The 82,885-nt window shown below is 34.7% G+C and carries 86 protein-coding genes, 4 pseudogenes, 1 riboswitch and 1 other annotated feature; of the genes and pseudogenes, 42 read left to right on the top strand and 48 right to left on the bottom strand.

Going from position 1 to position 82,885, the window contains the following annotated elements:
- Positions 1 to 967: 967 nt before the first annotated feature.
- Both ASU02_RS27190 and ASU02_RS09115 read right to left on the bottom strand, forming a co-directional pair.
- Positions 968 to 1,126: a YjcZ family sporulation protein gene (locus ASU02_RS27190; protein ID WP_131239465.1), complete on the bottom strand. Its 159-nt coding sequence runs from the start codon at positions 1,124 to 1,126 to the stop codon at positions 968 to 970.
- Positions 1,127 to 1,303: 177 nt separating this feature from the next.
- Positions 1,304 to 2,134 carry a protein-glutamine gamma-glutamyltransferase gene (locus tag ASU02_RS09115; protein WP_057763111.1) on the bottom strand — a complete coding sequence of 277 codons (831 nt, stop codon included), beginning with the start codon at positions 2,132 to 2,134 and terminating at the stop codon, positions 1,304 to 1,306.
- A gap of 392 nt (positions 2,135 to 2,526) precedes the next feature.
- Between ASU02_RS09115 and ASU02_RS09110 the strand changes: the two genes are divergently transcribed.
- Both ASU02_RS09110 and ASU02_RS26940 read left to right on the top strand, forming a co-directional pair.
- Positions 2,527 to 2,985: a DUF523 domain-containing protein gene (locus ASU02_RS09110; RefSeq protein ID WP_057763110.1), complete on the top strand. Its 459-nt coding sequence runs from the start codon at positions 2,527 to 2,529 to the stop codon at positions 2,983 to 2,985.
- 86 nt (positions 2,986 to 3,071) lie between these two features.
- Positions 3,072 to 3,188: pseudogene (locus ASU02_RS26940) on the top strand (bclA protein); the annotation flags it as partial.
- 523 nt (positions 3,189 to 3,711) lie between these two features.
- Here the strand turns inward: ASU02_RS26940 and ASU02_RS09105 are convergent.
- Together ASU02_RS09105 and ASU02_RS09100 are read right to left on the bottom strand one after the other, a co-directional pair.
- Positions 3,712 to 3,978 (bottom strand): hypothetical protein, encoded by a 267-nt coding sequence (locus ASU02_RS09105; protein ID WP_057763109.1) that lies wholly within the window; start codon positions 3,976 to 3,978, stop codon positions 3,712 to 3,714.
- Positions 3,979 to 3,981: 3 nt separating this feature from the next.
- Positions 3,982 to 4,191: a hypothetical protein gene (locus ASU02_RS09100; RefSeq protein WP_057763108.1), complete on the bottom strand. Its 210-nt coding sequence runs from the start codon at positions 4,189 to 4,191 to the stop codon at positions 3,982 to 3,984.
- Between the two features lie 234 nt (positions 4,192 to 4,425).
- Positions 4,426 to 4,678, top strand: a binding site (T-box leader).
- 87 nt (positions 4,679 to 4,765) lie between these two features.
- Between ASU02_RS09100 and tyrS the strand changes: the two genes are divergently transcribed.
- The 18 genes from tyrS (at position 4,766) to ASU02_RS09015 (ending at position 20,486) form a co-directional block, all read left to right on the top strand.
- A complete protein-coding gene (gene tyrS / locus ASU02_RS09095; protein WP_057763107.1) occupies positions 4,766 to 5,980 on the top strand; it encodes a tyrosine--tRNA ligase in 1,215 nt (404 codons plus the stop codon).
- Positions 5,981 to 6,229: 249 nt separating this feature from the next.
- Positions 6,230 to 6,577, top strand: coding sequence for a hypothetical protein (locus ASU02_RS09090; RefSeq protein ID WP_057763106.1), 348 nt, complete (start codon positions 6,230 to 6,232; stop codon positions 6,575 to 6,577).
- A 249-nt stretch (positions 6,578 to 6,826) separates the two neighbouring features.
- Positions 6,827 to 7,681, top strand: coding sequence for a GNAT family N-acetyltransferase (locus ASU02_RS09085; RefSeq protein ID WP_057763105.1), 855 nt, complete (start codon positions 6,827 to 6,829; stop codon positions 7,679 to 7,681).
- A gap of 597 nt (positions 7,682 to 8,278) precedes the next feature.
- Positions 8,279 to 8,458 (top strand): DUF6440 family protein, encoded by a 180-nt coding sequence (locus ASU02_RS09080; protein ID WP_057763104.1) that lies wholly within the window; start codon positions 8,279 to 8,281, stop codon positions 8,456 to 8,458.
- Positions 8,459 to 8,698: 240 nt separating this feature from the next.
- Complete coding sequence (locus ASU02_RS09075) at positions 8,699 to 9,196, top strand: DinB family protein (RefSeq protein ID WP_057763103.1); 498 nt, start codon at positions 8,699 to 8,701, stop codon at positions 9,194 to 9,196.
- Between the two features lie 347 nt (positions 9,197 to 9,543).
- Complete coding sequence (locus tag ASU02_RS09070; protein WP_057763102.1) at positions 9,544 to 10,338, top strand: alpha/beta fold hydrolase; 795 nt, start codon at positions 9,544 to 9,546, stop codon at positions 10,336 to 10,338.
- Positions 10,339 to 10,401: 63 nt separating this feature from the next.
- A riboswitch (M-box (ykoK) riboswitch) is annotated at positions 10,402 to 10,570 on the top strand.
- A gap of 349 nt (positions 10,571 to 10,919) precedes the next feature.
- Positions 10,920 to 11,858, top strand: coding sequence for a magnesium transporter CorA family protein (locus tag ASU02_RS09065; RefSeq protein WP_057763101.1), 939 nt, complete (start codon positions 10,920 to 10,922; stop codon positions 11,856 to 11,858).
- A gap of 656 nt (positions 11,859 to 12,514) precedes the next feature.
- A partial coding sequence (locus ASU02_RS26935; RefSeq protein ID WP_232426213.1) for an IS3 family transposase occupies positions 12,515 to 12,802 on the top strand: 288 nt, incomplete at its 5' end.
- A gap of 589 nt (positions 12,803 to 13,391) precedes the next feature.
- On the top strand, positions 13,392 to 13,733 hold the full coding sequence (locus tag ASU02_RS09055) for a PadR family transcriptional regulator (protein WP_057763099.1): 342 nt from the start codon (positions 13,392 to 13,394) through the stop codon (positions 13,731 to 13,733).
- A complete protein-coding gene (locus ASU02_RS09050; protein ID WP_057763098.1) occupies positions 13,726 to 14,208 on the top strand; it encodes a hypothetical protein in 483 nt (160 codons plus the stop codon). Before ASU02_RS09055 ends, ASU02_RS09050 begins: the two co-directional genes overlap by 8 nt.
- Complete coding sequence (locus ASU02_RS09045) at positions 14,205 to 14,732, top strand: permease (protein ID WP_057763097.1); 528 nt, start codon at positions 14,205 to 14,207, stop codon at positions 14,730 to 14,732. The genes ASU02_RS09050 and ASU02_RS09045 overlap by 4 nt, the downstream gene beginning before the upstream one ends.
- Positions 14,733 to 15,137: 405 nt before the next feature.
- A complete protein-coding gene (locus ASU02_RS26235) occupies positions 15,138 to 15,437 on the top strand; it encodes a hypothetical protein (protein ID WP_057763096.1) in 300 nt (99 codons plus the stop codon).
- A gap of 455 nt (positions 15,438 to 15,892) precedes the next feature.
- Complete coding sequence (locus tag ASU02_RS09035; RefSeq protein WP_057763095.1) at positions 15,893 to 16,561, top strand: DNA alkylation repair protein; 669 nt, start codon at positions 15,893 to 15,895, stop codon at positions 16,559 to 16,561.
- A 652-nt stretch (positions 16,562 to 17,213) separates the two neighbouring features.
- Positions 17,214 to 17,381, top strand: a complete 168-nt coding sequence (locus ASU02_RS26230; RefSeq protein ID WP_198317421.1) for a hypothetical protein — start codon at positions 17,214 to 17,216, stop codon at positions 17,379 to 17,381.
- A gap of 130 nt (positions 17,382 to 17,511) precedes the next feature.
- Complete coding sequence (locus ASU02_RS09030; RefSeq protein WP_057763094.1) at positions 17,512 to 17,946, top strand: DUF1801 domain-containing protein; 435 nt, start codon at positions 17,512 to 17,514, stop codon at positions 17,944 to 17,946.
- 96 nt (positions 17,947 to 18,042) lie between these two features.
- Positions 18,043 to 18,465, top strand: coding sequence for a VOC family protein (locus tag ASU02_RS09025; RefSeq protein WP_057763145.1), 423 nt, complete (start codon positions 18,043 to 18,045; stop codon positions 18,463 to 18,465).
- Between the two features lie 424 nt (positions 18,466 to 18,889).
- Complete coding sequence (locus tag ASU02_RS09020) at positions 18,890 to 19,417, top strand: RNA polymerase sigma factor (RefSeq protein ID WP_057763093.1); 528 nt, start codon at positions 18,890 to 18,892, stop codon at positions 19,415 to 19,417.
- Positions 19,401 to 20,486, top strand: coding sequence for a DUF4030 domain-containing protein (locus ASU02_RS09015; RefSeq protein WP_057763092.1), 1,086 nt, complete (start codon positions 19,401 to 19,403; stop codon positions 20,484 to 20,486). The genes ASU02_RS09020 and ASU02_RS09015 overlap by 17 nt, the downstream gene beginning before the upstream one ends.
- A gap of 62 nt (positions 20,487 to 20,548) precedes the next feature.
- On the opposite strand, the gene ASU02_RS09010 is transcribed toward ASU02_RS09015, so the two are convergent.
- Positions 20,549 to 21,130: a sugar O-acetyltransferase gene (locus ASU02_RS09010; protein ID WP_057763091.1), complete on the bottom strand. Its 582-nt coding sequence runs from the start codon at positions 21,128 to 21,130 to the stop codon at positions 20,549 to 20,551.
- Positions 21,131 to 21,259: 129 nt separating this feature from the next.
- Positions 21,260 to 22,300, bottom strand: coding sequence for an NAD(P)-dependent alcohol dehydrogenase (locus ASU02_RS09005; protein WP_057763090.1), 1,041 nt, complete (start codon positions 22,298 to 22,300; stop codon positions 21,260 to 21,262).
- 214 nt (positions 22,301 to 22,514) lie between these two features.
- Here ASU02_RS09005 and ASU02_RS09000 point away from each other — a divergent pair, with 214 nt between their 5' ends.
- The 8 genes and pseudogenes from ASU02_RS09000 to ASU02_RS08960 all read left to right on the top strand — a co-directional run bounded on the left by ASU02_RS09000 (position 22,515) and on the right by ASU02_RS08960 (position 29,942).
- Positions 22,515 to 22,919 (top strand): MerR family transcriptional regulator, encoded by a 405-nt coding sequence (locus ASU02_RS09000; RefSeq protein WP_408607262.1) that lies wholly within the window; start codon positions 22,515 to 22,517, stop codon positions 22,917 to 22,919.
- A gap of 221 nt (positions 22,920 to 23,140) precedes the next feature.
- Positions 23,141 to 23,446 (top strand): hotdog domain-containing protein, encoded by a 306-nt coding sequence (locus ASU02_RS08995; RefSeq protein ID WP_232426212.1) that lies wholly within the window; start codon positions 23,141 to 23,143, stop codon positions 23,444 to 23,446.
- Between the two features lie 441 nt (positions 23,447 to 23,887).
- Positions 23,888 to 24,289, top strand: coding sequence for a hypothetical protein (locus ASU02_RS08990; RefSeq protein ID WP_057763088.1), 402 nt, complete (start codon positions 23,888 to 23,890; stop codon positions 24,287 to 24,289).
- A gap of 594 nt (positions 24,290 to 24,883) precedes the next feature.
- Complete coding sequence (locus tag ASU02_RS08980; RefSeq protein WP_057763086.1) at positions 24,884 to 25,108, top strand: hypothetical protein; 225 nt, start codon at positions 24,884 to 24,886, stop codon at positions 25,106 to 25,108.
- Positions 25,109 to 25,952: 844 nt separating this feature from the next.
- Positions 25,953 to 26,617, top strand: a pseudogene (locus ASU02_RS08975) (MOSC domain-containing protein).
- Between the two features lie 451 nt (positions 26,618 to 27,068).
- Positions 27,069 to 27,542 (top strand): hypothetical protein, encoded by a 474-nt coding sequence (locus tag ASU02_RS08970; RefSeq protein WP_057763085.1) that lies wholly within the window; start codon positions 27,069 to 27,071, stop codon positions 27,540 to 27,542.
- 722 nt (positions 27,543 to 28,264) lie between these two features.
- On the top strand, positions 28,265 to 28,855 hold the full coding sequence (locus ASU02_RS08965; protein WP_057763084.1) for a TetR/AcrR family transcriptional regulator: 591 nt from the start codon (positions 28,265 to 28,267) through the stop codon (positions 28,853 to 28,855).
- The gene (locus ASU02_RS08960; RefSeq protein ID WP_057763083.1) at positions 28,848 to 29,942 is read left to right on the top strand and encodes a DUF418 domain-containing protein; all 1,095 of its coding nucleotides are present in this window, start codon (positions 28,848 to 28,850) and stop codon (positions 29,940 to 29,942) included. Before ASU02_RS08965 ends, ASU02_RS08960 begins: the two co-directional genes overlap by 8 nt.
- A 560-nt stretch (positions 29,943 to 30,502) precedes the next feature.
- Here the strand turns inward: ASU02_RS08960 and ASU02_RS08955 are convergent.
- Positions 30,503 to 31,051 (bottom strand): CBO0543 family protein, encoded by a 549-nt coding sequence (locus ASU02_RS08955; RefSeq protein ID WP_057763082.1) that lies wholly within the window; start codon positions 31,049 to 31,051, stop codon positions 30,503 to 30,505.
- 156 nt (positions 31,052 to 31,207) lie between these two features.
- Positions 31,208 to 31,715: pseudogene (locus ASU02_RS08950) on the bottom strand (spore coat protein).
- Between the two features lie 421 nt (positions 31,716 to 32,136).
- Between ASU02_RS08950 and ASU02_RS08945 the strand changes: the two are divergent.
- The 6 genes from ASU02_RS08945 to ASU02_RS08920 all read left to right on the top strand — a co-directional run bounded on the left by ASU02_RS08945 (position 32,137) and on the right by ASU02_RS08920 (position 36,782).
- On the top strand, positions 32,137 to 33,054 hold the full coding sequence (locus ASU02_RS08945) for a DUF3885 domain-containing protein (protein WP_057763081.1): 918 nt from the start codon (positions 32,137 to 32,139) through the stop codon (positions 33,052 to 33,054).
- Between the two features lie 537 nt (positions 33,055 to 33,591).
- The gene (locus ASU02_RS08940; protein WP_057763080.1) at positions 33,592 to 33,987 is read left to right on the top strand and encodes an NUDIX hydrolase; all 396 of its coding nucleotides are present in this window, start codon (positions 33,592 to 33,594) and stop codon (positions 33,985 to 33,987) included.
- A 333-nt stretch (positions 33,988 to 34,320) separates the two neighbouring features.
- A complete protein-coding gene (locus tag ASU02_RS08935; protein ID WP_157684503.1) occupies positions 34,321 to 34,887 on the top strand; it encodes a DUF2441 domain-containing protein in 567 nt (188 codons plus the stop codon).
- Positions 34,888 to 34,931: 44 nt separating this feature from the next.
- Positions 34,932 to 35,159, top strand: coding sequence for a hypothetical protein (locus tag ASU02_RS08930; RefSeq protein ID WP_057763078.1), 228 nt, complete (start codon positions 34,932 to 34,934; stop codon positions 35,157 to 35,159).
- A gap of 75 nt (positions 35,160 to 35,234) precedes the next feature.
- Positions 35,235 to 35,921: a DUF1963 domain-containing protein gene (locus ASU02_RS08925; protein ID WP_057763077.1), complete on the top strand. Its 687-nt coding sequence runs from the start codon at positions 35,235 to 35,237 to the stop codon at positions 35,919 to 35,921.
- A gap of 396 nt (positions 35,922 to 36,317) precedes the next feature.
- Positions 36,318 to 36,782 carry a DinB family protein gene (locus ASU02_RS08920; protein ID WP_057763076.1) on the top strand — a complete coding sequence of 155 codons (465 nt, stop codon included), beginning with the start codon at positions 36,318 to 36,320 and terminating at the stop codon, positions 36,780 to 36,782.
- A 596-nt stretch (positions 36,783 to 37,378) separates the two neighbouring features.
- Here the strand turns inward: ASU02_RS08920 and ASU02_RS08915 are convergent.
- The 5 genes from ASU02_RS08915 to ASU02_RS08895 form a co-directional block, all read right to left on the bottom strand.
- Positions 37,379 to 38,971: a M2 family metallopeptidase gene (locus ASU02_RS08915; RefSeq protein WP_057763075.1), complete on the bottom strand. Its 1,593-nt coding sequence runs from the start codon at positions 38,969 to 38,971 to the stop codon at positions 37,379 to 37,381.
- A 933-nt stretch (positions 38,972 to 39,904) separates the two neighbouring features.
- A complete protein-coding gene (gene arsD / locus ASU02_RS08910) occupies positions 39,905 to 40,231 on the bottom strand; it encodes an arsenite efflux transporter metallochaperone ArsD (RefSeq protein ID WP_057763074.1) in 327 nt (108 codons plus the stop codon).
- 88 nt (positions 40,232 to 40,319) lie between these two features.
- Positions 40,320 to 40,739 (bottom strand): arsenate reductase (thioredoxin), encoded by a 420-nt coding sequence (arsC, locus tag ASU02_RS08905; protein WP_057763073.1) that lies wholly within the window; start codon positions 40,737 to 40,739, stop codon positions 40,320 to 40,322.
- A gap of 21 nt (positions 40,740 to 40,760) precedes the next feature.
- Positions 40,761 to 42,059 carry an arsenic transporter gene (locus ASU02_RS08900; protein WP_057763072.1) on the bottom strand — a complete coding sequence of 433 codons (1,299 nt, stop codon included), beginning with the start codon at positions 42,057 to 42,059 and terminating at the stop codon, positions 40,761 to 40,763.
- Positions 42,060 to 42,074: 15 nt separating this feature from the next.
- Complete coding sequence (locus ASU02_RS08895) at positions 42,075 to 42,419, bottom strand: ArsR/SmtB family transcription factor (protein WP_057763071.1); 345 nt, start codon at positions 42,417 to 42,419, stop codon at positions 42,075 to 42,077.
- Between the two features lie 375 nt (positions 42,420 to 42,794).
- On the opposite strand from ASU02_RS08895, the gene ASU02_RS08890 reads away from it, so the two are divergent.
- Complete coding sequence (locus ASU02_RS08890; protein WP_057763070.1) at positions 42,795 to 42,995, top strand: hypothetical protein; 201 nt, start codon at positions 42,795 to 42,797, stop codon at positions 42,993 to 42,995.
- Between the two features lie 84 nt (positions 42,996 to 43,079).
- On the top strand, positions 43,080 to 43,370 hold the full coding sequence (locus ASU02_RS25755; protein ID WP_165571642.1) for a YnfA family protein: 291 nt from the start codon (positions 43,080 to 43,082) through the stop codon (positions 43,368 to 43,370).
- An 87-nt stretch (positions 43,371 to 43,457) separates the two neighbouring features.
- Here ASU02_RS25755 and ASU02_RS08885 read toward each other — a convergent pair whose 3' ends face one another.
- The 17 genes and pseudogenes from ASU02_RS08885 to ASU02_RS08810 all read right to left on the bottom strand — a co-directional run bounded on the left by ASU02_RS08885 (position 43,458) and on the right by ASU02_RS08810 (position 59,097).
- Entirely contained in the window at positions 43,458 to 43,655 is a 198-nt protein-coding gene (locus ASU02_RS08885) for a hypothetical protein (protein ID WP_057763069.1), read from the bottom strand.
- A gap of 73 nt (positions 43,656 to 43,728) precedes the next feature.
- Positions 43,729 to 45,114 carry an NAD(P)-binding domain-containing protein gene (locus ASU02_RS08880; RefSeq protein WP_057763068.1) on the bottom strand — a complete coding sequence of 462 codons (1,386 nt, stop codon included), beginning with the start codon at positions 45,112 to 45,114 and terminating at the stop codon, positions 43,729 to 43,731.
- Positions 45,115 to 45,145: 31 nt separating this feature from the next.
- Positions 45,146 to 46,210 (bottom strand): flavin-containing monooxygenase, encoded by a 1,065-nt coding sequence (locus ASU02_RS08875; protein WP_057763067.1) that lies wholly within the window; start codon positions 46,208 to 46,210, stop codon positions 45,146 to 45,148.
- Between the two features lie 51 nt (positions 46,211 to 46,261).
- Positions 46,262 to 46,711 (bottom strand): MarR family winged helix-turn-helix transcriptional regulator, encoded by a 450-nt coding sequence (locus ASU02_RS08870; protein ID WP_057763066.1) that lies wholly within the window; start codon positions 46,709 to 46,711, stop codon positions 46,262 to 46,264.
- 143 nt (positions 46,712 to 46,854) lie between these two features.
- Complete coding sequence (locus ASU02_RS08865; RefSeq protein WP_057763065.1) at positions 46,855 to 47,658, bottom strand: arsenite methyltransferase; 804 nt, start codon at positions 47,656 to 47,658, stop codon at positions 46,855 to 46,857.
- A 95-nt stretch (positions 47,659 to 47,753) separates the two neighbouring features.
- Positions 47,754 to 48,245 (bottom strand): arsinothricin resistance N-acetyltransferase ArsN1 family A, encoded by a 492-nt coding sequence (locus tag ASU02_RS08860; protein ID WP_057763064.1) that lies wholly within the window; start codon positions 48,243 to 48,245, stop codon positions 47,754 to 47,756.
- Positions 48,246 to 49,255: 1,010 nt separating this feature from the next.
- Positions 49,256 to 49,630: a hypothetical protein gene (locus tag ASU02_RS08855; RefSeq protein ID WP_057763063.1), complete on the bottom strand. Its 375-nt coding sequence runs from the start codon at positions 49,628 to 49,630 to the stop codon at positions 49,256 to 49,258.
- Between the two features lie 452 nt (positions 49,631 to 50,082).
- Positions 50,083 to 50,289 (bottom strand): restriction endonuclease, encoded by a 207-nt coding sequence (locus ASU02_RS08850; RefSeq protein WP_057763062.1) that lies wholly within the window; start codon positions 50,287 to 50,289, stop codon positions 50,083 to 50,085.
- Positions 50,290 to 50,351: 62 nt separating this feature from the next.
- On the bottom strand, positions 50,352 to 50,720 hold the full coding sequence (locus ASU02_RS08845; RefSeq protein ID WP_057763061.1) for a DUF2294 domain-containing protein: 369 nt from the start codon (positions 50,718 to 50,720) through the stop codon (positions 50,352 to 50,354).
- Positions 50,721 to 51,364: 644 nt separating this feature from the next.
- A pseudogene (locus ASU02_RS08840) lies at positions 51,365 to 51,902 on the bottom strand (carbonic anhydrase).
- Between the two features lie 61 nt (positions 51,903 to 51,963).
- Entirely contained in the window at positions 51,964 to 54,588 is a 2,625-nt protein-coding gene (locus ASU02_RS08835; RefSeq protein ID WP_057763060.1) for a DUF2309 domain-containing protein, read from the bottom strand.
- Between the two features lie 14 nt (positions 54,589 to 54,602).
- Positions 54,603 to 56,120: an NADH dehydrogenase subunit 5 gene (locus ASU02_RS08830; RefSeq protein ID WP_057763059.1), complete on the bottom strand. Its 1,518-nt coding sequence runs from the start codon at positions 56,118 to 56,120 to the stop codon at positions 54,603 to 54,605.
- A gap of 568 nt (positions 56,121 to 56,688) precedes the next feature.
- Positions 56,689 to 56,859, bottom strand: a complete 171-nt coding sequence (locus ASU02_RS26395; protein WP_157684502.1) for a hypothetical protein — start codon at positions 56,857 to 56,859, stop codon at positions 56,689 to 56,691.
- 444 nt (positions 56,860 to 57,303) lie between these two features.
- Positions 57,304 to 57,687 (bottom strand): DUF1259 domain-containing protein, encoded by a 384-nt coding sequence (locus ASU02_RS08820; protein WP_057763057.1) that lies wholly within the window; start codon positions 57,685 to 57,687, stop codon positions 57,304 to 57,306.
- A gap of 254 nt (positions 57,688 to 57,941) precedes the next feature.
- The gene (locus tag ASU02_RS08815; protein ID WP_057763056.1) at positions 57,942 to 58,379 is read right to left on the bottom strand and encodes a VOC family protein; all 438 of its coding nucleotides are present in this window, start codon (positions 58,377 to 58,379) and stop codon (positions 57,942 to 57,944) included.
- A 126-nt stretch (positions 58,380 to 58,505) separates the two neighbouring features.
- The gene (locus ASU02_RS26390) at positions 58,506 to 58,670 is read right to left on the bottom strand and encodes a hypothetical protein (protein ID WP_157684501.1); all 165 of its coding nucleotides are present in this window, start codon (positions 58,668 to 58,670) and stop codon (positions 58,506 to 58,508) included.
- Positions 58,671 to 58,713: 43 nt separating this feature from the next.
- Positions 58,714 to 59,097 carry an ArsR/SmtB family transcription factor gene (locus ASU02_RS08810; protein ID WP_057763055.1) on the bottom strand — a complete coding sequence of 128 codons (384 nt, stop codon included), beginning with the start codon at positions 59,095 to 59,097 and terminating at the stop codon, positions 58,714 to 58,716.
- Positions 59,098 to 59,245: 148 nt separating this feature from the next.
- On the opposite strand from ASU02_RS08810, the gene ASU02_RS08805 reads away from it, so the two are divergent.
- The 4 genes from ASU02_RS08805 to ASU02_RS08790 all read left to right on the top strand — a co-directional run bounded on the left by ASU02_RS08805 (position 59,246) and on the right by ASU02_RS08790 (position 62,090).
- Positions 59,246 to 59,806, top strand: a complete 561-nt coding sequence (locus tag ASU02_RS08805; protein WP_057763054.1) for a copper resistance CopC family protein — start codon at positions 59,246 to 59,248, stop codon at positions 59,804 to 59,806.
- A 3-nt stretch (positions 59,807 to 59,809) separates the two neighbouring features.
- Entirely contained in the window at positions 59,810 to 60,907 is a 1,098-nt protein-coding gene (locus tag ASU02_RS08800) for a copper resistance D family protein (RefSeq protein WP_057763053.1), read from the top strand.
- 80 nt (positions 60,908 to 60,987) lie between these two features.
- Positions 60,988 to 61,674, top strand: coding sequence for a DsbA family protein (locus tag ASU02_RS08795; protein ID WP_057763052.1), 687 nt, complete (start codon positions 60,988 to 60,990; stop codon positions 61,672 to 61,674).
- Complete coding sequence (locus ASU02_RS08790) at positions 61,671 to 62,090, top strand: disulfide oxidoreductase (RefSeq protein WP_057763051.1); 420 nt, start codon at positions 61,671 to 61,673, stop codon at positions 62,088 to 62,090. Before ASU02_RS08795 ends, ASU02_RS08790 begins: the two co-directional genes overlap by 4 nt.
- Positions 62,091 to 62,222: 132 nt before the next feature.
- On the opposite strand, the gene ASU02_RS08785 is transcribed toward ASU02_RS08790, so the two are convergent.
- Positions 62,223 to 62,606: a FixH family protein gene (locus tag ASU02_RS08785; protein ID WP_057763050.1), complete on the bottom strand. Its 384-nt coding sequence runs from the start codon at positions 62,604 to 62,606 to the stop codon at positions 62,223 to 62,225.
- A gap of 311 nt (positions 62,607 to 62,917) precedes the next feature.
- Between ASU02_RS08785 and ASU02_RS08780 the strand changes: the two genes are divergently transcribed.
- Entirely contained in the window at positions 62,918 to 63,970 is a 1,053-nt protein-coding gene (locus ASU02_RS08780; protein WP_057763049.1) for a flavin-containing monooxygenase, read from the top strand.
- Positions 63,971 to 64,197: 227 nt separating this feature from the next.
- On the opposite strand, the gene ASU02_RS08775 is transcribed toward ASU02_RS08780, so the two are convergent.
- From ASU02_RS08775 to ASU02_RS08730, 10 genes are all read right to left on the bottom strand, one after another.
- Positions 64,198 to 64,635, bottom strand: a complete 438-nt coding sequence (locus ASU02_RS08775; protein WP_057763048.1) for a GNAT family N-acetyltransferase — start codon at positions 64,633 to 64,635, stop codon at positions 64,198 to 64,200.
- Between the two features lie 152 nt (positions 64,636 to 64,787).
- On the bottom strand, positions 64,788 to 67,022 hold the full coding sequence (locus tag ASU02_RS08770) for a poly(ethylene terephthalate) hydrolase family protein (RefSeq protein ID WP_269745970.1): 2,235 nt from the start codon (positions 67,020 to 67,022) through the stop codon (positions 64,788 to 64,790).
- A gap of 136 nt (positions 67,023 to 67,158) precedes the next feature.
- Positions 67,159 to 68,316 carry a sensor histidine kinase gene (locus ASU02_RS08765; protein WP_057763046.1) on the bottom strand — a complete coding sequence of 386 codons (1,158 nt, stop codon included), beginning with the start codon at positions 68,314 to 68,316 and terminating at the stop codon, positions 67,159 to 67,161.
- Entirely contained in the window at positions 68,313 to 69,026 is a 714-nt protein-coding gene (locus ASU02_RS08760) for a response regulator transcription factor (RefSeq protein ID WP_057763045.1), read from the bottom strand. The genes ASU02_RS08765 and ASU02_RS08760 overlap by 4 nt, the downstream gene beginning before the upstream one ends.
- A 213-nt stretch (positions 69,027 to 69,239) precedes the next feature.
- Positions 69,240 to 69,863, bottom strand: a complete 624-nt coding sequence (locus ASU02_RS08755) for a response regulator transcription factor (protein ID WP_057763044.1) — start codon at positions 69,861 to 69,863, stop codon at positions 69,240 to 69,242.
- On the bottom strand, positions 69,829 to 72,087 hold the full coding sequence (locus ASU02_RS08750) for a sensor histidine kinase (protein WP_057763043.1): 2,259 nt from the start codon (positions 72,085 to 72,087) through the stop codon (positions 69,829 to 69,831). The genes ASU02_RS08755 and ASU02_RS08750 overlap by 35 nt, the downstream gene beginning before the upstream one ends.
- A gap of 83 nt (positions 72,088 to 72,170) precedes the next feature.
- On the bottom strand, positions 72,171 to 72,980 hold the full coding sequence (locus ASU02_RS08745; RefSeq protein ID WP_057763042.1) for a CPBP family intramembrane glutamic endopeptidase: 810 nt from the start codon (positions 72,978 to 72,980) through the stop codon (positions 72,171 to 72,173).
- A 323-nt stretch (positions 72,981 to 73,303) separates the two neighbouring features.
- The gene (locus tag ASU02_RS08740) at positions 73,304 to 74,191 is read right to left on the bottom strand and encodes an alpha/beta hydrolase (RefSeq protein WP_057763041.1); all 888 of its coding nucleotides are present in this window, start codon (positions 74,189 to 74,191) and stop codon (positions 73,304 to 73,306) included.
- Positions 74,192 to 74,488: 297 nt separating this feature from the next.
- Positions 74,489 to 75,682 (bottom strand): ABC transporter permease, encoded by a 1,194-nt coding sequence (locus ASU02_RS27370; protein WP_057763040.1) that lies wholly within the window; start codon positions 75,680 to 75,682, stop codon positions 74,489 to 74,491.
- 298 nt (positions 75,683 to 75,980) lie between these two features.
- Complete coding sequence (locus ASU02_RS08730) at positions 75,981 to 76,568, bottom strand: TetR/AcrR family transcriptional regulator (protein WP_057763039.1); 588 nt, start codon at positions 76,566 to 76,568, stop codon at positions 75,981 to 75,983.
- 230 nt (positions 76,569 to 76,798) lie between these two features.
- Here ASU02_RS08730 and ASU02_RS08725 point away from each other — a divergent pair, with 230 nt between their 5' ends.
- The gene (locus tag ASU02_RS08725; RefSeq protein WP_057763038.1) at positions 76,799 to 77,992 is read left to right on the top strand and encodes an MFS transporter; all 1,194 of its coding nucleotides are present in this window, start codon (positions 76,799 to 76,801) and stop codon (positions 77,990 to 77,992) included.
- Positions 77,993 to 78,275: 283 nt separating this feature from the next.
- Here the strand turns inward: ASU02_RS08725 and ASU02_RS08720 are convergent, their stop codons facing one another.
- The 7 genes from ASU02_RS08720 to ASU02_RS08690 all read right to left on the bottom strand — a co-directional run bounded on the left by ASU02_RS08720 (position 78,276) and on the right by ASU02_RS08690 (position 82,753).
- Positions 78,276 to 78,719, bottom strand: a complete 444-nt coding sequence (locus ASU02_RS08720; protein WP_057763037.1) for a YfmQ family protein — start codon at positions 78,717 to 78,719, stop codon at positions 78,276 to 78,278.
- Between the two features lie 83 nt (positions 78,720 to 78,802).
- Positions 78,803 to 78,994: a hypothetical protein gene (locus ASU02_RS08715; RefSeq protein WP_057763036.1), complete on the bottom strand. Its 192-nt coding sequence runs from the start codon at positions 78,992 to 78,994 to the stop codon at positions 78,803 to 78,805.
- A gap of 352 nt (positions 78,995 to 79,346) precedes the next feature.
- Positions 79,347 to 80,081, bottom strand: coding sequence for a polysaccharide deacetylase family protein (locus ASU02_RS08710; protein WP_057763035.1), 735 nt, complete (start codon positions 80,079 to 80,081; stop codon positions 79,347 to 79,349).
- A 265-nt stretch (positions 80,082 to 80,346) separates the two neighbouring features.
- Entirely contained in the window at positions 80,347 to 80,670 is a 324-nt protein-coding gene (locus ASU02_RS08705; RefSeq protein WP_057763034.1) for a hypothetical protein, read from the bottom strand.
- 92 nt (positions 80,671 to 80,762) lie between these two features.
- Positions 80,763 to 81,329: a hypothetical protein gene (locus ASU02_RS08700; protein WP_057763033.1), complete on the bottom strand. Its 567-nt coding sequence runs from the start codon at positions 81,327 to 81,329 to the stop codon at positions 80,763 to 80,765.
- 199 nt (positions 81,330 to 81,528) lie between these two features.
- Positions 81,529 to 81,924: a hypothetical protein gene (locus ASU02_RS08695; RefSeq protein WP_057763032.1), complete on the bottom strand. Its 396-nt coding sequence runs from the start codon at positions 81,922 to 81,924 to the stop codon at positions 81,529 to 81,531.
- A 100-nt stretch (positions 81,925 to 82,024) separates the two neighbouring features.
- Positions 82,025 to 82,753: an alpha/beta hydrolase gene (locus tag ASU02_RS08690; protein WP_057763031.1), complete on the bottom strand. Its 729-nt coding sequence runs from the start codon at positions 82,751 to 82,753 to the stop codon at positions 82,025 to 82,027.
- Between the last annotated feature and the right edge of the window lie 132 nt (positions 82,754 to 82,885).

Genomic DNA, 82,885 nt, shown 5'->3' with positions numbered 1-82,885 from the left:
GAAAAATAATGAAGAACTTTTAAAATATACAGAGGTATTTATGAGCTTATTTGAAGGTACACCAGAAAGAGATGCATATACAATAAGGATTAACGCTTATTTTCGATAATAAAGTAAGTGTGAACTATGTAAAAGCACTTTATTTTATATGGTAGACAAGAATGCTGATAGAACTGTAATAGCTACAACTTCATACTTAGAGCCCAGCAAGTAAGGAAATTTGTGAGTGTAAAAAGTATCCTATTAATTATGCGGAATTTGACTTTATTACTAATTGGATTAATGAAATGAAAAATATTAAACCGCTTTATTAAATACTAAGAAATTACATACCCTAATAAGTTATAAGGGTCTCAGTTTGTTGACAAAAGGGGTAAGGTATGGGTTCATTCCGTATCGCTTTTTAGCATTAGCTATTTTTCCAATTAAAATAGACCAATCTTAGCCCTAGATTATACACCATTACTGGATTTTACCAGGTCCAGTTGCTTCTTTGTTACATATATTGTTGGTAAAACTCCTGCATGAATAAGAAATATACTGACGTCATACATAAATTAAATGCTAAATGATAAAAAGGTTGATTGATACACAATATAGTTGTTCAAAAAATAATAATGTTGTGGAACATTCTATTCCCCAATCGGGCCATTTAATGGAATAAGACTTTAAACAAAACAGGATTTTTACTTGTGAGATTGTGAAGGAATATACTTAAACTAAGGGGTTCTTATGTTTAAAATTAGCTGCCAAATCAGGCAGCTTTTCTTGTTCCATAAAAGAAGCAGGCTTGCTCATTTTGAAGGTTATGATTGAGGTGAGTTGTTCGAGAGTAAATCGCCTTTTAAGAATAAATGCTATTAGGTTTTTAAAAATAAAAATTAAGGCTTGAGGAAAGTACCCAAGTCCTTAGATTGTTAATTATGTTAAATATAATATTAAATATCTTTTCTTATAAGCATAGAAGTTAGCATTTGCTATCGCAGAAAAAACTTCCCCCCACTATGATAAGTAAAATAAACAAAACTATAATTAAGATAAAATCGTTCCGATTATTAGGACAGCTATAACTATAAACGGGATATGGAGCTCCATATTCAAAAGCAGGAGAAGTAAAGGTGGGCATTGGAGCAAGGTTTGGAGGAACATTAGCACTAAGAGTCGGTGGTGCATTAAGGTTTGAATACATTATCACACCTCCTTTCGTGTAAGGAATTTCTTTATATTATACTCTTGGAGGTGAGTTTGGAGCCCGTCTATAAAAAAATAGGCAAATGTCTGGGATTTGTGAAATCACCGATTTTTAGATTGAATAATAAAGATAGTGAACATATGAAATGGATTCTTTGTTATGGTGCACGACCGGACGCTGGACTTTGTATGCATCACCGTTTCTTTGCCAGCTTGCCACTCTGAATAAATACTTAAAAGAAGGCCTTGTCACCAAATTTGTTATATAAGCTGATTGATAACTGTGCTGTTTTCTTGTTTCATTCAAAATTCTAACCATTTCATCAGATGTCCTAATATTAAATCCATGTCCAAACAATCTGCCATCATCAAGGAGAACAGCATTAACACCTCTGAACTGTGGTGTTTTTCGATCAAAGTCAGGATTATTTACGTACAAAACATCTCCAGGGATAAAATGATTAGAATAAAAAGTAATGATACCCAGATCTGTATCAGTATGCCAGCTGTAAAGATATAGATTTCGAAACAGTAAATTAAATAAATTGCTGCCAATACTATTCAATATGGCATGGTAAAAAATGATTGGAATAGCTGTTGCACATTCAAATGCATAAAGTGAACCGTTCTGATAAATATCCATAATGGCATCAGCTGGTCGCACATCAGGTCTTAAAAAGAACCCGCCTGCCCTTGTCAATTGCCAGTACATAGGATTGCAGCGGGCATATTCAAAGCTTGTAAACATAGCCTGACTTTTGTCCATTTCTTTCGCACTTTGGATTATGTTCTTTCGCACTTTAAGTTCAAACAAAAATTCATACTCGGAATAATAAGAATAAAAGACTGGAGCATTCTGCATATGTTGAACAATTGTTTTCTCAATACTTCCAAGCTGCCAATTTTCATTCTGTTGAAACGGCCCCCCCGATATTTGGATCATATAATCCCCCATTCCTATACCACTTCATCTGCATTCATATCTATCGTATTCACATTTTTATTAATCATGTTAAGCTGAAGAAATAATCATTAGGTGTACAGATCGAATATTGTTATTTGTAAAAATGTGGCTCGAACTTGGTCGTTTACTTATTTTTAAAAATTTAAATCTCATGAGTGATGCTTAAATATGGGGTATTGTCTTTTGATTTTTTTGTTAGGTGTGAGAATTATTTAAAGAATGAAAAGGGCCATACAATTGAACAACGTCTTTGAAGCAATATGGGTATTTGTGCAAAAATAGCTGCGATTGTAAAGTAATGTATTTAAACCATATTGCAGTTTGGTACAATAAGTATGGCAATGTATGGATTTATTTGAGAGGTGTAGTTCATGATTTTGGTCAGTTCTTGTTTAGCTGGATTAGAAGTAAGGTATAATGGCACACATAGCTTGGATAATAGGATAAGTAAATTAGTTGAAGAGAATAAAGCTGTTACGATCTGTCCCGAACTTCTTGGCGGATTTTCAACCCCAAGGGAACCTGCTGAAATAGTAGGCGGAGACGGGGAAGATGTACTGGATGGAAAGGCTAAAGTGGTTGAGAAATCTGGTAAAGACGTAACCGAACTTTACATAAAAGGAGCTTATGCTACTTTAGAAAAAGCTAAAAGAATAAACGCAACAATAGTTGTTCTCAAGGAGAATAGCCCATCCTGTGGTAGTTCAATGATTTATAACGGTGAATTTAAGGGTAAGAAAATTGCTGGAAATGGAGTTACTTCAGCCTTATTTAAAAGAAATGGTTTACAAGTAATTTCAGAAGATCAATTTATTGAAAGTCTCTTTTAGTTATTCAATAAAAAGGCGCGATTCTTCAATAAAGAAGATCGCTTTTTTCCATTATAGGGCCATTTAATGGAGGAAGAATATTAGGTTTTAACGAGGAACAAACAGGTCTTGGCAAAGTGTTAGGTACTTTACCAATATGTCCTGAGACAATCTTTAGATTTGCAATTTCAACTTGCAAAATTACGGCTGTACAAACTAGTTGAAAATCTCCTCTGCAAAATAGAGGAAAATGAATAAAATATAAATCTTTCTGTTTAACTTATTCATTTAAAATATCATTTTCAGTTCTATCATGTAAATTAGGTAAAGCAATTCAACTTCATTACCTCAAAATTTTAGAGATAATCATATTGTAAACGGTGAATTTATTTGTTGGCATATTGTTGATAATAAAACTTGGAAGAGAGACAGAGTTGAAGTATTAACTTATTAGCATAAGCAATTTTCACCTTGGGGAAATTGGAATGTCACTATGCTTAAAGAGAGGTTAGTTGAAGGATGGACTTTAGATAAATGGATTTAAGATTTTCAACTAACGGGGGCTAGCCTTCAAGAAGGAAAATAGCTTTTTCTTCTTGAAGTAAAGGGCAGTTAAGTTGTAAAAGGAATTGTAGGGATTTTCTCGAAACTATAAGATTAGAGCCATAAAAATATGGGGAGAGAACGATAAAAAAATTATTAGTTACACCATTTTTAATACCTCTACAACTTTTTCATACAAGAGCATCATTCATGTAATTTTGATTTAATTGATTCAATCTCTTCTTTTGAGAGGATGTCTTTGTTAAATTCTAGATCCAATTTCAGCAAGATTTTATTTGCTTCTTGAAGTTTGGAAATATTCTCATTTGCAGCAGCTTCTTGGATAAGTTGCTCCGCCTGGATTAATTTTTCTATGATAGATTTGCCAGCATTTCTTTTTTTAGCTAGTCGAACAGCAGCATTTGAATAATCATTAATGACTTCGATTCCACGATAATCTGAAAAATCCAAAACTCATTTTAATGTATCATTTAAAAATAACGAAGTGTTATGGATTCCATCAGAGATCGTTCCATTATCTTGTAAATCTTCATCAGCTGCTGTATATACATTTGGTTCGTTTGAAACCTCTGAAACAATAGTTTTAGAAAGTTTACTTTGTCCTCCAACCCAAAGGGTACCAGCAACAACAACAGCAAAACAAGTATATAAAATTTTTTTCATTTTAAATACCTTCTATTTTTGCGGTAACACATTTCCAGTTTTTCCAAAAGAAGGTAATAAGGATAATTGATAGAAAATATTATTTTTTTGTAAATAAACTGAAATCCAAAATTCCTCTTTCCACAAGCTTTGGTGTAAATTTAATATATTGACAAATTTAAACAACATAGATAGAATCAATAACATTAATATCTGCATAACGAAGATTTGTTTAAAACATTTCGGAGTATAAGAACAAAGGCTATGATAAGAAAGAGTAGCAATCATGTAAACAGATAGAAAGTTACCGGTTGATGAGAGGTGCATGTTGAACGATTGTGAATACATCTTGGAGCTGTGTACTGAACAGGATTTCCTTAGTAGGCTACACCGGATAAGCACCCGTAATCATGTGCTAAAGTATCGTCAAACGACTGTACTTATTAAGATAAGCAATGTGAGTTGCTTATGAATTAAAGGTGGTAACACGTGATGAATCGTCCTTTTGGTTAATCCAAAAGGGCGTTTTTTTTATTATCCTTTGATTCTTATAGAGCTTGCAATATTAGAAATAATATTTCAAGGAGATGTTAGTATGTTTGTTAAACCTGAAGAACAATTAAAAATTATCATGAAAGGTATTCAAGAAGTAGTGAACGAGGTTGAGTTACTGGCTAAATTAGAGAAGTCATACCAGTTGCAGACTCCGCTTACGATTAAATTAGGGCTTGACCCTTCTGCACCTGATATTCACTTAGGTCATGCAGTTGTATTAAGAAAAATAAAGCAGATGCAAAATCTAGGTCATAAAGTTGTAATTATTATTGGTGATTTTACAGGACGTATTGGGGATCCAACTGGAAAAGCAAAAGGCCGAATAGCTCTAAGTGATAATCAGGTTAAAGCAAATGCAAAAACATACTTTGAACAAATCTTTAAAGTGTTAGATTCAGAAAAAACAACAGTCCGCTTTAACAGTGAGTGGCTTTCAAAATTAACATTCGAGGAAGTCATTAAATTAGCAGCAACAACATCTGTTGCAAGAATATTAGAACGAGATGATTTCCAAAACAGATATAAAAATCAAGTGCCAATAGGAATTCACGAATTCTTTTACCCACTGATGCAAGCGTACGATTCGGTAGAGATCCAAGCGGATATTGAATTAGGTGGTACAGACCAAACATTTAACATTCTTATGGGCCGTACACTTCAAAAACATTGGGGATTAGAAAAGCAAATTGCCATTTTCATGCCCTTGCTTGAAGGTCTTGATGGTATAGAGAAGATGAGCAAAAGTCTTGGAAATTATATCGGAGTAAATGAACCGGCAGAAGTAATGTTTAAGAAGGTTATGGAAGTACCCGATAGCCTAATTATAAAATACTTTGAATTGGCCACGGATGAGCATCCAGATGAAATAGAAAAAATTAAACAGCATCTTGAAAAAGGAGCTAATCCAAGAGATATTAAACTTAAATTAGCTAAAATCGTCACGAATTTATACTGGGGAGAAGAAGAAACAAAAAGAGCAATAACGTATTTTGAAACGGCGTTTAGTAAAAAAGAAATACCAGATGATATACCTAAAATCTTAATCGAAATTGGTGCAGAAACAGTTGAAGCCATCATTCCCCAGTTAATTGAAAAAGAATTCGTAAAAAGTAAAAGCGAATTTATACGTTTAGTTAAACAAAATGGTGTACAGCTCAATAAAGAAAAAATAAATGAAGATAATTTAGACTGTGTATTAATGAATGATGACGTATTACAAATTGGTAAAAAGCGATTTATACGTTTTATTAAATAATCTAGAAATCTTTTGGGAGCGTTAAATGGAGAAATCAATATTAACGCTCTTTTTTAATTGTACTAACTGTACCTTTTCTTTTGTAAGACATAACAATAGGGCGCGTTTCTTTAGGAATGCGTCCTATTTCAAATCGATTAGGATTGTAAATAAGTTTACCAAAATTAACGGAGAAGTTTAAAGGAAGAAGGAGTAAATGCCAGAATGGAGAATTAAAAGGTATATACTTTAATTGGAAGTGTGTTAGTTATGAGAAAGAAATCTATAAAATATGTTATCTTATTATTTATTTTCTTGTTTGTAGGTATCCTCTATTACTGTATATCTGTATCATCCTATCAAACATCTGAGGATTTAAATAATTTCCCATATCCTAAAAATGCATATTTAGTATATAAAAATGGAAATGTTTATGGTTATGACTGGGGAAAAGCATCGGTTGAAAATGGAATTCCTATTTTCTATAAGTTAGTTATAAAACAAAATGGATGGAAAAAAGTAGAACAAGAAGGCGGAAATACGACATATATAAAAGGAAGTTATAAAATCAATTTATTTTCTGATAGAGATTATATTGAAATAACGAAGGATTTATAACTATCTAGCCAAAGTGTGTGGATGTGAATAGAATTATTTAAATTCTCCATTCTTATTAAAATAAGGGGGGCTTTGAATGAGTAACTCTTCTGCAATTGGCGCGTTTCTATAAATAAGGAAAGCTCCTTTCTTCAAGAAAAGCGCACAATTTTAATTAAGGTTATACCTTATTCAGACCAAATACGGAATGAAAAGATGTTTCTAAATTGGTGCATTCGATTTTATTAGATCATGAATGGAGTGTTCAAAATGAAATTTAAAGTTTATGATAATGCTCATGATTTTGAGAGAAAGATAGAGTCGTTTTTATTGGAAAAGGAAGATGTATTCAGTCTTTTTTACGGTGTACTGCAAGCTATAAAAGCTGGTAATTATGAGAATCCATTTATGGCGACAATTGAGGAAGATGGAAATGTGTTAGGTTTTTTCCAAATGACACCCCCGCATCCGTTAAATCTTATTTTTGTCGATGAAAACCGTTTAGAAGAAATAATAGATTTCTTCATAAGAAATATGGTCGAACTTGAAATTGACTTTCGTTCGATCATCAGTTTGAAAGAGTGGGCATACAAAGTCGCAACAAAGTGGGAAATAAAAACCAATAAGACCCATCAACTCCTTATGGATCAGGGATTGTATCGTTTAAACAAAGTTAATGAAACGCTTGAACATAGTCCTGGTTCTTGGCGGTATGCGGAAGATAGTGATTCTCCACTTATCGAGAAGTGGTTCAACTTATTCGAAAATGATACCGGACTGCCGATTTCACCAAACGAACAAGTGAAAAAACGTGTTGCAATGTTTCTAAAGGAACAAGAGGTTTTTATTTGGGAGGATAAAGGAAAGATCGTATCTATGATGAAGAAGTCACGACCTACAAAGAACGGTGTAACCGTTAGTTTTGTTTTTACCCCAAAGGAAGAACGCAAAAAAGGATATGCTCGAACGCTTGTTACGGCTGTATCAAGAGAACTACTAAAAGATTTCAACTTTTGCGTACTGTACACAGATATGATGAATCCGACATCAAATAAGATCTATAGGGAAATTGGCTATGAAAGGATTGCAGACTCTGTTCACCTTGGTTTTGATAAAAGCGAATAATTCTGATTCAATAACTAATCAATATTAAACCTGTTATTCAATTATTATTCTGACGACATTTTGGAGATTTAAAGTGGTTATCAAATAATGAATTTGCATTATTCAACTACTTTAATACTAATTATAATTCCCTTCAATTAATTAAATATCAATGAAAATCCTTCTTGAACTAACAGGGGTTTTAGTGAAAGAAGAATTAAGTGATTTATAATTATCTATTCTAATAAAGGCGTTATTCTTCAAGAAAGAGTAAATCTCTTTCTTATTGAAAATAAAGGGCAGGTTAGCAGAAGAAGTGAGTTTTTGACGGAGGATTTATATGATAAAAATGAGAACAATGACTGGAGCTTATCTTTTAAATAATAATAATAAGTCACAGATAGAATGGTCTCGTTTAGTCGAATAGATTTTATTAATAAACGGGTGTGTTAGTTGAACAAAAAAGCAGTTAAGCACTTAAACAATCGGGCCAGATTCTAGAGTAATAGCTATAAATTTAGTGGCATATATATAGGATGAAATTAAGGAGACTATCAAGGATTGTACTTAAATGAATGAATCACTTCATCAATTATCAGGTTAAGGGAGAGTGGGATAATGGATAACAAACGTTTTGAAACTATTTATACTCAAGGAAAACTAGAATTATTTAAGATTATTCGTGATAACCAGACGGGGGTTCTATATATGTTGAATCTTACTGGTGCTGGAAGTGGATTAACCGTTATGGTTGATCAAGAAGGAAAACCCTTGGTAGATGATAATTTTAAAAAATAGTCGAGAATGAGTTAAAATTCCTATTTGGTAAAGGTTTATTCCGGAATCGGTCCGATTGTTGAAGATATAGTGGAACCTGGGTCCACCATTAGTTTGTCATGATGAAGGAATAAAAGCTGGAAGAGCCGAATAAGTAAACATGGTTTTGTTGTTTTCTCAAAATAAAAGAATGGAGTAATGAGATTTTTTCTTGTCGTTTAACTTTGAAAGGTTACTATAAACAGTGAGGAGATTGGTTGTATGAAGGTTGTAACCAACGTGTTTTTAGAACAACTCGACATCCATTGCTATGAGAATGAATGGTTTGCATCCATGGATCAGGCGCTTCATGGAGTCACTGCAGCTGAGGCAGCATGGACAAGTTCGGGAATCAGCAATTCAATTTGGCAGATTGTCAACCACTTGATATTTTGGAATGAAGACGTGATCCATCGAATGAATGGCACAGAGAATCCGCATAAAGCAGAAGACAATGAAGAAACTTTTGGAAATCCGGGAGATCCAGAAGACGAAGCTGGGTGGGCCCAGACAGTGCAGCGCATAAATGAAGTCATGAATAATTTAAAAACGGTCATTGCGGACCTTGATGATGAAAAGCTAAAAGCACCGTATGCAGCTAACAGGTACTCTATTGAGCGTTTACTCAGCAATATCATGATGCACGATACATATCATCTCGGCCAAATTGTTCTATTGCGAAAGTTGCAATCCTCTTGGGGTGGCGTTGATTGGTCCTAAAGCACCATAATTCAACGGCCTTCCTAGCCCAGCCGTAGAAGCAGTATTGACGTTGTAAAGGCTTAATCATTAACCTTGGTGAAGCGGGTTGTGTTCCTGCTTTATGGATGGCAAACTGGAGTGTTAGTCAAAAAATTAGAACGTATTTGTAGAGCGATCTTTCGCATAGTTCATTGCTCAACAGTCAGGCGCTTTTCTGAAATAATGAAAGCGTCTATTATTCATGAAATGGACTTTTTATGGAGTTTTATTAAAAAGAAAAATTGACTATTCACATTCATGATTCTTATAATTTTGTACACGCTTGATATATTAATTATATTGTTCACTGAAAAGGGGAAAAAAACGTGTCGATTTACCATAAGGTAATTGGAGAAGGATATCCTATCGTAATGTTGCATGGTTGGACACTCGATCATCAAGTCATGTTACATGCAATGGAACCATTATTTTTGAAACGAAGCGGCTGGAAAAGAATATACATTGATTTACCAGGAATGGGGCAATCTGAGCCACAATCATCTATTCATAACTCTGATGATATGTTAGAAGCAATATTACATCTTTTAGACCAACTTATCCCTGATGAATCGTTTATTATTTGTGGTAATTCATACGGAGGGTACATTGCGAGAGGTATAGCCAGTTTACGTCAGAATACAGTTCGTGGATTACTGCTGATTGCGCCAATGACAATACCTGAATTCGATGACAGAGTAGTACCACCACAGACCATTATAAAAAGAGATAGCAACTTGATATCTCTTTTGTCTACAGAGGATGCTGAGGAATTTGGCTCAATGGGGGTAGTGCAAGGGAAAACTGAATGGGAGAGGTTTAGAAATGAAATTTTGCTTCCTTCTAAACAAACAAATGAAGAATTCTTAAACTACATTCGACAAAACGGATATGGCTTTACCTTCGATATTTCATCTAAACTGGAATATCCCACGCTAATTATAACAGGTCACCAAGACCATGTAGTCGGATATCACGATGCCTGGCGTCTTATTGAGGATTATCCTAGGGCAACTTTTTCAGTTCTTGATATGGCTGGTCACAATCTACAAATCGAACAAACTGATGTATTTAATGCATTAGTTCATAACTGGTTAAATAGACTAGAATCGGAAACCTGCTAAATTAATTGATCAAATATATTATTGACTAATTCTAGTAGTAAGTATAATATATCAATGATAATAATAAATCCTCGTTAGGTGAGGCTCCTATACAAACATAGGCTACTGCCCGGAAACATCGAAAGATGCCAATGGGTAGAACAGGAACTGCCGAATTAAGGCTTTTCATAAGGTAGCTAAGGATTTTTCCTTTACGTTGTATAGTGCCAAAGCTCTACTGTGGGGGAGAAGTTTAAGTGCTATTTTTCGTACGCTTATCAAACCCTCTAGGAATCTATCTAGAGGGTTTTTTTATTTTTGAAAGGGGGGAACAATTTACATTGGATAGTCATAGTGAGAGGTGTCTATTATATATTGCTAGTATCCATATTCTGTTCAGAGAGACTGCGAATCTTAGGTATCCCCAGCATGTTCCCCCCTACTTTAGCTTGTATTTTTCAACTTATGTAGGACATGTTAATTTAAGAATTTTTACATGTTAGTGTAACATGATCAAATTCGATTTAGCAGCGATCTCTGTTTTCAGAAAGAATTTCCTTGAAATAGAAAAATCGTTAATAAGTCGAAAGGATGAAAGAACCATGTTGAAAATTTATAAAACTGATGTTGCTGGAAAAATAAATGAGATTGATCAATTTGAAAAGGGTTACTGGATAAATCTAACTGCTCCTTCAAATGATGAACTTAAAGAGGTATCTCAACTTTGTAATCTCCCAATGGAGTTTTTAGAAGATCCATTAGATTTAGAAGAAAGTGCTCGAATTCAATATGATGAAGAGACGAGTTGTACATTAATTATTAATGATTTTCCAATTATTGATGTTAATAACCATCAATTTGATTCATATATTACGATTCCTATTGGAATAATCATAGGAAAGGATTATATTGTTACGGTTTGTAGCCAATCTACAAACTTCTTAGAAAATTTAGTTAAGAAAAATGTGAACACATCAATGAAGATTCGTTTGGCATTAGAAATATTATTGTCAATTTCAACGCAGTATATAGAAAAATTAAAACTGCTTAACAAACAACGTCTTAAAATTGAGAGTAATTTGCGTGATTCATTAACTAGCAAACAACTCTATGATCTAATGGAGATCGAAAAAAGTTTGGTTTATTTTCTCACATCATTAAAAGCTAATGCGGATGTTGTAACTAAACTATTTCGTACCAAATCTATTAAGTTATATGAAGAGGATAAAGATCTTCTTGAGGATGTAAAAATTGAAAATAATCAAGGAATTGAGACCACAGAATTATATACAAGAATTTTGAACAGTATTACGGGATCGTATTCTTCGCTGATATCTAATGAATTAAATAAAACAATGAAAACTCTTACGTTATTTACCGTTTTTTTAACTCTTCCCACTCTTGTATTTAGTTTCTTTGGTATGAATGTTATCTTACCTATTGATGATAAAGATCCATTCTCTTGGATTATTACATTGATAATAGCATTAATTTTAGTTATTTGGATCGGATTGGCACTTTGGAAAAAGCGGATATTCTAATCATCACGTATCAATTAAAAAAGGCAGCCGATTTTTAATTAAATCGGACTGCTTTAAATATGAACTAGTTTCGAAAATTGTGATTTTGAAGAAGGTACTTAAAGTAACAGGTAGCATTGTAAAATAACTGAGGTACCATTTTTATAGGTATATCGTATTTTTCTTATACCAGAATCGTGGAAGATGCTTACTGTTTTTAACCAGTTACCGTGTTCCTTACTTTAATAAGACATTCAAAGCCCCTCTAACTTAGAGTGACCCAGTAAAATGAGACAAGGAAAAAACACCCCCCGTATTATATTTAGTTAGTAACTAATCGATACTTCTGGAGGGTGTTTTTTATATGGGAAAGAAGGTACATTATCCATCAAAAATTAAAATATAAGCAATTGAAATGAAAAAGAATGGAATAAAGAACTCAGAAATTATGAAGGAATTGGGGATAAAGAATGTCACACAAATAAAGACGTGGATGCGTTGGGAGCGTAATGGTGAAAACCACCGTTTTGATCAGCCTATCANGCAAACAATACAGCTATAGTAAAGGTCCAGAAGGACAGGATGAACTTGAAGCAGAACGTAAGAAAAATAAGCATCTTCAGATGCAAATAAATATTTTAAAAAAGTACATAGAATTCGAAAGGAGCTGGTTCCGNCAAGTAGTTATTGAATTGGTGGAGGAATTATCGAAGGAGTATAAAATAATTGATATTCTTGGTGTACTAGAAGTGCCGAAATCTACATTTTATCGTTGGAAAAAGAAATACATTAATCGAGAGCCGAATAAGTTAGAAATGCTTATTATCAATCTTTGCGAAGAAACTAAATATTATTATGGACATAGAAAAATTAAAGCTCTTCTAAAGCAGCGTAATAGCATTAAGGTAAATCGTAAGACAGTACAAAGGATTATGCAAAAGTTATCAATATATGTGTTACTATAACGAAAAACGAATACAGGCAAAATTAAACTACCTGGCTCCAATCAAATAAGCCAGGTAGCATAGGTGTTTTTTTCAATGTCTCATTTTCGTGGGGCAGTTCACAACCGGAAGGTTTTTTTTATTTAACCTTTTTATTTAACACAGCAGGTTTTGGGAACTAGTATCATTAGCTTTATTCAACAATCGGGCCAGGTTAGTGAAAGAAGGAATTTAAGTAAGCGATAAACGTTTGATATTAAAAAACGCCAATGATGAACTGCCCCCTCGGACTCATTCCTAATTTTTGATTGTATTGAATGAAATACCATTTAAGAATTGTCACTTGGAATGGAAAAGAGCAGATGACTAATAATGAGTCAGCCAGCTTTTCACAACAGATAATGACATCACATGATTATGTTACGATGAATACAGCCAAAAAAGAGACTGCATATATTTTCCTCTAGTTTAAAGATAATCCTCAACATTATTTCTTTTTGTTAAATACAAAGAAAAATATTGACACATTACTGTTAATGACAGTAAACTGTCAACAACAGTAATATTTTATCTGAAATTTCACTAAAAAAATTAAAGGGGTGTATTTTTTATGAAACATACAGGGAGACATACAGGAGCATTTCTTTTGCTGTTTTTAACAGAGGGAGATAATTATGGGGGGAAACTTCTACAAAAATGTGAGGAGGAGCTTCCCATCAACCCAATTGATAGCGCCATATTATATCGCACACTAAAAAAATTAGAGGAAGAAGGAGCTGTTAAATCATATGTGGATACATCTGGTAGAGACAAACCGATAAGGATGTACAAAATCACTGCAATTGGTAAAAAGAAATTAGAAGAATTTCACATAGACATTGAAGAAAAAATGAAAAACTTAACATTTTTCCAAGAAAAATATAAGGAACGGAAGGATCAAAATAATGATTAGTGGAATGGTTCTCTATACGATAGCCTCTATATATTTGGGAATTTCCTTCATAAAAGACAAACACAAAACCAAAACGGCATTATTAAAATCATGGGACATGTTTCAAAAGGTTTTACCAGATTTATTAGCGATAATGCTATTTATTGGGCTAGCATTATCTTTATTGACACCGTCCCTTATTTCTTCAATTATTGGCGAAAATTCTGGCTTCTTAGGTATCATCTACTCTACAATTATTGGTTCAATTGCTTTAATTCCAAGCTTTATAGTCTTTCCTCTCGGACAAACATTAGTTCAAAATGGAGCTGCCCTTCCACAAGTAGCCGTATTAATGTCGACATTGATGTCTGTAGGCCTTGTTACTTTAAATATGGAACAAAAGATATTTGGAAAAAGTTTTGCTTACGCTCGAAATATTTCTTCCATAATAATGTCTCTTCTATTTGCATTGATTATTTGGGTGGTGATGACATGATGAAGCTAAAAAGATATCGTTTCTTTTTCATTTTATTATTAGGATTACTTCTTATTGCATTTATGAATCAAGCTATTGCTATAAAAACCGTTCAGTTAACTGGTAAAAGTATTTTGGATATGTTATTTCTGCTACCTCCTATATTTATACTAGTCGGATTATTGGATCAATGGGTAACCAAAGAAACACTTATTCGTTATATGGGTGAAAAATCAGGTATATATGGAGTCTTCTTCACTTTATTATTAGCAACGATAGCAGCAGGTCCTCTTTATATAGCCTTTCCAATAGCAATTTTATTATTGAAAAAAGGAGCAAGCGTACGCTATATAGTATTTTTCTTAGGTGCTTGGTCGACAGTGAAATTGCCAGTTCTGTTGTATGAATTCACATCTTTTGGTCTTAAATTCACACTTATTCATATTTGTTTTGCTCTCGCGTTTTACTATTTAACAGGAATTATTTTTGAAAAAATGTATAGTCAGCAAAAATTGCTAAACGATAATGCAACCATGGAAATATAGATTTAAGTCATTAAAACTTTTAACCCCTCAATTTCTAACAGCGGTTTCTAACAAAGTCAGAGGTAGGAAATTATTTAGGTATAGGTCCAGAGGAAGTTCAAAAGTTAACAGAAATACCCGAAGGCGAAAACAGTGCAATAAATATGATGATTATTTGGTGACTTTGTAAAAATGTACTTAAGCTAACGGTGCAGATTAGTTGAAGAAGCATGGTTTGTTTAATTCAGATGAGAGAGGAGTGGATAATGAGGGTCCTTAACTAATGTTATGTTCGTTGTTTTATCATCTGGCTTTGAAATATCGTCTGATTCTCTATAGGAAAGAACGATAATTTATATAAAAGTTTGATAAAATGTTGTTAATAAATTGAGATTGTGAACTATAAATGATCGGGGTGGAGATTAAATGAATAACCATACTTATAATATTGTCGTGCATGTTGTCAATTTAATCCTATTGGGAGCTATCGGTTTTCTCGCGTTTTTCTCTGTGGTAAATATTAGCCCAGCCCAAGACCCCATTTCTGACATATTTAAATTCGGTCTTATTGGTTTTCTGCTCGTCATGTGGGCAGTTAATTACTGGATCCAATACAAGAAGCAAAAATGGATTCTACCAATAGCAGGAACCATCTTATACTCACCATCGCTTTGTTTGTCATGTGGGGTGTTATGCCATTTCTACGCGACATTGTTTATTAAATAGGCTCTTTTCGCAACCTTTACTGCTTTTAACATAATTGGGTAGAAGTTGATTTACGCTCCAGGATGCTCGCTTTCCGCGGGGTGGGCGTTGAGCCTCATCGTCACTAACGCTCCTGTGGGGTCTCACCTGTTCCGCTCCTCCCGCAGGAGTCTCGCACCTTCCGCTCCAATCAACTAGTCTTTTTGGTAATCGGAAAATCTCTTTAAAAACAACAATCTTTTAGAAAACAGCCATTAAATAAAACCGCAGCCATGCCGAATAACAATTAAACAGATTTTTCACGTTTGGTAGGCTGGCTAATAGAAGCTCTGTTCTTCTTGCATTAACGGGGGTTTCTTTAAAAAGGTATGCTTTTTTTCGAAACCAATTAAAAGGAAGTAAATGTTATTATTATATTAAAGATGGTTGCTTTTCTATTATAGATGGAGAAAGCTTTAATTAAGGAGTTGTATAAAATGAATGAAAATAAAGGTACAGAAATAAAACGCTCTTTAAAAGCAGAAAACATTCTATCTCAGATCAATAGTAAAACTAAGCTAGGCGACTTACGAAAAATTGCGAAGGAAATTAAAAAAGATCACGAACTAGCTATGGAACTATGGACAACCGAAGAGTATTTGCACAGACTATTAGCAATCTTAATTATGGACAAAAAACTTCTCTCACAAGATGTGCTAAATGAGCTTGATAAGGATATGCAGTCACACACTTTTAATGAGCGAAATAACTTAATGGATTGGTTAATGGCTAATCAGCTCACAAAAGACAAGAAGACAATTGCATTTATGGAGTCATGGGAACATAGTCCTTATGCTCTGCAAAGGCGAGCTTTCTGGTATTACCAAGCACGATTGAGGTGGACTGGACAAACACCGCCTGATAATACCGCAGACTTACTATCTGCAATAGAAGCTAATATTACGCAGGAAGAACCGGAAGTTCAATGGGCTATGAATTTCACAGTAGGCTGGATAGGCGTTTATGATGAAAAGTATCGTGCACGTTGTATTAAACTTGGTGAGAAAACGGGTCTTTACAAAGATGAAATAGTAGCAAAAGGATGTACTCCCAGCTATTTGCCAGAGTTCATTACGATTGAGGTTAACAAACGACATAATAATTAGGCTACCTTTGAAAAATTTATTAGGGTTTAATGCGAAATATTTAAAAAATTCAAAGCCTCAATATGAAAATTGTAATAGGCTTGGACCGAAAAATAAAGAAAACAATGTGTTATAGCAACTAGTTAGTGAAACATGCAAGGAAGATGTAAAGGATTAACCCACTATCTCTGATTGATCTGTAGGGCACTTATCTTTAGGAAGAACAACTTTCCAGCTGCACAGTACAACGATATTATTCTATAGAATCGATATTTAACAATCGGCGCATTAATTTAATAAGAAATTAATTTTAATAAGGCATAATATACAAATTAACGCTTTAAATAATCTTGGTTATATAAATGTCTAAACCCTTGACATATGGGGGACTGGGCATTTTTTTATTATATCCTAATTAACGTTAAGAAGGATTAACGCTCATTTTTGTTGAACTTTATTGAAGTAACAGTCAGGTTAGCAAACATTTCGAGTATCTTTATAATAAATTTAAATAAGTGCTACATAAATAAAAAACTTTAAAAATAATTTATAGTTTTACAAGTTGGGGCAACAACCACAAAAATAAGCCGAGGGCACGGATAATTTTACAAGCTCTAATGAAGTTTATAAAGCCTTACAAGTTTGGTGGGCTAGTTTTGTATGTCGATTTGCAATGGAAAGGTTTATTGATGAAACAGGTCAAACATTATATGTAAGTTTAACAAATTGGTTAATGGAAAAGGGAAAAACACCACAAAAGAGATTACATGTTAGTTTAATTTATAATGAGTGTGTATTGGCTAAGATTCAAGCCTCTTCATATATTGCAATCATCCAATAAGATATTTTTTTCATTATATACGAAGAGTTGGTTCTAAGATTTTGCAGGAAATGGGACTGGCGTTTTAGAATGTAATAATAATGAAAATAATGTAAATAAGTATTTACTTAGAGAATAGGAGAGCTCATATATGTATGAACCGAAGATGAAAGAAACCGACAATAGTGTATTTGAATTTATTGAAAGTGTGGAAAATGAGAAGAAGAAGGCAGATGCTTATCGGTTAGTAGAAATCTTTGAAGAGGTAACTGGTTACGACGCAAAAATGTGGGGTCCTAGTATTATAGGCTTTGGCAGCTATCACTATAAGTATGAATCAGGACATGAAGGAGATGCACCTTTAGTGGGTTTTTCACCAAGAAAGGCGAAAATTAGTCTTTATTTGGCCTATGAAAGTAAGGAAAGAGAAAAGTTATTAGAAAGCTTTGGTAAACACACAAAGAGTAAGGCATGTATTTATGTAAATAAATTAGCTGATATCGATACCAATGTTTTAAAGGAATTAATTATACATACAGTAGAAACATATCAGAAACTTTATCCGAACGACGATTGTGTAGAATGATTATAATTATCAGAATTTAAATGTGAATCATGATCTTGTTGGTTATAATAATATTTGGAGTACATAATCATGATAAAATCAGAGGAGTTGGAAAAAATGCAATTTATTCCTTATTTACAGTTGAACGGAAATGCAAGAGAAGCAATTAGATTTTACGAAAAAGTATTTCATGCAGAAAATTTAGGAGTTATTACATTTGGTGAAATGCCAACTACCCCAGATTTTCCTTTCCCTGAGGATGCAAAAGACCTTGTTTCACACGCTACGATAAGGGTTGGAGAGTCAGTAATTATGTTTTCAGATACATTCCCAGGTCAACCAGCTCAAGAAGGAAATTTGGTGACCATTTGTATCACGTTTGACAATGCAGACAAAGCTCGCCAAATTTTTGAAGCCTTACAGGATGGCGGACAAGTTGAAATGCCACTATCAGATATGGGTTTTAGTCCTGCTTACGGAGTGATTAAAGATAAATTCGGTGTAACCTTCCAAATTTACACTGAAGGACGTCAAGGTTAGTACATACGATAATAGTAGAAAAACGACTTTGTACGAATGACAAAGTCGTTTTTTAATAGTTCCTTTTTCTCGCAAATTGACTGCAAACAATTTATTGGTTTCCTATCGTTATCTATTCTAATTTACTCACTTTGCTTACGTCTTGTGTTAACAAGGGCTAGAGTTTGAATAAAATTTGTAAGTTAAATGCCCCGCAGGAGCGTGAGCAACGAGGAGGCTCACAGTCTACATCCGGGTCGCTGCCATTCTGGCGCGGAAATCAACATCTGGAAATTTATATAAAAACTACAATGTTTGCTAAAACATTTAATATTAAATTATCTATAACTCAGCTGTCATTGGACAGTTTTTTTGTTTAATAACACAACTTTTATTTTACTGATACGTCTAAGTATTGAACAACAAGAAAAGGCGGGGTGGAAATTTGCCGGAGTACAAAAAAGAAGAAATTGCAAAGTGGTATGATGAGCATAGTAAATCGATATTAAGCTTTATTTTACTGATGGTTAATGATTATCAACAGGCTGAGGATTTAACCCAGGATACTTTTGTCAAAGCGTACTTATATTATGATTCATTTAAAAATCATTCTAGTGAAAAAACATGGCTATTTAGCATCGCTCATAATGTAACAGTTGACTTTTTAAGAAAGCAGAAACCTAGCCTTTTCTTTAAAGAAATATTTCAATTCCAAAAAGACATTCATCCATTGCCTGAAGAAATTATTCAAATAAAGGAAGAGTCCTATGAGCTTTATAAAGCATTAGGAGAACTGAAAGATACATATAGGAAGGTAATTATTTTAAGAAAAATCAAAGGTTTTTCCATTGAGGATACAGCGAAGATATTAAGTTGGTCTGAGAGTAAAGTGAAATCGATGCTTTTCAGAGCAATTCCCGTACTAAAAAAACAATTGATAAAGGAGGGATATTGGGGTGAAAAAACGGTTTGAGGATATTGATTTAGATGATTCTTTAGAGAAGATGAATTCCGACCTGATGTGGAAAACAAAACAAAAACAGCATTTGAAAAAAAGAATACTAGATGATATTGAGGCATTGGGAGTTGATGAGAAGGGCAAAAACCAGATTCGCTCAACCCGTATAGGAAAAGGACGTATAATCCAAAGGGTAATCTATTCCGGAATGGCGTTAGTACTATTATTTAGTTTATTTATTGGTTCCGCCATTATTTCTCCTGCAATGGCAGAGGTAGCATCAAAAATCCCCTATTTGAATAAGATCTTTCATTCCGAGTCAATCAATCAGACGTTATGGAGGGAACTAGAGGAAAAAGGGTATCGTATTTCCGGACTTGGCGGGAATGCCAGACATATCTTCATATCGATAGAGGGTTCCGAAGCGTATTTTCATGATGTTCGTGATGAGGTAGAGGAAATTGCAGCTAATATTTTGAAAGCCAAGGAATTTGATGGGTATAAAATTGAAGTAGAAAGACAGATTGATCAAGTTCCAGAACCGATTTCAGCGCGTGATCAGGTAATATCCAATGCATTGGAAGAAAGTTATAACCATTTGCTTGAATTGAAATTTAATGTGCTTTCTCACGGGTACTCCTACCCTGCACCCAACTCAGACAAAGTGATTGTCCATATTGATATCCCTGATACCGAAAAGAGGATAGAAGACATAAAGGAAACAATCAATGAAAGTTTAAGGGCAAAAAAAATCGATTCATTCTCGATTAAGATAAATAAAATAGATCTTTCCCAAAGAGAAAAAGAAGCCAAATGGAACGAAATATTCCCTGTGATTATTGAAGGATTAACGGCAAAAAAAGAATACAAGGTAACTGGATTTGCTTATTCCTTTCATCCAGCACCTCTTCAAATCATTATTAAAACATCAATAAATTATACCGATAAAGATGCGGATGAAAAGGTTCGTATAATAGAAGATACCATCTATGAGTTTCTAAATTCTGAGGAAATTCAAAAAAAGATTGCTGGAGAGCCATATACTATTATTATTAGAGGCAAGGATAAAAAAAGAATAAATTAGAATACATTAGTTTTTATGCAAGGGCGCAATTCTTCAGCAAGAATTACGCTCTTTCTTACTAATTACTTTAAATCATTACTTATTTTTTTTACAGCTTTTGCTGGCACTCCTGCAACAATCGTGTTTTCTGGGACATCCTTAGTTACCACTGCTCCTGCAGCAACAACAGAGTTGTCACCAATTTTCACACCAGGCAGGATGGTCGCGTTGGATCCAATCCACACATTTTTGCCAATGACGACTGGTGAGGGATATGTAATGTTTCTTGTTTCCAAAGGCAACCCATGATTAAGTGTAGCAATGGTGACGTTCATACCGATCAGGGAACCATCTCCTATAGTTATTCCACCTCTATCTTGGAAGGAACAGCCTGTGTTAAAAAACACATTTTTTCCAATAGTGATATTTTTTCCAAAATCCGTATAAAATGGCGGAAAACACATAAATGATGGATCCACTTTATTACCGGTCAGTTCGCTGAAAATGTCTATTATCTCTTCTTTTGAATGATAGGTTGTATTCAACTCCATTGTTATTCTTTGAGCTTCATAACTGCATTGAGTTAATAGTCCATGCAATTCTTTATCCTCACCTGAAATGGGATTGCATTTCTTACAAAAATCGATAAACTCTTTCATGTTCATTTGAATAAATCCCCTATCTTTTTTGTTAGTATTTCCTAACTATCTTTCAAATAAAGCAATGATACAAAAAGTGCCCCAAAAGCTAGGCTTTTAAGACACCTTAAAATAATCATTAAAGACATTCACTAATCACATTGTGCTAGTGTCAATTACGAATCGATACTTTACATCGGAAGCTAATACTCGTTCATATGCTTCGTCAATTTGATCGGCAGAAATGACTTCAATTTTTGGAACAATGTTATGTTTAGCACAGAAATCCAGCATTTCCTGAGTTTCACGGATGCCACCAATCATTGAACCAGCAAATGAACGGCGATGGCCGATAAGAGACATCACATTTAGTGATAACGGCTCACCAGGAGCACCTACATTAACCAGTGTTCCGTCAAGCGTGAGCAGTGAAAAGTAAGCATCAATATCTATCCTTGCACTTACTGTATTTATAATTAAGTCAAAGCAACCAGAAAGTTCTTTGAATGTTTCTAGATTATTTGTTGCGTAGTAGTGATCTGCACCAAATTGCAGGCCATCTTTCATTTTATTTAATGTTTGTGATAACACGGTAACTTCTGCACCCATGGCATGTGCAATTTTAACAGCCATGTGTCCAAGGCCACCCATGCCAACAACAGCTACTTTCTTTCCTGGTCTGGCTCCCCAATGGTTTAATGGGGAATATGTCGTAATACCTGCACAAAGCAAAGGTGCAGCGACGTCAAGCTCAATGCTATCAGGAATATTGAGTACGAAATCTTCTTGTACGACAATGTGGGTAGAATAGCCTCCTTGAGTAGGTTCGCCGTATTTGTCAACACCAGCGTAGGTTTGGATATTTCCTTTGAGACAGTATTGTTCTTCTCCTTTACGGCAATTCGCACATTCGCCACAAGAATCGACCATACATCCTACTCCTACTCGGTCCCCTGTTTTGTACTTCGTAACCTGTGCGCCAACATCTGTGACAATACCTGCAATCTCATGTCCGGGTACAAGCGGATAATTCACTGGACCCCATTCGCCATGGGCAGTATGGATGTCAGAATGACAGATGCCTGCAAATTTAATTTCAATCAGAACATCATATGAATCGAGATCACGTCTTTTAATTTCAGCAGATCGAAACGGCTTGTCTGGACCGTCAACTGCACGTGCTTTAGCTATTACCATTTGTTTATCCCTCCAACAGCCTGATTTTATAAGAGAGTGGGCATCTAATTTCTCTTGCAAAACTAGAATAAGCCCTATAGTTAACTCTAGGTCAAGGGATAAGTTATAACACTTATCATAAAAGCTTAGCTTTGACATTTCATATTCAACATGGTAGATTCTTGCCAAAGCATAGAGTTAACTCGAAGTCTATATATAAAGGAGATAAATGAAGATGAGCTATTCGATTAGTGAAGTTGCAAAAAAGTTAAATCTTACAGTATACACTTTGCGTTACTATGATAAAGAGGGCCTCATGCCTTTTGTAGAGCGATCATCTAACGGCACACGATTATTTCAAGAATCCGATATAGAAGCTTTAAAAGTAATTGAATGTCTAAAATCTACAGGAATGCCTATTAAGGAAATTAAAAAATTTATTGATTGGTGCTCTGATGGGGATTCCACGCTGCAGCAAAGATATGATATGTTCTTGGAACGAAAAGCGGCTGTAGAAGCACTATTGGAAGAACTAAATGGGACAATGGAGCTTATCAACCATAAATGCAAATATTACAAAACCGCATTGGAGGCAGGAACGGAAGATATTCATAAAAATAATAAAATAGGAAATTTTTAATTACAGAAAAGAATCCTAAAAATTACTCGTTAACGGGAACCAATAGGCTCGATAGAATTAAAATTTAAAGGGGTAGATAATTGTGAAGAAGAAAATTGACGGGAATCAAATTTATGAAAACTACTATGAACAAATTTACGAGCAAGTTAAGAACGACCCGTATGCTCAGTCATTGGGCATAGTTAATAAAATTTGAGGCTGGATTTGTGAGGCTGCAATAGATGTTAAAAGCCATATGGGTAAATGCAAATGGAACTGTTCACGGGGCAGTTATCTATGCTTTACCCGATCATGCCTTTTCTGCTGCATGCAATGCATATGGAAAGACATCGCTAGGAGTAAATACGACTATCCAGTTTATGGAGTCTGCCAAACCTGGGGACAAGCTAGTAGCTCGTGCAATAGAGATAAATCGAAAATTTCGTACAGGATTCTATCGAGTTGAGGTTTTTCATGAGGATAATCTAATCGCTACCATGGAGGCAATGTCTTACCGTAAGAATCATTATTTCATTGAACTTGATTAATTGGAAAGAGCACAATTCAGCAGCAAGAACTGTGCTCTTTCTATATGTTTCGCACTAGATTGTGAAAATGATTTACAATCCCTTTAACAAGGCGAAGAGTTAAAATGAATCATGTTTATTTCACCTTGGTGTCTGTGTTTAAGATTTCTACTGTACTAATTCATCTAAATCCGGTTGCAATTTATTCCGCAGAACATACAGCATGATGGCGCCAACAAGGAACGCGACGGCTAGTTAAATAATCGTCATTAGTTTTATACAAAAATGGGGACAGATTACTGAATAACACCCTTTAACAAATATTGGATATTTATATTAATATTGTATGGAGATGTAAATAAGTATACTTATATTAACATATCATAATAGTTAATAAACAAACTCATGAAATTGCTGAGAAAAATAAATTGCATAAACGTCTTATAAAGAGGGAGGATGTGAATGAAAAAGGTTATTGGAGTTGCGATTTTATTAATCATTATTTTTTTTGTAATTATTTTTATGTTTACAAATGACTTTTCTAATATCGCTAAGATAGAATACCAGAAATATAATTATACTAATGGCAGTTTTGGCGAAGTAATCATAATTAATGAAAAGAATAGAATCAAGCAAATAACCAAGATATTAAACAAGGGGAAACACTATAAGATTGCATATAAGAAGGTTTATCACGAAACCTATAAATTAATTTTAATGTATGAAGATGGAACTACTGAAGTTATTAGGATTTGGAAAGACTTTGGTCCTGATGTTGACATGTTCGAAAGTGATACAAGGTTTGGTGTATATAAAATTAAAAACAAGAAATCAAGGGAAAAATTAAGTGAGATTTTAAACTGAACAGTGTTTTAATAAAAGAAGAATTTTATGATCAAAAATATAAAGATCTATTCCGTTAAAGGGAGCTTTTGTTCAATAAAACGGAGCTTATAGGGTTGTACTACGATAGCAAGCAATGTTGCTTCAAACAGCGATTATTCGAAACGGTGTTCATTAACCGCAGCATATTTTTTTAGCAAATGTAAGGCATTGTAAATAATGCATAACCAAACTTCAATTCATCGATTGTCAGACGAGCAATTTTTGCATGTGGTTATGAATTATGGGGCAATACGCATGAAACAATTGAAAATTAAGAGTTGCTTGATTTATTCTTTCCGATAGTGCATGCTGATTTTACAATTATAAATGGTCGCAACGACCTAAGTGCTGGAATGTATGACATGTGCGAGCAGAGATATTATGCAGGTGGGGCAGCTACTTTTCATACGGTAGATGGTAGACACTTTTTTATTACAGAGAATTATAGACCTGTTGCGAATACTATCAAGCAAACATTGATAATATCGGATAAAATTCCAGAAAGGCAATGATAGATTGTTTTATTGGGAACTAATCTTCATTTATCTTAATTGGAAAAGAGGTTATGAATTAATGAATAGCAATATTATTTGTGGAATAGTATTAATAGCGCTAAGTTTGTTTCTTAAGCCAATATTGGCAATTGTGGGGCTGAATGAAAGGTTGTTCGGATTGCACTTGCAAGGTGAAACTGTGTTTTCATTGAGTCCATTCTTCGTTCGGATTATTCTAGTAGTAATAGGGATAATCATGCTTATCATCGGCGCTATGCAAGTTGCAAAGCAGAAGAATAAATAGTTGAAAGGATTGAAAGCACAGCAATTGATCTTGCTGTAACATTGAACATTTATAACCAAGGTATTGAAGATCGCAAAATAATATAATCCCCAAAAGGGGTTTTTTTAATGTTCGCAGAACAAAAGGAGTCAGTAAGGATCCTTTTGTTTGTGATTTTCACGTTTGACGAAATGTGACACATCTCGAAAGAAGGCAGTCTGCATATGGGTGAATCGAATATGTATAAAATGAAGTTTTGTTAACAAAATTAAAAGATACTTTATTAGCAAATCAAGTTGATAACATAAAGGTAATTTATGTTAAGATACGTATAATAATGTCAAACTAACAAATGTTGGGGGTTCAGCCTTATGTACTGTAGTTCTATTTACCTATGTATCTATTGCTTTCCTTACTAAGTATTTAGGGTTAGTTTAACAAAGAAAGATATGTTTCTCCATTGGTATCTTGTAAATTAAGGTATAGTAACGCAAGTAATCAGGGGATTTGCAGGAATGGGTAAGTAGGAAAGGTGCAATTATACTTGCGAATAAGCCTTATAATATTAGTTTCATTATTAATTATAGATTCAAATGTGAAAAGGAACATTTGATTGATTAGTAATGTTCCTCTTAATCAACGGGTGCGGAAGTATAACAAGACTTGTATTTATAATCTCCAACAAATAGCCGCGTTTAATTAGCAACTCGTCTTTTGGTAAGTGTTAGATAATGGAACTACACCTTTAACGAAAACTTGATGTTTTAAGTTAAAGTATAGATGATATTATGAACGGCTGTATAAACTAATTGTGCAAGTTAATAAAATCAGCTGCAACTAATAGTAGAAGGTAGGTACATACATAATGGAAAATAGTAAAATCATTGAACTGAAAAATTTTTCAATAGGCTTACCCCAAAAAATGAAGTATGGGAATGATAAAGAAATAGATACCGGAATATGTAAACAAACAATTGAAGAAGCATTCTTAACAAAAGATGGATTTCATGGAGATGGAGTTGCGGACTTACGGTATCACGGAGGTCCCGACCGTGCTGTATGTGTATATCCGAACATTATTTACTTTGGGAGAAAGAATTCAAGAATTCTTTACCATCTTCCACTTTTGGTGAGAATTTAACTCTAACAAATATGTTGGAAAAAGATATTTGTATTGGGGACATTTTTCGTCTTGGAGATGCTGTTATACAAATAACTCAAGGAAGAATTCCATGCAGCACGATTACGAAGAGAACTAACAATCCTTCTCTTCTAAAAAGGATGGTGCAAACTGGTTATACAGGATATTTGTGTAGAGTTTTAGAAGATGGAATTGTTCGAAAAGATTCCGTAATTACATTATTAGAGTCACACCCAAAACAAGTGTCTATTCTATATGGAAATGAGATATACTTTCATAGGACAAAGGATATTGAAGGAATAAAAAGAGTGTTAGATGTTCACGAATTGGCTAACGAATGGCGAGAAACCCTTGTTAATCGATTAAACAAACTTACGACCCTTGTCTAAATTTCCTTCATTTATTTTAGTTGCTTTAACGCTCTATTATAATATAGAAGCTTAAATTTGGTGAATAAATGGCGAGTTTGTCCAGGAACGCGTCTCTTTTCGTGTATAGGGCCATCTAATGGAACAACACATCTAAACCAAGAGGGAAGTTTACGTTACTATCGGTGTGGGTTTGTGAAACAATGTACTGGAGCTAACGTGCTTTAGTGCAATTAGATAGAGGTCTTAATAACCTTAATATCGAAAATAATATATTTAACCTAAAATTAAAAGGAGAAATACTTTGGAAAAAATAAGGAATCAACAAAACAGAATATGTTAGAAATAAGATGGGCTAATGATATTTGGAGAGAAATTTGTCATTAAGAATCGATAACTATGTGGAAAGATTTACTAAATCTCTCTGAAAAATAAGTTGTTACCCCACAGATCGTATATGGAGATGAGATATATGGACGAAACATACTTTAATACAAAGGATATTGCTAAACGTAATGCCCTATTAAAGCAATTGATATTTGACTTGCCAGAGGACGGAAAGGACTTTTTTCTAAAAGCATACAAAAAAGAACGATATTTGGATATGCGGCTTACTGCCATTAGAGGATATGCTGCCTTTGCAAGCCAAGAAGAGGTTGCTGTTTTAATGAATAAAATGTTGGAAATCTTAAAAAAGCGTCCCGAGAGTACACCATATAATTATCAGGAATATGAAATCTTGCGGTCAGCTTTTTTGATGCCCTACCTGCTGGAAAAATATCCTTATGACTGTTTCAAAAAATTTAATGAACAATTAGAGAAACAGTACGATGCCATGCCTGAAGTTTTCAAAGGAATTTTTACCTGCAACGATAAAGGTGAACATATCCAACTAATCCCCCAAGCGGTAGTACGGAAACAGATTGAAGATTTCCTGCGTGGGTGAACAACGGAACTAATGAGTAGTGGGCCGAGCATGCATTATTAGCCAGCTAATACTTGATATCCATGATAATATCTAAATTTTCTATTTGTCTTTACTGATATTAATAGATGGGGAGAGTAGTAGGATGATACTATCTGAAGCCTGGAATTTATATAAAGCTGATAAACAGATCTAAGGATATTCAACTCAGACTTTAAGAGCCTAAAATTGTTAATCCGGAATTTCGGTGATCTATCTCTTGTTGAAATAACTACCGATTCATAAAAACTCTATCTTGGGAATAAAATCCTTGTTTAGGTGGGCACAAGACAAAAATGTATTGAATGGTAACCCAGTATTGAATTAGGAACTAAAATAAGATGTGCGGGCAAGGTTACTCGTCAAACTCTGGATCGTTTTCATTATTTTCCGAAACTGAAATTGATGAAAATATGCTTGATAAATTACCAGTATTCATAAACACAAATATAGAATCCCCATGCTTTTCTCAAGTCATTTTCATTGTTTAGAGCAGATTATTACAGGTAAAGCTCTAAGGGGAATCAATATGATGTAACTATTAATAATATGTATCCGGCTAGCTCATTTCCATCCGGTTTATTGTTCCATGGAATTCAAAAATCCGGAATATAAAAAGATTCCTAGAAATAAATGGTTTAATTTATCTATAACTCATGTTATCATTTATTTACCGACCGGTAAGTAAATAATGGGGTGATAATATGAGAAATAAGGAAGCAACATATGGTCTTATTGTAGAAACAGCTTATAAGATGTTCGCAGAAAATGGATTTGATAAAACGAGTTTAGCCATGATCGCTAAAGAAGTAGGGATTTCAAAGCCAGCTATTTATTATTACTTCGACTCGAAAGAAAAACTAATTGATTTTCTATTTGAAGAAATTTGCAAAGAAATAATAAAACAATATACATTAACTGTTGATGATTTGACAGTTAATAACTTTGAACAGTTTTTGCTTAACATTGGATTTCAAATGATCGAAGAACAGGAAAAGGATGTTTATTTTAATAAAATATTTAATGAGTACATTTTATTAGCAACGAGGAAAGAGAAATACATGAATCAATTAAATAAAATACAGAGGGGCTATTTTGAAAACTTTAGTAGGTTAATGAATCATGGTGTTAAAATTGGTGTTGTTAATGGAGAAAATGTAGAATCAAAATCGAATATGCTTGTAATGGTTATAGATAATATCGGTAATTTTATACTGACAGGGCTTGAATTAGATTACAAGGGGATATGGGAAGAAGCCGTGAAAAGTGTTCTTAAAGGGGTAAGAAATGGCTAAACACCAAATCACAATTGAGCGGATCGAGGGACTGGACTTTGCAAGAGCATTAGCATTATTTGGAATGTTCGTTGTTAACTATCAGGTAATAGTTGGAGCTGAGGGTAATGGATCAGGGTGGTTAATATGGTTTACAGAACTTTTTCAAGGCAGAGCATCTGCTGCTTTTGTTTTGCTGGCTGGAATTGGTATATCCTTAATGACGAGGAAAGCTAGAAATGGAGATTCAGATTTAATAAGGAAGAACAAGAAAAATATCTGGAAAAGATCTGCTTTTCTATTTTTATTAGGTATGGTTTTATATGCAGTAGGTTGGACTGGAGATATTCTACATTATTACGGTGTATATATGTTTATCGCTTCATTTTTAATTGCCGCTTCTAACAAAATTATTATAATCATTTGTTCCCTTTTTGGCCTAGTTGCACAAATTATGCAGGTTACAAGTAACTATTTAAATGGTTGGGATCTCGATAAGCCATTTATAGAATATACAGACTTTTGGACTATCGAAGGATTTTTAAGAAATTTATTGTTTAATGGATATCATCCTATATTTCCTTGGATCTGTTTCTTTTTAATTGGTATGATTATAGGCAGACTCGATTTGACAAATAAGATTATTATTAAAAAAATGGGAATATTCTCCTTGATGCTTTTAATAATTTCTGAATTCATCTCTAGAATCCTTCTCCAAACCTCTCTAAGATTATTAGATATAGAAAGTGCAACTTTTTTATTTCAGACAGGACCCATTCCTCCAAATCTATTCTATCTAATATCAAATGCTTGTTCAGCTGTACTTGTAATAACAATCTCCATTTATGTTACTAGGAATTTCTCTGGGAATTGGTTAATAAATGCCTTCGTTAAGACTGGTCAACTAACGTTAACTCATTATGTAAGTCACGTATTTGTTGGTATTGGGATATTGGTTTTATTAAAAAGATTGGTAAATCAAACACTTGGATTTTCACTGATATTTTCCATCTTGTTTTTTGCAGGGAGTATTTTATTTTCTATAATTTGGAGAAAGAAATTTAAAAGAGGTCCAATTGAATTGATTATGAGAAAGCTTGTAAATTAATGAATTTTTATTAAGTACTTTTTCAATCAGTCAATCAGGATATAAATACTACGAGGACATAGTAAATGGATAATTAGGTAAATAAATATAGTTAAACACTTAACAGATAGAAGGAGCTACAACAATCGGGCGCAATTCTTTAAGAAGAATTGTACTTTTTTCTGTAATTGGGCCAGATTGTAGAGTACACTTCAACATAAAGTATTTAAGATTATTGAACTTGTCTTGTCCGGGTTAAATTTAAAATGTGTTTTTTTCACTATATACATTAAGCAATTTTTTACTGAAGATACATTAAGCAAAATAAATGGACGTGCTTTTTTGAATACTATGTTAAGGTTTATTGAATTTTTTTATCTGTATTTTTGTTAATTTTTTTATCAAATATTCAGTTTGGATTTGTCCTACGATTGCAGCGATATAATATTTGCAATGTTTGCGAGGATAACCATTTCATTATATTTTCAATAGCCTTTCGCATGTATTCACCGTCTTGAATTTGAGATATTTTATTCAATGATAGATGTGTTTTGAATAGCACTGTTGATAATACATCTAAATTAGCCGTTTTGAAGCTTTTTTAACTTTATTATTAACCATCTAATTATGAGACCTATAATCACATAATAAAAAAATGAATAAATGTATTTCCATTTATCATATTGGACAAGCCCCAGCCAATTTGATAAAGGTTCACCTATGAAAGCATAAATGGCCGAGGTTATTAGTAAAGCAATGATGAAAGACTTCCTGTTTACAAAATATTGATGTAACAACATAAAGGCAACTGGAACCATTGACATATCAAAAGCTATCGCTTTTGGTGCAATAGGTACAAGTTGTACAGGGTATTTCCAAAATTCTAGTTCTAATCCAGCAGCATCAAGAAAAGTAGTTGCGATAATAACCAAAGTCCCAAAGAGGGTGCTTTCCAACAATTTAGTCTTATCAGCCAAAATAGCCCATATTATCCAAGGCAAAATAAAAAATGCAACAAGAACCCACCATTCCCAGGTGAATAATTCATTTTTAAGCCAGCCATCTAAATCTAATTGAAAGGCTTTTATCTCTAGACTATTTATAGATTCTAAATTTTCATATCTATTCATTATTTATTCCTACCTTAGTAGCTTCTTAGAACACACCTATAGGTAGGGTAACCAAATAATTACGCAGTTATGTAAAAAAGAGCCTTTAAGGCTCATAAGCAGTTTAATAAAAAGGTTGTGCAATGAATGGGTGGTACTCTATGTTATACCGGTATCTTATATTGGTTCAGAAAGTACTTTATTAGCTATATTTACATCGTTTTTAAGTAATTTATTTAAATTATATGAAGGATAATAACCCTTTTCATACATGTACTTATAAATATTAGCATGAGTGTCAATGGCTCGTAGCAGCTGTTGGGTTAGTATATTTCTTAGAGAAGGCGTTGCTGTTTTAGTAATCGCTATAGCGTAATTTCTAACAGAAGTTTTTGCTAATCCTAACAAATCTCCTGAATAAAATGGTGAATCATTTTCTCTATTTTCATCATACCTTTCAGGTTTTGGCACCATAGGATAAAACCGAAGTAGTTCGCTAATATTTTTACTAAGTCCATTAATTGCCTGTCTGTATAGTTTTTTCAATTCAGGATTAGTAATTTCACGGTAAACTTTTTTTAATCTCATTAGACCAATTGATTGAAAAGCAACTAATTCATGAAATTTCCATTGTCTCATGCCATGCAAGATGTTGTTGCTGAGGGCGTTCATAATTGTATTCCATTTACCTACCGCCTAAAAATACTCTTTATTACTGTATTCATGCGGCAAGTTTAGGGACATTGTCTAAACAATTTTAGGCCTACACCATTATTAAATATGTAATGCGACATATGTAATTGTTAATAAATAAAGCAGATGCTAAGATACTAGCACCTGCAAATAGGGAGTTAAGGAAACTCTGATACTGAGGATATGATTGTAATATATAGTATTCAAATTTAATGGTTTTGTCCAATCTATATAAAAAATGTGCTTATTAACTAAATAAATTAACAAGACAAGCTTTTTTCGTTTTAAAACGTAGAAGTTTATGAAGTTTTATACTTAAAGTAACAGGGGCATTCCTTAAGGCAGGGATGCTTTTTCTTACTGAACAAAAACGTGTCAGGTTCATATAAGGAGAATCGAAAGGAGAGGATGGAATGAAATTATATAATCAGTTAATGAAACAATCATTAAATTGGATACGTTTTGAATTAGGGCTAGTGGAATTACATGGCAACATATACTTCAAGGAAATGCATGATCGAGCTAAATCCATCTTCAATTTCCTATTTACTGAGAGTGATTCCATTTGGTTAATTGCATCTGTTAGTAATGATAATGCGTATAAGGGAATGGACTTACCTAATATAAAACGATTTCTAAGAAATAAAAAATTAATCTATAACCTCAAGTGCAAAACTGTACCGTATGAGTACGATGAAGAGGATACGGAAATGAGAACCATTCAGTTTAGCTTAAAGGTTAATAAAAAGGATATACGATTAGACTATCTTATTGAAGCAATTGGCAATCGAGATTTCGCTCAAAAACCTATGATTAACTGTAATCTATATTTTGTAAATGAAACCAAAGGGATTTTATTCCACATGTACGATGATCGTGGATGCGATGTTTTTAGTTTAAATAGAGATACTCTTTCGACTCTATACCATAAGTTCCGAAAATGGATTTTAGACTATAATCGTGTACAAATAGATCACGCTTTTGAAGAAGGGTTATTTAATTGTTTTGAAACTATTGAGGAAAAGGAAAAGAGACTTAAAACGAATAAACTTAAAGTAAATGAAACAAAAATTAACTTGTACCAGAACAATACATGTCGAATCACTCACGCTCTTGAAATACCCAATGAATTTGCTGAAGCATGTGTTAATGAGATAGGTCTAACAGGATTTATTGTTACTGTTGAAGATAGAAAAAGTGATTCTACTATTATTAATGTTAGCAAAACCGAGGCTCTAGCTTTAATTGATTATCAAACTGAGCTCATGTCGTTGTATTCAAAAAAATACATAGGTAATTATAAAGGCTGGTCGGTAGAAAAAGCTTTTTAAGTAATTATGATATAGGCATAATTTAAAGTTCTTAATCAAATGTGTTCCTTAAAAATCAGGCTGCAAAAATGCAGCCTTTTCTTATTCGGCAAACGGAGCAGTTTAGGAAAAGAAGGAATATTAGATTAGGCTAATGAATTTATAAGTATGTGTAGACTTTTATAATAAAGAGGGGAGAGAATATAAATTAATATTTCTAATAAATTAGTTGATTACACAATTGTATATGACGAAAGAAAAGAAGTGAATTCTGGTAAATATGAACAGAAGAAAATAATTATAGAAGAGGCGAAAAAGATATTTCAAAAAGAAGTTGAAAATAGAATTGGTAAGGAAGTAATCGTTGTTTACGATTGGCGAAGGACACATAGTGGAATAGAAATTATATTATACGCCTATGAATGTTGATATAGAGAATTAAAATTACTATAATGCTTTGAAAATACAGTCATTAAATGGTTAGGAGTTTGAAGTGTTGTGCTTAGGTAGCGCGGAAGTTTTATTTAGGTATTTAGTGAGGGTAAAAGGGGATAAGGGATGCGAGATAGGGGTTCAGTTGTGCTAATTGATAATAATAAGGTTGGACTAATTAAAAGAATTAGAGATGGTTCTGTTTATTATGTTTTTCCTGGTGGAGGAGTTGAAGATGGTGAGACACCTGGAGAAGCAACAAAAAGAGAAGCCTTAGAGGAATTAGGTGTTGAAGTTAAGATTAATGAGTGCATTGCGAAACTGGAATTTAACGGTACACAATACTTTTTTCTTTCAGAAATCATTAAAGGCATCTATGGTACCGGTGAGGGGGAAGAGTTCACTAATAAAAATAGAAACAGAGGAACATATTTTCCAATATGGGTAGAGATAGAAAAACTATCAACTATTGATGTTAAACCTAAGGAAGTTGCTTTAAAGGTGCAATCATTATTTAAGTAAATTTATATTTTAAAGGTGATTATTCAGCTATTGCAAGTAGGTTTATAGTCATGTTGTTTCTTTTTGGAACCATATTTTTTGCTAATGCAAGATATTATTTATCCAAGAATTAAAGTACCGCATTATTCCATTCGTGTTTACACATTTCTTCTTCAACTAAAGGCTTCATTTCAGCAGCAAGAATTATGCTCTTTCCTTATGGTAATAGTTATTGTTGAATAATGGTGGATGAACTTTCCTCATAACAAATTAGTATTTTTATACTTTTTGTGTGGAAAACAATTAATTTCAATTGTACTTATTCTTTTAAGTAACAAAAGAAAGGTAGAAATAATGGCTGAAATTTATGTGTATCATGTAGTTACCGAAAAACCTATGAAGCTTGGACAAATAATAATTTTTGATAATAATCATTATAATGGTGTTTATCATCGGGTTATGGCTTGTAAAGACATATTAGATGGAAATATGCCTAAGGATAACTTTACAAAATTTATAAATTCAAATTTGAAATATTGGAAGGTTAGAGCATACAGAGAGTTAGCGTTGGAAAAGGTTAGAAAAGAAAAATATCCAAACTATCCTTCTAGAATGTCATGTTTATACACCTCTAAAACTTTATTAGATGCAGAAATGTGGGCTAATTCTTTTATAAATAGCGGCAGAAATGTTTATCAAATAGTTAGATTACGAGCAGATGGTAGGGTATTCGATGGTGATGCGTATAATGTATTTGATGGAACTGATAATGCTGAAGAAAATGAAAGAAATGCAATTAGCTATTGGAGTAATAAACCTAATAAATCTGGTAAAGAACAATTAATTGAAACGTTAGTAGCCGGCAATATAGAAGTTGTAGAAATAGTGAAGGAGTTTCCACAAACAGGGGTTTTCCAGTAAGAATGACTCTCTCTGTATAAGGTAAAGAATTAGGGTGATCATTAGTGAGTAAAACAATTACTTTTTCATTTATAAGTACCAAATATGAAGGAACAGAGGCGAAAGAGACATTTACTTTTGAAAATTTAGGTATTGACGAGGAAATGGATAATAATTTATTAAAAGTAGAAATAGATAAACTTTTTCAGGAATGGGTTTCGGATAAACTTAATATTTCTTATAGTATAGTTATAGATGAGGAAAATGCATATAGTTCAGATGATAGCCAGTAATAAAGAGAAAATACTTATTTGATAACGGCAGCTATCTATAATAAGAAACAAGCATATATTAGGGAGAGGAATTTGTTGAATATACCTCAGATTAAAAAAGCATTATTTAAACAAGCTACAACCTTTCAAACAGGTGGAATCCGACCAACAGAGGAATTAGGTGAAAGTTGGATTGGTAAGGTTTTATGGGGAAAAGAAGGAGAAATGATACCATCCAACTTTGACCCCCTTTGTACAATATTTTTAAATGAACTACCCTATGTACCCAAAGAATTAATAAGCTATCAATTAGTAACAATTTTTATCGATTTAGATGTATTTAATAACCTGAATGAGGATAATTTAGTATCGTTTTTTAAGATAAATGGTTATTCAAATTTAGATGAATTACAAAAGATAAATAAACAATCTGCGAAGATAAAACCTTTTCCATTAACTCCTTTATTTATAAATAATGACACGCCTTCTTGGGAAGATTCTGATAGCTTTGATTCCGAAATTGAAAATGCGATATTACGACTTGAGTCAGAGCAAGGTATGGAGTATTACGAAGATATTGTAGAAAATATATATTCGACTCATAAAGTTGGAGGATATCCTTCTTTTACACAAAGTGGTGTCTCTTTTGGAGAAGATTACCCATTTGTATTTCAGATTAGTTCTGATTCTAAGGCTCAATTTAATATAGTAGATGGTGGTAGTTTCTATTTTTTCTACAATCCAGAAAAACAGGATTGGATTGTGTACTGTGACTTTTATTAGTATTTTAATAGAGATGTCTCAACTAATGGGCGCTTTTTTTAGTAAGAAGGCGTCTTTTTTGAATGCCCCTGTTCGAGTCCCTGATTATACTCCTTCCTGTAATAATCTCTTCTTCAAAATCACATAGTTCAATAAAAGCCCTTCTATTTGGGTGGACTCTTTAATTTGGTTTGTTTATCTAACTCAGCAGTTTTAAGAAACGATCGTTATTATTTTTATTCTGCAATCAGGCCAGATAGTTGAACATCTGTTATAATAACAAAATACTGAATGTTCCTTCTCTTTAGCCTTTTATAAAACGTATTGCATGCATAAGGAAAGAACGGGAAGGTCGAAAGAATTAGTTTCTTTGTTGAGTGAAAAATATTTTATAATTTTTAAAAGCGGGGAATGCTTATGTCATCTTATTTCTTTGAAAACGGATTACATGGAGTAAATGCTCATGTTGACCCCTTAGAGGTATTTGTGGGATTACGATGGGAGAAGGCTGGGGGGAAACCTGCAAATTGTCCATATTCAGTGTGGCAGGTTCTTAACCATATGATTTTCTGGCAAGATTTCTATCTTACCTTTTTAAAAGGGAAAGTGCCTGAACACCCAGAACATGATGAAGACTCATGGCCAGATGAAACAGCTCCGTTAAATGAAACCGAATGGAGCGACACACTTCTTCTATTCAGTAAGGGGTTAAAGGAAGCTGAAAACCAAGCAAAAAAAGAATTAAATGAACTGAAAGACCTAAGATTGGAAAGGACCCGCGGGGATATTTTAGCTACTCTAATGGCACATAACAGTTATCATACTGGACAGATAGCACTGATTCGGCAATTAATTGGAGAATGGCCACCACCCTCTTGGTGATACTTGGCTGTTAATGGGTTATTGATTAAATTTTTGAAGATTCAACAATCGTGCGCGTTTCTGTAATAAGGTTCAGCACTCGTATTCATTAGAGGGCTAGATTGTTGAATAACACTTAGATTTCTAGGTCAAAAGCTTATGAGAGGTAACGGGGCTGTTAGATAAACAAGGATAAACGTAAGCGTCAAACTATACCCACATGGTTTGGCGCTTTTTTCTATGCTATGAGGTGGAAGCGGGACAGCGAATTTCTAATTTTCTTGACCAGCGAACAAGGCGCAGCCAAATGGTTTGTTGCCAATGACATAAATATTCATCAGCTCTGGTAATTGAAGCAATGACTATAAGTCATTATCTGTAGCCTGCTAACTCTTCTAAATAATTATAGGTAGAATTGAATATCTACCTAAAAATCTGATTATGAGGGTGGGAGATACTTTGAAGGTAAAATAAAGCTTTGACCAAAAATTACTTGCTGAAGTGTAAGGTAAGCGTAAAATTAGGTCTTGAACCATCCCTGCGCTTCAAATCATTCAGCAAAATAATAGGAAAGGATAGCTTAGACCATGTAGTCCAAGCTATCCTTTTTTCACTAATTAACTTTTTACCTGAGCTTTGCAATAGACATCAACAAAGTGAGCAGGGTTTAATTTTTCACCTGTTACACGGCTAATTTTTTCATTCCAGTCATAAAGGGCAGCTGGTTTGAAGAATTGATTGATGAGCATTTCTCCCGTTTCTTTTGTGAAAAATTCAGGAGAAATTTTCGTTTCAATATGTCGAAGAAGCTGTGCTGCCATTAATTCTCCAAGCAGATAATTTTGGTAATAAATTGGTGCGAGTGTAAAATGAATTTTTGCAGCCCAATCGGGATTATCGGTTGCATCAGGAGGAGTAACTAGCTGAACTTCATTTACTGTTTTCCACCATAGAGCGTTTAAATCTTGATCAGGATTTTCGTACAGTTCTTTTTCAAAAAATACAAAGGTAATAATCCATCTTGCTCCAATAAGCATTTGTAACTGTTGGTACTTTTCTAATTCTGGAGCAAGCTCATTTACTGTTGCTTCATCAACTTGTAAGAAGCGCTTTAACCAACGCGGGTCTTTGCCCATTTTTCCAAATAGCATCGCGATCGCTTCGGTTGTTAAAATATGACTGACCGTACGTAATCCGAATGGAAGGCTAGCGTCTACATATTTGAAATAAGCCGCATGGCCAAACTCATGCAAGTTCGTTTCCATCCAATACGCATCTTCTGTTAAGTTACAAAGGACACGAACGTCACCTTCGCGGTCAATATCCGTGCAAAAGGCTGTTGGGTTTTTCTTTTCTCTAGGGAACAAGTCACTTTTTGCATATAGGTCATCAATTTCGATTCCCATTGAATTAAATGTATCTGTTGTGATTTGAACAATATCCTTCCCTTTGTAAAAAGGATCCAGATTGGTTGAATCAGATGGTGGTGCCTCTTGGAAAAAGGGATCGACATAATGCCATGGGCGTATATCCTCTGGATTAATCCCAAATTTAGTTGCTAAACGTTCATCTAATTCTTTCTTCATCGAGCGGTAGGCTTCATCTGATTGAGTAATAAGTTCGTTGAAAATAGCGAAAACCTCGTCACGGTCAAGTTCTTGAAGAGCAAAGCCCATTTGATGATGGTTATCATATCCAAGAAGTTGTGCAGCTTCATTGCGCTTCTTTACAAGCTCCAGCAGTCCTTTTTCTACGACTTTACCAACTTCCTTACTTGCAAACCATACTTTTTTGCGTAATTCTTGGTCATCACTATTAACCAATATCTCACGAATATCATTGGCAGAATACTTCTTGCCATCCACAACAGGCGTGTATGTGTTAAATAATAAATTAAGTTCGGAAGAGCGTTTTGATAAATCAGCAATCACTTCTTCAGGGAGTTGATTCCCTTCCATTGCACTTAATAAAAGTTGAAGCTGACGTTTTTCGATCTCCGTTACGTTTTCCGTTGCTAGAAATTGTTTTGTTTTCTCGTATGAGTCTTTTGAAGAGAATAATAGACTGTACCTGGTTTCAGCTTCACTTAATTTAGCAGCCCACTCAGGGTCTCCAGTTGTTTGGGCCATCCAGCTTGCCTGAGCCCCATCTTTAGATAATACTTGCATTTGGTCATTAATCTCTTTTAGAAATGTTTGTAGTGTTTCCATATTTATCGCTACCTTTCTATATATGTATCACAATAGTTACATTATTAAGAATTCGGTAAAGATATTCTTAAACCTTTAAATGCTTATTAAATATTTAAAAAGTATGGTGTGAAAATATTTTTGGCTATAATGTATCGCACCATTAAAGACAAAATGTCCATATTGGTTAAAACGGGGAGGGGGAACGATTGTTCTGTTAATTAATAGTGAAGATTCTACATGAAAATTTTTTCGTTTTTATAAGTCTTCTGCCTATGAAAGAGTGCACTTAAACAAAAGGTAACAAGCTATTTGAAGAAGGATTTTAAGGATGAAAAATAGAGGTTGCCATTTTGAGAAATAGACTAATCTCAGCTGCTATCAGATTAACGAAGGATAAGGATCAAGAAAAATAAATTAATTCTTTATGACAATGTTTGTATGATATTTGTGAAAAATTTCACTTAAATTAACAAAGGGTTACTGGTGTTTGAAGTGGAAAGACCCGAAAATGATGATATACATATAGCAAAAAGTAGCACAGCAGAAGGACTTATGAAGCGTTACTAATATAACTTGATGAATAGAAAATGAAATGAAAGGTAAGTTTAATAATGGTCTGAGTTTTATTTAATAGTTTTAATGTATTTTTTTGGAAAAATACATGTAGAGAAAATAGAGAAGTTAATAAATACAAATTTGCACCAATATACGATATTTAAGCAATTTTATTTCACACACTGTAAATTATGTATACAGATTTGATTCAAAATAATAGACAGAACATTGATTGCATAGATTATTTATCAAGGATTCAATTATGTATACGAATTTGCTTAAATTTTTATTTCGTCTCACTAACTTAAGTATACTTTGTGATTGAGACTGTATATTTCATTGTTTCAATAACTTCCTATAATATATATTATGTAAACTAGAAAATCAAGATGAGAATTAGTGCTGCCCCACTATTTGCAAATAATGACGGTTGACATAAAAGTACCTACTTTTTTGACATAAAAGTCCTACTCTTACAACCTGATTGTCCACTAAGATAATTGGTAAGGCATCAGGTCCTTTTTCATGTAAAACATTATTTACTTCACTGTTTTCAGCAAATTTACCAGGGTCATTTGTTAGTTGGTATCGTTTGGTATTAAAGCCTTTTTTCTCTAATGAATAAATAGCTGATGCCACTCTCGTTAACTCTGGATCTACACTGGGACCACAAACACCTGTAGAACAACACATAGCCGGATCAAAAATTTCAACTTTTCTCATTTTATTTCCTCCCATAATATCAAATAAGCATATACTTATATTTATGTTATATAAAAACCAAGAGATAACTCTTGGTTTTTATAATTGTTTATTTTCCTGTTTCAGAAAAACGCTTGATTCTTTCCCCAACTTCATCACGTACACGCTGGAAAAAAGCCCATTTTTCCTCTTCTGTGCCTTCTGCTTTTGCTGGGTCATCAAAGCCCCAGTGTTCACGTTTTACTTGAGGTGGTGTAATTGGACACTTATCAGCAGCATCCCCACATAATGTAACCACCAAATCAACATTATTTAATATTTCAGGATCAATTATGTCAGATGTTTGACTGGAAATATCAATATCAACTTCCTCCATTGCTTTAACTGCATTCGGGTTTAAACCATGTGCTTCAATTCCTGCACTATAGACATTCCAATTCTCACCTAAGTATTTCTTAGCCCATCCTTCTGCCATTTGGCTTCTGCAAGAGTTTCCTGTACATAAAAAGTAGATTGTTTTTTTAGACATAAAGTATTTCTCCTTTATTAGTTAGTGAATAATCAACAACCATATATATAGGCCAACTAGTGTAATAAACAAGGTTGGAATGGTTAGGACAATACCTGTTTTAAAATAAGTTCCCCATGATATCTTAACCCCTTTTTGGGATAAAACATGTAGCCACAATAAAGTTGCTAGGGAGCCAATAGGTGTAATTTTAGGACCCAAATCTGAACCAATAACATTCGCATATATTAGAGCTTCACGAATGACCCCAGTTGTACTAGTATCAGCAATTGCCAGAGCATCAATCATGACAGTTGGCATATTGTTCATAATTGAAGAAAGAATAGCCGCAATGAATCCCATTCCTACTGTTGCAACAAATAAGCCTTGATCTGCAGTTACTTGAATCAGGTCGGCTAATATGTTCGTCAGTCCAACATTCCTTAATCCATAAACAACAACATACATACCTATTGAGAAGAAAACGATCGCCCAAGGTGCACCTTTGATAACTGTACGAGTATTCACCGCATGACTTCTCCTTGCCATGATAAGGGAAAAGATAGCGACGATGCTGGCTATAATCGATACAGGGATACCTGTAAACTCACTAGCGAAATAACCAATAAGTAGAATACCTAACACAATCCAAGATAATCGGAACATTTTTTTATCCCGAATGGCTTCCACTGGATTTTTCAACTGTGACATATCATAATTCTTCGGTATGCTTTTACGGAAATATAGAAAAAGAACTAAAATACTTGCTGCCAATGAAAAGAAATTAGGGATAATCATTCTAGAAGCAAACTCCGCAAATCCTATCCCAAAGAAGTCTGCAGATACAATATTAACTAAGTTACTTACTACTAGTGGTAGTGAGGTTGTATCCGCAATAAATCCACTCGCAATAATAAATGGAAAAACCATTTTTTCGTTAAACTTTAGATTTCGAACCATTGCTAATACAATAGGTGTCAAAATCAGTGCGGCTCCATCATTCGCAAAGAATGCTGCCACTAATGCCCCAAGTACAGAAACATAGATAAACATCCGTACTCCATTTCCTCTAGCTGCCCTTGCCATATGAAGAGCTGCCCACTCAAAGAATCCAATTTCGTCAAGAATTAGTGAAATAATGATGATAGCAATAAATGCTAACGTGGCATTCCATACAATTGATGTCACATCGATTACATCTTTAAAATCAACAACTCCAATAATTAAAGCGAGGATCGCTCCCCCACAAGCAGACCAGCCAATAGATAATCCTTTAGGCTGCCATATCACTAAAATAAGTGTGATCAAAAAAATAACTGATGCTAAAATGACTGATGTCAATACATTAACCCCCTATTACTCACAAGAGATGCGTAAACCCTGTTTTTCTAGTTCTTGTAATTTAAAATCTTGACTAGGAAGGTGTTGAAGAATATTTTGTACCAATGGATAATATTCACTTTCTTTATTTAAAGAATAAATAATCCACTGTCCCCTTCTCGTTTCTTTCACAATGCCTAAGTCTTTTAACTTTCGTAAATGTTGGCTTATTGCCGGCTGACTCGTTTTAAATATTTCAACAAATTCACAAACACAACAATCATGAGAGTCTAAAATTTTAACCATTGTTAGGCGAGTTTTATCTCCCAACAATTTTAGGATTGTTGCAGCATTAGTAATATCGATAAGTGTTTTATGCATAAAGAGCACCTCCTATTCTTGTTATAAATACATAATAATTTACTTATATTTATATAGAAATTATATAATAATATTTGTATTATTAAGGAATACGGTCACTATCCAATTTAGATTACATGCAACAAACAATTTATATAACGATTCACTTATATAATAAATCACTTATATATTTATTGCAAATAATTTTTTTCATAAGTAAACCAGATAGGAATTAATGCATTAGCAACAATTAGATTTTTTAGTAATAGTATTATGTACCATTTTGGAACCTATTTTAGTGATTGTACCTTAATAAATTATAACCAACTGGGATCGTGCAAGAATGTATACATACGAAAAGCAAATAGATTTTAAAAGTGCAAGGATGATGTTGAAATGGTCATACAATCGAATATGACACCGAAAGATATTGTTGAAGTCTGGGAAGTTACTACAGACATCTTTAAAAAATATAACGTGTCTCTTACTAAGCAAACTTTAGAAACATTGATTAAAGAGGAACAACTTGCTTTACTTCTTCAAGAATTGAATTTTGCCGTTGGAAGTTCAACAGCAACCTGTATAGAAGGCGGCTGACATATGCCGATTAAAAAGGAGTAGGTTACTTCTTATTCAAAGGTGTGTATTTAATGATTTATGCAATAATAATATTTTGCCGGAATTGCAGAGATTGGCGGAGGTTATCTTATATGGCTATGGTTAAGAGAGGGTAAACCATTCTATTGTGGAATAGGTGGAGGGATAGCATTAGCATTATACGGTGTAATTGCTACATTTCAATCCTTTCCTTCGTTCGGGAGAGTTTATGCAGCTTACGGTGGGGTATTTATCGTTTTATCCGTATTATGGGGTTGGGGAATTGATAAGAAAGCACCTGATATATATGATTGGATTGGGGCTGCCATCTGTTTAGTTGGTGTATCAATTATGTTGTTTGCCCCACGTCATTAAATACTTGTCCAAGTAACAGTGGCTTTATAAAAACAAATCCCAATTTTCTCTTTGTAATTCATAGATAAATTGGGATTTTTATGATGGTCATTCCTGTAATTCCCTATAGGCATTCAAAAATTGTTTGTACGTTTCTCGTCCCATATTTTCTTCTTGACTATTAAACAAGCGCTTAAAAGTTTGTTCTTTCGCTTCATCCACAGAACATCCACAAGCATTCATAATTAATTTTATATATGAAATAAAGTATTCTTTTCCCAGAGTTCCCGCATGATTAATGGTCATTTTATTTTCCCCCATCACTCGATAATCTTTACTTTATAAGTTATAGGGAAACATTGAGTTTCCCTATATCACTTTAATTACATGAAGTCGTATTTTCACAACTAGATTTTTTCGTGTTAAAGTTTACACTACACACACCAGTTTCAGGTAAATCCAATTCCACTGTTTCTGCGGATTCGACATCCCCACTAAGATAGGCTACAACTGATCTTACCTGTTCGTATCCTGTAGCCATAAGAAATGTTGGGGCACGTCCATAACTTTTCGCTCCAACTATATAGAGATCTTTTTCGGGCTGGCGCAATTCCTTTTCTCCATGTGGACGAACGGTTCCACAACTGTGGACATTCGGGTCGATAAGTGGAGCTAATGCTTCAACACTTTCCGTAGCTGAGTCAATTGCTATTCTAATCTCTCTTAAAATAGTTAAATCTGGTCGGCTCCCTGCATTTACAATTATTTCTTCAATTCCATTAAGGATGCTTTCCTCATTATTCTTATTACCTTTAATCATTATTCCTTCCTGAGATTTTTTCACCTCTTGGATTCTAAAAGGAGTAACTACATTTATTTTCTGTTCATCCACTAAGCTATGGATACGACTTCCTAATTCACCTCGTGCAGCTAATGCATCCTTTTCTTCTCCACCATACGCATCTTCAACACGCTGCCTTCTCATTATCCATATAATTTCCGTTTTATTATACTCCTCCTTAAGTTTTGCTAAATCCAATAACGTATTTATTGCTGAATGTCCACCTCCTACAACTGCAACACGTTTATTAGCATAACGTTCCTTTTCTTTTTCTAATATATTGGGGATTCCGTAAAATACTTGTTCATGGAGTGATTTCTCATCATTAAGCCACACCCCACTAGAAACAGCTGGGTTTGGATTCCCCCAGGTTCCTGTTGCATCAATTACAGCTCTTGCCTCAAAAGTTTTATATGATCCATTAGATTCTGTATGAATAATAAAAGGGATATTTTCCCGATTCTGTGTTTTCATTTTATCCGTATCTTTTTTACCAATAGATACTACCCTTGTATTTAATTGAATATAAGGTTGAATTTCACTAAGATTTGAAAGTGGTTCTAAATATTGTTCTACAAGTTCTTTCCCTGTTGGCAATTTTTCTAATTCTGGATGTGTCCAATTAGTTTTCTCTAGTAAACTCTTTGCTACTTTATCAACGTTATAACGCCATGGTGAAAATAATCGGATATGACCCCAAGTTAATATGTTTGCACCTACTTGACTGCCACCTTCTAATAAGATAAAATTCTGCCCCCGGCTAACTAAATGAGCTGCAGCAGCCAAACCAACAGGACCGGCACCAATAATAGCTACTGGTAGATGATCTTTTACGTTGTTACTTACTGACTTAGAGTTAAGGGATCTTTCTTGGGGAGCACAACATCCTTGTACATTTATTAATAGATTATTTGAATTTGTCATTTTCTTTTTCCTCTTTTCTTATTGTTATTTTTTATTTATGAGTTTCTAAATGATCTATAAGTTTTCTAACAACATAACTTGCATCAGAACCGACTCCTCTTAATGTTGCTGATGCAAATGATCGTTGCCCCTCTATTCCTACATAATAAAGTCCTGGAGTAGAGCTACTTACACCCCCTGCATGCATTGGGTTTCCATCTGCGTCAAGAGCATCCACTTCCAATAAATACGGAAAATTACTTCGGTATCCAGTTGCAAATATGACCGCATCCACCGGTTCTTTTGTTCCATCTGCCCAGACCACTCCTTCTGAATAAAAAGAAGTAAACATTTGCTTTTGATCCGGTTTTCCTTTATCTAATGGTTCTTTAAAATTTCCTGAATCAATAACTGAATCTGAAGTAGGTACCGTTTTGCCGAACTTCCAAAATGGAAATGTATCAAAACCAATAATTCTAAGCCAAAAATGCAAGTCTTTACCAAATAACTTTTGATTAACTATTTTGACCGAATGACGTACTGCTAACGTAGTATTACTTACATCTGCCAATTCAATTGCAATTTGTACTGCAGAATTTCTACTACCCACCACTACAACCCTTAGATTAGTAAAAGCTTCTGGTGTTAGGTAATCTGCTGAATGTATGGTTCTTCCTACAAATAACTCCTGTCCCTTTATAGAAGGAGTAAATGGATTATTGAATGATCCTGTCGCATTTATGATTGTTTTAGATTTATACTTACTACCTGATACGGTTTGTATCGTAAATAAATGGTTTTCTTGTATTACAGATATTACCTTCGAATTCTTTACTATGGGTAAATTAAAATATTTTTGATAATCTTCAAGATAGCTAATAACTTCTGACTTTGTCAGGTAACGTTCAGGATCTCCTGGAATTTTCATCCCTGGTAAAGATGAAAATCGTGCTGGCGAAAACAATTTGAGACTGTCATAATACTTTGGCCATGAGCCAGCAGCCCTTTCTTCTGATTCTAAAATCAAAAATTGTAATTTACTTTTTTGTAAATGATATCCCGCAGCAAGACCGGCCTGACCTCCACCAATTACAATCGCATCCCAAATATTATACATTTGATCCTCCTGAAAATTATTTGCAAATTACAAGTATTCATTTTGAGGTTTTCACCTCAATGGAATGGTGCAACAATTACTTGTTTTTGCCATTGCCTCATTTAATAACTTAATGGACCGAATGACAGTCTCTTTCTCAAACTCATTCATTTGGGAAAAAACATCATTCAAGTAAGTGTTCATTTGCTGATCAATAGTTGTCGCGACAAATTTCCCTTCAGTAGTAAGTGAAAGGATATAGACTCTTTTATCTTCCGGGAGCGGAGTCTTTTTAACCAAATTCATTTTTACTAATGATTGGACTTGACGACTGAATGTAGTAATATCAGTTCCTAATGCATCTGCAACTTGCTGCATGGACGGATTATGCTGATTATCAATTTCATAAAGAATATGGCTATGGATGATTGAAATATCAAAGCCACCTACAGTACAACAATTTTTATCTAATAATCCAAAGCGTCGTGTCATTATCTGAAACATTTCACGGAGATTTTCCATTACTTTTCACCTCTTTTGTATTAAAACATCAATGAGTTGTAATAAACTAATTCTATTAGTAAGAATAACACGAGCAAATTCAGGTAAATTACCCCATTTTCACTCGTGTCAGGGTAAGCTAATTACTAATTATCTAAATTTAATTACTTAACTGCTGTTATTATTGCAGAAACAATATACTTTTCCACATTATGTTCTGGTGCCCATTCTTTAATGAGTTCTTTTGATTCGTCTTTTGGAGTAATAGATATATTCTTAAATCCAGCAAGTTTCATTACATCAGCAAGATTATCAATGGTAGATGCTCCTGAAATGCATCCTGAATACATTTGAATATCAGCTTGTAGTTCTTCTGGTAACTCAGTAGTCATAATTACATCAGAAATTGCCAAACGTCCACCATCTTTTAAAACACGATAAGCTTCATTAAACACTCTTTGTTTGTTGGGCGATAAGTTTATAACGCAGTTTGAAATAATAACATCTACTGAGGAGTCAGCAACTGGTAAGTTTTCAATTTCACCTAAACGAAAATCCACATTGCTAAATTGATTTTTCTCAGCATTGTTTCTAGCCTTGGTAATCATTTCTGGTGTCATATCGACACCAATAACCTTGCCTTTATCCCCTACTTTTGGTGACGCCAAGAAGCAGTCAAACCCTCCACCACTACCAAGGTCAAGAACCGTTTCTCCTTCTTTTAACTCTGCAATTGCTTGAGGGTTTCCACAACCTAACCCCATGTTAGCTCCGTTTGGAATATTTCTTAATTCTTTTGTCGTGTATCCCATTTTTTTAGAAATTTCCTCAATAGAAATGTTTTGATTTTCTGCTGGTGTGCAGCAACTCGGTGCACAACAATTATCATTACTAACTACTCTTAATGCAATCTCTTTATAATTTTGACGAACATTATTACGAATTTTATCGTTTTGCACTTCACTCATAATAAACCCACCTTTATATATTTTTTATATTTCACTGTTATATAAGAAATGAACTTTACTATTTATAAATAATAATTGTAAATTGCAACTATCGGTTAAAATATTAACTTTTCCATGGCCATTACATCTACATATTTCCCATCAAGTATTCCTTGGTTTTCAAATATACCAACTTCACGATACCCTTTTTTATGATACAAACTTTGCCCCAACTGGTTAAATGGAAATGTGAAGAGCACTATTTTATGAAAATCATTTTCTTTAGCACATTCCTCAATTGCTGTAAGTAGTAATTTTCCAATGCCTTTTCCCCTGAACTCTCTAGAAACATAGACAGACAAATCCGCCACTCCTGCATAGGCACACCTATTATTATATTGGTTTAGCGATGACCAGCCGATAATATTCCCCTCTTGCTCAGCTACAAGTACTTTGAAGCGACCTTTATGGTTGTCAAACCATTCTTGCATGTATGATAAATCTTTTGTTTCCATTTCTAAAGTTGCTATTCTGTCTTCAATACCCTCGTTATAAATGCTTAGTATAGAAACTATATCCTTAGCAAGTGCCTCTCTGATTATTGTCATCGAATTCCCCCAACTAATACCAATTTCTATTGCTTACTAAAAATATACACTTATAATTTGCAACTTGCAAGTATTAACTTTAGTTTATTCAATAAAATTTAAAATGTGAGGAATAAATCTTGTATTTATTTAGCTGTTTTGCTTTTGACTATTTTAAAAAAAAGAACCTGATTAGTAAGAAAAGTTTTATTTGTCGTTAAGGTTTTTGAATTAAAATAATAAAAATCCTGTAAATTTCATTTATCATATTTTTGCACAAGTTTGTAGGTACTTTTATGTCATTTTACATAAGAGTAGGTACTTTTGTGTCAAAAAAAATGACACAAAAGTGCCTACTCTATTAATGAAAATGCTATAATAACGGAATTTTATTGGTGGGTACTTTTGTGTCAATCGTCAAATAATGACGAGTGACACAATTATACTTATAAAAATTACATAAAGATACTGAAACAATTTAACATATCTTAGAATTAAAAAAATGAACGCAAAAAAAGCTCATAAGTTCAATTGATACTCCTATGAGCTTTAAATAATCGCGCTGGCGAATATATATATAGTTAAACAGAATTCATATTCCGTGTTCATAATAAATCTACTGAGAGATAGATGAAAAGATACTAGTTCTCGCTCGAGAAAAAGTGGATAAAAAATTAATACAATAGTTATTCGTATATTATAGCCTGCTGCTTCCAACTATCGCTACTAAAGTGTAGTCTGATTTACATAAAAGGAACACGAATAATAATTAATGGATATCGAATTTTATTCGTGTTTAGTCGCTAGAAGTGCGAATTGTCCACGAGCCTGACACTTCCCTAAAATCCCTAAACGCGAACAATCAACAAATTTCTTTCTCTCCCACTCCTGGAAACGAAATAGAACAAAGGCAATGTCCGAAATAACTCTCAATTCATTTCTCTGTTGGTTCTGAAAGCTTTAGTTCTATTCCCTTTCTTAATTTAGTTTAAGTGTAATTGTTCACAAACTGATTAATTAAATAGTTACATCTATTTTTTTTCAATCGCCATACGCAAGTTCGAGATAACTCCTATAAGCAATACTAACGAACAAACAATTTTTTCAAAAGGTGTTCCAAACAATTGTTGTATAAATCCAAAAGACCAAAGTACAACAAAAAACCAACATATAACGGTTATTCCTCTTTTGTATTTATATAGATTAATTCTACCAACAATCAACGTAAAAACTACTCCAATAATAGAAATAACGATATTTATAACAGATATTGGTAGCTGTTCAGCGAATGATTCAGACCTTCCACCATTAATCCATGTGAATGGAATACTTTTGCTTATAATAAGTAAGTGGATTAAGATAGTCAAAGAGTAAAAAATAATTCCCATAAATACAGCAGTTTTCATATTTATTTTCCTGAGTTTTTCTAAAATAAAATCACCTCATTTTTCTTCCTGTTTCAATTTTATTAATCCAGTAATATATTATTCCTATATCTCTTACCATCTGACAAGTAACTGAAATTTCCATACTCAAACTGTAAGTCGTACTCTGTTGAAAGTAAGTGATACTCTATAAAATATAAAGGAATGTCTCAATCTTGGAGACATTCCTTTTTCATAATCGCGCTCGATAGTTGAGTAGCATATAAAAATATAATTTATCATAATTGTTTTAATCATTTTCTGCTGTTTCATTTAATTAAAATATGATTACTGTATACTAGTTGCTTAATTTGCAATCTCTAAGTTTATCTTTCAACATATTTCGATCCCATAAGATTACCCCATTGAATGCTGCTAATTCTATAGCACTCCGTGAAATAGTTATTAGTCATAACTAGAGCCTTATCTAAATTTTAATATTTTATCCCTGCAGCAACCTCTTGTATAGCCTTATTAGAAACCGAATTAGAATAGCACTTACCTTGTACTCCCAAACTAGTTCGATTTTTAACTGCAATAACATCAATGCCTTGGTCACCAGTTTGTTTTGTTAATTTAACCGTATATCCCATTTTTCTAAATAAATCTGCTGTAAATAATTCAAATTCATGGCCATTCATAAGATCGACTGTATCAATTGAAACATCATCAGGAATTAGACTTTCTTTTTTATCAAATTTCTTTACAAAAATAGATTTTTCTCAAGATCATTAAATAATTTAAAAATCATCACTCGTTCACCTGACCGAGAGCTTATATCAGTATGGAAACTTTTTACTTTTTCTCCGGTTATAGTTAATACTATTTTTTTAAGATCTTCTATACCTGATTCAACTAATTCCGAACGTGTTTTCTTTATAGTTAACAGTCCTTCTTTTGTTTCACAAACGGTATATTCAGCTGGTGTTAAAATACCTTGTAAATTCACAATTATCATATCCCGTAAAATATCTGTTTTAACAGATACAGACCCACGTCCAAGAAAGTCCTTTTCCCATTGAGTAATTGCCTTACTTATCTCAGATTCATAAGAACCTTTAGACATTTTCATATACTACACATCTCCTATAAAACAAAAATTATTCAATTCCATATTCTTTTTACTTTCTAAAATGATTTTCATCTTTATTAATATAAGTGCCCATTGCAAATACTAAATTTAACTAAACTTCTATAGGTGCATCCTAGAATGACAAATATGATCCTTCAACTCAACAATTAATAGTCTTTAAAAACAAGACCTTCAAAAACACTTCAACTTCACTATTTTTTGCCATCTTCACAAATCACGATAAAATATCTCTTCAAATATGTAATAATCTAATACAACCTGACCAGAGTCTCCTCATCTAGCAGGAGATGATGTTGTAATCCCATCATAACATGGTTATTCTTTTTTTAGATTTCTTCTGGAACGCAAGAAAGATTACGATCCGGCCACTCCCCCCTTACTAGCCATTCCTAGAAAGAGCCTTCCATTCTCATTCCAGCTTTTTTCAGTAGAGATTCTAGCCGCGTAACCTCTCGCTCTATTTTTCAAAAAACCTTAACACGTCTGTATCTTATAAAGTAATTGAATAGAATTTTTTAGTAATTTATAAATATGTTGGGTAACTGTCTCCTGTTTCCATCCATTGTAGATAGTACTGCTTTCCCTCATGTATGGTTGAACAGAAGGCTACTCCCGCTTCCATTCTAAAATGACAAAAGATGATCAGGAAAGGTTTTGCGCTGTTTCAATAGTAGAAACCTCAACAATTGAGGGTTTTCCATCCTTAGTATTAACTATTAAACCTCGAACTTTAATATGTGACGGCATTAATGGATGATGATGAATGATATTAACACATTTCTCGATATTGTCATAATCATTTTCTTTTCCATTTAGCCATTCATTGACCGTGTCACCTGAAAATTCTGGCCTGTTATTTTTAAAAAGATAATCCAATGTTTGTATTTTGTCTTTCATAAAATCAAGTTGAGTAAGTATATTCAATGAGGCGGTTCCCTTATCATGTGTTCCTACAACAAAAATCTCCTCAACATTTTCCTGATAAATCGCAATGATAACAGACCTCATTATATCACCATAGGGATTTGAGATTACAGGACCATAACATTGTATAGTCAGCATATTTTCTGGTTGAATATTAGTTACTTCTTGTAATATAGACTCTAACCCGTTATCCATATCTATTAAAAATAATACTTTTTGATTTTTATCTACATTCATAAGGTACACTCCTTCTTCAATATTTATAATTTGTTGATTAACTAACAGTTTTTAATAACGGTTACCAGTTTTCCCAATGTCCTTCTGGATCAACACTCGCAAGTCGAACCCATCCATTTTGAACCTTTTCTCGAAATGCTAAATCATTATTTAATAGCCGTTCTACATATACGCTAGGTGCTTGGATGACAATCAGTAAACGAAGCGGAGAATGATAAGCCTCGTAATCTGATTGCATGACGGATTGCCAAGGTAGTCCGGCCAACAAGTCACTGGCATTCCCCTGCATAACTCCAAGTCCTGCTGTTATAGTTTGAGTTGCTTTATTTCCACTGCCATAATAATGAGGTGCTACCGTTGAAGCGTAATATTGTAAGTTAATCCATTGGGTCACTGTTCCTGGTCCCGCAATAATATTAGCTAGGAGATCACCATTTTCATCCTTGTTCCAATCATAATTATGAAGGAAGGCTCTACCTTCCAAGTCAATATCCTGAGTTAGTTCACGTTGACCGATAATAAAAGCAGCATTACGGGCTAGTCCCCATTCCGGACGTATCTCACTCCAATCTTTCGCAAATCGGTGTGCCTCAGCATTCGGATTTTTGAGTTTCGATGTGAAATTTGGTAAATGGGCTAGGCGCTCTGCATTTGCATTGTGACTCACCTTAGGCATAATGGCCTCGATACGATCGAAAGCTTCTTGTGCAACTTCGGAAAGTTCAGGAACATAGATCCATTGCAATTCATCCACTGTAGTTTTATGCTCAGCGGCAGCGAAAACGGTATACTCAGGGATTTCAATCCCTCCAGAAGCAAGCTCTTCTCTTACTTCTGGAAGGTTACATAAAGTAGCTAAAACTCTTGCATTGAATCCACCTGCTGCCCCACCGCAGGCACCACAGTCGATAGCAGCGGAGTAAGGGTTGTTTGTACTATGACTGCCATGTCCGCATATTACGACAAATGGTGCGAAATTCTCTGTTAGCCCCATCATTTTTAGTGCCTGGTGGGCATAATCCACTTTTTCTTTTTTAGAAAACCCAACAGGTATCTCCTCATCTAGGTGATGAACATGATTTAGCAAGAGCTTTGTATTAGGTTTACGTAACCAAGTCTCTCGAAGATTACGAATGAAACGATCTGCTCTTCTTGGTACAAAGCTGCGTGCTACCATTTGGAGACTAATCCAAGGTCCACTTAACTCAGGTAAAAGTAAGCTCGCAAGTACATTCTGTTTCATCGTTTTAAATGTGTAGCTTAAGGAATTAACTGTTTGCCTACGATGTTGATATAATTTGAGTTCATTTTTATCAGCAGCCTCTTTGATTATGTGCTGAGGGTTTAGCATAACCGGCAAGGAAGCATGACTGTGATTACTCCCGAGTTCCATAGTTGCAATCGGTAAGCCAAAGAAACCGGCAATTCCAATCGTTTCAAACGGACCTTCTTTTTCAAGCTGACGACGAAAAGGTTCTGATCGAACATCAATGCAGAAGGCTAATTGAGCTAAGACAGATTTTTTATTGTTGGTTTTAGGCTGTTTAGAGATAATCTTCTGACTTAATCGATCTGTGTGTGTTTGTTCCCAAGCTTCTAACCAAAGTTTCCTGCGAAGTTTCTCATCAAATCTGTAGGCAAATGTCAAATATTCGTTTTGTTTAGCGGCTGCCATCTGTGACCATTCTCCGATTGTAAGGTCTCCCCAATGGATCCAAGATGCTAAAAGTTGTGTAATGGAAACTTTTTTTTCAGATCGTCGATTAGTCAATGGTAAGTAGGGCTTTATAAGTGCCCACTCCATGGAAATTCGAACGGCTAAATAATCTGTTAGAAGTGCATGTTCATGGCTCGAATGTCTAGAACGCCAAAGCATCATTCCTGCCCAGCCAGGCAAGGAAAGTAAGTGACCTTCAAGATAGGTCTGTATTTCTGATTCAGGTATTTTTAGTGAAAATAATGCTTCTTTTAAAGCCATATGCGCCTCTTGTGGCAAGCTTTTTAATCTTTCACGCTGCTTTTTGCTTAGTGCTGGATCATATTGAATGAGACTCTTCCATGCACGATAAAAGCCTTCCTCTCGATTTGGCATTGTCCAGCCTGCCTGAGAATCATCAAGATATAATTTACACCACTTGATGACATGATGATCGAGCGTATTGACTAACCTTTCACTATCTTGATTCTCTATAAATGAACTTATAGGCTGCTTAAAAAAACTCTCGGTACGTTCCGTATTCAGTCCACTCAATCCATCAGCCATTTCCTTCAGTTTAAGTGATGATAAAAGGGTAGAAGGTAATGGGTCTAATCTTAGTGCAGCATGACAAAATCGTTCTGCCTCGTCCCTCGGGATCTTAAAGGAGTGTGAATCAAGCCAACGCTGCAGCCCCATTTTCACAAAAACTTCATCAATCTCACCTTTACTTTTTGCCGAAAGGATAACAGAGGCACTGGGGTATATATCAATATCACGCGTATCTTTTAACCAGCATGCAACCTTTTCAAAGGATTGCTTTTCAAGTCCCATCCACGGATTACGTGCCGCAAATGCAGAAATTGGCCAAAGTGGTGCAATTACTTGGCTAGCAGATTCGATTAAGGCATTCATTTCACTTTCTTGAAAATCAGCATTTGTATCATTCTTTTTAAAATTTTCTCTCGTTAATACAGATGTTACGCTCATCGCTGATCCCCTCCTTATGATAAAAATTGTTTAAGGTAGTTTGGATGACTCTCTACTGACTTTGGCTTTGCTTCACCTAATCGTACTAACCAAAGATAGAGTACTGCGAAGGAAGCTGAAGAACGATTACGAGTAGCATACGTACCTATAGCACTGCCAAATAGTAAGAGACATACGACAATGATGATAGCCGACATTGGGGGCTGAACACTCTGTATCACGGTTGTATGCAGCCACTTATAGAAAAGGTGATGAATGATAAAATAAACGAAGGCGGCTCCTCCAAGAATGGATAAGCCAGCAACTCGGCCAATTCTTCCTTCTCCAAAAGCTACCAGCTGTGTCCAAGAAACGGACAATGACCACCCTAAAATTAACGCACTAATCAATTGATATCCCTCAGAAGGTGCCATTAGCCAAAAAGCAGCCCCTACAACCAAGCCTAAAGTCCTGCCAGCCATAATTAAAAAATAGGAAGATCTATCATTAGTGCGAGTAGGTCCTTCGAAGCGACGGACTGCCGAACCAGCCTGTAAAAACAGCGTAGCTTTGAACAAACCATGTAAAATAAGATGAATAATAGCTGCTATATATGCACCTAATGCACACTGAATGAGCATAAACCCCATTTGTCCAATCGTAGAACCTACTAACTGACGCTTATAGTCAACCTGGACTAAACTAATGCCAGTCCCAATCAATACAGAAATGCTCGCAAGAATAAGTAGTACAATCGAAGCGATATCACCATTAAAAAGTGGTGAAAATCGAGCTAGCATAATTCCGCCTGCATTTACTAAACCTGCGTGCATAATCGCAGAAACAGGTGTCGGAGCAACAACAGACTCAATTAACCATCTTTGGAACGGCCATTGGCCTGCTGGAATGATTACTGCTAATATAATCAATAAATTTATCCCTGTTTTTTCCCATGCTCCAAGTTGAGCTAAGTTTTCATTTGTTAGAGCTAATGATAACTGCCATTGACCTGTGACGTGAAATAGCCAAATTACAGCTAACAAAAATGAAAACCAGCTAAATGCAAATAAACGGCCAGAAACCTTAGATGCTTCACTTGCAACTTTCCATCCACTGTTTAATCTTATAACTAAGGTTAAACATGCGAGCGTTACTCCCCATGATAGGATCATCAAGCGGAGATCAGCACTTAACCAAGCAATTGAAGCAGCACTTGTAATGAAAGTAAAAAGCGTAAAATATTTTCGATACGAACGATCTCCCATTAAATAACGTACTGAAAAACGCTGTATGATTAAACCTATTGCAAGAACAAAGAAAACCATTAACAAAGCTAAGGAATCCAAATGCCAAGGACCAACATTGTCATTTACACTAGTAGTAACAAGAGCAAATAAAGAAACCAAAGGGGGTAAAGCCAGAATACAAATATGAATCCGAACAAAACTCAGAGGTACTCGTGGATGTAAAAACAATAGTCCACTTAGCCAAGAAGCAATGAGCATAATAAAAAATAATGTTAACAAGGATGACAGACTCAGCGAAACGAACATTAAAATTTCTCCCTTTTTCAACCAGATTAACGATAAATAAACCTTTAAACTAAGGTGACTTATTAAGATTTTCATATACTTTTTTATTGGTTTACTATTTTTCTCAATAAAAAAACCGACAACTTTCAATAATTCAATGATGATTTTAAATCATTGATTATTGAAAGTTGTCGGCTTCACTTCAACTAACTTCAGCGAAGTTTTTTGAAGAGCTACCTTATAATAGGTTATTAAACTTTATATTTTAACTTCTTTCTATACAAACATTGGTATATTTTTAATTAATTCCTTGATTATAAAATAAATCGATTTATGTTACTCTACCCTTTTATATTTGGATACTTTTTCATTCAGTCAATATTAAATATTATTATATTAAAAGAATGCTAAAGTCCAAATTATTAATAAAGGTGAAAATAAACATCTGCCGATTAAGATAAGTATAAGATATGTTAAATTATAAAAATTGTCAACAAGTAAGCCTCAGAATTGTGCCCTTTTGTTTAAAAACTATAATTGATTTACTGCTTCATTAACTGCCCAGCTTTGATGTTGAATCATGAATACCTTACTGAAAACTGAAGTGATGCGGAGCGATACTTTCTACTTTACTTTCCCGTTGCAAGCGGTGAAGAGCGGCTAAAGGGAACATGATTTCCAAATCAACTTTTACATCGCTATGATCATAAAATAAATGACTGATCACCGTTTCACTTGATGGTGTATCTAAGGGAATCACACGATAGGAACAATCCCCCTTGGAATCGTTCAAGTCAAATGGGAGTTAGCTTTTCAGGATGATGCCTCCCGTGGTAATGAGAGCCACTCGACTTTCCTCAATCGGCCTTTTTAATGGAGTCCAGGGAACATCTCCACTCCTTTCTCTTCCTAATTTCATACTTTTCATGCTGATTCGATCAATTAATTTGGGGGATATCTCTATCAATTTACCCATCCATTTTGATTGAGCAAGCGTGAATGCTATCTTTCTGCCAAAGCCGATCTTGGAAGATGAATGAATATTTGCTATGAAATATGCCTCCTTTTCATTTTCAACCTGTTTATCTTTCACACATAGGGGCGAAATAGGACGGGGATTTGTGACATGGCTTTGTGGATTTATTAAAAAAATAAGAAAAAAAGGGCTGCAGATCCATTCATTGATCTGCAGCTCTTACGACCGTTAGCTCCTTAACGCTCTTCTTACCTTTCTTGCAAAAACTAATGGATCCTCAAGATCTTCGATATTAACGTAAGTCAAATTAGGATCATCAAAAAACCACTCATTGTGTACGGATGAAACTGTTATGCCCTGTTTAAGAATAGAAGCAACAAAATTATCGACTTCGTTTTGCAAGAGTGCTACCCTGCCTAAGCACAATGCTCGTCCAGTCCGATTATTTCTTGATTCAAATGAAAAAGAAGAGGTTACTCTGAAACGTTTTCCTAAAATGATTGCTTTTATTTCATTTCGATTTATGGTTGCTACGCATTTTCCGCCCGCAAAACCTTCTTGCCCGCCGATAATTCTAGCAAACTCTTGACAAATTAATTGATCATTAGACACAGCTATTCATCTCCTCTGTAGTATTTATAGGATATGAATGAATGAATAGATCTGAAACGGACATGCACCTATTTTATCTGAATTTCCGAATATCTTTTAGGAAGATTCTCCGTAATATAGACCTGTATCCATCTATGAAGCGCAAAAATCAGAGAATGAAAAATGAAGTCTGACTACACAGCAGGCATCCAGGCGCCTTAATCCGATAAAAAAAAAGTAACAAAGATTTGTACTTTCACTTTAATTAACATTACTTATTTGATTTCCTCAGCCAACTCCAAAATGATTCCCTCTGGACCACGAACATAGCATAATTTATAACTTTCTTCATATTGCTGTATCTCACTAAAGATTTCCGTCCCCTTGTTTTTCAATTTGGCAACAACAGCTTCAATATTTTCAACAGTGAATGCAATATGTCGGATACCCAGTGTATTTGCAAAGGGCTGCTGACTATCTTTTTCATTTGACGGCGAATAAAATTTGATTAGCTCAATCCATGTCTGACCTTCTGGCGTTCCCAACCCTACACATGCTACTTTAGCGTCATTAAGCCCAACTGCATATCCCATCAGCTCTCCTTCCATTTCCCATTCCCCTTTCACCTCAAATCCAACATCGAGAAAAAACTCTTTTGCTGCAGGGAGATCATTTACGATTACACCCACATGATCTATTCTTCGGATCTTCAAATTGCCTACCTCCTATGTTCCTGTTATTTTGCAGATTGTTTCTTCTGTCTCTTGCCTATTACTGCTGCAGATAGCGACCTTCAGCTTCATTAATTGTCGCTTTGCTACTAAAACTATTGGCTTCGATTAGTTTCTCGCTGTTTTGAGAACGGTTGATGCAACTAGATCATTCAGGGTCGCATTATTGTCAGGAGAGGTATAATCAACGACTGTTTCCTTGCTGCTACAACTCGGTACCTTTTGTTCAGATCCTTCATGATTGTTATTTGTAATACAGCATACAACTGCCATTCCATACACCCCTAATCTATATGACGATGACAAATTGCCCTAATTATCTCTTCTTTAAATTTTCCTTGGAGTGAATCAATGCAATTGATACTAATTGATTGACATGGTCATCTGCAAGAGAATAAAAGACGAGCTTCCCTTCCTTACGATGCTTGGCCAAACCCAAATCACGCAATAACCGTAAATGATGGCTTGCTGTTGCCGTTGATGAACCGATAATATTTGCAACGTCACAAACACATAATTCCTTCTCTATTGTTAAGGCATATGCAATTTTAATTCGGGTAGAATCAGATAAGGCTTTAAATAATGACTCTACTCCGCTCACTTCTTCAACCATCTTTTGGACTCGATTAACCTTTACTTCATCAAAACAAAATGTTTCACACGTGTCTTGTGTGTTCATATTTTGATTCTGCTGATTCATTATTACACCTCATTCAAATGATTGTTTGATTGTTTTTGTTTTCAGTTTATTTCAAGAGCTTTAAATTGTCAAAAATATATTCAAATATCTGTTTGAATAAACATCTGTATTTGGTAAAATTAAACCGAATTAAACCCGGAGGTCAGAAATGATAAAAAAATTATTTGTCTTCACTTTCATTTTCTTTTGGCTTTTTACTAGTAGTACTTTGGCTCACACTGGATTAAAAAGCTCTTCTCCTGCGGATGGTGAAGTTGTGAAGCAAGAAATCCAGAAGATCACACTAACCTTCGATACAAAAGTAGAACAAAATAGCAAATTTACCTTAAACGAATCAAATGGAAATCTAATAACGATAGGCGATATGGAATTAAATAAAAATACCATCGTGGGAAATTTACTTGAACCACTTAAAAACGGGGATTATCAATTAATTTGGAAAATTATCGGAGCAGATGGCCATCCAATTGAAGGAGAGTTTTCTTTCTCTGTAGATCTGCTTTATTCTGAAGCACCTACTGTAGAAAACAGTGAGGCCAAGGAAGAAATTCCAATTCAGTCAAAGGAGAAGAAATTAGATCTAGCTGATGAAATAGAAAATGTACCAAAACAAAAAAAGCTAATTAATACTCTGTTGCCCTTTATTATTGGTGGTTTAATTGTTATTGTCATAGGAAGTTTCATCTGGCTTATAAGGAGGAAAAATTAATTCATGCTGCTTGTCGGAATCATTAGCGAGACACTGTTATATCTTTGTTTTTCCATCCTTCTAGGAAGCTTTCTATTATATATTATTCCAGCTCATAGTCGACCAGAAATGAATGTGCCAAAAGGTGTATTAATGGCGGCAACTGGTGGAATAGCTTTTTTATCATTTGTCCCTGTTTTACTTTTGATTTTACACTTATATGAGGACATAGGGTTTTTTCAAACCTTGCAATCGGTTTTATTCACCTTTGAAGTAGGAAAGGCATGGATCTTTATCTATCTTCTTGCTAATCTTTTATTTATTTTCATTGTTTGGTTTGATTATAAAAAGAAAGCTTTATATGCATATATAGGAGCTTTTAGCAGCTTTGTTTTAATCTTAGCTATAGGTTGGTCTAGCCATGCCAGCTCATTAGAACCGTTAGAAGGATTTCTTGCACATTCGGCTCATTTCACTGCTGTTTGTGTCTGGGTAGGAATTTTATTTGTGGTTAGTTGGTTTTCAAAAAACTATTCGAATTGGATAAAATTTTTAAAATGGTTTACTCCAGTTGCTCTTGTTTGCCTATTCTTTACGATTTTTTCAGGACTCATTCTTATGACATTTGTAGTGGACTTTAATGAATATACAGATTCTTGGATGCTATCGTATGGACAGGCTTTATTAGTTAAGCATTTGCTGATTATCCCATTAATATTGTTTGCTGTCATCAATGGCTGGCTTATTAGAAAGAAATTAACAAAAAACATTCACTTTAATCCTAAACCTTGGACAAAAGCAGAGAGTATCATGGTTCTTACTATTTTTTCAGTAACAGCAGCACTGGGGCAAGCTGCACCTCCTCATGATATTGAGACTACTCTAAACAGCGTTGGAGCATCTAAATTATTCACTTCCATGTATCAAGGGAACTTCCAGCCGCAAATGACAGTTCAATTCGAATTAAATTTAGCGAGTATGTCTCTTATTGTATTAGCCATCTTGTTTTTAGTATTAACCATTTTTTCCTTTATTAAGAAAGCTCCTGCAGCTATGTCATTTGTTATGGGAGTACTATTCGTGTTCTCAGGTTATTTATCTTTAATGTTAAGTATTCAATAACTTTAAAAGCCGGCTTCTGGCCTGATTTTAAAATAAAAAAATAGTCGCATAAATAGTGAAAATTAAGGGAGAAGATTAAAATGACCAAAAAAGGTAATTCTTCATTTAAATTTGTAGTGATAGTCACTCTGCTTATTTTTGTAGCCTTGGCTGCATTTGTCATGTTAAAGAATAAAAATACAGAAACCAATAATGATATTAGCTATGAAAAACAGCCATCCATTGAAGGACAGCCAACATTGGGAGAACCCGATGCTCCTGTGACAGTTGTTGAATTTGGGGATTTTAAATGCCCAGCTTGTAAAGCTTGGAGTGAGCAGTATTTTCCACAGTTATTGAAAGAATATGTTGAAAAAGGTGACGTTAAATTTTCGTATATAAACGTACTATTTCACGGTGAAGAGTCAAAATTAGGTGCTTTAGCTGCAGAAGCGATCTATAAACAAAGTCCAGAAAGTTACTGGGTCTTTAATAAGGAACTTTTTAATGCACAGCCCAATGCAGATCACGATTCTTTATGGATTACAATGGATAAAATTAATGAAATTGCGGGTTCTATTCCTGGCATTAACCTAGAACAATTACAGAAAGATATGCAGGACCAATCAGTGGTTGACGAAGTGAATAAAGATTCAAAGCTAGTGGATGAATTTAAGGTTCAGTTAACGCCAAGTATAATGGTAAATGGTACGATGCTTGAAGATCCGTTTGATTACGGAAAAATCAAGGAATTAATTGACGAAGCATTAAAAGGTAAAGACAAATGATAAATAAAAATCAAATTTATTTATATGTGTCTTGGTTAGCTTCTATTATTGCGACTCTTGGAAGTCTTTATTTTAGTGAAATCAGAGGTTTTATTCCATGTGAATTCTGCTGGTACCAACGAATACTTATGTACCCGCTAGTACTAATACTTGGAATTGGAACATTCCAAAATGACTTTTCAGTGAAAAAGTTTGTATTACCAATGGCACTTATCGGCTGGTGTATTTCCTTTTATCATTATCTCCTTCAAAAGGTACCTGGTTTAGCTGAAATAAAGCCATGCGCTAATGGTGTTCCTTGTAGTGCCCAGTATATAAATTGGTTTGGCTTTATTACCATCCCCTTTTTAGCACTAACGGCATTCACCATAATAATCATTCTGATGTTCTTATTAAAAAAGCCATCTGAAAAGTAAGTGTAAATAAATTTTTCTTGATTACGTATACTGTACAAGCCCTACAATGACTACTAATTGAACAAAAAAAACGGCAGTTATCAGACCACTGCCGTTTTTTTGTTTATATTTTTAATTAAGAATAATTGAGCATTACTCTGCGACTTCAAATTCAACCTTGGGCATAGTATGCATGTCTCTAGCTGTAACATGAGCAATTACAAAGTATTTACCTGTTTCTTTAAAGGTTTCTTTAATGTAATAGTTCCCATCCTTATTAATTTCGGCTTCTATTTTCTTGTGTTCCTCATCCGATTGCCCTTCTCTCCAAATTTCAAACTCTACTTTGTCCGCATCACTTACTTGTTCCTTCCCCTGTGTAACATTTGCCTGTAACTCTACTTCTTTATTGATCATAATTACTGATGGTAATTCAACTTTTACCTCAATTAATTCAGGAAGTTTGCTCTCTTTACTGCAACCCGAAATGAAAGTAAAAACAAGTATTGCAAATAGTAAATACCCCTTTTTGGTCACTTTTTTATCTCCTTTTTATTACTCTTCAAGTTCAGAAGTAATTTCAAAAAATACTTTGGCACTTAAAACTAATTCTCTCCATGCAATAGTATACGGTAAATAAGTTGTAAGCACTTAATAAAACTAAATGGATAAATTACAATATTGTGACTTTTTTATTTGGAATTTAATTTAAATAGACAACTATTTTTAAAATAATATTCAAATATACGTTTGAATGATATCTTTTATTCGTTTATAATTGGATATAACATTCAAACGAACGTTTGATTGAATTGGGTAAGATATTTTAATCATATGGGGTGTTTTAAATGCTAGATGTCGCAATTATAGGTGCTGGTCAAGCTGGTTTAGCAATGGGATATTGGTTATCCAAATCTCAAACTCCGAAAAAGTTTCTTATCATTGATAAGGTTTCAAGGGTCGGTGAAGTCTGGAGAAAGCGATATGATTCATTAGTTTTATTTACTCCAAGAGCGTACAGTTCCTTACCGGAGTTAACATTAGTTGGTAATGTGCACGAATTTCCTGCCAAAGATGAAATTGCAGATTACCTTGAAAATTATGCAATACATTTTAACTTGCCTCTTCAACTTGAAACAGAAGTACAGAAGGTAGAGGAAGAAAAAGATGTTTTTAGCATTTATACAAATAATGGCACTTTTCTATCAAAACAAGTGGTTGTAGCTTCTGGACCTTTTCATACGCCTTTTATCCCTGCCATTAATAAAAATTTAAATCCAGATATATCATCTATCCACTCTTCAGAATATAAAAATTCAAGTCAGCTACAAACCGGTAATGTTCTTATTGTTGGGGGTGGCAACTCTGGGGCACAAATTACTGCAGAACTTTCAGATTCTCGAGAAGTTCATCTTTCAGTTGGTCAAAAAATCAGATACTTCCCTCTTACAATTTTTAAGAAGAGTTCATTCTGGTGGTTTGACAAAATCGGGATTTTAAAAGCAACGAATGATTCATGGGTTGGAGAAAAAGTTCGAGAAACAGGAGATCCGATTTTCGGTTTTGACCTAAAAAAATTAGTCGAAGAAGGAAAGGTCCATTTACATCCTAGAACTTTATCTATTAACAGCAAGTCAGTTAAATTTGCAGATAACAAAGAACTTGATGTTCAAAATATCATATGGGCTACTGGTTTTAAGGCTGATTATCGTTGGATTCACATCGAAGGAATAATGAATGAAGCTGGTATGCCTATACATAACCGTGGGATTACGAATAAAAAGGGATTTTATTTTTTAGGGCTGCCTTGGTTACATAAAAGAGGTTCTTCTCTTCTCTTAGGAGTTGGTGAAGATGCCGAGTTCATAGCCCAGATTATTGAAAGTGAAAATAAAATGTAAAATAAAGATTTTTAATGTATTTTACAGGAACCAAATATAAAGTTATAACAACATCACTAGATCCTTTTATCTTTATTCCAAAAAATTAATTCTACATAAAAAAAGACCAGATTCACACTTTTACATGTGAATCTGGTTATAAATATTGGAAGACTAAAAACAGTTGCAGCTTGTGTTTTAAAAAAGCTCTATAGAATAAGTGTTCATGTTACAAGCTGCTTTCTAAACTAAAAACGATATCTTGCTAACATTTCTCCCCATGGAGCCACCCCTACTTCTTGAAAACCTACACTTGCATATAGTCTTCTCCCCTGTTCATTTTCAGGTTGGTAGCCAAGCCATATGACTTCCGTGCAATCATCTCTCCTCCCAATGTCATCAATAATTAGCTTCATTGCGTTCTTTCCATATCCATATCCTTGAAAATGCTCGTCAATCATAAATCTATATATCCAGTAGTTTTGATCGTCTGAATCGATCCCATACATGGCGAAACCTATTAGCTTTTCTTCACAATAAATGGATCTTATCTTTAGCTGTGGAGAAAATTTACTTTCTGCAATTGAATATAAATTTGAAGCGATAAAACCTTGCTGCTCCTGCTTTACCTTCAGGTTAATACACTCTTCCCAATTATTTTGGTCAATCAATCTTAGACTAATCAAATTTAAAATTCCCCTATTCTTTGTAAAAAACTTTATAATATAAAATTATCCTACTTATTTATACCATTTCTTCTCGCATAACCCCTGTTAGTAAATGAACACAATTAATATACCAGGCATTAGGAAGCTTAATAATAAACTTCATGTTCACATTATTTTTCATTCCTAATCCCAATATTATTTATTAAAACCTTCCCCTGCTTCGTTAAATTAAATTGAAAATGTATTTTTGCTAATTTCAAAGAATCAAACTGAGGATTCACGTCCTTAAAATCATTTAATAAAAATGCGTAATGCTGAAATACCGGCTCTGTAATATTGCCTATATTAGAAAAAGGTCTTTTCAGCAATCTCCCCTTTACTGCTGGTGGTAATTTGGAAATATGATGAAGAGGCAGACTTGCTTTTTCACCGTCGCTATCTTCTATAGTGATTGTAAAATCAATTAGCTTTTCATTTTTCACAGCCTTTTCATCATTTGCAAGAGAAAATACTATAGAATCATTTTTCTGTAACTCAATCCCTTTATCAGGCAGTGTTACTGTGTAAGATGCTGGAGGGGAGTCATTTGATTCCCAGCCTAAATGCACTGCACTGTAATCAGCCTCTTTTAATTTCATTTTGACTTTTTCTTCTTTCCATTCCATTAAATTTTCACCTGATAGTTTGCCGCCCGGGACAGTGGTTGTGTTTAGATCAATATCTTCGTTATACGCAGCGATTAAAGATGTTTGCGAATCGTAATAATTATTGATATACAGTGTGTCAGGAAGCCACTCTTTAGCATAACCTAAATCTTTAAATACTTCTTTGTATTGTTTCTCTTCTTTCAACGTACTATCTAGAAAAGCCGATATCAATACTTTAGCGATGGTTTCTTGCTGATCGTGCGGCATAATTTGTTTTAGATTAAAGAGTTGGTTAGCTGTTCCAGCTCCATCGCGTCGTCCCCATTCTTCATTAAATTGTCCATGATTAGCTCCATAAATATAGACGGAAGCATTCATATAATCTTCCTGATTCGTGTAGGAAATCCGGTTTTGCTGATTCGTGCTGTCAAAGCTGTTTACATCCATATCATGCGCCCCTTGCAGTGCCAAATAATTTACGTTTTTTAACGGAATGGCTTTTCCTGCAGGTAAATATAGACCATCTATTCCAGCAATAGAAATGAGTGTGCGGATAGAGAAGTTAAAATCAAATTGAATATTTCCGTTATTAGGCGGGTGTTGCATTTCGTTAAAAGCAGCTGCAATCGCAATAGCTTCTCCACCCCTGGAATGCCCGATCAATGCAATTTGTTCCATATCCACCTTTTGATAAAAAAGATTATTTTTAGTACTGTTCCATTCTTTCCACGTCTGTAAATGTTCCAGTAATAATAAACCTCTCGCTGGACTCTCATTCACAAGTGGGCTGACCAAAAACAAATCATTGTAAGGGGAAGCGTTTAGAAAATTCTCATCTATAGATACGACTATATAGCCTCTGCTCGCAAGAAGGTTCCCTAAATATTCGTAACCTGTATCAGAGTAATCAGTCATTAAATGGTTTCCATGAACAATCATAACTAAAGGAAAGTCTCCTTTTCCCTCTGGGTACCATACATGCCCATTTAATGGCATTCTATCAGGTCCAAAACCAAGTGTTCTCGTGCGAATAGAAGACCACTTTTCTACATAATCGCTAGCATCTACTGTTTTAGTTAATAGAGAATTTTTTTGGCTAAATTCTTCCCGATAAGTATTTGGACTCCTATAAGTGAGCTTCTTAACTGGATAGCTGCCTGGTTTCGCTGGATTATTAAGCAAGGCCTTGTCATACCGATTCGATGTTTTCAGCTGCTTTAATACAATTTCTGGAGGGGTCGCTTCCCCAGGGTGAATCAGCCAAACACTCCATACGCCTATCCCGATAGTCAACATAAATAAACAAGTGAGGACGCTAACTTTTTTAATTTGTTTTGCATTTTTATAACTGCCTTTTAACCATTTAAATAGTAGTGAACCCCATATAGATACGGCAACTGCTACTATTAGAATAAATGGGATAGCTACATTTAAAGGGCCGAAAAAGCAGAACAAGAGAAATATAAGTGAACATAACAATACCCATATATAACGGCTAGGAATTTTTTTGACTCCATGTAATAAGAGAGTGATAACTCCACTTAAGAGTGCTATGAAAATAATAAATATAACCATTCCAATAGTGAAGTCTAATAAACTGCGCTGATCTAATAAAAACTTACCTTGAATAAAAATTAATAGAATTGCCAAGGTACTTATAGAAATAGCTGCACCTTTCCAGCCAAATGACAATGGCTCTGTACGCTTTCGTTTGACATATAACTTTCTAACAAGATACGTGAGTTTCTTTTTTAACACTTCCAATATTTCATCCCCCTACCTACAACCTATTTAAAAATCACACTACTGTAGGTTAAAGGATGACTCTTTCTACATGCTTTCATCTGTCTTTCATAAATCTTACATTTACTCATGGATATTTAGATAAAAAAAATTAGTTGAATGCTAGAGCATTCCTTGGAAAGAATAGGTTGAAATTTGTCCCGCCATTCGATGTCAGCGTAATAGTTCCACCATGTTTTTCGATAACTTGTTTGGCAATTGCAAGTCCTAACCCTGTACCACCATCGCTCTTGCGCGACTGATCCCCGCGAACAAAAGCATCAAATATGTTATCTTTAATTGCTGGTGGAATGCCCACCCCATCATCTTGAATATAAATTTCAATGCCTTCTATCGTTGTCGAAAGCTTCAATTGCACGGTTGTACCTGGTGGATTATATTTTAATGCATTTGAGAGAATGTTAGATATAGCTCTGTATAACCATGTATAGTTAAATGGAAATTTGATTTCGCCTTTAGGGATATCAAATTGAAAGATAAAATTTTTTTCTGCAAATACTTCGTAATATTCTGCAGCGATTTCTCTTGTAAATTCAGCTATATCAGCTATTTGAAAGTTAAAAGGATACTGAGGGCTATCCAGTTTAGATAAAGCAAAAATGTCGTCAATGAGTATTGATAGAAGCTCCGCTTTATCAGAGATTAAACGTAAAACTCGCTGCCGTCGGTCGTCTTCATTAATTAGCCCCAATTCCATCGCTTCGACATACCCTCTAATTGTGGTGATCGGTGTCTTTAGATCATGTGAGAGGTCCACAAGCATACGTTGCTTGTTTTCCTCTAGGTGCTGCTTTTCCTTTTTTATTCGTTCTAGTTTTTCTGCCATCGTATTAAAATCGTCTTGGATTTGGGCAAGTTCATAACTTGCTTTAAATTTTAGCCGTTTATTGTATTGACCACTAGCAATATCTAGGATGCCATCTGCAATGGAACGAAGTGGCGTGGTAAGCCTGGATGCCGTCCATTTTCCAAAAATATATACAGCAATCATCAATAAAGAGAGAAAGAGAAGAAGAGTCTGCAAGAGCATTTTGTAAAAGTCCTGTTCGTGGTTTTGATTATCCTGCCCTTCCATTGAATTAACCGTTTCAGTTAGAACTGTATCGTTTGCATGGGTTATGCCCGCAAAATAATTAAGAATCTGCTCATTTAATAAAAACAATGAAAAGGCAGCAATAAGTGCAATGATAATAAAGAAATAACTATATGTAATAATCAACATCCGCTGAAGTCGGTTCTTTGATTTCATGGAATCAGCTCATCTTTCTTGGCAAACCGATAACCAAGTCCGCGAATGGTTTTTATATATACCGGTTTCCTTGGACATTTTTCAATTTTTTCACGAATTCTGCTGATTTGAACCATAATTGCATTGTCATCTGCAATATAATACTCATCCCATGCACGTTCAAAAATTTGTTTTTTTGTAAAGACGCGTCCGGGTTCACTCATCAATAGTTTTAACAGTTCATATTCTCGAGCACTGAGTGAAATTGGTTTGTCTTTGATATATAATACACATTCGCTTTGTGACAAAATTAAATGCCCTAACTTCAGGTGAGAGGGCTGTTGAGCAGAGAATGAGTCATTAAATTCATAAAACCTCCGCAACTGGGCTTGAACTCTAGCCATAACTTCTAAAGGACTAAATGGTTTAGAAATATAATCATCTGCTCCTAATTTCAATCCTGTTATTTTATCGAAGTCTTGGCTTTTGGCTGATAGTAAAATAACAGGGATTTTATATTCTTCACGGATCATTTGCAGCAATTGGTACCCATTGATGATTGGCATCATTATATCAATAATAGCAAGGTCAATCGCGTGATTTTTCAACAGATCGAAAGCTGTTTTGCCATCTAACGCTTCTAATGTAATATATCCTTCCGCTTTTAAGTAAAGTTTTAACAAGTCTACAATATCAGGATCATCATCAACGATCATTATCGTTTTGACCATAGTCTATCCTCCTTTACATTTCATTTATTGGATTCTATTTCTCAATCTTCCATTCCTTTTAGATGTGTGAATTGTAAGGTAAATGAAAGATTAGTAGATATCTGAACCGAACATTTTTTAAAATTAACGTAAATTGAATTTCAATACAATATCAACCCGCTACGCCATAAAATTGACAGTATAATTAAGGGAGGACTCCCTTCTATACCAGTTTTAGTCATACAAGCGTTCTAGCAATCCTATCTCATAGCCCTTTGCTACAGCTCCAACCCTTGTCTTCACATCAAGCTTTCGGTTAATAGCAGCCATATGATATTCTACCGTGCGCTGGCTCATCGCTAACTCCCTGGCAATTTCCTTATTTGTCTTCTCCAGTGCAATTTGCTTTAGTACTTTCTTCTCTGTCGGTGTCAATTGATCTGCTCTCTGTAATATAGTCATTTTCTCCGGTATAAGCCGAAGCCCTAGCATACTCTGCCGGATGGCGTTTATAATTTGTGGATAGGTCGCCTGTTTAGATAAATAAGCGTGAATGCCTATCTCATACGCTTTATGCACATACTCATCGTAGACATAACCTGACAGTACGATTAACCTGATTGCCATATCGAAAGTCTTCTTTATTTCTACCGCCAAGTCGAATCCTGTCATACCTGGCATTGAAATATCAATAATGGCGACGTCCGGTTTCAATGCACCTATACGTTTTAGCATCACGGACGGGTCATTGAAGGTCCCTACGACCAGCATATCCTTCTCACGCTCCAGGCGATTCTTCAATCCCTCCAGGACAAGCGGGTGATCATCTAGTAGTATCACCTTGATTGGTTGCTCCATATTTTTCTTCACCTCCCTGTTTCGGCAGCCTAATGCGGACAATCGTTCCGCGTTCAGCTCCTGAGTCAATCTCGATGTTGCCTCCAAATTGGGCGATTTGACTGCTGATCGTGACAAGCCCGAATCCTTGAGAATCAGACCGAATCCCGCTCACATTTGCTGGATCGAATCCGATGCCGTCATCGCTAATTTGTCCGCAGAACGCACCATCTATTTCCCATAACCGAATCTCTAGCTTTTGTGCCCTGGCATGCTTGACTGTATTATTAGCAAGTTCACGCACTATGCGGAATAGCGTCATCTTGTATAACGAAGGCAACGTAGTCGGCAGTTTGTTTTCCAATTTGATAGCTGGGCCGCCATTCTCCTTAACTGTACGAACGAGCCAGAGAAGTGCTGCATCTAAGCCTGCCTGATCAATGATATGCGGGTATAAATGATCACACAGCATTCGGATATCACGTTGCGTATCATACAAACATTTCAACCAGACGGCAGTCAGCTGCTTGTCACTTTGTTCGGTATCGTGTAATTCTTCTAAATCCCGTGCAAGAAAGATTAGGTTTTGCAAAACATGATCATGCAAATAATAAGACATTCGAACCCGCTCTGCCTGCTGTGCCTCAAGTATTTTGAATTCCGTGGTTTCCTTTGGTAACTCACTTTTCGCATTTCGTAGATCATCGAGTAGGGCAGCACCCATTAGTAGACGGACGGTTTCTAGCCTGACTTTGTCGATTAAGCTAAGCTCTTCTGATGTAAAGGATGTATGATTCTTTTTTGAACCAAGGCCCAAATAGCCAATGACCATTCCGTCGGGCTGCACAAGATCCATGACTTGTGCAAAAACACTCAAGTCGGATTGACGGAAATGGCTTAACGTCCGCATCTCGACAAAAGGCCCTGTTCCATAGAAAATAGGTTCACTTCCCCGCTTCCAAACGAAGCAAAGTCCCTCGATGTCTGTCACGCTGTGGACAAGCTCTGTAGGCATTCGTAATAGATCACGGCTATTGCGATGCTCAGCGAACCTTATCGACATTTCCAAGCGCTGTCGATCCAGACGATTTACCCGTTTCTCCCGCTGCCGTTTAAAGTTATCAAGCCCGATTCGATGCAGCCATGTCAGGCCAACGAACACGCCACACAATGTTAGTGTTACTAAAGATGCACTAGAGCGGATGAGTGCCGCAATCAGGATTATTGCAAGCCCAACATACAACCCATGAATAACTAAACTGGGAAGATAGAAGCGGATGTCGAGCAGCTTTTGTCTAGCCCAAAGCCAAAGTATGGAAGCAGGAAGGATAACGAGACCCGCCAATGTCATATCTGGCAGCGCTATGTATTCCCCCCATAGCAGGTCGGGGAGTGCATACAGAAACAGGTAGGGCATCAGTCCAAATGTTAACGCGGTAACAAATGTCAGCAACCGGTTTTTTTCAGCTCGATCCAAGCCGCGCCAATATACGAAAGCAATTACTAATATGGCAAGTAATGTACCAATCAGAGCTGCATTAAGAGCACTTCTGGTCCACCCAGGGATTTCCCCAAGCGAGAAAACCAGTAACGCGTATACGGCGAATAAGGCAGCCAATCCTCTGTAGGAAGCCATCACTAAACCAATCCACCCTGGGACCGTACGAAATACAAAGGCAACGAAGAAGGCAAACAGCAGGTAAGGCAGCCAACTTGCAACGACAGGCAACATTAGTCCAGTAAGCACCATCTCTGTCGAATAGACCGATAGCAGCGTCGCCGCCATGAATATGTTCAGTGCATAAAAACGGCGTACCATATATGACTCAGGCTTGTTCCGATAAGCAGCCAGTCCGATAACCATTAGTGACAGTTCCGCGCAGGCTGCAAACAAACTCTTATACAAATCTGGCATTCCTGCGTCGATTCTTAATTCGAAGCGACTCAGACCCTCACGCTCAAATTCAAGTGCCCCCAATCGCTTCAAATAAGCACGATCACCGAGCTTCATCACTTCTGGATTTTGTCCGTCAACTGACAGAAGTCTGTCACCGATTTGGACGTTCTCTCTCGCTTTACCGTCCGTATCGATGGAAGCAACGACCCAGGTGCCCCCATCTTCGCGGAACATTAAACCAGTATATGGGTTTTTTAATGTGATGGCATGAATATAAACCGCAACAAGCAGGAATAATAAGGCTGAGCCGTATACTGCCATATTATATTTGCGTGCAATTTCCGGCAAATTGCATCACCTCTCTTCGAATCTATTACTTTAAAAAATCAACAAGTCGTTCATAAAAGCCAAGGTACATAACAAACGAGGGCTTATCGCACACCAACCAAATACATATTAATCATTCCCCATATAAAATTGACGAACAGATGCAGCAAGATTGCTCCATAAATATTTTTCCGCAGCTTGACTAAGATTTCTTCCGGGATAATTACAGCTATCGGAACGTACGCCCAGTTGATTGGTGCTTGCCACATATGATAAAACTGAAAAATAATCGCAATCCATAGCCAGTCAAGTTTGAGGCGTCCAACCTTACGCAGTAGATAGCCGCGAAAGTAAATTTCCTCGCCAATAAAGTTTCCAATTAGGCCAATTAGTAACAGCAGCAAGGGAAAGTTCGGGTCGTAATACCCTTGATAAAAAACATGCCATTCCCCCATATGGAAAGACGGGAATCCATTCAACCATTCAAAGAACGGAGGATAGACGTATTTTACATAAGGCAACGCTAATAACGTGAATAGAATGGTCAAAATCGGAAAGATGAGCAAAAGTCCTTTCAAATCAAGTCTGGCAAAACCTAAGTATACGAGCGATTCCTTGAATGAAAGTCCGTCCTTAAAACGAAGCATCAGGAAAGGAATAAGCATATGCCAGCCAGCGCTCATGAGGACGAGAACATATAACTGCACATAGTGAGCTGATAAGCCGGTCCATGCCATCATCACTTCTCGAAGCGGATAGATGAACAAATATGCAATCAGGCCGGGTAACAAGCCAAGAAACAAATAGAAGGAGATTTCTTTCTTTGTTTTGGCTTCAAATTTACGCACAAAATCGACATAGGTCGGATCGGACAAATTGAAAAAATTAACAAATTTATAATAGACCTTGGACATGACAACATCCCTCCATACATTCTCAAAATGAGTGTTAAGCACTTAGTACACTCTTTGATCATAGTGGAATTCGCTGTCATCAGAATCCGTATTGGCCGTCAACTTTCTGTTTTCCAACGCATTATTTTTGCGTGTTCACGCAAAGAGCGGTAACGCTCTATTTGTTGTGATACTCAAACTTCTCTTTCTATACAAAAGTTCAATAAATTCCTACCGAAATATATTCGTCCTTGTTGAACTAACGCACTAGTTCGTTCAAGAAAAAAGGATGAAGTATACTTCATCCACTCGTTGAGATTTTTGCTCACTTTTATTTCATTTAATCACTCTTTTTTCCTTACAGGCTGTATAGGATTATAAGAATCTAGCCCTAATTGTCCCGTAATCCATTGCATTCGCTCTCTATAAGCAGTATCGCACGCTGTAAAAAGATGGTCAGTTTCATACCAAGCAACTTCTTTCGGTGAACTTGCAACCGTGTAATATGTTTTCGCTTGGTCTTTTGAGATAAATTCGTCATTACGACTAAATTGAAAGAACAGTGATGCAGGTGCAGCTTTTTTAATGTAATGTACTGCATCCAATGGCTCCAACTCAGTGATAAATTTATTAAATTGTTCTCCCGATAACATATTGCGAATTAAAACTGCTAATGGGTGTTCACTTGTTTTATGCCATTTGGACACGCTGGAAAACCCAGCCATAAGAACGTATGCTTTAATTCGTTCATCAACTCCAGCAAGTACTCCACCCCAAGTGGCTCCCAGGCTATGCCCAACATATACAAGTCGATCAGAGTCAACATATTCAAAGCTTGAAAGTAGATCAATACCCCTTCGAAGGTCTACAACAGTCTGAATGTATCCCTGAATGTTAACTACCCCCTCTACAATAAGGGTTAGTTCCTGTTCTTGTGACAAATCCTGGGGAGGAGCTTTTCGCATAGAAGGTGCATCAATTAATAGAGAAATGATCCCTTTCGAAGCCAAATCCTCAGCTTCCGATAAAAACGTCGCTCGATTCCCTTGGCCAGGGTGCAAAAAAACGACTGCTGGAAAAGACTGTCCTTCTTTATTTGGAACAACTAAATAAGCAGGTATCCTCCCACCAAGTGGGCTTAAATAGGATACATCCCTGACTGTATAACCATCCTTCCTAATAATTGAAAATTCCTTAAATCCTAAAGGCAAAGATCGCTCATACTCAAACACTTATACCACTCTCCCAGGATAGTTTAATTATTTATGAATCTACAAAATTAAAATACCATAATTTACTATATTTGTTAAACACTTATATACCCTGTTCAAACTGCACCTTTACTTTTAAGTAAATGTATCCAAAATATCTTGTGTTAGCTTTATATGTTGACATTGCTGCTCCACAATATGGCCCTCCTCATGAAAAAAGACGCTTTCCTTATTTCAGAAATGCGTCCGTTTATTGCGAATAAGGCAAAAATGCCTTCTCAGTAATTTTACTAAAGCCTCAGTTAGTAGAATACCACGCTATTCTTTACATGCACTTCCTGAGATATTGACTTTCTTTGATACAAAGAAATATACGAATACATAAACGAATAAACTTCCAATTGCAGGATAGTATATTTTTGCAGTAGAAGTATGAATGAACATAGAGAAATAAAGAATAAATAATTGAACATATAATATAACCAAGACAAACTTTAAGAAAGAATCATTTTTCTGGGATATAGAAATAGGGTAAAGAAATACACTTTGTTTAATTTCATGTTGTAGAGGAATTACTTGAAATCCTGTCATAAATACAATGAGGAGATTAAAAATCCAGCCACTTGCTGGTAAAGAATAATTAACAAATATGCCAATTAAAGTTAGTCTAAAATAAAGGTAAAAGTAATCATTGTATCTGATAAACAAGTGTGAGTACAAATATACGAATGTGCTTCTTTGACTATATGGGATACATATCTTTAGAATCATAGTGAGCAAACGTCTTTTCCGAAAAGAACGTTTAAGATTAGGAACATCCATGAAAATATTAATAAATTTAAAGTGTCTTAATAAGGCACTTTCTTCTTCATCTATTAGCCACTGCCAATTCAAATTTCTTTTTTTTCCTAAAAAATAAATTAAATAGACGAAATTTATACTTATTAAAACAATCTCAAAAATCCAGTCATTTTTTAATAAAAAGTAACACATAAAATAGATTGAAAAAAACCAATATAGCCTGTGTAACACCAATTGGACATGGTTCTTTAACCATTGTTCGATCCACTTCATTAAAATGTTATAAGAAACAATTCCCACGATTAAAAAGAAGATTGGAAGGTTTATATTAGTTGTGTGTAAAAATAGAGATAATAAAATGGTAATTATACTTAGCAATTTAATAACATCAATAATAAAACTATATACAAGTGATTTAATAAAATACGGCTTTAATGCCCATTCTAATGGCAACAAAAACATTATATCTGCCCTTTTAATAAATGTACGAACTTTTGTCTGCATTAAAATGAAGGTTACTATTAGGGATAAGATGATTTCAACAGATATTTGAGGAGGTATCCACTGAAGAAATAAATGAAAATAATAAATAAAGATACTACTAATGACAAGAAAAAAATAAACAACATTCGCACCGATTATTGAATAGTACCTGAACATTTTCCGATAAAATTCTTGAATCCTTAAACCCCATAATGTTTTTATATCCATTCATACACCCATACTTTCATCTTTCCTCACTTCTATATATGAATTATACATCATAAAGCTCTTATACAAACCTGCTTACAATAGCTGAATTATAACATTTGGGAACCTATACCAATATTAACATAAAACGCCATTTTTATTTATAAATGTTATTTTGTTAAGTAAATGGCCCGATTGTTGAACAAGAAAAAATCCTGTCAATTAACACAGGATTTTGATTTTTAATCAACCTTCGTTTTAAATAGAAACGCACTCTTAGATGAAAATTACAGACCTATTAGCACCTTCTTAAGACCACTTAGTTAGAACGGATTCCTTCAAAAGCGTTTAATACTAATTGTTGCACATATAGTTCATCCAACGTTTGGCCAGTTACTAGCAAACGATAGAAAATCGGTCCGTAAATTAAATCAATGCATATGTCAATATTAAGATTTTTTTTCAATTCCCCGCGATCAATCCCTTTTTCTAATAGACTTCTTGCTTCAAGTCTGCGAGGACGGAAATATCGATCCCGATAAGCATCTGCCAATCCTGAATCAAACTGTCCTTCTCCTAATAATTGCTTAATAATGGTCCCCTCTTTACTAGTCAAGAACCGAGTTAAATTCGTGGCATGAATTTGAATATCATTATAAGCAGAACCCGTATCAGGTACGGACAATCTTTCAGAAGCAGCATAAAGGAAACCATCCATTACCACAGCAGCCTTATTTGGCCACCATTTATAAATCGTGGCTTTGCTAACTTGGGCACGTTCAGCAATTCTATCAACAGTGACAAATTGAAACCCATTCTCCAACAATAGCTCATAGGACGCGGAAAGGATCGACTTTTGCGCTTCTACATTACGCGGCCTCCCTCTTTTGCCATTCACCTTACTCATCACCATTCTTTCAATTATAAACTATACGTTCAGTATACCAATTATACACAAAAATAAAAAGAAAATTCCTATTTACAAAACTATACGTTCAGTATATTATAATGTTATTCATTTAATAAACTATACGTTCAGTATTTAAAAGGAGAAAAGCTAGTATGACCAATAATCCTGTCTTGAAAAAATGAAGTTTCAGTGTAAAGTAATTTATTTCTTATAAGGAGATGTATTAAATGACTGATTTAAAAAAGCAAACATACACAAAAAACATACCTGCCTGGTATACCATACTTCTAGCTGCTGCATGCGGCATTATTGTCGCTAATCTTTACTATGCGCAACCCTTGGTCGAGGTAATCAGCTCATCCATCGGGCTTTCAGCTAACTGGTCTGGCTTCATTGTTACGTTCACGCAGATTGGTTACGTAGTCGGCTTGCTATTTATTGTTCCTATGGGAGATATTGTTGAAAACCGCAAGCTGGTAGTCGTTTCTTTACTTTTCACAGCAGTTGCCCTTGCAATTACTGCAGTGTCGAAGCAAGCTCTGCTGTTCTTAATTGCTTCATTTGTAATTGGTTTAGGTTCTGTGGCTACGCAAGTACTTGTACCTTTTGCGTCATTTCTTGCAACCGATTCTTCACGCGGTCGTGTTGTCGGCAATGTCATGAGCGGTTTGTTACTTGGCATTATGCTCTCTCGTCCTTTGTCTAGCTTGGTAGCAGACTTTTTTGGATGGCATGCCGTATTTGGTTTGTCTGCCACAGCTGTTATTATTTTAGCTATCGTACTTTCGAAGTTGTTACCTGCAAGAAAGCCTTCAACGGATACTAACTATGCTGCATTACTCAAGTCCATGTGGCACTTGCTGCGAACAACCCCGATATTACGCCGACGTGCTGCCTATCATGCATGTGTATTTGCGTCCTTTAGCTTATTTTGGACAACAGTTCCACAGCTGTTATCTAGCCCTGCATTTCATTTTTCTCAGAAAGGCATTGCATTGTTTGCACTAGTTGGAGTTGCGGGTGCAGTAGCCGCACCCATAGCAGGTCGAATAGCAGACCGCGGCATGACTCGACCCGCAACAGGAATAGCACTCCTTGCTGTCATCATTTCTTTTTTGCTGCCGCTTATAGTCCAAACTAGCACTCCGATCGGAATAGCGGTTCTCGTTGTTTCATCGCTACTATTGGATGCCGGAGTATCAGCTAATCTTGTGCTTGGACAACGCGCGCTTTTCTCATTGAGTCCAGAAATCCGTGGCCGTCTGAATGGACTATTTATGGCTATTTTCTTTTTAGGTGGTGCAATTGGATCTGCAATTGGGGGATGGGCATACGCAGCGGGAGGATGGAGTACTGTATTATGGATTGGTATTGCTTTCCCAATAGCAGCCATTCTTTATTTTGCCACTGAGAAGAAGTAGTTCTATGTGTTAATTTTAAAACCTCAAACACATATACCCCCATTCTAAAACGGGGGTATATAATCAATTAGTTAAATATTTTATAATTGTTTAACAAAAAAAGTGAACCTTGATTATTGAAGATTCACCATCCGTTATATCTCTTCCAAAATCCCCTAAATTCGAACATATCAAATCTGCAAATTTAAGTATAGAAAATAAAAAAGTAATCCCCTTAAATTAAAAATGGGATTACTTTTTTATATAATTTATTGACCCTTAAATAATGTTTAACCTTATATCATTACACATTTATACTATTAGAAGCAGTGAAATCTTGTAAATTATCAGATCTAAGATTATAAGAAGCAACTTTTCTTTTCCACTGTTTAACAACAAAAATTTGATCATTCTCACAATAGACATAGAAAATCATATCTCTTTTACTTTTCTTTACATGAATGATAAATGGAATAATATTCGTTTCTGGGTGCAGGAATAATTTTTCATCTCCTGGAAAAATATCGTTCCTTTCTAAGAATGAAGCTTTATTAAAAAAGTCTGTAAAATTAATTTTTTCTTCCCCTTCCAAGTAATTACCATTAAATGTTATAGTCACTTCTTCAGAATCAAGGGTAGGATGAAGTGCAAATTTACTTAAAATCCAATTTACAACTGCACTTGGAGGACTCGTTAACATCTTCAACGTTATTCCAAGAATGATTATAATAAAAGCCGTCCATGTCATATCTATCAACTCCTAGGGTAATTTCTGGGTGCTTAATTCTAAATATCGGTACATAAAGGTAACTTCTATTTAATTTTCGGACTTTAGCTCCAGTTGGGTGAATGAGATAATTCAACCAAAGCGATGACAATATTAATCATAAATATTGCAATGACAATGGGGATAAAAAGAAAAATACTTTTCCCGAACTTTAACCTAATAATTGAAAGAAAGTAGCCGCAAAGAATTAAAACAAAACATGCAGAAATAAGCATGATAAGTAAAATAATGTACATAGAAACCCCTCGCTACATTTTGTTTAAAAATTTCGAAGTACTTACTGATTACATTAGTGACATCCCTTAAATGAATAACTGAATTAACCAGTCCCACATCTTCTTAAGTTAATGGGTTCTTTGAGAAACCAATTCTTTAATCTAGTGAATGTGAATGTCCGGTAACTTACTCTTCTATCATAATGAATTTTAATAATTTTTTCCTCATCCACTTCAATACTTTTTTCCTCATCCATTTTTATAAAAAAGGAAAGAGTCTTTTTAAAAACAAAAAACCGATTCGTTAAATGGAATCGGTTTTTCAAATAATTCTTCTATTTCCATCGACTTCTGCGATAAAGACAATCGGCATTCATTCTCCCTTAACGATCTTTGCAAAGTCATCAAGAGTAGTTGAGTACTTGATATAAATCCGTGGTAAAAGATAGAATTCGTCTTTTATGCCCGTCTCAGAAAATAGTTCAGGAGTTGTCGTAAGTCCAAACATATAGTATTTCTTCGTTTCTTCTACAACCTTGTTATTAAAATTTCCGTATGGATACGCAAGAGCATTAACTGGTTTTCCCGTTATTTTTTGAATTTTATCTTTAGACTCTTTCAGTTCATATTCATAATCCTTTATCTTCGTCAAATCAGGATGTGTAGCAGTATGAGACTGAATGGAGATAATCCCTGAATCAGCCATCATTTTTAAATCGGATTCCGATAAGCGGTTGGAGCGACCGATAAAGTCAGAAATTATAAAAGTAGTTCCAGTTGGTTTAAAATGTTCGTTTTTTAGTTTTTGGAAGATACCAAATGCATTCAAATTATTTTTGTATCCATCATCAAAAGTAATGAAAATGGGTTTGTTTACTTTATTAATGTCTTGCCATTGATCAAAAGTTAATAATGTGTAGCCATGATCTCTTAAATAAATCATTTGATTCTCGAAATTCTTCGGTGTTACATATAACTCCTTAGAACCCTGCCCTTTAAATTCATCAATTGAATGATAGATTAAAATAGGTATTTTACGTTGAGCAAGAGCTTGTGATGGAAGAAGAAATATAAGAAGACATAGGAAAAACATTGCAGACTTTTTCATAAAACTCCTCGCTTTTTATCCTTTTGATTGTTTTTCAATATATTGTTCCTCATAAACACAGGACTATTATGATTTTTCCAATATTGCCTTCCATTTCATCTCCATTGATCAATTGTCACTTTGATAATCCCTTATACGTCCACTAGAAAAAAGGGGCTGTCAAAAAATTTCCTTGCCAATGCAACATCCGCATCTCATCTCTTTCTAACTTCCTCAGTCATTCAACATTTAATATTGTATTTTGCAGTGTTTGACGGCTGTACATTCAATCCTGTTTATTCTTTATCTGTTCACGGATCCTTTGCAGTTCTTCCAAAGGAAGATCACTGAGAGATTCCTTAATTTCTTTCTCAATGAGTTTCCTATTCTTCTCTTGATATAGATTCCACCATTCTCTAAGTCCTTCAGTCTTTTCTAAGATATAGTCGATATCAATCTCTTCTATTTCTTCATCTGATAAATATTCCAACACCGCTGCTAGCATATGAGAAAGCTTTCCAATTTCATCTTTATTTTGTTGATTATTTGACAAATGGCTAACTGTATCCCCTTCCGAGCCTTCGTTAGATTGTGCAGACTTTCGAGGCATTTTCGTCACTCCTTACCTAGCTTAAAAAGATATATCCTTAGTATTACCGTAAAAATGATTGATAAATTAATCTAATTTGATGTTATCTATATTTAATCAATATTTTTAATCAGTAAATGAAGCTCCTCATCAATTGAAGTACCACTTTGACTCTTTGTAATCTCGAAAGGTTTGTTATATAGACAAGCATATTTCAAAGCTAAAAATCCATCTACTGGAAATGTGTAATTTTGCCACTCTTGACGATATCCTAAGATTCCTCGCTGTTTAATAACTCGGTCTAACTCTTTTACGACACATAAAATAAACTCATTAAAGTTACATTTCGTTTTTAGGACTGTTCTCGGCAAATTTGGATTCTTTTTTCTGTCTGCAATCGGATTTTGAGTTTCTGTAATTATAATTTCTAATTCGTCAAAATCACGCTTAAATTCCCAACATAGCAGCATGGGTCCAGTATGCCACGTAATCCCTCCTTTTACTTGATGAAAAGCACCTTCTTTCCAGCTTAATTTACATAACGGATGTACGGATGCAAGATATGAAACAAAATCTCCAAGAGCATCTGAATGAAAAGTAGGATAAAACTCATACGCTTGTTTATTAATTACTAAAACACATTTTGCGTTTCCGCTTCTAATATCTATATATGAAAACATCAAATTGGACCACCCCAGCAATATACTAAAGTCCTTAGTATATACTTATTTATCTCACAAGTTTAAACCTTCCTATTTTTGCAGTCAGATCATTGAGTCATGCATAAACTTTATTGTTTTTGCTTTTAACCTAATGTATTTCTAACGTCATTCCAGTTCTAAAGGAAATTTGTTAGTCCGTACAAATAAAGGATGGAAGTTAGTTTCTCGGTGATATTTTTCTGAAATATTCTCTTATGTCCTTGGGGAGTTCTTCTACCGCAAGTATCTTTAACTTTTCTGTACCTGGTGTTGTCATAACTAGATAAGTTTTTTCATCATATTCAAAAGCAGTAAATTGACTTACACTAATAGCATTTCTGCCCAATTTATTTATATAATCAAAGTCTTCTTTCTTAAAATGATCCTCATACCCTTTTATGGTAAGCTTCTGTGCCTCTTCAAAATCTTTTGCAAATGAAATTGCTTGGTATAGCTCAAGTGAATTTTTAGGTGTAAAAAAGTAAAAATAATACACAGCTCCGCAGCTTATTATTGAAAACATCAGTATGATTATTGCGATCCCTTGTAACGTCATTTTTTTCGGTTTTCCCATAGTACTTACTCTCCTTCACCATCACTTTTCCCACCAAAAACTTCTCCCTCGTACTGCTCGATGCAGCTTTTTAGGTGATTTTTTATATCTTCAGTATGGGTTAAAGGTAAATAGTGATGCCCGTTTTGAATGAGCTGCACTTTGCTAATGGATGGCGTCCTTGAAACGCTTTTATTTTTTCTTTAGCATACTCGTCCAAGTTATTTTCAGCTAGCAGTAAAATTAAAGGAATATCAGGTTGTTTCTTCAGACAATAATCGATCGAATCTACTTCTCTGCTTAAAGCATTATAGGAATCTATATCACAATGATGTCTATAAGAGCCAGCATCCTTTATGTAATTCTCTAAAAAATACTGTTCAAATTGCTCGTACTTCTGTTGTCTTAAACCTTCGATGGAATATATAAATTCATGAACAGCCTCTTTTATTTCCTCAAAATTCTCGATTTTTTGTAAAGTCATTTTTTCTTCTGTACCTTGACGCTCCCCTAAAAAGTAATATCCGCCATCTAGTAAAAATAGAGAATGGACCACATCCGAGTATTTTTGATAAAAAGCCTGAATGATGGTAGCTCCAATAGAATTGCCTACTAAATGGACTTTTGCAGCTTCTAAAGTATCAAGTAACTCCTTTAAATTATCCAGATAGCAATTAATCGAAATATCCTTTGTTTGATAGCCGTTATGTCCGGGCAATTCACAAACAATCCATCGATAATCCTTTAATTGTTTGGCTAACGGTAAATAAAACTCTTTCCGCTCCCCTAATGCTGGGATAGCTAAGATTGTGACATCGCTTTTTCTGTCACCATAAATTTCATAAATCATCATATACTCCTATCCTATTTGTTCTATTAATGTCGGAATATTCATTCTTTTATTATACAGAAAATGTGTAAAGAATGGTATATTAACCCAATTTCGCACCATCCTTGTAACGGAACCTAATAATCTATGGAG

The organism is Cytobacillus praedii, from assembly GCF_001439605.1.
GTDB lineage: Bacteria > Bacillota > Bacilli > Bacillales > Cytobacillaceae > Cytobacillus > Cytobacillus praedii.
This window is presented reverse-complemented; position numbering and strand designations above follow the sequence as displayed.

What these genes read in the sequence shown, in the direction of transcription:
- ASU02_RS09100 (WP_057763108.1), bottom strand. Translation starts at nt 4,191, where the DNA reads ATGAAAAAAATTTTATATACTTGTTTTGCTGTTGTTGTTGCTGGTACC.
- ASU02_RS08855 (WP_057763063.1), bottom strand. Translation starts at nt 49,630, where the DNA reads ATGAAAACTGCTGTATTTATGGGAATTATTTTTTACTCTTTGACTATC.
- ASU02_RS08695 (WP_057763032.1), bottom strand. Translation starts at nt 81,924, where the DNA reads ATGGGAAAACCGAAAAAAATGACGTTACAAGGGATCGCAATAATCATA.
- ASU02_RS09050 (WP_057763098.1), top strand. Translation starts at nt 13,726, where the DNA reads ATGATTAGTGGAATGGTTCTCTATACGATAGCCTCTATATATTTGGGA.
- ASU02_RS09010 (WP_057763091.1), bottom strand. Translation starts at nt 21,130, where the DNA reads ATGAACATGAAAGAGTTTATCGATTTTTGTAAGAAATGCAATCCCATT.
- ASU02_RS08865 (WP_057763065.1), bottom strand. Translation starts at nt 47,658, where the DNA reads ATGAGTGAAGTGCAAAACGATAAAATTCGTAATAATGTTCGTCAAAAT.
- ASU02_RS08880 (WP_057763068.1), bottom strand. Translation starts at nt 45,114, where the DNA reads ATGACAAATTCAAATAATCTATTAATAAATGTACAAGGATGTTGTGCT.
- ASU02_RS08955 (WP_057763082.1), bottom strand. Translation starts at nt 31,051, where the DNA reads ATGAATAGATATGAAAATTTAGAATCTATAAATAGTCTAGAGATAAAA.
- ASU02_RS08945 (WP_057763081.1), top strand. Translation starts at nt 32,137, where the DNA reads ATGAAATTATATAATCAGTTAATGAAACAATCATTAAATTGGATACGT.
- ASU02_RS08980 (WP_057763086.1), top strand. Translation starts at nt 24,884, where the DNA reads ATGAATAGCAATATTATTTGTGGAATAGTATTAATAGCGCTAAGTTTG.
- arsC (WP_057763073.1), bottom strand. Translation starts at nt 40,739, where the DNA reads ATGTCTAAAAAAACAATCTACTTTTTATGTACAGGAAACTCTTGCAGA.
- ASU02_RS26390 (WP_157684501.1), bottom strand. Translation starts at nt 58,670, where the DNA reads ATGGCAGTTGTATGCTGTATTACAAATAACAATCATGAAGGATCTGAA.
- ASU02_RS08745 (WP_057763042.1), bottom strand. Translation starts at nt 72,980, where the DNA reads ATGTCCAAGGTCTATTATAAATTTGTTAATTTTTTCAATTTGTCCGAT.
- ASU02_RS09035 (WP_057763095.1), top strand. Translation starts at nt 15,893, where the DNA reads ATGAATGAAAATAAAGGTACAGAAATAAAACGCTCTTTAAAAGCAGAA.
- ASU02_RS08870 (WP_057763066.1), bottom strand. Translation starts at nt 46,711, where the DNA reads ATGGAAAATCTCCGTGAAATGTTTCAGATAATGACACGACGCTTTGGA.
- ASU02_RS08960 (WP_057763083.1), top strand. Translation starts at nt 28,848, where the DNA reads ATGGCTAAACACCAAATCACAATTGAGCGGATCGAGGGACTGGACTTT.
- ASU02_RS08705 (WP_057763034.1), bottom strand. Translation starts at nt 80,670, where the DNA reads ATGCCTCGAAAGTCTGCACAATCTAACGAAGGCTCGGAAGGGGATACA.
- ASU02_RS09005 (WP_057763090.1), bottom strand. Translation starts at nt 22,300, where the DNA reads ATGGTAATAGCTAAAGCACGTGCAGTTGACGGTCCAGACAAGCCGTTT.
- ASU02_RS08970 (WP_057763085.1), top strand. Translation starts at nt 27,069, where the DNA reads ATGGACGAAACATACTTTAATACAAAGGATATTGCTAAACGTAATGCC.
- ASU02_RS08915 (WP_057763075.1), bottom strand. Translation starts at nt 38,971, where the DNA reads ATGGAAACACTACAAACATTTCTAAAAGAGATTAATGACCAAATGCAA.
- ASU02_RS09055 (WP_057763099.1), top strand. Translation starts at nt 13,392, where the DNA reads ATGAAACATACAGGGAGACATACAGGAGCATTTCTTTTGCTGTTTTTA.
- ASU02_RS08835 (WP_057763060.1), bottom strand. Translation starts at nt 54,588, where the DNA reads ATGAGCGTAACATCTGTATTAACGAGAGAAAATTTTAAAAAGAATGAT.
- ASU02_RS08890 (WP_057763070.1), top strand. Translation starts at nt 42,795, where the DNA reads ATGGTCATACAATCGAATATGACACCGAAAGATATTGTTGAAGTCTGG.
- ASU02_RS08715 (WP_057763036.1), bottom strand. Translation starts at nt 78,994, where the DNA reads ATGTACATTATTTTACTTATCATGCTTATTTCTGCATGTTTTGTTTTA.
- ASU02_RS08765 (WP_057763046.1), bottom strand. Translation starts at nt 68,316, where the DNA reads ATGAAATCAAAGAACCGACTTCAGCGGATGTTGATTATTACATATAGT.
- ASU02_RS08885 (WP_057763069.1), bottom strand. Translation starts at nt 43,655, where the DNA reads ATGACCATTAATCATGCGGGAACTCTGGGAAAAGAATACTTTATTTCA.
- ASU02_RS08690 (WP_057763031.1), bottom strand. Translation starts at nt 82,753, where the DNA reads ATGATTTATGAAATTTATGGTGACAGAAAAAGCGATGTCACAATCTTA.
- ASU02_RS08700 (WP_057763033.1), bottom strand. Translation starts at nt 81,329, where the DNA reads ATGTTTTCATATATAGATATTAGAAGCGGAAACGCAAAATGTGTTTTA.
- ASU02_RS08935 (WP_157684503.1), top strand. Translation starts at nt 34,321, where the DNA reads ATGGCTGAAATTTATGTGTATCATGTAGTTACCGAAAAACCTATGAAG.
- ASU02_RS08850 (WP_057763062.1), bottom strand. Translation starts at nt 50,289, where the DNA reads ATGAATGGCCATGAATTTGAATTATTTACAGCAGATTTATTTAGAAAA.
- ASU02_RS09090 (WP_057763106.1), top strand. Translation starts at nt 6,230, where the DNA reads ATGAGAAAGAAATCTATAAAATATGTTATCTTATTATTTATTTTCTTG.
- ASU02_RS09075 (WP_057763103.1), top strand. Translation starts at nt 8,699, where the DNA reads ATGAAGGTTGTAACCAACGTGTTTTTAGAACAACTCGACATCCATTGC.
- ASU02_RS09085 (WP_057763105.1), top strand. Translation starts at nt 6,827, where the DNA reads ATGAAATTTAAAGTTTATGATAATGCTCATGATTTTGAGAGAAAGATA.
- ASU02_RS08920 (WP_057763076.1), top strand. Translation starts at nt 36,318, where the DNA reads ATGTCATCTTATTTCTTTGAAAACGGATTACATGGAGTAAATGCTCAT.
- ASU02_RS09025 (WP_057763145.1), top strand. Translation starts at nt 18,043, where the DNA reads ATGCAATTTATTCCTTATTTACAGTTGAACGGAAATGCAAGAGAAGCA.
- ASU02_RS27190 (WP_131239465.1), bottom strand. Translation starts at nt 1,126, where the DNA reads ATGCCCACCTTTACTTCTCCTGCTTTTGAATATGGAGCTCCATATCCC.
- ASU02_RS08795 (WP_057763052.1), top strand. Translation starts at nt 60,988, where the DNA reads ATGACCAAAAAAGGTAATTCTTCATTTAAATTTGTAGTGATAGTCACT.
- ASU02_RS08875 (WP_057763067.1), bottom strand. Translation starts at nt 46,210, where the DNA reads ATGTATAATATTTGGGATGCGATTGTAATTGGTGGAGGTCAGGCCGGT.
- ASU02_RS08990 (WP_057763088.1), top strand. Translation starts at nt 23,888, where the DNA reads ATGAAAAAGGTTATTGGAGTTGCGATTTTATTAATCATTATTTTTTTT.
- ASU02_RS08720 (WP_057763037.1), bottom strand. Translation starts at nt 78,719, where the DNA reads ATGACATGGACGGCTTTTATTATAATCATTCTTGGAATAACGTTGAAG.
- ASU02_RS09030 (WP_057763094.1), top strand. Translation starts at nt 17,512, where the DNA reads ATGTATGAACCGAAGATGAAAGAAACCGACAATAGTGTATTTGAATTT.
- ASU02_RS08725 (WP_057763038.1), top strand. Translation starts at nt 76,799, where the DNA reads ATGACTGATTTAAAAAAGCAAACATACACAAAAAACATACCTGCCTGG.
- ASU02_RS09065 (WP_057763101.1), top strand. Translation starts at nt 10,920, where the DNA reads ATGTTGAAAATTTATAAAACTGATGTTGCTGGAAAAATAAATGAGATT.
- ASU02_RS08800 (WP_057763053.1), top strand. Translation starts at nt 59,810, where the DNA reads ATGCTGCTTGTCGGAATCATTAGCGAGACACTGTTATATCTTTGTTTT.
- ASU02_RS09110 (WP_057763110.1), top strand. Translation starts at nt 2,527, where the DNA reads ATGATTTTGGTCAGTTCTTGTTTAGCTGGATTAGAAGTAAGGTATAAT.
- ASU02_RS08995 (WP_232426212.1), top strand. Translation starts at nt 23,141, where the DNA reads ATGTTAAAAGCCATATGGGTAAATGCAAATGGAACTGTTCACGGGGCA.
- ASU02_RS08845 (WP_057763061.1), bottom strand. Translation starts at nt 50,720, where the DNA reads ATGAAAATGTCTAAAGGTTCTTATGAATCTGAGATAAGTAAGGCAATT.
- ASU02_RS08780 (WP_057763049.1), top strand. Translation starts at nt 62,918, where the DNA reads ATGCTAGATGTCGCAATTATAGGTGCTGGTCAAGCTGGTTTAGCAATG.
- ASU02_RS08790 (WP_057763051.1), top strand. Translation starts at nt 61,671, where the DNA reads ATGATAAATAAAAATCAAATTTATTTATATGTGTCTTGGTTAGCTTCT.
- ASU02_RS09000 (WP_408607262.1), top strand. Translation starts at nt 22,515, where the DNA reads ATGAGCTATTCGATTAGTGAAGTTGCAAAAAAGTTAAATCTTACAGTA.
- ASU02_RS08760 (WP_057763045.1), bottom strand. Translation starts at nt 69,026, where the DNA reads ATGGTCAAAACGATAATGATCGTTGATGATGATCCTGATATTGTAGAC.
- ASU02_RS08830 (WP_057763059.1), bottom strand. Translation starts at nt 56,120, where the DNA reads ATGTTCGTTTCGCTGAGTCTGTCATCCTTGTTAACATTATTTTTTATT.
- ASU02_RS27370 (WP_057763040.1), bottom strand. Translation starts at nt 75,682, where the DNA reads ATGGATATAAAAACATTATGGGGTTTAAGGATTCAAGAATTTTATCGG.
- ASU02_RS08810 (WP_057763055.1), bottom strand. Translation starts at nt 59,097, where the DNA reads ATGAATCAGCAGAATCAAAATATGAACACACAAGACACGTGTGAAACA.
- ASU02_RS08940 (WP_057763080.1), top strand. Translation starts at nt 33,592, where the DNA reads ATGCGAGATAGGGGTTCAGTTGTGCTAATTGATAATAATAAGGTTGGA.
- ASU02_RS26230 (WP_198317421.1), top strand. Translation starts at nt 17,214, where the DNA reads ATGGAAAGGTTTATTGATGAAACAGGTCAAACATTATATGTAAGTTTA.
- ASU02_RS08710 (WP_057763035.1), bottom strand. Translation starts at nt 80,081, where the DNA reads ATGAAAAAGTCTGCAATGTTTTTCCTATGTCTTCTTATATTTCTTCTT.
- ASU02_RS08730 (WP_057763039.1), bottom strand. Translation starts at nt 76,568, where the DNA reads ATGAGTAAGGTGAATGGCAAAAGAGGGAGGCCGCGTAATGTAGAAGCG.
- arsD (WP_057763074.1), bottom strand. Translation starts at nt 40,231, where the DNA reads ATGAGAAAAGTTGAAATTTTTGATCCGGCTATGTGTTGTTCTACAGGT.
- ASU02_RS08860 (WP_057763064.1), bottom strand. Translation starts at nt 48,245, where the DNA reads ATGACAATAATCAGAGAGGCACTTGCTAAGGATATAGTTTCTATACTA.
- ASU02_RS26235 (WP_057763096.1), top strand. Translation starts at nt 15,138, where the DNA reads ATGAATAACCATACTTATAATATTGTCGTGCATGTTGTCAATTTAATC.
- tyrS (WP_057763107.1), top strand. Translation starts at nt 4,766, where the DNA reads ATGTTTGTTAAACCTGAAGAACAATTAAAAATTATCATGAAAGGTATT.
- ASU02_RS09115 (WP_057763111.1), bottom strand. Translation starts at nt 2,134, where the DNA reads ATGATCCAAATATCGGGGGGGCCGTTTCAACAGAATGAAAATTGGCAG.
- ASU02_RS08805 (WP_057763054.1), top strand. Translation starts at nt 59,246, where the DNA reads ATGATAAAAAAATTATTTGTCTTCACTTTCATTTTCTTTTGGCTTTTT.
- ASU02_RS08965 (WP_057763084.1), top strand. Translation starts at nt 28,265, where the DNA reads ATGAGAAATAAGGAAGCAACATATGGTCTTATTGTAGAAACAGCTTAT.
- ASU02_RS09080 (WP_057763104.1), top strand. Translation starts at nt 8,279, where the DNA reads ATGGATAACAAACGTTTTGAAACTATTTATACTCAAGGAAAACTAGAA.
- ASU02_RS09045 (WP_057763097.1), top strand. Translation starts at nt 14,205, where the DNA reads ATGATGAAGCTAAAAAGATATCGTTTCTTTTTCATTTTATTATTAGGA.
- ASU02_RS08755 (WP_057763044.1), bottom strand. Translation starts at nt 69,863, where the DNA reads ATGGAGCAACCAATCAAGGTGATACTACTAGATGATCACCCGCTTGTC.
- ASU02_RS08895 (WP_057763071.1), bottom strand. Translation starts at nt 42,419, where the DNA reads ATGCATAAAACACTTATCGATATTACTAATGCTGCAACAATCCTAAAA.